The following is a 112,357-nucleotide window of genomic DNA, read 5'->3' as shown; positions in this document are numbered from 1 at the left end:
CAGTACCAGGCCGCCACCGTCCCCGAGCCCCTCACCGAGCAGGGCTGGCAGATCGTCGACGAGTTCAACCGCGCCTTCTCCCACCAGCCCGCCAGCGGCTACGTCGCCCCGGTCCACATCACCACGGCCGCCAACAGCGGCGGAGCGACCTCCTGGGACCCGGCGGGCTACCGCCAGGCGTACCGGACGATCTGGGGCAGGTAGCGAGGGCGGTGCCGACGCAGCCCGTGTGATCAGTTCGCGTCAGTGCGGTCGCCGGCGAGGGGTTGCCGCAGGGTGGCGGCCCAGCGCCGCCGCTCCGCGCTGTCGGCGCCGCCGTCGCCGTCGCCGCCGAGCCCGCCCTTCAACTCGTCCCGGGCGGGATCGGGGGGTGGACCCGGCTCCTCCCCGTCCGGGAGCCGGTGCGCGACGAGCACGGCGATGTCGTCGTCGAGGGCGGCATCGCTGTACGCGATCAGGTCCCGGTGCAGGTGGTTCAGAAGCTCGCGTGGCGGAAGGGCGGTCCAGTCGCGGACACGCTGGGTGAGCGGGTAGAAGGTTCCGGCGCGGTCGCGGGTCTCGGTCACGCCGTCGGTGTACAGCAGCAGCTGGTCGCCCGGACGGAAGGGCTCCACGTCGACGTGGTAGTCGCCGCCGAGCAGCACGCCGAGGTTGAGAGGCGGTGACGGATCACACGGGGCCAGTTCGCTGACCCGGCCCTGGTCGATGAGCAGCGGCGGAGGGTGACCGCAGTTGACGATGCGGACCACGGGCTCGTCGCCGGGAATCTCGGCGAGCACAGCGGTGATGAAGCGTTCCTCGCTGCCGGGGAGCTGGGCGGCTCGGCGGCTCATGCTCCGCTCCAACCTACGCGCTATCGCGGGCAGATCGGGCTCGTCGTAGGCGGCCTCGCGGAAGGCGGCCAGCATCGCCGCTGCCGTCTCCACCGCGAGCAGGCCCTTGCCCCGGACGTCGCCGATCAGCAGGCGCACACCGTGCGCGGTGCTCATCGCCTCGAAGAGGTCGCCGCCGATGCGGGCCTCCGCGGCTGCCGACAGGTACAGGGTTTCGATGCTGATGCGGCCCAGGAGGTGGGGGACCGGACGCAGCAGCACGCGCTGCGCCGTCTCGGCCACCGAGCGCACGGTGGCCAGGGTGCGTTCGCGGCGCGTTCGGTGGGCGGCCAGAAGGGCGCCCAGCATCCCGACCAGTGCCGTGGAGAAGTAGGTGGCCACGTAGTGGCGCTCCCACAGATAACCAATGTCGCGGCCCGCACAGCACGGAGTGCCCGCCAGGACGCCTTCGAAGACCACGGCGAAGACCGTGACGGCGGCGACGAAGGCGGGACCGTGGGCGTAGGCGGCGACGACGGGCAGGGCGATGAGCAGAAAGCTCACCGGCCACTGCACGGGAGTGATCGGTTCCAGCGCGAGGATGGCCGCGACATAGATGGCCGGCAGCCAGCGTATCCAGGCGGGCTGGGCGGGCACCCGCGGCTCCGTCCCACCCGGCTCCGTCCTACCCGGCTTCGTCCCACCCGGTTCCGTCCCACGCCGCCGGTCGGCCCCGCCGCGGCCCGGGAGCCTCACCGCGCGCTCCGGTGGCGGTGTGCCCGGTCGATCGAGGAGCCGCGGCGAACCGGCCGGGCCCGGGCGGGCGAAGCGGACCGCCGCGGCCCCACGAGCGGCGGATCCATCGGCATGCCGGAGAGCATCCGCCCGGTCGGCGGCGGGAGTCCGACAGCCGCGGAGGGCGCCGCGACGTGCGGCGGTGCGACCCCGGACTCCCGGTGACGGGTGTCGTCCGGTTCGTGATCCGCCTCTACACACATACATCAATCATCACGGCATACCGGGCACTGCCGCCTGCCGACGGAGTCGAGCAGCGTGCCCGGCCCGTCACTCGAAGCGTGTGGGGTCGCCGGCCCCTCGCCGGACGATTTCCGGCCCGCCGCCTGAGAAGTCGACGACCGTCGTCATTTCCGTGCCGCAGTCGCCCGAATCCACCACGGCGTCCAGCATGTGGTCGAGCCGCTCCTTGATCTCCCACCCCTGTGTCATCGGTTCGTCCTCACCGGGGAGAACCAGGGTGCTGGAGACCAGCGGCTCACCGAGTTCGGCGAGCAGGGCCCGGGTGACGGTGTGGTCGGGGATCCTGACTCCCACTGTCTTCTTCTTCGGGTGCATCAGCCGGCGGGGAACCTCCTTGGTGGCAGGGAGGATGAAGGTGTAACTGCCCGGCGTCGCGGCCTTGACGGCGCGGAAGACGTTGTTGTCGAGTTGGACGAACTGGCCCAGCTGCGCGAAGTCCACGCACATCAGGGTGAAGTGGTGGCGCTCGTCGAGACGCCGGATCGACCGGATCCGCTCAAGGCCGCCGCGGTTGTCCAGCCGACAGCCCAGCGCGAAACAGGAGTCGGTCGGGTACGCGATGAGGGCCCCGGACCGGAGACTCTCGGCCACGGTGCTGATGGTGCGCGGCTGGGGGGACTCTGGGTGCACGTCGAAGTACTTCGCCATTGGCCGACCCTACGGGATCCCGGCCACCGATCGGCGCAGCCGCGACATCCCGCACTCTGGCGGGCCGCCGGGGCGCGGCGTACGGTCGGTCGGCATGGGCTTCGAGCAGGCGCGGGTGAATCGGATCTTCCTCCCGGAGACGTACGCCGAGGGTGTGCCGTACGACCTGTTCCGTGAGCTGCGGGCTGAGGCGCCGGTCTGCTGGGTGGAGGAGCCGGCGGTGGGGGACTGGCCGGGCGGCACGGGGTACTGGGCGGTGCTGCGGCATGGGGACGTGAAGCACGTGCTGCGCAGCCCCGAGCTGTTCTCCTCGAACCTCGGCGCCACCCAGATCCGTGACCCGGACGCGCCCGCCGATCTGGAGTTCGTCCGGGCGATGATGCTCAACCAGGACCCGCCCGACCACTCCCGGCTGCGCCGGATCGTGGCGGCGGCGTTCACCCCGCGGGCCCTGGCGGAGCTGTCGGAGGCGATCGAGAACCGGGTGCGGGAGCTGATCGATTCGGTACGGCCGGCCGGTGCCGCCGACCTCGCCCGGCTGGCCGCCGATCTGCCGGTGTGGACGCTGGCCCGGGTGATGGGGGTGCCGGAGCAGGACCGGCAGTTGCTGCTCGACTGGGCGAACCGGGTGATCGGCTACCAGGACGCCGACTACGCCCACTCCAGCACCGCGGATCCGTCGAACCTGACCGACCTCGGCCGCGCCGCGCTCGCCCATCGCCCCACCACCTGGACCACTGCGGACGGCCGCCCGGTCAACCCCCGCTCCCGCGCCGCCCTGGCCGACATGTACGCCTACGCCCATGCCCTCGCCCGCCGGCCCGCCCCGGGCGGCGTGTTGGCCCGCACCCTCCAAGCGGGCCTGACGGTCGAGGAGTTCGAGACGATGTTCTTCCTCTTCGCCGTCGCGGGCAACGAGACCGTCCGCAACGGCGTCCCGGGCGCCCTCCTCACCCTCCTCGCCCACCGGGACCAGTACGAACTCCTTCGGGTGAAATCGGAGTTGACCGACTCGGCGGTGGAGGAGGCGCTGCGCTTCTGGCCTCCCGTGGTGCACATCCGCCGCACCGCGACGCGGGACCTGGAGCTCGGGGGCCGGTCGATCCGCCGGGGCGAGAAGGTGGTCGTCCACCACGCCGCCGCCAACCGGGACGAGACCGTGTTCCCCGAGCCGGACCGTTTCGACATCACCCGCAGCCCCAACGACCACGTGAGCTTCGGCTACGGCCCGCACTTCTGCCTCGGGGCCCAACTCGCCCGCCTGCAGATGAGGTTCGCCCTGCGTCACCTGGTCGACGGTCTCCCCGGTCTCGCACTGGACCCGGATCGGCCCCCGCAGCGCCTGGTCTCCAACTTCCAGAACGGCCTCAAGAGCCTGCCGGTCCGTTGGGAGCCGAGGGGGTAGCCCACTGAGCGAGACCACCAGCGGCGCCCCCTGCGGGGCGGCTTCGATCAGCCGGTGCTGCTGGGGTGGCGTCTGGCACCAGCTGCTCGCGCCCCACAGCGGCACGAGCGGGCCGACCACTCCCTCGCCCATCCGCATGATCAGGACACTACACGTCCTGGTTCGCCGCGAAGGGCCGAACGTCGACGGAGGCGGCCGAAATGATCAGCCCGCGCAGGCCGGGCAGAGCCCCCGGTAGGTGACCTCGGCGCCGGAGACGGCGAAGCCGAAGCGCTGGTCGGCCGGGAGGTCGGAGAGCGGGTTGCCGAGCGGGTGGACGTCGCGGATGGCGCCGCAGCCGGTGCAGACCAGGTGCTGGTGCGGGTGGTGCGCGTTGGGGTCGTAGCGCTTGGCGCGCCCGTCCGTGGAGACCTCGATGACCTCGCCGAGGGTGACCAGTTCGCCGAGGGTGTTGTAGACGGTCGCTCTGGAGATCTCCGGGAGGCGCTCGGCCGCCCGGGCGTGCACCTCGTCCGCGGTCAGGTGCACGTGCTCGCCGTCCAGGACCTCGGCGACGACGCGCCGCTGGGAGGTGAGGCGCCAGCCGCGCCCGCGCAGCCGCTCCAGCAGGTCACTCATATCGGTTCACCTATTCAGGTCATGGGGGAGACCGGAGTTTACCAATACACATCCGCTGTGGTCCGGTTCCCGACCGCATATGGATTTGGTGTCGTTCTTGACTTGGATTGCGTCCACCGTAGGATCGGCTCCGGCGCTAGCCTGGGTAGCAGCAGTACGCAGCAGACACAGCGATACCCGGAAGTAGCGGCAGTACACAGCGGTAGCAGCAGTTGGTGCCGTAGGTAGCAGTGAGACACCGTGATCCGCCTTGTAGGGAAGGATTCCCATGTCTGAGAACCACGATGCAACCGGCGTAGAGGCGAGCGCGGAAGGCTGCCCGGTCAACCACGGGCGCGCGCTTCACCCCACCCAGGGCGGCGGGAACCGCCAGTGGTGGCCGGAACGGCTGAACCTGAAGATCCTCGCCAAGAACCCCGCCGTGGCCAACCCGCTGGGTGGGGACTTCGACTACGCCGAGGCCTTCAACTCCCTCGACCTCCCGGCCGTCAAGCGCGACATCCAGGAGGTGCTCACCACCTCGCAGGACTGGTGGCCCGCCGACTTCGGCAACTACGGTCCGTTCATGATCCGCATGGCCTGGCACAGCGCCGGCACCTACCGGATCAGCGACGGCCGCGGTGGCGCCGGCGGTGGCCAGCAGCGCTTCGCCCCGCTGAACAGCTGGCCGGACAACGCCAGCCTGGACAAGGCCCGCCGGCTGCTCTGGCCGGTGAAGAAGAAGTACGGCCGCAGCCTGTCCTGGGCCGACCTGATGATCCTGGCCGGCAACGTCGCCCTGGAGGGCATGGGCTTCAACACCTTCGGCTTCGGCGGCGGCCGCGTCGACGAGTGGGAGCCCGACGAGGACGTCTACTGGGGCCCCGAGACCACCTGGCTCGACGACCAGCGCTACACCGGCGACCGTGAGCTGGAGAGCCCGCTGGCGGCCGTCCAGATGGGCCTGATCTACGTCAACCCCGAGGGCCCCAACGGCAACCCCGACCCGATCGCCGCCGCCCGCGACATCCGCGAGACCTTCTACCGGATGGCGATGAACGACGAGGAGACCGTCGCGCTGATCGCCGGCGGCCACACCTTCGGCAAGACCCACGGCGCCGGCCCGGCGGACAACGTCGGCCCGGACCCGGAGGCCGCGCCGATCGAGCAGCAGGGCCTCGGCTGGAAGAGCAGCTACGGCACCGGCGTCGGCGCCGACGCGATCACCAGCGGCCTTGAGGGCGCCTGGACGGCCACCCCGATCACCTGGGACAACAGCTTCTTCGAGACGCTGTTCGGCTACGAGTGGGAGCTCACCAAGAGCCCGGCCGGCGCCCACCAGTGGAAGCCGAAGGACGGCGCCGGCGAGGGCACCGTCCCGGACGCGCACGACCCGAGCAAGCGGCACGTCCCGATCATGCTCACCACCGACCTGTCGCTGCGCTTCGACCCGGTCTACGGGCCGATCTCCCAGCGCTTCCTGGAGAACCCGGACCAGTTCGCCGACGCCTTCGCCCGCGCCTGGTTCAAGCTCACCCACCGTGACATGGGCCCGATCGTGCGCTACCTCGGCCCGGAGGTCCCGAGCGAGCAGCTGCTCTGGCAGGACCCGCTGCCGGCCGTCTCGTACCAGCAGGTCGGCGCCGCCGACGTCGCCGACCTCAAGCGTCGGATCGCCGCCACCGGCCTGTCGGTCTCCGAGCTGGTCTCCACCGCCTGGGCCGCGGCCTCCTCCTTCCGCAGCAGCGACAAGCGCGGCGGCGCCAACGGCGGCCGGATCCGGCTGCAGCCGCAGGCCGGCTGGGAGGTCAACGAGCCCGACCGGCTGGCCACCGTGCTGCGCGCCCTGGAGGGCGTGCAGGCGGAGTTCATCGCGCAGGCCGGCGACAAGCAGGTCTCGCTGGCCGACCTGGTGGTGCTGGCCGGTGGCGTCGGCGTCGAGCAGGCCGCCAAGGCGGCCGGCCTCGCGGTCGAGGTCCCGTTCGCGCCCGGCCGGGTGGACGCCCCGCAGGAGCTGACCGACACGGAGTCCTTCGCCGCGCTGGAGCCGAAGGCCGACGGCTTCCGCAACTGGGTCGGCAAGGGCAACCGCCTGCCGGCCGAGTTCCTGCTGCTCGACAAGGCGAACCTGCTGGGCCTGAGCGCGCCCGAAATGACCGTCCTGGTCGGCGGTCTGCGCGTGCTGGGCGCCAACCACCAGCAGTCCGCGCACGGTGTCCTCACCAAGACCCCGGGCGTGCTGACGAACGATTTCTTCGTCAACCTGCTGGACCTGGGCACCAGTTGGAAGTCCACCTCGGAGGACGCGCACACCTTCGAGGGCCGGGACGCCTCCGGCGCGGTCAAGTGGACCGGCACCCGCGCCGACCTCGTCTTCGGCTCGAACTCCGAACTGCGCGCCGTCGCCGAGGTGTACGCGAGCGACGACGCCAAGGAGAAGTTCGTGTCGGACTTCGTCGCGGCCTGGGTCAAGGTCATGAACGCGGACCGCTTCGACCTGGTCCGACAGGGCTGACCCAGACGGGAGCCCGGGGTGCCAACCCCCGGGCTCCCGTTGCGCGTTGTCGCGCCCAATCGCGCGTTATCGCGCGTTATCGCGCGTTATCGCGGATCGGACACGGAGCCCACGCTGACCAGTCCGGTCTCGTACGCCGCGACCACCGCCTGGGCCCGGTCCCGCAGGCCCAACTTGCCCAGGATCCTGGCCACATGGGTCTTCACCGTCGCCTCGGAGAGCTGCAGCCGGGCGGCCAGCTCGGCGTTGCTCAGGCCTCGGGCGAGCAGCGTCATCACCTCCAGCTCGCGCGGGGTGAGGGTGGCCAGCTCGCGGTGCGGGGCGGCGGCGTCCGGGGCGGTTGGTCGGGCGAAGCGCTCGACCAGGCGGCGGGTGATCGCGGGGGCGAGCAGCGCGTCGCCGGTGCGCACCAGCCGGACGGCGGCGGCCAGGTGCTCCGGGGTGACGTCCTTCAGCAGGAAGCCGCTGGCCCCGGCGGCCATCGCGGCGTAGACGTAGTGGTCCAGGTCGAAGGTGGTCAGCATGATGACCCGCGGTGCGTGCTCGGCTCGGCCCGGGCCGTCGGCGAGGATCCGGCGGGTGGCCTCCAGCCCGTCCAGGCCGGGCATCCGGATGTCCATCAGCACCACGTCCGGTCTGGTCCGGCGGACGGCGGCGACCGCCTGCTCGCCGTCCTCGGCCTCGGCGACCACCTCGATCCCCTCGGACTCCAGGATCAGCCGGAACCCGATCCGGACCAGGGCCTGGTCGTCGGCGACCACCACGCGCAGCAGTTGCTCGTTCATCAACTCTCCGGCGTTCGGTTCTCCGGCGGGCATCAACTCTCCGGCGGGCATCAACTCTCCAGCGGGATCAGGGCCGTGACACGGTAGCCGCCGCGTGGCCGGGGACCGGTGTGCAAGGCGCCGCCGTAGACGGCGAGGCGTTCGCGCAGCCCGAGCAGGCCGCGTCCGTTGCCGGTGGTGGCGGCGCCGGTGGGGCGGCCGCCGGTGTCGGTGACCTCCACCCGCAGCCGGTCGGCGGCGTACTCGACGGTGACCTGGGCGTCGGCGCCGCCCGCGTGCTTGACGGTGTTGGTCAGCGCCTCCTGGACGACCCGGTAGGCGGCGAGCTCGACCCCGGGCGGGACGGGCCGGCGCTCGCCGCGCACGGTCAGCTCCACCGGCAGCCCGGCCCGCCGGACGCCCTCGACCAGGGCGTCGAGCCGCCCGAGGCCGGGCTGCGGGCTGAGGTCGGCACTGGCCGCCGGATCGTCCCCGGCGCCCGCGTCGATGGTCAACAGGCCCATCACGTGCCGCAGTTCGGTCATCGCCGCGCGCCCGCCGGTCTCCACCGCGGCCATCGCCTCGCGGGCCTTTTCCGGGGCGGTGTCCAGGATCTTGCGGGCGGCCCCGGCCTGAATCGTCATCATGCTCACGTTGTGAGTGACGACATCGTGCAACTCCCGGGCGATCCGGGCCCGTTCCAGCTCCACCGCGCGCTGGAGCGCGGCCAGCTGCTCGCGCTCCAGGGCGGTCAGCCGCTCCCGCCCCTCGTCCGCCCGGCGGCGCCACATCCGCAGTTCGTAGGCGACCGCGAACACCGGCACCAGGACCAGGACGGCGATCACCCCGTTCGGGAAGTGCGGCAGCTTGGCGTCGTTGAACAGCACCACCAACACGGCGGTGGCGACCGGCAGGTTCGGCAGCACGGCGGCCGGCCGGCGCCCGTACGCGGCCGCGCTGTAGGCGGCGACGATCACCGCCACACCCGCCGAGTATGCGATGTCCTCGGACTGCGACCGCACCAGCAGCGCGGCCGGCAGCACCGTCCACAGCACCGCCAGCGGATAGCGGCGGCGCAGCACCAGCGGCAGCGGGACGAGCGGGACGAGCAGCAGCACTCCGTGCCAGGTGCCGTCCCGCGGTTCGCTCGCGATGGTGGCGTAGCGGCCGGAGGTGAGGGCGAGGAAGAGGGCCAGGAGCGCGTCGAAGAGCTGGCCGCGCCGGGTCGGCCGGGGCGGGGGAGCCGTGCCCGGGTCGCCGCTCAGTCGGGCCGCTGCCGTGCGCAGCCGCCGCACCGTCGGATGGTCGATCACGTTGATCACCGGGTCATTGTGGCGGTCGCCGGCTCGCAGGCACAGCCCCGCGGCCGACGGCAGCCGGTACACCGGGCGACTACATCGGAAGGATGACACCGCGCCGGGTCCGCCGGACGCGGTACGGAACCTGCCACGGGCGGCGGACGCGGGTGCGGGCCGCTCGTTCGTACCTTCTTCCCACCAGGCAGGACACGATGAGGAGCGGGGACATGAGCGGCGATCCGGTGATCGAGCTGAGCGGTGTGAGCCGCGACTACGAGGGCGCGCGAGCGGCGTTGGACGGGGTCACGCTGAGTGTGCGGGCGGGGGAGTCGGTGGCGGTGCTCGGCCCGTCCGGCAGCGGGAAGTCCACCCTGCTGAACCTGGTGGCCGGACCGGACCGGCCGAGCGCCGGGACGGTCACCGTGGCCGGGGTCCGGGTGGACCGGCTGAACGAGGCGGGCTCGGCCCGTTACCGGCGAAGCGCGATCGGCATGGTGTCCATCGTCCCTTCGGTCCGGGGCGCTGCCACAGGAGCGACGGGTTCAAACCGAGGTCGTGGTCCAGCCGGGCGCGACCGCCCCTGTTTCGGCCAGGTATGGGCACCCGAACGATCGGACGGCGGGGGTGGGCGGCGGGAGCGAGCGGGCTCGGCCTGGGGGAACGAGGGCGCGGCCGCCGGGCTCCCATTGGTTCGATCCTGGCCGAAACAAGGACCGGTGGTGTGCATGCCACTGGTGCGCCGGGTGGGGCGCTGCCAAGATCCCGATCCGGCACACCCGTGCCAGATCCGAACGCTTGGAGGAGGCAGCATGCAGCCCACGGCTGAGCAGGTTCGCGCACTCAAGGACGAGGACTTCCGGCTCACCCTCGGCCAGGGCCACCAGGTCCACCCGGCCGGCGAGCTCGTGGACGAGCTCTACGTGACCGCCGCGGTGCTGAACAGCACCTGTGACGGCTGGTCCAGCTGCGGGCGCCTCTGCAGCTACTGAGACCGGGATCCGACGCGGGCCCCGGTTCGTACGGTCGGCCGGGGCCCGCGCCGGACAGGCGCTTCGCGCGCCTTCACGCACCGGCGCTGAACGGATAGAGCAACAGTGCAGACAGAGAGGCAGCACCGCCCCGTGGTCGACGCGTCCGAACTCCTGCGGGCTGCCGCCCGAGCCGTCCCGCTGAACGCCCGCGGCCGGGCGCCGGAAGGGCCCGACGCGGAGCCGGTCGGTGACACCGACCGCGCCGAACGCCGTGAGCGGGCCGCCCGGAAACTGGAGCGCTGGCGGGCCCAGGCGCCGTTCGACCGCGCCGACTGGTTCACGCGCCGGCTCACGGCCGACGGCATCGACCCCGACGCCCTGCACGCCCTGCTCGCCGAGCACCCGGACGCGCTCGCCGCCCGCCTCGGAACGCACCCCTGGGCCGAGCGGCTCGTCACCGCGTTCCACCGGCCGGCCACCCTGGACATCCCTGAGGAACACGAATTCGCCGGGCTCGTCGCCCCGCTGCTCGCCGCCGCCCACGACCGCCTGCGCACCGGGCTGGCCGCCCTGGACGCCCCCGCCCTGGGCGCCCCCGAGGAGCTGGCCGCCCTCGCCGTCCCCGCGCTCACCGCCGCCGCCCACGCGATGGCGACCCGGACCGTCATCACCGAGCTCCATGTCGCCCGACTCACCGGCGAGTTGACCGGCGACACCCCCGAGGGGCGCTACCGCGACTTCCTCGGCCGGCTCACCCGGCCCGAGCGGTCGCTGCGACTTCTCGCCGAGTACCCGGTCCTGGCCTTCCGCCTCACCACCGCCGCGGAGCAGTGGACGACCACCACCCTCGCCCTGTTCCGGCGACTCGCCGCCGACCTGCCCGCCCTCGCCCGCACCTTCGCCGACGGCCGCCCGCTCGGCCGGCTCACCGAACTCGCCACCGGCCTCGGCGACCCGCATCGCGGCGGTGCCACGGTCAGTTCACTGCGCTTCGAGCACGGCGTCCGGATCGTCTACAAGCCGCGGCCCCTCGGCGCCGAGACCCACTTCCAGCAGATCCTGCACTGGCTCAACCCGCAGCTGCGGCTGCCCCTGCGCGACCTCGCCCACCTGGCTCGTGACGGCTACGGCTGGGTCGCCCACCTCACCGCCGAACCGGCCCGGGACGCGGCCGAGTTGAGCGCCTTCTACCACCGCGCCGGCACCCTGGCCGCACTGATGTACGTGCTCGACGCGGTGGACTGCCACGCCCAGAACCTGCTCGCCGTCCGGGACCAACCCGTGCTCATCGACCTGGAGGCGATCCTCCACCCCGACCTGCACGAGCCCGCCAAGGACCTGTCCGAGTCCGAGCGGCTCGCCCGCCACCAGGCCCGGCACTCGGTGCTGCGCTCCGGCCTGCTCCCCGAGCGGATGTGGGACGAGGGCAACGGCGGCACCGACCTCTCCGCCCTCGGCTGGGACCCGGCCAGCCTCCCGCCGCGCCCCGCACCCGTCCTGGTCAACCAGGGGACGGACGAACTCCGCGTGGAGTACCGGAGGTTGCCGATGGAAGCCCCGGGCAGCCGACCCGTGCCGGCCGGGCAGCCGCTGCGACCGGCCGACCACCTGGCGGAGTTGGAGGCCGGATTCACCGAGGCCTACCGGCTGCTCGCCGCCGACAAGGGGCAACTCCGCTCCCTGCTGAGCGCGTTCGCTGCTGACGAGACGCGCCTGCTGCGCCGCGACACCTTCGAGTACCGCAGCCTGCTCGGCACCGCCTGCCACCCCGACCTGCTGCGCGACGGCCTCGACCAGGACCGCCACCTGGACCGGCTCTGGGCCCTGGCCGCCTGGGAGGAGCGCGCCCTCGCCTACGTCGACCACGAACGCGCCGACCTGTGGCGCGGTGACGTGCCCGTCTTCACCATCCGTCCCGACGGCGTCGACGCCCGCTCCTCCACCGGCGCCCTCATCCCCGACGTCACCGACCGGCCCCCGCTCGACCTCGCCCTCGCCAAGGCCGACGCCCTCGGCGAGGAGGACCTGGAGCGCCAACTCCAGCTGCTGCGGCTGTCGGTGACGACCGCCGGCGGCGCCCGGGAGCCGCGCGGCCGGGCGGTCGCGCGGACACCCGTGGCCGGTGCGGCCCCCGGCCGGGGAATCGCCGACCGCGCCCTCGCCATGGCCGTCGAGGCCGGCGAAGGGCTGCTGCGCGAGGCCTGCCGAGGGAGCGCCGACCTCGCCTGGGTCGGCCCCAACTGGACCCCGCCCGGCCACTGGGCACCCGCCGAACTCGGCCCCGACCTGTACAGCGGCACGGCCGGCGTGACGCTCTTCCTCCACCAACTCGCCTGCGCCACCGGCGACCGCGAACACCGGACGGCCGCCTCCGCCGCCGAAATGACGCTCCGCCGGCAGATCCGGCGGCGCGCCGACCGCCTCGGCGGCGGCCTCTCCGGACTCGGTGGCCTGCTCTTCGCGCTCGCCCAACTCACCGCCCACCACCCGGACCCCGAACTCGACGCGCTAGGCTCCCTCCTCCTCGACCGCGTCACCGCCACCGCCACCGGCGACGCCCAGTACGACCTCCTCGCCGGGAACGCGGGCACCATCGGCGGCCTGCTCGCCTGGGAGGCCGTCCGCCCCGGGCCCGCCGTCACCGACGCGCTGGCGGCCTGCGCCGAACACCTCGTCCGAGCCGCCGCCCCGCACCCCGAGGGCGGCGTCGGCTGGCTGCCCACCTCCCTCGCCGGCACCGCCACCCGCCCCCTCGCGGGCTTCGCCCACGGCGGCTCCGGCATCGCCTGGGCCCTGGCCCGGGCCGGGCACCGCCTCGGCGACTCCCGCCTGCCCCGACTCGCCCTCGCCGCCGTCGCGTGCGAGCGCACCCTGTTCGACCCCGTCGCCGCCAACTGGCGCGACGTCCGCGAGGACGACGGGCCCGACGGCCCCAGCTACCCCGCCCTCTGGTGCCACGGTGCCTCGGGCATCGCGCTGGCCCGCACCGACCTCGCCCGACTCATACCCGAAGAGCGCGAGTCGCTCCTCGCCGAGCGTGACACCGCCCTCGGTGCGGTGCTCCGGGAGGGCTTCGGTCACAACTCCTCGCTCTGCCACGGCGATCTCGGCAACCTGGAGGCCCTCCACCTCGCCGGCGGATCGTGGCAGGCCGCCGCCGAGCGGCAGGCCCGTGCCACCCTCGACGACCTGGCGGCCCGGGGCTGGACCTGCGGCCTTCCGCAAGGGGTCCACAGCCCCTCGCTGATGGTCGGCCTGGCCGGCATCGGCCACGGCCTCCTGCGCCTCGCCGCCCCCGGGACCACCCCCTCCGTCCTGACCCTCGAAGTGCCGACTGCCTGATCCCGCCAACTCGCCGTCGCCAACTCGCCGTCGCCGACACGGAAATCGCCCGGATCGGGTGAAACCCGCCGGGACACGCCGGAGCGCCCCGCGGACCGCTGCTGGGCCGAACGGGCCGCCCGCCCCGACGGGTTGTTCCGCGAGCTGCTGGATCTCCAGCGCGCGACCGGGCCGTCCCGGCGCAGCGGACTCCGGGTTCCGCGGATTCATAAGGCGAAGCCCGGCGCACCGGCACCCGCCGGTGCGCCGGGCCGGCCGCTCAGTCGAGGCAGAACTCGTTGCCCTCGATGTCCTGCATCGCGATGCACGATTCATTGACGCCGTCGGCACGCAGCAGTTGCACGCGCACCGCACCGAGCGCGACCAGCCGTGCGCACTCGGCCTCCAGCACGGCGAGGCGCTCCTCACCCACGAGCCCGGTGCCGACCCGCACGTCGAGATGCACCCGGTTCTTGACGACCTTGCCTTCGGGAACGCGCTGGAAGTACATGCGCGGGCCCACACCCGAGGGGTCCATGCAGACGAACGCCGCACCCTGACGCTCGGCCGGCAGCGAGCGGTTGTAGTCGTCCCACGTGGCGAAGCCCTCCGGCGGCGGCGGTACGACGTACCCCAGCACCTCGCACCAGAAGCGAGCGACGCGCTCGGGTTCCGCGCAGTCGAAGGTGACCTGGAACTTCTTGATCGATGACATCGGTCCTCCATGACGCGTGCTGTTCGAGACCCGGATGTCATCGCATCGCCGCGTGGAGAGCGGACGCGGCACCAGGGGTGCATCGATGTCCACCTCGTCGTCGTGCAACCTGGTGATCTCGGGCACGGCGGATGAGCCTGTCACATGATCACCTGGGGCTCAACCGGCTTTCCGCCTGTGCGGCGGGGCGGACCGGACCGGTTGATCGGGGTGCGGCTCGCTGCGTCCGGTTCCGAGCGGGGCCGCCGCACCGGCGGGTCCTCCGAGCTGAACCCGGCCTTCCGCCCGCCGTGGGCGACCATGGCGGTATGGAGCTGAGGATCGAGGCCACCGACCTGCCGGGCCGCGAGTGCGGCACCGGGCCCGGGTTCCCGGGGTACCGGGACATCCACGTCGCCGTCCAACGCCGTGGCCGCCCGGCCGAGTTGCTCGATCCGCAGCCCGGGGACGCGGCGCGGGCGCGCTGGTCGCTGGAGTGCGCGGCGAAGCGGCTGCCGGACGGCGGTGTGGACATCACCGGCCGGTACGTCCAGGGCGGGCCGGGCGGCCGGTTCGTCTACCTCAACTGGGTGACGCGCGAGGGCGATACGTGGTCGCTGTTCCGCCGGGCCAAGCTGCTGCTGGCGGCGGTCGACCCTTCCATCGCCGAGTCGGCCGTGGCGAGCGGATTGCTGGTCGCCCGCCTCGGCCTCACCGACGCCAAGGGCCACCCGCTGTGCGCCGCCGTCCGCCCGCCGCTGGTCACCTGGACGGCAACGGGCTGAGCGCCGCGCACTCCAGTGGCGCCGACGGGTCCACCGAGAGGTCGGCATTCGGCGACCCTGTCACAGCCACTCACCCTTGTCAGCCATTACACGTTCGGGTGACCATTGTGCCCGACGGTATGTGTGGAATACGCAGGAACCCATATGTCGCTCCTGCAAGTAATACGCAATAGTGTTGTCCCGGCACGATCGATACGACCAACCCGCCGAAAGGGGCCGTGTCCTGATGGGCACCTACACGCTTCCCGACCTGCCGTACGACTACTCCGCGCTGGAGCGGGCGATGTCGGCCGAGATCCTGGAACTGCACCACTCCAAGCACCACGCCGCGTACGTGAAGGGCGCGAACGACACTCTGGAGCAGCTCGCCGAGGCGCGCGACAAGGAGCAGTTCGGCGGCCTGGTCGGCCTCCAGAAGACCTTCGCCTTCCACCTGTCCGGCCACGTGCTGCACTCGCTGTTCTGGCAGAACCTCTCCCCGGAGGGCGGCGAGCGCCCCGAGGGCGAGCTGGCCGACGCCATCACCGAGCACTTCGGCAGCTTCGAGGCCTTCAAGAAGCAGCTCACCAGCGCCACCACCGGCGTCCAGGGTTCGGGGTGGGGCATCCTCTCCTGGGAGCCGCTCGGTCAGCGCCTGATCGTCGAGCAGGTCTACGACCACCACGGCAACGTGGGCCAGAACACCACCCCGCTGCTCGCCTTCGACGCCTGGGAGCACGCGTACTACCTGCAGTACCGCAACGTCCGCCCGGACTACGTCACCCGCCTGTGGGACGTCGTCAACTGGCAGGACGTCCAGGCCCGCTTTGCGGCCGTCAAGAACGCCTGACCCGGATCAGGTGACGGAAGGACCCGGTCCGGTCGGGCGGACCGGGGCCTTCCCCCCTCTTCCGGGGCCTTCCCCCCTCTTCCGGGCGTCAACGGGGCGCGGGCGCGACGCGGAGCGTTGACGCCGGACACACCCGGCTCACCGAGACGAAGGCTCGACGCCACCCGCTATTCGCCCGGAAACGGCCTCCGGTCGCTACGCTCGGACCACCGCCGGTAACCGGCGGTCGGCGGCCGAACGGCCCGTCCGCTCCTCAGCGAAAGGCCGTCCGATGGCGCCGCGCCTCTCCGTCGTCGTCCCGATCTACAACGTCGAGCGCTACCTCGCGGAGTGCCTGGACTCGATCGCGGCGCAGACCTTCGAGGACTTCGAGTGCGTCATGGTCGACGACGGATCGACCGACGACGGCCCCCTCATCGCCGAGGCGTACGCCGCCAAGGACCGGCGCTTCCGGCTGGTCCAGCAGGAGAACAAGGGCCTCGGCGCCGCCCGCAACACCGGCTGGCGCCACCTCACCCCGGGGACCGACTACCTGGCCTTCGTCGACAGCGACGACACCCTGCCGCCGCACGCGTACGAGCTGATGATCCGCACGCTGGACGAGACCGGATCCGACTTCGCCGCCGGCAACGCGCTGCGGCTGCGCACCACCGGGCTCACCCCCTCGCACGCCCACCGCCGCCCGTTCCGCGAGACCCGGCTGCGCACCCACGTCAGCGAAACCCCCGCCCTGGTCACCGACCGCACCGCCTGGAACAAGGTCTACCGACGCACCTTCTTCGACGCCGCCGGCATCCTCTACCCCGAGGGCATCCTGTACGAGGACGCCCCGGTCAGCGTGCCCCACCACTTCCTCGCCGAGCGGGTCGACGTGCTCGCCGAGCCGATCTACCACTGGCGGGTGCGCGAGGACGGCGCCCTGTCCATCACCCAGAAGAAGACCGACCCCCGCGGCCTGATCGACCGGGTCCGCTCGATGGAACTCGTCCGGGAGTGGCTGCTGGCCCGCCCCGAGCCGGTGTTCGCCGAGTACCTGCGCGCCTACGACCGGAACTGCCTGGTCGAGGAGATCCCGATGTTCTTCTGGTCCGTCCCGGACGGCGACCGCCCCTACTGGGAGGTCTACCAGCGGCACGTCAGCCGGCTGATCCGGGCCATCGGCACCGAGCGGCTGGCCGGGCTGAGCGCCCAGCTGCGGGTCAAGTACCGCCTCACGCTCGCCGACGCGATGAACCGCTTCGTGGCCGTCCAGCGGGTGCACCTCCTCGTCCGCCGCACCCGCCAGGCGGCCAGGCGTCGGTGAGTTCCCGGACCCGTCACCACTGCGGACCGCGGACGCCTGCCGGTCGGCCAGGCCATCGAGGCTTGCCCCCGACACTGCCCCTCCGGTCCTTGCCCTCACCCCGGAGATCGTCGTAGACCGGCTCTGACACGCCGCGACCACGGCTCGAATCGCCTGTCCAGGAGGTGGATGTGCACGCGCACGACCAGAAATCGCAGGGCAAGTCCGAGCACCGGGAACCCAGCCGGCCGACCGCACGGCAGCAGCCCGCGCCGCTGCACCTCCAGTCGATCCGTGCGCTGCAGCGCACCATCGGCAACGCGGCCGTCGTCCAACTGCTCAGGCAACAACGGCAGTCGGAGTCCCCCGTGCAGCGCTCGACCGTCCACCGGGTGCTGCGGTCGCCGGGCCGCCCACTGGCCGACGACGTGCGGGCGGAGATGGAGGCCCGCCTGGGCGCCGACTTCAGCAGCGTGCGGATCCACGACGACTCCGCCGCGGCCCGCTCCGCAGCCGAGATCAGCGCCCGCGCCTACACCTCCGGCGAGCACGTCGTGCTCGGCCACGGCGGCGCCGACAAGCACACGCTGGCCCACGAGCTCACCCACGTCATCCAGCAGCGCTCGGGCCCCGTGGCCGGTACCGACCAGGGCAACGGACTGTCCGTCAGCGACCCGGATGACCGCTTCGAGCGCGCCGCCGAGGCGAACGCCGTCCGGGCGCTGAGTCGGACGACACCTCCGGCCGTCCAGCGGGTCGCTGCTCAAGCCACCACCCCCGGGCTGGAGTTGCCGGTGCAACGCGCCTTCGCCGGCAAGCCGTACGTGACCTACGGTGGGCTGAACGGAAACGGCGTCGGCACCTCGATGCATGCCGAACTCTGGCCCGGCCAGCTCGGCAAGGGCTCCAAGCCCAGCGTCCAGCCGTCCTGGTGGCCGACCGGGAGCGGCGCGACCGCCGACTGGTTCAGCAAGTTCATGGTGCAGGGGCACCTGCTCAACGAGCAGGTCGGCGGCCCCGGCAACACCATGAGCAACCTGACTCCACTCTGCAAGTCCGCGAACTCGGCGCACCACGCGAAGGTCGAGAAGGACGTCAAGGCCGAGGTACTGACCAACGGCAACGTGGTCGAGTACGCCGTGACGGCCGACTACAGCACCCACCCGGCCGGGAAGGACTTCGCGCCGCTCGCGAGCTCGGTGGAAGCCGACATCGACGCCAACTACGCCGCCAAACTCGCCGGCAAGATCGAGGCCGAGTACACCGTCTACGACACCGCCGGCAACGAACTGCGCGGCGACGCGTGGGAGATCGAGAACAACCGGCTGTAACACCTGCTGGCGCCCGTGAAGGAGACGTACGTGACCACCCCCCGCGCCCGGCTGGCCGCAATGATCGAAGACCTGGAACGCAACCCCCGTGTGCAGCTCCTGGAGGCCACCGTCGCACCGCCGACCCCACCATCCGACATCGAGCTCGCCGTCTGCCTGGCCCACGGCCGCCTCCCGAACGGCGTCGAGGCCTTCTACCGCGAAGTCGGCGCAGTCCGTCTGAGGTGGCGTCACACCGTCCCCGAGCTCCTCCACGACGACCTCTCGGACCAGGGCCTCATCAACCTCCTCCCGCTGCGCGAGGTCTTCGCCGACTGGCACGGCGTCACCTGGCACTCGCCACAGGATCAGGAGTACCGCCCCGTCAAACCCTTCGACATGTTCGTCCCCGAGGCCTGCGCGGCGTTCGTTCCCCCCCTCGACTCCGTCCACTACCACTACTTCGGCGAGGAGCTGTACGACACCGGGTACTCGTTCGACGCCTACCTGGAACGGCTGCTCGCCTCCCGCGGCTACTGGTACTGGCCGCAGACGCTCTGCCGGGAGTTGGGGGAGAGCACGGAGGTCGCCGCGTTCCGTCGCGCGATGCCAGTGATCTTTCCGGACTACGACGACGCACTGTTCCGGCCGATGCGACGCTGAACCGGTGGTGCTCGTGCCGCTCCCGTGCCAGAGCGGGTGGCACGAGCGCGTTCGAGGGGGCGGTGCGCTTCTCCTGGTGGCGTCTGCGCCAGTTTGACCAGTGCAGCAGCCTGCGCGGGGAGGCGCCCGTCGGGATCGGCAGGGCGCCGAGCAGGTGACGGATCTCGGGGACGGTCAGGTCGATCGGGTCGGTGCTGCGGGCGGGTCGGTTCGGCTGTGCGGTCCTTGCCGGCGTCGCGTCGGCGGCAAGGACGGCAAGGAAGGCCAGCGCGAGCATGGCCAGGGTGATGTGCCGGTGCCAGGCCGAGGCGGGCAGGCGTTCGGCCACGGCATCCGCGCGGGCAGCGGTCCGCCCCTGGTTGATCCGCACCCGCGTGCTGCAGGTGTCCACGGCTCCGGGGCTGAGGACGTTCATGCGGATGCCGGTGCCCGTGGCGCGCGATGACCTCTTGGTGAGCCGCCTCCATGTCCGCAAGCCTGGTGGTGCAGCTCGGCCAGCAGTCCTGTCCCGCCCCGACGGTGTGCAAAGGCGCGGACGCGGTCCCAGGCGAGTCCGCAGCCTCGAACTCACGCTCACCGAAATCGATGGAGTAGCAGCTTCTCATCGGTCCGGATGGGCAGGACCTGGCCACCAACGGTGACGATGCCACGGTGCGGCTGTTGGACGCCGGCATGTTCCATGATCTGCACACTGTCATCGAGAAGGTTTGCGTGACCGTGGGCCGCCCCATGATCCAAGGGGAACGGCGGCAGTGCGTTCCCGCCGGAGTGAAGTACCGCCGGATCTGCGATGAATACTGAGCTTGCATGCCGAACCGGCCGGCCCCGGTGGGCCGGTGGCCGTCAGTGGCGTTCGGCGGCGAACGGGCCCTCGTCGACGAAGCGGCGCAGCTGGTGTGCGAAGGCTTGGGCGTCCGCCTGGGGCCAGGTGGCGAGCGAGGACTCGATGCTGGCCGCCAGTCGCTGTCTGGTGACCGACACGATGTTGTGGCCCTGCTCGGTGAGCGCGAGGAGGGTCGCGCGGCCGTCGGCCGGGTCGGGCTGGCGCTGGAGCAGGCCGGCCTGCTCCAGTCGGTCGGCGCGGCGGGTCACGGTGGTGCGGTCCAGCCCGATCTCACGGCCCAGGTCGGCGGCGCTGCACGCCCTGGTTCGGGCCAGGCCGCTGAGGACTGGGTAGGTGAGGTCGTCGACCGCTTCCCCCAGCCCCTCGGTCAGCTGGGTGTAGAGGCGGGCGCGAGTGCTCCGCCGCAGGAGCAGCCCCAGCGCATCGGCGATGTCGTGTCCCGTCGAGTTCTTCACCCCTCCAGATTAGCGTGCGCAGCGCACGCTTTTCCTGTACGGTCATAAGCGTGCTTAAGGCACGCATCTCTGATCGATCCAGGGCGGGCCACGCCCGCACCCGACCGAAGGAATCCCCATGAACCGCACCGACGCCCGCGCCGCCCTCACCGACCTGCTCCTCACCCCGGGCCTCGACCTCGACGAGGCCGCCGACCGGCACTTCGCCCCCGACTACCGCCAGCGCACCGACGGAAGCTGGGCGAACCGCACCGAGTTCCTCGCCCACATCGCCCACCTGCGCACGGTCGTCGCCGGCGGCTCGGTCGAGGTGCACGACGAACTCGTCGACGGTGACCGCTACGCCGACCGCCACACGATGGAGGTCATCAAGACCGACGGCTCCACCGTCCGCATGGAGGTCTACCTCTTCGCCGAGTTCGCCCCCGACGGCCGCTTCCGCCGCATCGAGGAGACCACCCTCATGCTCGAAGGCGCGGAGGCCGACCGGAACCTCGGCAGCGCCCGCTGAGCCACATTGCCCACCTGACGCCACGAGGCCGCCCCCGTCCCGGGGCATCGGCGCGCCGATGCCCCGGGACATCGTCCGAAAAGTGAGAGGAAGTGTTGTCATGCTCGATGTGCTCATTGCCGGGGCCGGCCCGGTGGGGCTCTGGCTCGCCGCGGAGTTGCGCCTGCACGGGGTGGAGGTGACCGTCGTGGAACGCCGGGCGGCACCGGACGGACGCTCGCGCGCGGTCGGCATGCAGGCCGGCACGCTGGATACCTTCGCCACCCGCGGCCTCGCGCAGCGGTTCATCGAACGGGGCACCCCGGTGCCGACCGGCCACTTCGGCGCGGCGACCACCCGGCTGGACTTCTCCACGGTCGGGGCGGTGCACCCCTTCATGCTGGCGCTCGGTCAGTCCGTCACCGAACAGCTCCTGGAAGAGCACGCGGTCGCCGTGGGCGCCCGAGTGCTGCGCGGGCAGGAGGTCGTCTCGCTCACCCAGGGGCCGGACGCCGTCGAGGTGGTGATCCGGGCCGGCGGCACCCACCGGACCGTGCGGGCCCGTTGGGTGGTGGGCTGCGACGGCACGCGCAGCGCGGTGCGCCAAGCGGCCGGCATCGACTTCCCCGGTCAGGACACCACCCTGACCGGATGGCTCGCCGACGTCGAACTCGACGACCCGCCCACCGCGCCGCTCGCCGCCACCGGGCCGGCCGGTTCGTTCCTGGCGGCCCCGATCGGCGACGGCGTCCACCGCCTGGCGGGCCTGTCCACGGCCACCATGCACCGCGGCACCGGCGAACCGCTAACCCTGGAGGAGGTGCGCGAGCAGACCCGCACACTGCTGGGACGGGACCTGGGCATCCGCAACCCCCGGTGGCTCGCGCGCTACGGCAACGCCACCCGCCAGGCCGCGCGGTACCGAGCCGGACGGGTACTGGTGGCCGGGGACGCGGCACACATGTTCTTCCCGGCCGGTGGGCAGGGCATGAACCTCGGCATCCAGGACGCCACCAACCTGGGCTGGAAGCTGGCCGCCACCCTTCAGGGCCGGGCGCCCGACGGGCTACTCGACAGCTACGACACGGAGCGCCGGCCGGCCGCCCGCGCCGTCATCGACAACACCCGCGCGCAGCTCGCCCTGTTCGCCGCGGCGAGCCCGGAGCAGATCGCGCTGCGCGAGGTCTGGTCCGCCGCGCTCACCGAACCGCAGACCAACCGCCAGTGGGCCCGCCGGATCGCCGGCTTCGACGACCCGCTCCCCGTAGACACCACACCCGGCGCGCACCCGCTGAACGGCACCCGACTGGCCGGCCTCGCCCTGGACACAGCCGACGCACCCACCGTCCACCCGTTGATGCACCACGGCCGACCACTACTGCTGGACCTCGGCGGGACGCGGACACCATGCCCCACGGATGGCCTGGAGCAGCGGGCAGGAACCGTCGACACCCAGGCGGCGGATCCGATGTGGCGGGACGTCACCGCCGTCCTGATCCGACCGGACGCCCGGATCACCTGGGCCAGCACCGACACCGACCCGCAGCGCCGGGCCGCGGACTGCCTCACCGCCCTGCGCACCCTGTGCCGCTGAACGCGCTCGGTGAGCCCACCCGCCGGGCCCGCTCGGCGCCCCTCTCTCGCAGACCCGGCGCGGGGAGAAGCACCCGCGTCGGCGGATCGTGGACGCGATCTTCTGTGTGGTGCGGACAGGGTGCGTCCTGGACACCGCTGGCGACGCGGAGGTGGACCTGCTCGGCCATCTCCTGCGGCAACACGTCGGTGGTCCACACGAGGTGGCAGCGGCCGGGGCTCTCCGGCAGGACCTGGAACGAGGCGTGGTGGTGGGTGAGGGGAATTCTGAAGCCCTCGACAGCCGAGTACGCGAGCCGCCGCAGGTCGTCGTCGATGCTGACGATCGGCTCGCGGATGACCGCACCTCCCGGCATGGACAGGTAGCGGACGTCGCCGTCCATGCGGGTCTCGAGGACGTACCCCGGGATGAGGCGCTTGGTACCGCGCCCACATCCCGTACGGCGTCCCGGTCGTCGTCCGCGTCGGCCTCGATCACGACGTCCTGAATGATGGTGGCGATGGTCCTCTGCTCCGGTCAGGGGGTGCCGAAGAAGGTGTCCAGGATTTGCTGTGCCGCCAATCCCGCCGGGAGGCTGCCGGCGCGGACCTGAGCCTCCAACGTGGGGGCGAGCCTGCGCACTTCGGGATGTTCGTGCAACCGCGCGTAGAGCTTGTCGTGGACCATGGACCACGTCCACTCGACCTGCTGCTCCCGCCGCCTGGCCGTCAGGGCGCCGGTGGCGTCGAGGACCTTTCGATGCTGCTGCAACCGCTCCCAGAGCACGTCGAGCCCGGCGCCGTCGAGGCCGCTGCAGGTGAGGACCGGGGGAGTCCACGCGGCATCGGGCGCCTGCAACAGCCGCAGCGCACCCGCGAGTTCGCGCGCCGCCGCCTTCGCGTCGCGCTCGTGCGGGCCGTCCGCCTTGTTGACGGCGATGACGTCCGCCAGCTCCAGCACGCCCTTCTTGATGCCCTGGAGCTGGTCGCCCGTCCTCGCCAGGCTGAGCAGCAGGAAAGTGTCCACCATCCCCGCCACAGCCGTCTCGGACTGGTCCACACCCACCGTCTCGATGAGCACCACGTCGTACCCCGCCGCCTCCATACCTACAAAGGGCGCCCGGGTGGACGAGGCCTCCGGCTCGAAGCCGGAAGCCGAGACGAGGGTTGAGGATGCCGAGGCCGCGCACGGGATCGTTCGAGGGGCCCGACCAGGTGGGGCGGGCCCGCTGGTAAATCTCACGGGTGCCAACGGAGCGCTTCCGGGCTACCGGTGTACCCCCTGCGGCCATAGCACCTCGACCGGCACGCCGCGCTCCCGCGCGTACGCGACCACGTCCGCCGTCCCGCCGTAGCCCCGGGCGGGCAGGCCGTCCCAGATGGCGAGGAGCTTGTCGACCTGCTGGACCAGGATCTCGCTCCCTGCCATGTGCGCGGCTTCGTCAGACTCCACGTGCCCGGTGTGGTGAACGGCGCTGGCGTTTCCCAACAGCCGGTCGTAGCGCGGGTGATGCCATTCCGGCAGCCCGTCCCTATACCGATCGGCAGGAATGACGACCTCCAGCCGTGCACTCCGCTCCAGCGCGATCTCCGCGAACCATGCATCAGGCCCGTCCGCGATGCAGGACACGATCGTGAGCGCGCTCGGATCCTCGCTCGCGAGAGCCTCTTCGAGCAGCTGCCGAACCTGTTCCTCGACCTCGGCCGTCAGCCCTCTATGGCCGGTGATTCCGATTCGCATCTGATCACCCCGTTGCGTTCGCGCGTTTGGCGAGCTTTACCAGCGCCGATGGTGCGCTCCGGCCCGCGATGAGGATGAGCTCGCGGATCGTCGCCCGGGCGGCCACGTGGCTTCGGACGCTCTCCGGTGCCAACTCCTCGGCTCGAAGGAGGCAATCGATGGCTTCCCCGAGGTGCCGACGCTGAGCGTGCGCGCGACCGAGGTCGATCAGCAACCTGGACCCTCGCTCGGGCGAGAGCTGGCTGGCGTCGATTCGGAGACCGAGGTCCAGGGCTTCGCCTGCATCGCCGAGGTCGACGGCCGCGGAAACGGCCTGGATCTCAACGTTCGTAGGGCCGAACTCCAGGTTGAAGTCGTTCCGGTCCTCGCCGAGTTGTTCCGCGACGTCTCTTGCGTTCGCGAGCTCTTGCCGGGCTTGCTCGCGTTGGCCGGCGCGGGCGGCGGCCAACGCGAGAACCAGATGGAGCGCGCCGAGAACGGAGAGCGCTTCAGGCGGCGGGTTGGCCTTCGAGGTGTACGTACGCAAGGCTGCCACGGCATTTCCTGCCGAGTGTTCCGCCTGGTCCAGCCGCTGTAGCCGGACGAATGCGTGGGCCAACCGGTAGATGCTGGCGAAGACATGCAGTGGTTGTCCGGACTGCTCAGCGGCGCGGATTGCGCGATCAGCGGCCACCCAGGCCGCATCGGCCTCGTCCTGGCGAACGAACGCTGCTGCAACTGCCTGATATGCCCGGCTGAGCAGCAGGTGGATCTCGGGTCGTTGGTTGGCGGTGGCAGTCCGCGAGGCTCTTTCCAACCGTGGCAGGACCTCGATGGTGGCCGTACTCAGCTCGGCGAACTCCGCGCTGTGCGTCAGATGCCAGAGATTCTCAACGGCGGCGGTCAGCTCGGCAATGTCGGGTGCGGCTGTCTTGGGGTTCTCATCGAGCAGTGTATCGAGTGTCGGATGGCCCGAGAGAGAAAGTCGAACCCGGTCAAGGTCGTTGCTGTGCCCTTTTGCTGACGGTGGCGGTGCGGCGGGTGTTGGCGCATCGGGCCTCAGCGTCTGAACGGACACGCCGAGGCCGTTCGCCAGCAACTGAAGCACATCGAGGCGGACCACGGGCTGGACGCCGCGCTCGACCTGCGATACCCAGCTGGCGGTTCGGCTGATGGCGGCGGCGAGCTGATCCTGCCTCATGCCTCGACTCTTGCGGAGCTGGGCGACTCGGGCACCGAACGCCCGCTGCTCTTCAGGGCTCATCGGGCGGCCTTGTCGCCCGATGAGCCCTTGCCGGAGATCTCCTCCAGGAACGTGACCTCGAATGATTCGAGGTACTGGCCACGCTCGGCCAGGAATCGGCGGACATGCGGCTGACGTTCGTGCTCCTCGAACGCCGCACGGTCCGCGTACAGCTCGTAGAAGACTCGGACGCGAGGCTCCTCCGGCACAACGTGGTTGACGTAGACGAGTGTTCCGGGCTCCTGACGGCGGATCCCTTCGAGGGCTTCCGCCGCCAGGGCGTCGAAGGCGTGAGCCGCTGCCATGTCGTGGGCGACGAAGCGCACAACCAGACCGAATCCCATGGTTCTCCCCTTCCTGGATTGGTTGAGTCTCGCACGACTCGGTGAAGGTCTGCGAGTAGCAGGGTCACTTGACTCGCAGTTTTTCTACGACTACTTTCAGTGTTGCCACCATGGCAGAGAGCTATGGATGGAATCCCTTTCGCTGCCGCGCGTCGGTGGCCCTGTCCATCTGCGGTGATGGAGGAGCAAGTGGGGGTGGAACGTGATCGTCAGCCCGCTCAGCAATGCGCGGTTTCCGGTTCCTTTGGAGTGGGGGGTGCCGCCGGGGGTCGAAGCCGTGCCGGCGGCGCGGCGGTTGGTGGTGGCGATCCTGCGGGAGTGGGGCGTGCCGCTGTCGGCTGATGCGTTCAACGAGCTGGAGCTGTGTGCGAGTGAGGTGATCGCCAATGCGATGGTGCACACCAAGGAGCGCTGCGTCGTGACCGTTCGGTGGCGGGCCGGGCGGGTGCGGGTGGAAATCGCCGACCGGTGCGCGGAGTTGCCGGCGCGGGAGCGGGACGACGAATCGACGGGTGGGCGTGGGTTGTTGCTGGTCGAGGCGCTGGCGCACGCGTGGGGATGGCACCCGGCGGGGGCCAGCAAGGTGGTCTGGTTCGAGTACCTCGAAACCGCCGAAGCGCTGTGCCCCACGCACGGGTGGGGCACAGCGCACGACCTTCATGCTCTGCCCGAGATGGCGTAGTGGCGACCGTCGGGCGGCTCGTGTGGTGGGTGCTCTTCTCGGCCGCGGTGGTGGCCGGCTTCGTGTCGGGGTGTGACCGCTAGCCGAAGAAGGTGTCCAGGATTTGCTGTGCCGCCAATCCCGCCGGGAGGCTGCCGGCGCGGACCTGAGCCTCCAACGTGGGGGCGAGCCTGCGCACTTCGGGATGCTCGTGCAGCCTCGCGTACAGCTGGTCGTGGACCATGGACCACGTCCACTCCACCTGCTGCTCGCGGCGCTTGGCGGTCAGCGCGCCGGTGGCGTCGAGGACCTTTCGGTGCTGCTGCAACCGCTCCCAGAGCACGTCGAGCCCGGCGCCGTCGAGGCCGCTGCAGGTGAGCACCGGCGGCGTCCACGCCGCGTCCGGGGCCTGCAACAGCCGCAGCGCACCCGCCAGTTCGCGCGCCGCCGCCTTCGCGTCGCGCTCGTGCGGGCCGTCCGCCTTGTTGACGGCGATGACGTCCGCCAGCTCCAGCACGCCCTTCTTGATGCCCTGGAGCTGGTCGCCGGTGCGGGCCAGGCTGAGCAGCAGGAAAGTGTCGACCATCCCGGCCACCGTCGTTTCGGACTGGCCGACGCCGACGGTCTCGATCAGCACCACGTCGTACCCCGCCGCCTCCATCACCACCATCGACTCCCGGGTGGCCTTGGCGACACCGCCCAGGGTCCCAGAAGTGGGGGAGGGGCGGACGAAGGCGTTCGGGTCGACGGCCAGCCGCTCCATCCGGGTCTTGTCGCCCAGGATGGAGCCGCCCGTCCGGCTCGACGTCGGGTCGACGGCGAGCACCGCGACCCGGTGGCCCAGGCCCGTCAGCATGGTGCCGAAGGAGTCGATGAAGGTCGACTTGCCGACACCGGGTACGCCGGTGATGCCCACCCGCACCGCGCCGCCCGCGTGCGGCAGTAGCCGCTGGAGCAACTGCTGCGCGAGCGCGCGGTGGTCGGGCCGGGTGGACTCGACGAGGGTGACGGCGCGCGCGATCCAGGCGCGCGAGCCGTCCAGGACACCCGTCACATAGCTGTCGAGGTCGATCGTCCGCGGAGGCATACGATCAGGCGATCACAGCTCGTGGCCGAGGTCGGCCGCCAGCGACTTCAGCAGGTCGTAGGCGGCCTCCGGAATGACCGTCCCCGGCGGGAACACCGCGGCCGCGCCCGCCTCGTAGAGTGCGTCGAAGTCCTGCGGGGGGATGACCCCGCCCACCACGATGGTGATGTCCTCGCGCCCCGCCTCGGCGAGTTCGGCGCGCAGCGCGGGCACCAGCGTCAGGTGCCCGGCGGCCAGCGAGGAGACGCCGACGATGTGCACGTCCGCCTCGACGGCCTGGCGGGCGACCTCGGCCGGGGTCTGGAACAGCGGGCCGACGTCCACCGTGAAGCCGAGGTCGGCGAAGGCCGTGGCGATCACCTTCTGGCCGCGGTCGTGGCCGTCCTGGCCCATCTTGGCGACCAGGATGCGCGGGCGGCGGCCCTCGGCCTGCTCGAACCGCTCGACCAGGTCCCGGGTGCGCTGGAGGGGAGCCGACGGGCCCGCTTCGTCACGGTACACGCCGGAGATGGTACGGATCTGGCCGGAGTGGCGGCCGTACACCTTCTCCAGGGCGTCCGAGATCTCGCCGACGGTGGCCTTGGCCCGGGCCGCGTTGACGGCCAGGTGCAGCAGGTTGCCGTCCAGCGAACCGCCGCGCTGCGGACCGGCCCCGGCGGCCCGGGTCAGCGCGTTCAGCGCGTCCTGGCACGCGGCCTCGTCGCGCTCCTCGCGCAGTCGGCGCAGCTTCTCGATCTGCCGGGCGCGCACCGCGGAGTTGTCGACCTTGAGTACGTCGATCTGCTCGTCGCTCTCGACCCGGTACTTGTTGACGCCGATCACCGGCTGGCGGCCGGAGTCGATCCGGGCCTGGGTACGGGCGGCGGCCTCCTCGACGCGCATCTTGGGGATGCCCGCGTCGATCGCCTTGGCCATGCCGCCGGCCGCCTCGACCTCCTGGATGTGCTGCCAGGCCCTGGCCGCCAGGTCGTTCGTCAGCTTCTCGACGTAGGCCGAGCCGCCCCACGGGTCGATCACCCGGCAGGTGCCCGACTCCTGCTGCAGCAGCAGCTGGGTGTTGCGGGCGATGCGGGCGGAGAAGTCGGTGGGCAGCGCCAGCGCCTCGTCCAGGGCGTTGGTGTGCAGCGACTGGGTGTGGCCCTGGGTGGCGGCCATCGCCTCGACGCAGGTGCGCGTCACGTTGTTGAACACGTCCTGGGCGGTCAGCGACCAGCCCGAGGTCTGCGAATGGGTGCGCAGCGACAGCGACTTGGGGTTCTTCGGGTCGAACTGCTTGACCAGCTTGGCCCAGAGCAGCCGGGCCGCGCGCAGCTTGGCGACCTCCATGAAGAAGTTCATGCCGATCGCCCAGAAGAACGACAGCCGCGGCGCGAAGGCGTCCACGTCCAGCCCCACGTCCAGGCCCGCGCGCAGGTACTCCACCCCGTCGGCCAGGGTGTAGGCCAGCTCCAGGTCGGCCGTCGCACCGGCCTCCTGGATGTGGTAGCCGGAGATGGAGATCGAGTTGTACCGGGGCATCTTCTGCGAGGTGTACGCGAAGATGTCCGAGATGATCCGCATCGACGGCTGCGGCGGGTAGATGTAGGTGTTGCGGACCATGAACTCCTTGAGGATGTCGTTCTGGATGGTCCCCGCGAGCTTCTCGGGCGGGACGCCCTGCTCCTCGGCCGCGACGATGTACAGCGCCAGGACGGGCAGCACCGCGCCGTTCATGGTCATCGACACCGACATCCGGTCCAGCGGGATACCGTCGAACAGCTGGCGCATGTCGTAGATGGAGTCGATGGCGACACCCGCCATGCCGACGTCGCCGGTGACGCGCGGGTGGTCGCTGTCGTAGCCGCGGTGGGTCGGCAGGTCGAAGGCGACCGAGAGGCCCTTCTGACCGGCCGCCAGGTTGCGGCGGTAGAAGGCGTTGGACTCCTCGGCGGTGGAGAAGCCGGCGTACTGGCGGACGGTCCAGGGCTGGTTGACGTACATGGTCGGGTACGGCCCGCGCAGGTACGGGGCGACGCCCGGGTAGGTCTCCAGGAAGTCCAGACCGGCGAGGTCCGCGGCGGTGTACAGCGGCTTGACGCCGATGCCCTCGGGGGTGTCCCAGACCAGCTCGTCGACGTCCTTGCCGGTGGACTGCCGCCAGGCGGACTGCCACTGGGCGTCGGTGACGTCGGCGGCGGCCTCGCCGTCCAGCCCGATTCCGGTGAAGTCGGGGATCATCGCGCCACCTTGTCCTCGTCGGCGTTCTCCTCGGCGCTGATCGCACCGGTGATCTGGTCCAGCAGGGAGGTCAGGACGGCGACCGCGTCCCCGCCCGCGTGGATGAACTCGTCCACTCCGGCGGGCACTTCGGCGAGCCGCCCGGCCAGCAGCACCCGCTGGGCGCCGGCCGCCCGGAGCGCGGCGGCGACCGCCTCGGCGTGCTCGGCGTACAGGGCGTCGCTGGAGCACAGGCAGGCGACGGTCGCGCCGGAGGCGGTGAACGCCTGGGCGAAGGCCGCCGGGTCGAGGGATTCGTGCGAGCTGGTCGCGATGCCGCCGGCCTGGAACAGGTTGGCCGCGAAGGTGGTGCGCGCGGTGTGCGCGGCGGCGCTGCCGATCGAGGCCAGGAACAGCTTCGGCCGCTCGCCGGTGGCGGCGAGCACCGCGTCCGAGCGGTCGCGCAGCGCCTCGTACGCCTCGGCGCGGCGCACCTTCGGCAGGCCGCCGGCGTGCCCGGCCGGGGCCGGCTCGCGGACCAGCGGCTGCTCGTCCAGGTGCGGGAACTCGCTGACGCCGGTGACCGGTTCGCGCCGCTTGGCGAGCCTCACGGACCGCTCCGCCCAGGTCGCGGCGATCCGCTCGCCGATGAGACCGGACTCCAGAGCGCCGCGCTGGCCGCCGGCCCGCTCGATCTCCTGGAACCAGGCCCAGGCGGCCCGCGCCAGCTCCTCGCTCAGCTGCTCGACGTACCAGGAGCCGCCGGCCGGGTCGATCACCCGGGACAGGTGCGACTCCTCCAGCAGGATCGACTGGGTGTTGCGGGCGATCCGGCGGGCGAAGGCGTCCGGCAGGCCGAGCGCGCTGTCGAAGGGCAGCACGGTGACGGCGTCGGCGCCGCCGACCCCGGCGGCCAGGCAGGCGATGGTGGTGCGCAGCATGTTCACCCACGGGTCGCGGGCGGTCATCATCACCCGGGAGGTGACGGCATGCTGGCGCTGCGCCGAGGACTTGGCGGAGGCGCCGGACACCTCGGCGACGCGGGCCCAAAGGCGGCGCGCGGCACGGAACTTGGCGATGGTCAGGAACTGGTCGGCGTCCGCGGCGTAGCGGAACTCCAGCTGGCCGAGCGCCTCGTCCACCGACAGCCCGGCGGCGGTCAGCGCGCGCAGGTAGGCGACGCCGGTGGCCAGCGAGCAGCCCAGCTCCTGGCCGGGGGAGGCGCCGGCCTCGTGGTACGGCAGGGCGTCGACGGTGAGGGCCCGGACGTTCGGGTGGTCGGCGGCGCAGCGGGCGGCCAGCGCGGTGGCCGCGGTGAGCAGCGCGTCGGTGCGGGCGGCGTCGCCGGTGCGGGCCTGGAGGCCGATCGGGTCGGCGCCGAGGTTGCCGGAGGCGGAGGCGGGGGAGATCTCGCGCTCCTCGTACAGCTTGAACAACTGCTCGGCGGCGTCGGCGAATTCGGGGCCGGCGTCGAGCGCCACGGCGGCCAGGTCCAGGTACACCCCGGCGAGCACCTCGGGCAGGGCCGTCACCGGCAGGCCCGCGGCGCCCAGCTCCAGCCAGAGCGAGCCGACGCCGTTCTCCAGGTCCGCGAGGACCGCCTCGTTGGTGCGCCGCCGGTCGGGGTCGGCGTGCCGCTGCCGGACGTCCCACCCGGCGACGGCGGAGCCCTGCGGCCGTCCGCCGCGGACGAACGGCGGGAAGCCGGGGTAGCCGGGCTCGGCCGAGCTGTCCTCGGCGGTGTACAGCGGGCGGGCGCGCAGGCCGTCCTGGAGTGCGGTGCTGAGCGCCCGCTCGGCGGCGGCGCCGTCCTCGGGCTGGGCACCGGACTTGCGCAGCACGCCCTCGACGAGCTGCTGCCACTGCTCACGGTGCGCGGCCGGGAACTCGGCAGCGAGGGGGAGCCCTTCGGGCGGGACCTTCATGTCCGCAGGTTAGCGCCCGTTTGCGTACCCGCAGGAGGGGCCATGTGTGTGACCTTGTTCTCGATTTGGCGAAGCCTTAGCACTCCGCTGGGTGACGAGTGTCAAGACGGGTGTGGCTCCAGCGCGTGGTGCGCGGCGAGCACCAGGGCGACGGTGAAGGAGGCCGTCAACACCAGCCTCAGCGCCGCGCCCAGGGCCGGACGGGCCTGGAGCCGGGTGGAGCCGGCCAGCCGGCGGGGCAGCAGGACGCCGGTCACGGCCAGGTAGAGGCCGAGCAGGGCGAGCGTCACTCGGTGTCCCGGGCCTTGACCTGTTCGAGGGCGGCGAGCAGGGCGGCGGCCTCGTCCCCGCTGATCCGGTCGACGAAGCGCAGTAGCGCGCCGGCCCGGTCCGGGGTGGTCTCCAGCGCCTGGTGCATCAGCTCGGCGGTGTACGCCTCGCGGGTGCAGGTCGGTTCGTACACCCAGGCGCGGCCGACCTTGTCCCGGCGCAGCCAGCCCTTGGTGTGCAGGATGTCGGCGACGGTGGTCACGGTGGTGTAAGCGACCGGCCGCTGCCGCTGGAGGTCGTCGACCACCTCGCGCACCGCGGCCGGACGGCCTCAGGACCAGAGCCGGTCTATGATCTCGGCCTCCAGATCGCCGAACCCCCGTAGCACCGCCGTGGTTTCCCTTGCCGAACCGACCGCCGGCGTCCTTCGCCCGCTGGAACGCGGCCCATGGTACGGCGAGCACCGGGCGCGAGAGGGCGGAGGCGGCGCGATTGGTCAAGGTTCTACAAAGGTGTCGAAGGTCGGCCGAAATGGTGAGCGGGCCGTCCGTGGCGGGTCTATGATTTTGGAGGTTTGAAAAGGCACCTCGTTCGGTGAGGCGTCTTCACGGACACAGGCCACTGACCCGACGACGTCGAGAGACGCCCAGGTTCAGGACAGGTCTTCCCGACTTAAGGGTTGACCCCAAGTGGCTTCCGGCCAACAGGCTGGACACGCCGTGGAGTGCCAAAGCTCTGACGAGTTGGGGTGTACCGGTCCATTCGGGGCTGGTGTGCTCCTTGCCGTGTCGTGATGCGGCGCACAGACGGTGCGCCCCCGGCCGGGAGGAGGCGAGAGACGTGGACTGCCCTAGTCCGGGCCACAGTTGCCCCTGCCCCCGCATGCTCTCGAACACCTCCGGCACGCGGTAACAACCTTCCCCGCGCGTTTCACCCGGCGCTTCGTCCTGCGCTCAACCCTGCCCGGACGCAAGCCGCCTGACGTACCGTCATGTCCGTACGGCCGCGCCGCCGCTCAGCGTCGCCGTGCGGAGGCGGTGCCGTGCGCCCGCAGGGAGGATCACCGCTGCGTGCCCCCTGTCGCCCTCTCAAGGAAGAGGGCAGGGAGGCCCCGCCATGACCAACGTGATGCTGGACCCGAAGGTCCCCACGGTCCCCACCGTTCCCGCCGCCACCCGCTCCGCCGTCCTCGACGACGCCCACGTCGGCGACATCAAGGGCGCGCTCGGCACCATCCGGCTCGACGACGCCACCCCCCGCCACGGGCTCTCCGCCCGGCTCAAGACCCTGCTCGCGATCATCGGGCCCGGCCTGATCGTGATGGTCGGCGACAACGACGCGGGCGCCTTCTCCACCTACGGCCAGGCCGGGCAGAACTACGGCACCCAGCTGCTCTGGACGCTGCTGATGCTGGTCCCGGTGCTGTACGTCAACCAGGAGATGGTGCTGCGCCTGGGCGCCGTCACCGGGGTCGGCCACGCGCGGTTGATCCTGGAGCGCTTCGGCAAGTTCTGGGGCGCGTTCAGCGTCATCGACCTGTTCCTGCTGAACGCGCTGACCCTGGTCACCGAGTTCATCGGCGTCACGCTGGCCGCCGGGTACCTGGGCCTGCCGAAGGCGGCCTCGGTGGTGCTGGCGGCGGCGATCATCATCGCCTCGGCCTTCACCGGCTCCTTCCAGCGCTTCGAGCGCGTCGCCATCACCCTGTGCGTGGGCTCGCTGCTGCTGGTGCCGATCTACTTCATGGTCCACCCCAAGACCTCGCAGATGGCCCACGACTTCGTGACGCCGACCCTGCCCGGCGGCTCCGGCCAGCTCGCGGCCGTGATGATGGTCATCATCTCCATCGTCGGCACCACCGTCGCCCCGTGGCAGCTGTTCTTCCAGCAGTCGTACGTCATCGACAAGCGGATCACCCCGCGTTTCATGAAGTACGAGAAGGTCGACCTGTGGATCGGGATCGTCGTGGTCATCGTCGGCGCGGCCGCGCTGATCGGCCTCACGGCGGCGGCCTTCGCGGGCACCGACGGCTTCGGTCAGTTCTCCGACGCGGCCGCCGTGGCCAAGGGCGTCGAGGACAAGGCCGGGCACCTGGCGGGCGTGCTGTTCGCCATCGCGCTGCTGGACGCCTCCATCATCGGCGCCTTCGCGGTGTCCCTGTCCACCGCCTACGCGATCGGCGACGTCTTCGGCATCAAGCACTCGCTGCACCGGGGCGTCAAGGGCGCCAAGGGCTTCTACGCGGTCTACGCCGGCCTGGTCGTGGTCGCAGCGGCTATCACCCTGCTGTCCACCGGCTACACCCAGGGCCTGATCACCCAGTTCGTCCAGGTGCTGGCCGGGGTGCTGCTGCCCTCCGCGACCGTCTTCCTGCTGCTGCTCTGCAACGACAAGGCGGTGCTCGGCCCGTGGGTCAATGGGCCCAGGACCAACGCCTTCACCTCGGCCGTGGTCGGCGTCCTGGTGATGCTGTCCATGATCCTGACAGCCTCGGTGGTCTGGCCGGACATCAGCTCGGACGCGATCCTGTGGATCATGTCCGGCTGCGGCGTGGCGGGCGTCCTGGTCGCCGGGTACTTCTTCACCTTCGGCCGCCGGGGCACCAAGGAGGACCTTCCCCCAGCCTCCGGCCGGGGGTGCCCCCATGACCGCACCGGCCGCGAGAACTGGCGGATGCCCCCGCTGGAAACCCTCGGCAAGCCGGTGATGTCCACCGCCCGCAAGATCGGCATGGGCGCCCTGCGCGCCTACCTGCTGCTCGCGATGATCATGGTCATCATCAAGATCTTCCAGACCGCCCTGGGCCACTGAGCCACCGAGCACGTCCCGCACGGACGGGTGGTGGACAGCGGCTCGCCACCCGTCCGTGCGCTTTCCCCGCGTTCCCCGTGATTCCTCTGGAGGAGGTGCCGTCGTGCACACCCTGACCACCGTCGAGTTCCTGGTCCGGCTCGCCACCGGCGTCGCCTGCGGCGCGCTGATCGGCGTCGAGCGCCAGTGGCGGGCCCGGATGGCCGGCCTGCGCACCAACGCCCTGGTCGCCGCCGGCGCCACCCTGTTCGTGCTCTACAGCGAGGCGGTCGGCGACACCGGCAGCCCCACCCGGGTCGCCTCGTACGTCGTCTCCGGCATCGGCTTCCTCGGCGGTGGCGTCATCCTGCGCGACGGCGCCGGCGTGCGCGGCCTCAACACCGCCGCCACGCTCTGGTGTTCGGCCGCCGTCGGGGTGCTGGCCGCCTCCGGCAAGCTGGAGCTCGCCGTCCTCGGCACGCTCGCCGTGCTCGCCGTCCACCTGGTGCTGCGCCCGGCCGGCCGGCTGCTCGACCGGGCCCCGCAGTCCGGCAGCGACCCGGACTCCACCTGTCGGGCCACCGTCCACCTGGAGTGCGACCGCAAGTCCGAGACCCACATCCGCGCCCTGCTGCTCCAGGCCCTGGCCGCCTCCGGCCTCGCCCCCACCGGCCTGCGCGCCCGCCGTACGGAACAGGGTGACGCCACCAGCCTGCGCGCCACCGTGGCGATCACCGGGCAGGTGACCCCGGCCCTGGAGCAGGTCGTCACCCGGCTGTCGCTGGAGCCCGGAGTGCGGGACCTGCACTGGCACCTGGACGAGGAGGCGGACGAGTCCGGCAGCCCGGCGCTCGCCTGAGGGAGTAGAACGGAAGGACCGTCACGCGAACCGCCTGGGAGGCCCGATGCTGAAACCCGACCCCAAGCACGGGCCGCTGGTGCCGATGCTGCTGGTGCTGACCGTGGTCACCGGGGTGGTGGACGCGGTCAGCTACCTCGAACTCGGGCACGTCTTCGTCGCCAACATGACCGGCAACGTGGTCTTCCTCGGCTTCGCCCTGGCCGGCGCCGCGAACCTCTCCGCCACCGCCTCACTCGCCGCCCTCGCCGCGTTCCTGCTCGGCGCCCTGGTCGGCGGCCACCTCTCCCGGCACCTGCCCGGCCACCGAGGCCGGCTGTTGACCGCCGCCGTCGCGGCCCAAGCGGTGCTGGTCGCCGTGAGTACCGTCCTGGCGGCCGTCATCGGCCACGGCTCCGAACCCGCCCGCTACACCCTGATCGGCCTGCTCGCCCTCGCCATGGGCGGCCAGAACGCGGTGGTCCGCTCGCTCAAGGTCCCCGACCTCACCACCACCGTGCTCACCATGACCCTCACCGCCCTCGCCGCCGACCTCACCGGCCTGCGCCGCCTCGCCTCCGCCGCCTGGATGTTCGCCGGCGCCCTGCTCGGCGCGCTCCTCGTCCTCCATGCCGACGTCCCCACCGCGCTGGCCCTGGCCCTCGCCCTGCTGGTCGCGGTGGCCGTCCTCACCCACCACGCCGCCAAGCCCACCCCGGCGCCCGCCTGGACCGAGCGCCTCTGAGGCCGAACGCCCTTGTGCCCCCTCGCCGAACGGTTGAGGGGGCACAAGGGCTTCGGGAGCGGGCGGCTCCTCACTCCTCGCGGCGGTGTCCGGCGCGGCCGCTCCAGAGCGGCTCAAGGCGGGCCCAGCTGGTGGTCCAGTCGGTCTCGGCACGGCGGTCGAGGGCGTGGAGGCGCAGCCGCAGGACCAGGGTGAGCAGCGTGAGGAGGGCGAGGAGGGCGCCGGCGCCGGTGCAGGCGGCGGAGACGGCGAGGGCGGCGCGGTTGGCCGGGGGAGTGGTGGGGCTGCCCGCGGGGTCGACCCAGATCGGGACGACGGTGCCGGCGACGGCCGTGCGAGGGGCCTCGACGGTACCGGTGTGCGCGGTGCCCACAGGGTAGTTCCAGGCGGCCTCGACCTCGATCAGGCTGCTGTAGCCGCCCGCGAAGCGGCTGCCGGTGACGGCGCCGTGGTCGGGGAGGACGACGACCACGGCGTCCACCCGGTGCAGCCGCACCCGGTCGGCGGCGGCCTGCGGCGCCGTCGAGCGGTAGAGGAGCAGGGCGCCCAGCACGGAGACGGCGACCGCCACCAGCCCGCCGACGATCGCGAGCAGCCAGGTCCGGGCCCGCGCGCGGTCGAGCGGGCGGGCCAGCGGTTCGTGCCGAGCGCCGAAGGCCCGCCGCAGCTGACGGCCGGTTCGCCGCGGGAGCGACGCGGGCCGGGCGGAGCGGGGTGTGCTGCGCACGGTGAGGACTCCTCAAGGACGCGGGGACGTACAGGGTTTCATCACCCAATCTCCACCCGACGGCCCCCCGCGCACAAGAGTGGTGCGCGCTCGGAGAAATCGCCTGGTGGCCCGCCGACCCCACCATCCGGGGACGTTCGGCCCTCGGCGGGCGCCGCCCGCCCGGGCAGGCCGGATTCCGGCCGCGCTCTCCGTGCCTGAGCGCGAGGCCGGCCCGGTCGGACCGTGGGGGTTCCGGGCCGTGGTGCGGAGCAGGGGGCGGTCGTGGGGGCCGCCTCCTGTCCCCGCGGTTCGAGACCTGGCTCCAGGAGCCGGTCGCGCCCGAACCCAACCTGCAGTCCATGCTGTTCACCAAGGTGGTGCTGGCCCTGATGCTGGGCCGCGACGCCGAGCAGTACCTGGACACCCAGCGTGCCGCGCACCTGCGCCGGATGTGCGAACTCACCGAACTGCGCCGCACCGGCGCCCTGGTGGAGCTGCTGCCCTGCCTGGTGGGCATCCTGGTGCCCGACGCGGGCGAAGTGCTGTTCAACGGGCAGCGCCTGGACGCCATGAGCGAGGCCCAGCGCAGCGCCCTGCGCCGCGACAAGTTCGGCTTCGTCTTCCAGTTCGGCCAGCTGGTACCGGAGTTGACGGCTGAGGAGAACGTGGCTCTGCCGCTGCTGCTGATCGGGACGGGCTTCGCCGCGGCGGCGATGTTCCTCAAGGCGCAGATGGACTACAGCCTGGTGTCCCCGGGCCTGGCGTACTACGGACTGACCGGCTTCGGGCTGCTCGCCTCGCTCGGGATCATCGCCTCGACGCTGCCGCTGTTGCGACGGATCACCGGGCCGGAGGCGGCCCGCAACGGCTGATCAGCGCAGGCGATTCGCCCGCCCCGACGCCTGCCCATCGACAGGCGTCGGGGCGGGCGCAGGTCATCGGCGGGCGACGGTGTAACCGTGTGTCCGGTCCCGCCGGATGTCGTCCAGCCCGGGCAGCCAGCTGCCGAGCACCAGAGCGGACGGGTAGAACATCGGCTCCGGCAGCTCGTCCACCGCGAAGCGCTCCCAACCGGCGCACGCGTGCGGCTCGGTGACCACCGCCTCGGCCAGGCTCGGCGGCGCCAGCACGGCGGCGGTCAGCCGGGGCCGGCCGAGCTCGTGGTCCAGGTGCACGGCGAGCACCCGCATCTGCGCCGCGGGCAGCAGGATGCCGGTCTCCTCGGCGAGTTCGCGGGCCGCGGTCTGCTCGAAGGACTCGCCGAGGTCGACCTTGCCGCCGGGCAGGCTCCAGGTGGGCGGCTCACCGGCCGTGGTGCGGCGGCCGATCAGCACCCGGCCGTCCCCGGTGGGCACGATGATCCCGGCGCCGAGCAGCGGTGCGGTCGGTGCTGTGCTCATCTCGCCATCTCCTTCAGCTGGTTACCAGTTGGCGCGCTCGTAGTCCTTGAGGAAGCAGCCGTACAGGTCCTCGCCCGCCTCGCCGCGCACGATCGGGTCGTAGACCCGGGCCGCGCCGTCGACGAGGTCCAGCGGGGCGTGGAAGCCCTCGTCGGCGAGGCGCATCTTGTCGGGGTGCGGCCGCTCGTCGGTGATCCAGCCGGTGTCGACGGCGGTCATCAGGATGCCGTCGCTCTGGAACATCTCCTGCGCGCTGGTGCGGGTGAGCATGTTGAGCGCGGCCTTGGCCATGTTGGTGTGGGGGTGGCCGGCGCCCTTGTAGCCGCGCTGGAACACGCCCTCCATCGCGGAGACGTTGACCACGTACTTGCGGCGGGACGCGGAGGCGGCCATCGCCGGGCGCAGCCGGCTGATCAGGATGAACGGCGCGGTGGAGTTGCAGAGCTGGACCTCCAGCAGCTCGACCGGGCCGACCTCGCTGACGGTCTGCACCCAGCTGTTGGTGGGCGCGAGGTCGGGCACCAGGCCGCCGGCGTCGATCGCCGTTCCGGCCTCGATCCGGGCGGGCGTGGCGGAGCCGGTGACCAGGGCGAGCGAGGTGACGTCCTCGGCGGCCAGCCGCTGCTCGCCGCCGCTCGCCTGGTGGGGGAGCGCGGGCAGGTCGACGCTGCCGCTGTTGAAGCGGCCGATGGTGGTGGCCTGCGGCAGCTCACCGGCCGGCAGCGGGGCGGACTCGGCGTTGACCAGCTCGCGGTAGGACTCCGGCGGGCGGCGGACGGTCTGCGCGGCGTTGTTGATCAGGATGTCCAGCGGGCCGTCGGCGGCCACCTCGTCGGCCAGCGCCATCACCTGGGCCGGGTCACGCAGGTCGATGCCGATGATCTTGAGGCGGTGGATCCACTCGGCGCTGTCCGGCATCGCCTTGAAGCGGCGGATCGCGTCGTTGGGGAAGCGGGTGGTGATGGTGGTGTGGGCGCCGTCGCGCAGCAGCATCAGCGCGATGTACATCCCGATCTTGGCCCGGCCGCCGGTCAGCAGCGCGCGCTTGCCGGTGAGGTCGGCCCGGGCGTCCCGGCGGGACCGGTTGAGGGCGGCGCAGGGCTGGCACAGGTTGTGGTAGAAGGCGTCGACCTCGACGTACCGGCCCTTGCAGATGTAGCAGGAGCGCGGCCGTTCCAGGATGCCGGCGATCTCGGTGGTGGTGACGGTGGTCAGGCCGAAGGCGCCGGCCGTCTCGTCGTCGATCCGGGTGGGCGCGCCGGTGGCCGTCCGGGCGGTGACCTCGCGGTCGTTGGCGGTCTTGCGGGCCCGGGTCTCCTGGCGGCGGCGCTGCTTGAGGGTCCGGAATATGCCGCCGACGGCCTTGCGGACGGTGATCGCGTCCGGGTGGTCGACGTGCAGCTCGTCCAGCTCCGCGAGCACCTCCAGGCAGAGCCTCAGCCGCTCGGGGTCGAGGCCGGGACCGAAGTCGATCTCCTCCTCGGTGCCCTCGACCTGGCCATGCCCGACGTCCTGTCGCTCGACGTCCTTCTGCTCGATGCTCACGCCTGCTGCCGCTTTCCCACTCGCCTCGCCGTTACCGCGTGAATGCTACGGGAGCAGCCCGCGCCGGGGCGAAAAGCCGATGTGGGAGCCGGTGCTTGGAGGATCATCCATGTCTACGCGCGGAGCATTGATCACGGTTTGTGCACAGCACCAGCAATGTTCCTCGAACTGGCTTTTGCCCCCGCCCTCCCGGAGAATCGAATGCTGGGTGCCGGGCGCCCGAGTGCGCCCCGGCGGCATCGCCGCAACCGCACCCGAGGTGTAATTTCTCCCAGCCAGAGAGCCCATTCATGCGTTTCCTGAACGACCTCAAGCCCTCGTACGACTTGACGTACGACGACGTCTTCATGGTCCCCAGCCGTTCCGCCGTGGGCTCCCGGCAGGGCGTCGACCTCTCCTCGAACGACGGCACCGGCACCACCATCCCGCTGGTCGTCGCCAACATGACCGCCATCGCCGGCCGCCGGATGGCCGAGACCGTCGCCCGCCGCGGCGGCCTGGTCGCCATCCCGCAGGACATCCCGACCGAGGTCATCGCCGAGGTCATCTCCTGGGTCAAGCAGCGCCACCTGGTGGTCGACACCCCGATCACCCTCGCCCCCGGCGCCACCGTCGCCGAGGCGCTCTCCCTGCTGCCCAAGCGCGCGCACGGCGCCCTCGTGGTGGTCGAGGACGGCAAGCCGGTCGGCGTCGTCACCGAGTCCGACTGCCAGGGCGTGGACCGCTTCACCAGCCTCGCCGACATCATGTCCCGTGAGCTGCTGCTGCTGGACGAGGGCATCGACCCGCGCGCCGCCTTCGACAAGCTCTCCGAGGCGCACCGCAAGCTCGCCCCGGTGGTCGACGCCGAGGGCCGCCTGGTCGGCATCCTCACCCGCAAGGGCGCGCTGCGCGCCACCCTGTACACCCCGGCCGTGGACGCGAACGGCAAGCTGCGGATCGCCGCCACCGTCGGCATCAACGGCGACGTCGCGCGCAAGGCCAAGGCGCTGATCGACGCCGGGGCCGACGTGCTGGTGGTCGACACCGCACATGGCCACCAGGAGAGCATGATCAGCGCGCTGCGCGCGGTGCGCGGCCTGGACCCGCGGATCCCGATCGTGGCCGGCAACGTGGTCTCCGCCGCCGGTGTCCGTGACCTGGTCGAGGCGGGCGCCGACATCCTCAAGGTCGGCGTCGGCCCGGGCGCCATGTGCACCACCCGGATGATGACCGGTGTCGGCCGCCCGCAGTTCTCCGCCGTCCTGGAGTGCGCCGCGGAGGCCCGCCGGCTCGGCAAGCACGTCTGGGCCGACGGCGGCGTGCGCCACCCGCGCGACGTCGCCATGGCGCTGGCAGCCGGTGCCTCCAACGTGATGATCGGCTCCTGGTTCGCCGGCACCTACGAGTCCCCGGGCGACCTGCAGACCGCTGCCGACGGCCGCCAGTACAAGGAGAGCTTCGGCATGGCCTCGGCTCGTGCGGTCAGCAACCGCACCGCCCAGGACTCCACCTACGACCGGGCCCGCAAGGCGCTGTTCGAGGAGGGCATCTCGCACTCCCGGATGTTCCTCGACCCGGCCCGCCCGGGCGTCGAAGACCTGATCGACTCGATCGTGGCCGGCGTGCGCAGCTCCTGCACCTACGCGGGCGCCAACACCCTGGAGGAGTTCCACGAGAAGGCGATCGTGGGCATCCAGAGCGCGGCCGGCTACGCCGAGGGCAAGCCGCTGCACTCCAGCTGGGCCTGATCGAGCTGGGCCTGATCGAGTTGGGCCTGCCCGCCCGCGTCCGTACCGTCGGCCGTCCGGTTCCTCGCCTCGGGGAGCCGGGCGGCCGCGGCCGTTTCGGGCGTGTCCTGCCGCCGGCCGTGCCCGTCGTGCCCTTGGCCCTGGCCGTCTTGTCCGTCCCGCCCGTGGTGCGGTCCGAGCGGGAGCAGTAGGGCGCGGCCGAGCAGCCCGACCGAGCCGTCCAGCGTGGCGGCGAGGGCCCGGGCAGCGCCCGGCAGCCGGCGCAGCTCCCACAGTGCCTGTACGGCCGCCCAGGCCCCCTCGCGGGCGGCCTCGACCGACCAGGTGCCGAGCAGGTGGGTGAGTGGCTCGGCGTGCTCCAGCAGGTCGGGCCCGGGCATCAGCTGCTCGCGCACGGCCGTCTCCACCTCGGCCAGCACCTCGTTGATCCGGTGGTAGTCCGCCTCGACTCCGTCCGGCTCGCAGCCACGGCGCAGGCAGAGGTCGACCACGGCCAGCGGCAGGTCGTGCTGGATGTGGGCGTTCATCCCGGCCAACGCGAACTGCAGCGGGTGCACGCCCGGGTGGGCGCGCAGCGCGAACAGCGGCCGCCAGCAGGCGGGCGGCTCCTGCCCGGCAGCGTCGGCGGCCACGGCCAGCAGGTACCGCCCGGCGAACACCACGTCCAGCTCGGCCATCGCCGCAGGGTCGGCGAAGTACCCGCCGACGAGTCGGTCGCGCACCGCCTCCGTCACTGTGAGGTAGGCACGGTTGAAGACCGCCACCCCGTCTGCCGGGGGCAGCTCTGCCGCGATCTCCCGCAGCCGGCCGACCACCTCCTCGACCGTGACCGGCCTGGGGGCCGTCACCGTACGGGCCGTCGCCCCGGGGGCCGTCACCGTACGGGCCGTCGCTGTGCGGGTCATGAGCCACCCTTCGAGGCCGATCGTGCACTGATCGCATCATCGTGGCAGCGTGGAGGGTGTCCCGTGGGCGTGAACACGCGTCCGTCGAAGTGGCGTCACACGATCAGGCCGCTCCCGCCCTGGAATGGCGTGGAGTTGGATGTGACTTTGCTGTGACTTTACTTATCCCCCACCTCCTGTGGTCCCGACCGTGATCAACCGTCGTACCCTGATGTCCGCGCTCGCCGCGGCCCCGGCCCTCAGCGCCATCGGCGCCACGCTGGGGAGCACCCCCGCGAACGCCGCCGACCTCTACCCCTCCAACAGCGCCCTCTACGCCGACCCGTCCCTGGCCGAGGGCGTGGACTACGGCCGCCGCTACCGTCGGCACCTGATCGACGACCAGAGCCCGCAGGACCTTACGCCGTTCATCCGGACCACCGTCATCGCCCCGCACGGCGGCGGCATCGAGGGCGGCACCTCCGAACTGTGCCTGGCCGTCGCCGGGTACCACCCGGCCGACCTCGCCCCGACCCCGGCCGCCGGGCCGGTGCGCGACTTCTGGATGTTCGAGGGCCTGCGCTCCTCCAACAACAGCGCGCTGCACGTCACCTCGACCCACTGCGACGACGGCGTGGCCCGCGCGATGTGCGCCGGCAGCCTCAACGTGCTGGCGCTGCACGGCTGTACCACCGCAAAAGCCGGCTTGGAGGCCGGCGCCCGGGCCGTGCTGGTCGGCGGTCTGAACTCCACCTTCCGCCGGTACCTGGTGGAGGAGTTCACGGCGGCGGGCGTCCGGGCCGTGACCGCCTCCGGTGAGGAGGAGATCGCGGGCGTCTCGCCGGAGAACATCTGCAACCGCAGCCTGCTCGGGATGGGCGCCCAGCTGGAGATGACCACCGAGCTGCGCGCCGCGATGTTCGCCCCGGGCAAGAACACCCGCGCCGAAGCGGCGGCCAACACCCTGCCGCTGTTCTGGAGCTTCACGACCGCGGTCCGGACCGCGATCCAGCGGCTGGAGGCGACCCAGTCCGTCCTGTGACGGACGGCCCGCCGGCTGCGCGCCCCGCAGCCGGCGTCAGCCCAGCTCGTACGCCAGCACGTAGGTGTGGGTGCCGGACTCGTCGACGGCCAGCTGGAACTCCCCGGTGATCCCGGCCAGCTCGCCCGTCCCGGTGCCCGGCACCACGCGTATCGTCACCCCGGTGGTGTCCCAGGCCGCGTGCTGGAGCACGAACGAGCCCTTGCGCCCGTCCAGTTCACCCGTCACGTGCTCCACCGCGACGTACGAGGCCGGGCCGCCCGAGGCGTCGCCGACGGACAGCATCCGCACCTCGCTCCGCCCGCTCAGGCCGCCCGTGAAGGTCTTGGCGATGCTGACCCGCCCGAAGGAGGCGCCCTCGCGCTCCTCCGTCTCCACCGGCTCGAAAGCGGTCAGCTCGAACGACCCGCTCGCCTTGGCACCCACGGCACGCTCCCCTCGTCGGTCGTCCCCCGGCCGGCACCCCGCCGACCGAGCGGCCGGGCAGGTCCCGACCGTGCGTGAAGCCTTGCACACGCCACTGACATTGATGCTGATCCTCAGGTTCCGGTGGTCGTGCCTCTGTCACTGACTGACGCCCTGCTGGGCTGTCAATCGGCCCTGCGTCGCCGTCAGTACTCCCAGCGCAGCGCCAGCACCGCCGCGTCGTCGGTCAGCCCGGCGTCCCCGACCCAGCCGTCGACGTCCGCGAGCAGGGCGCCCAGCAGGTCCGCCGGGTTCCCCGCGGGTAGGCCGGGCAGACGTTCCGCCAGCGGGTAGAACCGGCCCTCGGCGTCCCGGGCCTCGGACACGCCGTCAGTGTGCAGGAGCAGCACGTCGCCCGGCCGCGGCTCGAAGCGGCCCGCCGGGTAGCCGCCGCCGGTCAGCCCGAGCAGGCCCAGCGGCGGCGCCGGGAACGGCGGCTCCAGGTCGCTCACCCTGCCCGCGCGGCGCAGCAGCGGGTGCGGATGGCCGCAGTTCACGATCGTCACCGACCCCCGCTCCGGCGTCACGTCCAGCAGCAGCGCGGTGGCGAACCGCCCGTCCTCCGACCGCGCGCTGAGCGCCGCGTCCAGTCGCTCCGCCAGTCGGGTGAGGTCGGGATCGGTCCGTGCCGCCTCCCGGAACACGCCCAGCACGTCCGCCGCCGTCTCCACCGCCGGCAGCCCGTGCCCCTGCACGTCGCCGAGCAGGATCCGCACGCCGAAGCGGGTCTCGACGACGGCGTACACGTCCCCGCCGATCCGCGCCTCGGCCGCCGCCGCGACGTACCGCACGGCCATACGCAGCCGCCCGATCCGCTCCGGCGGCGGGCGCAGCAGGGCCCGCTGCGCCGCCTCGGCCACCGTCCGGACCCGGAACAGCTCCCGTTCCCGGGCTGCCACCAGGACGACGTTGGCGGCGCTGGCCAACGTCGCGGCGAGCACCGTGATCAGCGAGGTGACGTGCACCTCGGTCGGCAGATCGGTGTTGGTGGTCTCCAGCAGCCCGACCGCGAGGACGGCGATCGCCCCGGCGATCAGCGGCACCCGGGCCGTCCGGGTGGTCGCTCCGGCCAGCACCGGAGCCACCGCGAGGACGGGGGAGAGCGTCGTGCCGGGGCCGGTCGCCAGATCGGCGACGACGGCGCCGACCAGCAGCGCGAAGGCGCCGTACAGGAGCAGCCGGGTCCGTGGCGGCAGGTGCAGCGGCGGCACACCGGCCGGGCTGTCGTCGGCGGTCACGCGTCCTCCAGGGCTGAGCGGCTGAGCGGGCCTACGGTCCACTCTGCTCCGCGCCCCCCGCGGGCGGCACCTCGGACGAAGACGGCCGGGCGTACCCGACTAGGCTGGGCCGCGAGATGAGACGCAAGAGCCGCCGCCCGGCCTCCCCCCTCCCACAGCGCAACGGCGTGGACCCGGTGCACCTGCGGCTCCCGGCCGAGGGTCCCTGGCCGACCGTTCGCGCCCACCTGGTCGAGCGGCTGCCCACCGTGGCGGCCGAGCGGATCGACGCGGCGTTGCACGGGCGGGAGATCGTCGGCGAGGACGGGCCGGTCGCGCCCGACGCGCCGTTCCGGCCCGGCGCGCACCTGTGGTTCTACCGGGACCTGCCGGACGAGGTCCGCGTCCCGTTCGAGCTGGAGGTGCTGCACCGGGACGAGCACCTGGTCGTCGTCGACAAGCCGCACTTCCTGGCCACCACCCCGCGCGGCAGGCATGTCGTCGAGACGGCGCTCTCCCGGCTGCGGCACACCCTCGATCTGCCCGCGCTCAGCCCCGCCCACCGGCTCGACCGGCTCACCGCCGGCCTGGCCATGTTCGTGGTCCGGCCGGAGGACCGCGGCGCCTACCAGACGCTCTTCCGCGACCGGCTGGTCCGCAAGGAGTACCAGGCCGTCGCCCCCTACGACCCGGCGCTGGGCCTGCCGCGCACCGTCCGCAGCCACATCGTCAAGGAACGGGGCGTGATCGCCGCCCGCGAGGTCGACGCCCCGCCGAACAGCGAGAGCGAGATCGACCTGCTCGACCACCGCGACGGCCTCGCCCGCTACCGCCTCCGCCCGCTCAGCGGACGCACCCACCAGCTGCGGCTGCACATGTGCGGGCTCGGCGTGCCGATCCTCGGCGACCCGGTCTACCCGGTGGTGCTGCCCGAACCGGCCTCGGACGACTTCCGCTGGCCGCTCCAACTCCTCTCCTCCGTCATCGAGTTCACCGACCCGCTGACCGGCCGCGAGCGCCGCTTCGAGAGCCGCCGCACCCTGGCCGCCTGGACCGACCCCGAGGGCTGGGCCCTCGGCGCGTCCTAGGTTCGGCGAACGACGGGGCCCCGGCCCGGTGGCCGATCCGCCGCCCGACCCCGCGGCGCGATCGCGGGGGCATGAACGCAGCGCTGCCCACCGCCCCGCACTCCTCGGGAGTCTCGCGGGCCCCGGGTACCCGCGAGACTGGGTCACCACCGTGATCACGGACAGTCGAACGCCAGGATCCCCGACAGAGTCAGGCTCGGACGGCGACGCGGTGCCCGTGGTGGTGCCCGTGGCGGTGCCGGCGGTGCCGCCGCCGATGCCGCCGACCGGTTCCGGACGCCGACGATCCGGACCGGCCGACTCCGGACATCGAGGCTTCCGAGGACGCGGACGAGCCGGCGAAGGCCTCGTCCGACTCCTTGGCGCCGCCTTCCGATTCCGCGGGCAGCACGTCGATCCGGCCCATCTGGCCGTGCGAGGAGTGCACCATGTGGTGGCAGTGATAGACGTACTGGCCCGGATAGTCGCCCCAGGTCATGGCGATCCGGACGCTCTGGCCCGGATAGATCGGGACGGTGTCCTTGAGCCCGGCCTCGGCCGGGCCGACCGGCTCCCCGTCACGGTCCAGCACGCGGAACCGCACCAGATGGGTGTGGAAGGAGTGGGGGGCGTGGAAGACCCCGGCCGGCCGCCGGGTGAGGTGGTTGTGGATCGTCCAGATCTCGCTGGTGCCGACGGTGGTCCGCACGTCGGTCCGGTCCGGGTCGTACTTGCGCCCGTTGATCCTGGTGTCCGGGAAGGTCGTCAGCCAGAACTCCCGGTGCACCGTCGCCTCCGGGATCGGCGGCAGGGTGGCCAGGACGTCCGGTATCCGGCTGCGGTCCTCGGCCGTCCGGGTGATGTCGAAGCGCAGCACCTCGGACCGCTCGGTCTCCAGCGCGGCCGTGTTCTCCAGCACCACCGATTCGCCGACCGGGTAGCGGGCGAAGTCGACCACGATCTCGGCGCGTTCCGCGCCGGCCAGGGTCAGCTCGTCCAACTTCACCGGCTCGGCGAGAAGTCCGCCGTCGGAGGCTATCTGGGTGAACGGCTCACCGTCGGCGAGGCGCAGCGATATGTGGCGGTTGGGCGAGACGTTGAAGACCCGCAGACGGTACTTGCGCGCCGCCACCTCGAAGTAGGGCCGCTCCTTGCCGTTGACCAGCATGTGCGGGCACTCGTACGGGTCGGTGTAGACCAGCCTGCCGTCCGTCTCGATCCGGGCGTCCCGGATCAGCAGCGGGATGTCGAACTCGCCGCTCGGCAGCGGCAGGCTGCTCTCGTGCGGGTCGCTGAGCAGGTAGGCGCCGGCCAGGCCTCGGTAGACGTTCTCGGCCTCCAGCTGGTGCGCGTGGTCGTGGTACCAGAGCGAGGCGGCCACCTGTTCGTTGGGGTAGCGGTACTCGCGGGTCTCGCCGGGCTCGACGAGGTCCATCGGCAGGCCGTCGTACCGCGACCGGACATGGCCGCCGTGCAGGTGGACGGAGGTGTGCACGCTGAGGTCGTTGGTCTGCTCGATCACCACCTCCCGGCCCTTGACCGCCCGGATGGTCGGACCGGGGAAGCAGCCGCCGTAGGTCCAGACGGTGGTCAGCAGCCCCTTGACGATCTCCACCTCGGTCTCGGCCATCCGCAGCTTGTACAGGTCCGAGGAATCCGTCCGCGACACCGGACTCAGCACCGGGGGCACCGGCATGGCGTGCGCGAATGGGACGATCCGGGCGGCCCGCCCCCTGGGCTCCGACCTGGGCTGAGCGGCCGGCAGTGCGGCTGGCGCGATCTGGGCCAGGCTCGGTGTGAGGCCCCATGGGAAGAGGGCCACGGGGCCGCCTATGGTGGCGGCCCTGAGGAGGTCTCGTCGGTTCAGCATCCTCGGTCTCTCTGTCCGGGACCCGGCGGTCGGTACGCCGCCGGGTAGATGGTTCGCCGGCCGTGGTCGCCGGCCACCCCCGCCCAGCGGCTGCCGCGCACATGACGGCGCGGGCCTGGCGGTGGCTGACCGTGCGGCTCGCGCCGCGCTTGGTAACCGCCCCGCTGGCTCAGTATCAGTGGGCTTCGCGCGCTCTGCATCGCGACCGCATCTGTCCGGGACCCCGGCATCCCCGGGGCGGCCGGCATTCCCGGGGCGGCCGGCATTCCCGGGACGGCCGGCATTCCCGGGGCGGCCGGCATTCCCGGGACGTTCGGCGGCCACTTCGTGCGGGGGCGAGCGCCCGGTGCGCGCTGCCGGCGTGCGCCCATGCCCGTTGTGCCCGACACTCGTCGGGCACAACGGGGGAAGGCCGGGTATCTCCGCCGGTCATTCAGGTGGTGGCCGGTACGACATTGGTGGCGGCGACCGCGCGGCGGACCGTTCTGGCCAGGTCCAGGGCATTGCCCTGGGCCCAGATGTGGGTGAAGAAGAGGCGCGGTTCGTCCGTCAGGCCGTGGTTGTGGAGTTCGACGAGTTCGATGCCGCCCTGCCGCAGTATCCCGATCACCTCCTGGACCTCGCCGGCGACCATGGCGAGGTCGCCGCTGAGCGCGGCCCGTCCCCCGCCGAGCGGCTGGAAGTTGAAGGCCGAGGTCGCGCCCAGGCCGGGTGGCAGGACGTGCCCCTCGTCGACGAGGGTCTCGCGGCGCACGAAGACGCACGCATGGACGTCCTCGCCGCTGTTGCCCGTGGCCCCCAGTGCGGCGTCGATGCCGGCGGTGTCCAGATCGAGGGGCCGCAGTGGTCTGGGCGGGCGCGGTGCTGGAGTGCCGGTGCGGTCGAGCGCGGCCCGCAGCCCGCGGGCCAGTGCCCTGCCGTCCTTCCCGTGTGCGCAGACATGGGTCCACCAGACGTCCGGCGACTGCGCCGGGAGGTGTTTGTGGATGGCGGTCAGGGCGATCCCCTGAGCCCGGAGGGCGTCGGTGAACGCCGGCAGTTCGTCCGCGGTCACCACCAGATCGCCCATCATCAGGATGCTGCCGTCGTCGTACCGCGCGAAGGAGGCGTGCGAGCCCAGGGCGAGCCCGGGGGTGATGTTGACGCCGCGGCTGACCACGCGCAGGTCGTGCCGCGGGAAGGGCGTGTGGTGGTAGGTCCTGCGGATGAGGTTGCCCGGGCGGCCGAGGGTGTGTGCGACGTCGCCCCAGTCCTCCTCGCGGGTGCTCACCGGGATGGGGGCGGCCCCCATGCCGCCGTGATCACGGGCTGCGACCGGCCTCGTGCCGCCAGGATCACGGGCCGCGGCCGTCCCTGTCGTCGCATCCCCCGCCAGGCCGACGAGTACTGGCATCAGCCCGGCCGCCGCCAGCAGTGGCCGTCGCGCTACAGCGGGGGGAACAGGGTTCCCGGGGGTTGCGTCTTCGGTCTTCACAGGCACCTCCAGAGCCCGGGGCGAGTACGGGAGCCGGTCCCCGCGTCGTGGCCACGGCGGCGCGCGGGTAACGGCTCCCGTCTGGGCCGGCCGCCGGGGTGTGCCGGCGGCCGGACGAACGATCGGATGGGGGAGCGGTTCGACCTCTCGGTCAGGAATCGGGCGATGCCCAGGTGCCGAGGGACATCTCGGCGGTGATACCCGGGCCGAACCCGGCCAGCAGCCCGTGGTGGCCGTTGAGAGCCGACTGCTCGTCGAACATCCGGGCCAGGGCGTCGAGCACGACCGCACTGGCGATGTTGCCGTACTGGGTGAGGGTGGCCCGGCTGAAGCGGAACGCCTCGGGCGGCACCTTCAGGAAGTGGCTCAGGTCGTCCAGGATCCGTGGACCGCCGGCGTGGATGATGTAGAAGTCCAGCATGCCCACGTCCCACCGGTGCTGCTCCGCGACCGCACGCAGGGCAGGGCTGAGGGGCTCCATCGTCCCCGGTACCCGCTTGTCCAGCTGGAAGTGGAATCCGGTGGGGCGGACCGCGTAGGAGATCCACTCCTCGGTGTTCGGGATGAGGTACGAGCCGTTGCGCTCCAACCGGATCCCGGTGCCGCCCTCGCCCCGGACCACGGCGGCGGCGATCCCGTCGCCGAACAGGCCGTTGGACAGCAGCGACCCCACGCCCAAGTCGGTGGGCTGGTAGCACAGCGAGCAGAACTCGCAGGCCACGATCAGCACGTTGGCGCCCGGGTAGGCCGAGCAGAAGTCATGGGCCCGGTTCACCGCCGCGCCGCCGGCCGCACAGCCCAGTTGGGCGATCGGCAGCTGCCGGGTCTCCGGCCGGAAGCCCAGCTTGTTGATCAGCCACGCCGTGAGTGACGGCATCATGAAACCGGTGCACGACACATAGACGATCAGGTCGATCTCCGACGGCTCCACCTGGGCCGTTTCGAGGGCCCTGACCACCACCGCCGGGACGCGGGCCTTGGACTCCGCCTCGAAGACGGCGCTCCGCTCGTCCAGCCCCGGGTGCTTCAGCACCACGTCGATGGGTTGGATCAGATGCCGCTTCCGCACCCCGGTGTTCTTGATGAGGCGTAACGCCAGACCGAGCTGGGGATGGTCGTGGTGGAGCCTGCGCGCCAGTTCGAGGGTCTCCTCGTTGGTGATGACGTGCTCCGGCACGGCTATCGCCGGCTTACACAGAACGGCCATGGGACTTCCTCCTGACTGGCGGAGTTCCCGGTGCGACCCTGGCGAGGCGGGGAATTCAGTACTCGACGGCAGCCGCTGCGAGCCGGACGCGTGGAGACGGCGCGGCGGCGGGACTCACCGGGCGGGGCCCAACAGCGCGGCAGACGAGCCGGCAGAGCGAGGATCGGATGCTCGCTGTGCGGGCGGCCCAGCCGGCCGCGAGTTGGTTCGGGCCACGTCAGCCCAATTTACGGAAGGTGGGTCCAACACGCACGTCGGCCCGCACACTCCAAGGTGCGCGGGCCGGCGTGCGCGGCGATGCCGGAAGCGAGGTGGCGGCAGGCGAGCGCCGGAGCGTGGGGGAGCGCCGTCACCAGGTGACCGGCAGCCCGAGCGGATAGCGCCAGATCGACGAGGTGTTCCACGCCAGCTCCGCGGCCGGCTTCGCCAGCGCGATCCTGGGGAAGCGCTCCAGCAGAGTCCCGAGGGCGACTTCGAGTTCGGTGATGGCCAGCGGTGCGCCGAGGCAGTGGTGCGCGCCCCAGCCGAAGGTCATGTGGGAGGGGCTGGTCCGCTCCAGGTCCAGCTCGTCGGGCCGCTCGAACCTGCGGGCGTCCCGGTTGGCGGTCAGGTAGGAGACGTGCACGATGTCCCCCGCCGGGATCGTCACCCCGCTCAGCTCCACGTCTTCAAGGGCCACCCGGGGGATGCCGACGCCCTTGCGGAACGGGATGAAGCGCAGCATCTCCTGGATCACCTGGGGGAGCATCTCGGGCCGCTCGCGCAGGGTGGCGCGCACGTCCGGCCGGGTGAGGATGGTGTACGAGAGGTTGCCGAGCTGGTACGTCGTGGTGTCCTGGCCGGTGATCAGCAGGACCATGGCCATCACGGTGAGTTCCCGCTCGTCGAGGACCTCGTCCCCGTCGCGGGCCGTAGCCAGCGCGCTGATCAGGTCGTCACCGGGGTTCCTGCGCCGTTCGGCCGTCAGCTCGGCGAAGTACGCCCGCAGGTCGGCCTTGGCCCGCACCGCGTCCGGCTTGTTGTCCAGGTCCATGTTCATCATCGTCCGAGCGTTGGCGCGCAGCTGTGCGCTGTCGGCCTCGGGGATCTCCAGGACCTCGCAGATCGTGATCAGCGGGAGCGGGTGGGCCAGGTGCTCCATGAGGTCGGCCGGGGGCCCCTGGTCCCGCATGCGGTCCAGCAGCTCGTTCACCACAAGCTGGGTACGGTCCCTCATCCGCTCGATGTGGTCGGGTGTGAAGCCCTTGGACACCAGGCTGCGCAGGCGGGCGCTGGCGGGCGGGTCCATGACGTTGATCGCCTCGGCCTGGACGATCGGCTCGGGAGTCATGCGCGGAAAGTCCCGGCCGACGATGGCGTGGCGGCTGAAACGCCGGTCAGTGGTCACTGTGCGCACGTCGTCGTACCCCGTGACGAGCCAAGCCTCCCCCTCGCCGTAGGGGAGACGGATGCGGCTGGCCGGCGCGTCGTTCATGAGCTGCCGGAGCGTCGGGTCGAACTCAAGGGCTTCGGCGAAGTCGAACGGGCAGTTCCGTGCGCTGGAGTCGGTGGACATGCGGACCTCCAGGTCTGGGCCGTGCGGGCCGGATGGGAGGGCGGATGGAACGGACTGAGCACCGGTACCCGATCGGTCGGCCGCACACACCGGTGGAGGTGCGGGACGGCCGGTAATTCATCCGGGCTGATCAGCGGCAGGAGCGTCCGGTTCCCACCTCACGCGGTCGCCCTGGCCGCCGCGCGCCGGTCCGCCGCCCGGCTGCTCACGGCCACCGTGGGCCGCGTTGGGCGAGCTGACACCGCCGCCGCACCTTCGCCGCCTGGACCGACCCCCCAGGGCTGGGAGGCCGGGTCCTAGGACGGCCCGTCGATCTAGGACGAACGCATGACCCGGTCCCAAGCCGGGCGACCGATCCGCCGCTCGCCCCGGCGGCGGGATCGTTGCCTCATGAACGCAGCACCGCACACCGCCCCCGCCCCCGTCGCCCTGGTCACCGGCGCCTCCCGAGGACTCGGCCTGGCGCTCGCGCACGCCCTCGCCGCCGAGGGCTGGCAGCTGGTGATCACCGCCCGGGGCGCTGCCGAACTCGCCGAGGCCGAAGCGGCCCTGGCCGCCGTCACCGAGGTGGTGGCCCTGTCCGGCTCGATCGTCGACGACGACCATCGCGCCCGTCTGGCCGAGGCCGCCGAGGGACTCGGCGGCGCGAGCCTCCTGGTCAACAACGCCGGCACGCTCAACGGCGCCCCCGCCCCCGGCGCCGAGCCGCTGCCCCGGCTGGCCGACTTCCCGCTGCCGGACCTGCTGGAGACCTTCGAGGTCAACGCGCTCGCCCCGATCGCGCTCACCCAACTCGTCCTGCCCCAGCTGCGCGCCCGCTCCGGCGCCGTCCTCAACATCAGCTCGGACGCCGCCGTGGTGCCCTACCTCGGTTGGGGCGGCTACGGCGCCAGCAAGGCCGCGCTCGACCAGGCCACCGCCGTACTCGCGCGGGAGGAACCGGAGTTGAGCGTCTGGGCGGTCGACCCGGGCAGCATGCGCACCCGGATGCTGCAGGAGGCCAGCCCCGGCGAGGACATCTCCGGCGAGCCGCTGCCCGAGCAGGTCGTACCCGTTCTGCTCGGCCTGCTGCGCGACCGCACCCCCTCCGGCCGCTACCGCGCCGAGGACCTGGTGGCGGCCGCCGCCGACCGGGGCGGGCGATGACGGCCCTGACCGGCCTCGGCCTCGACCTCACCGTCCCGCCCGAACTCTCCGCCCGCGCACCGGCGGAGGCCCGCGGCGGGGCCCGGGACGGCGTACGGATGCTGGTCGGCCGGCGCGCCTGCGGCGGCATCGAGCACCGCCGCTTCACCGAGCTGCCCGAGGTGCTGCGGCCCGGCGACCTGCTGGTGGTCAACAACTCGGCCACCCTCCCGGCCGCCCTGCCGGGCCGGCTGCCCGACGGCGCGCCGGTCGCGCTGCACCTCTCCTCCGCTCAGCCGGACCAACGCGGTGGCTACCTGGTGGAGTTGCGCGAGGTGGTGCCCGGGCAGGCGGCGGCGTACTACCCGCCGGAGCGGTCTCCGGCCCGCCCCGGCCTGCGGGTCGGCCTGCCGGGCGGCGGCACGGCCGAGCTGACCGAGCCGTTCACCGCCCGCCTCTGGTACGCCGAACTCGACCTGCCTGACCCGCTGTTGCGCTACCTGGAGCTGCACGGCCGGGCGATCCGGTACGGCTACACGGACCGCGACTGGCCGATCGAGGCCTACCAGACGGTCTTCGCGGCCGTCCCCGGCAGCAGCGAAATGCCCAGCGCGGCCCGCCCGTTCAGCCCCGAGGTGGTGGCCCGGCTGGCCGGCCGGGGCGTGCTGGTCGCCCCGGTCACCCTGCACACCGGGGTGGCTTCGCCGGAGGCGCACGAGGCCCCGTACGCCGAGCGCTTCCACGTCCCGGTGGCCACCGCCCGGCTGGCCGGCCACGTCCGGGCCGAGGGTGGCCGGGTGATCGCCGTCGGCACCACCGTGGTGCGCGCCCTGGAGTCGGCCGCCGAACCCGACGGAATGCTCCATGGGGCCGACGGCTGGACGGAGTTGGTGATTACCCCGGAGCGCGGTGTGCGCGCCGTCGACGGCCTGCTCACCGGCTGGCACGAGCCCCGCGCCTCGCACCTGCTGATGCTGGCCGCCGTCGCGGGCCGTCCGCTGCTGGCGGCCTGCTACCGCGAGGCCGTACAACAGCGGTACCTGTGGCACGAGTTCGGGGACGTCAACCTGCTGCTGCCGGACTGACCGGGGTCGGCCGGTGGTGGCGTAGGCCGCGAGCCCCCGTTGGTGTCCGCCAGCCCGGCACAGTGGTCGACCGGGACGGGAGCGAGCAATGATTCCCTGTCAGCCCGGGCCCGCACCCCGGCGGGCGGGCGAGGCGATCACGGTACCGATCCGGGGGAGCGCCGCTCAGGCCAGCAGGGTCTGCGCCACGTGGTGGGTGTCCAGGTACTCGCGGACGGCGGTGATCAGCCCGTTCTCCACGGCGAACACGCCCAGGCAGTGGTTCTCGTACGCGGCGCCGTTAGCGGCCTTCCCGACAACGGTCCACTCGGCCACCGCCTGCGGGCCGTCGGCGAGGACGTGGGTGAGGGTGATGGCCGGCAGGCCGTCGGCGGCGAACAGGGCGCCGACCTGGCCGAGGAACTCGCCGAAGATCTCCTGCTTGCCGTGCCAGGTGCGGGAGAGGGCGAGGCCGCCCGGGTAGGTCCAGGTCGCGTCCTCGGCGAACAGGGCGATCGCGGCGTCGAGTTCGCCCGCCGCGAGGAGGGTGACGTAGTCGGTGACGACGGTGCGGGCGTCGGGCTGCTGCATGGTGGGCTCCTCTGGTGCGTCCGGTCGGGGCTCTCCCGCCGTGACACCAGCAAAGCCCGGCGGCGGCGATGGCGGCCAACAACCGTACAAGCACCACGACAACCATCCGTTGTCGATGCAGGTCTAATTGGTCGAGAAGCCTGGCGGTAGCTCCAGCTCGAACCAGACCACCTTGCCGTCCCTGGTCCGGCGGCTGCCCCAGCGGTGCGCCAGCTCGTTGACCAGGTGGATGCCTCGCCCGCCCTCGTCCTCGGTGTGGGCGCGGCCGATCCGGGGCGCCTCGCTCCCCTGGTCGGCGACCTCCACGGTGAGTACCCGGTTACAGAACAGCCTCAGTTGGGTGGGGGATCCGGCGTGCACCAGGGCGTTGGTGATCAGCTCGCTGGTGAGCAGCTCGGCCCAGTCCGCGAGCGCGGTGAGCCCCCAGGCGGCCAGCGTCTCGCGGGTGAAGCGGCGCGAGTGGGCGACCATTGCGCGGTCGCCGGTGAGCGGCAGGATGGCGATCCGGTCCGCTCCGTGCGGGCGGACCTGCGCCATGATGACGGCGATGTCGTCCTCGGAGGTGCGGCCGGTGAGCCGGGTCAGGACGGCGTCGCAGGTCTGCTCCAGCGTGCGGCGCCGGTCCGCGACGGTGCGGCGCAGCAGGGTCAGGCCCTCGTCCAGGTCGCGGCCCCGGCGCTCGACCAGGCCGTCGGTGTAGAGGGTCAGGATGCCCTCCTCGGGGAGGGTGAACTCCACGCTCTCGAACGGGACTCCGCCGACGCCGAGCGGCGCGCCGGGCGGCAGGTCGACCAGGTCGGCATTGCCCTCGGTGTCGGCGACTACGGGCGGCAGGTGCCCGGCGCAGGCCGCGGTGCAGCGGCGGTCCACCGGGTCGTACACCACGCACACGCAGGTGGCGAACTGGCCCTCGCCGAGCGCCGTGGTGGCCTCGTCCAACCGGTACAGCACCCGCGCCGGGTCCAGCTCAAGGGTGATCAACGTCCGGGCCACGGTCCGGAGTTGGCCCATGGTGGCGGCGGCCCGGATACCGTGGCCCATCACGTCGCCGACGATCAGCGCGACCCGGCCGGCGGAGAGCGGAACCACGTCGAACCAGTCGCCGCCGACCTCGCTCACCACGCTGCTGGGCAGGTAGCGGTAGGCCAGCTCCAAGCCGATCGTACGGTGGATCTCCTGTGGCAGCAGGCTGCGTTGGAGCGTGAGCGCGGTGTCCCGCTCGCGGCGGTAGAGCCGCCCGTTGTCGATCGCCAGCGCCGTCCGGGCGGCCAGCTCCTCGGCCAGCGAACGGTCCGCCGGGCCGAACGGCACCGGGTTGCGGGTGCGGACGAACTCCGCGCCGCCCAGCACGAGTCCGCGCGCGACCAACGGCACCATCAGGTACGAGTGGATCCCGGCGGCCAGCCCCGGCTGCACCCGGTCGGGGGAGGCAACGATCCGGCGCAGCTCCTCCTCGGTCACCTCGGAGACCAGGATCGAGCGCCGGGTGCGCAGGCTCTGCGCGTACACCTCGGCGGACTGCGAGGTCTCGCCGACATGCTCGGCGGCCTCCGTCATGGTGCCGTCCTGGGCCGCCTCGCCGACCGCCACCGCCCGCATCAGCACCGAGCCGTCCCGGGGCACCGGCCCGGGCTCCTCGCCGCTGAGCACCGCGTCGCGCAGGTCCACGGTGACGAAGTCGGCGAAGCGCGGGGTCACCACCTCCACCAACTCCTGGGCGGTGCGGTGCAGATCGAGCGTGGTGCCGATCCGGTTGCTGGCCTCGTTCAGCAGGCCCAGCCGCTGCTGGGCGGCCCAGGCCTCGTCCAGCGCCCGCTGCCGGGCGGCGGCCGCGTCGCGCTCCCGGGTGAACAGCAGCGCGTTGTCGATCGACACCGCCGCCCGCACCGCCAACTCCCCGGCCAGCGCGAGGTCCTCGTCCTCGTACGGGCGCTCCGCCATGGTCCGGTAGAAACCCGCCACACCGACCGCGCTGCCCCGCGCGATCAGCGGAACCACCATGAACGAGAGCACGTTCTGCTCCCGTACGGCGGCGGTGCGCACCGGGTCGTCGGCGAACCAGGCCATGCCCGCCTCGTCCATCCGCGGCACCAGCACCGGCTTGCGGTGCGCCAGGCTCCACGCGTACGGCGAACCGGGCAGAAAGCGGTGCACCCCGCCCAGCCGGTCGATCGGCACCATGGTGGAGCCGTGCACCGAGTGGAAGGCGATCCGCCGCAGCAGCGCCGAACCGTCCGCCGCGGCACGGGCCTCCCGCTCGCCCCGGACCAGTTCCTCCAAGACCTCCACCACCACCGTGTCGGCCAGCCGGGGCGTCGCCACCTCGGCCAACTCCTGGGCGGTCCGGCCGATTTCGAGCGTGGTGCCGATCCGGGTGGAGGCCGCGTTGACCAGCGCGAGCCGCTCCTGCGCCGCCTTCGCCTCGCGCAGCGCCTGCTGCCGGGCCAGCACCGTCTGGTGCTGGCGCAGGTACAGCCGGGCGTTGTCGATCGCGACGGCGGCCCGTGAGGCCAGCTCGTCGCCCAGGGTGATGTCGGCCGCCGCGAAGGACTCCCGCTCGCTGCGCCGCGAGTACACCACCATGCCGAGCGTCGTGCCGCGCGCCACCAGCGGCGTGATCCGAACCGGACGCGGCCGGTCGCCCGGGGACGCCTGGAGGTGGCTCTCGTTGATGCCGTCGCTCAGCGGTGTCAGCTCCCAGGACGGCACCACCACCGTGCGCCCGGTGGTCAGCGCCCGGCCGTACGGGGAGTCCGCCGGAAGCTCGTACACCGCGTCCACCGGCAGCGCCTCGGCCGGGTACAGCGGGTCGGCGGTGGCCAGCGCCAGGCGGCGCACCAGCTGCGGGGCCTCCGCATCCGGCGGTTCGACGTTGCGGCCCGCCACCAGCGCCTCCAGCGCGAACACCCCGCTGACGTCGGCGAGCCTCGGAACCATCGCGTCGGCCAGCTCCCGGGCGGTCTGCCGCAGGTCGAGGGTGGTGCCGATCGAGGCGGTCGCGTCGACCAGCAGGGCGAGCCGCTCCTGCGCGCGGGCCGCCCGGGCGTCTGCGCGGTAACGCTCGGTGATGTCGATGACGGTTGCGCTGACCCCGAGCACCCGCCCGGCCCGGTCCGCCAGTCGGAAGTAGGACGCGGACCAGGCGTGCTCGTGCCGCGGATCCTCCGGTATGCGCCCGTGCGAGCGGAAGTCCACCACCGGCTCACCGTCCGTCAGCACCTGCCGCATCACCGCCTCGGCCTCGGTGCCGTTGATCCCCGGCAGCAGCTCGGTGAGCCGGTGGCCCAGGTGCTCGTCGGCGGGCAGCCCGTTCGCCCGGGCCAGTGCCTCGTTCAGCCGGACGAAGCGCAACTCGGTGTCGTACACCGCCATGCCGACCGGGGACTGGGTGAAGAACCCGTCCAACACGGCCAGATCCGCCTGGATCCGGTGCAGCGTCGTCACCTCGGACGCGACGGCCAGTACCAGCGGCGCCCCGCCGGGCCCTCGGATCGGGTGCGTGCGGAACTCCAGGTTCACCAGGTGCCCGTCCCGGTGCCGCACCGGGAACACCCCGGACCACTCCAGGCCCTCCAGGATCTGCCCGAACAGCTCCAGCACCTCGGGCCGCGTGTCGTCCGAGGTCAGCAGCTTCGCCGCCTTCTGCCCCACCGCCTCGTCCGCACGGTAACCGAGCAGTGCCTCCGCGTCGGCGCTCCAGTGCAGGATCCGCCCGTCGGCCTCGATCAGCGCCGTGGCGATCGGCACCAGCAGAGCATCCTGCCGCGGCTCCCCCTGGCGCCGCCCTTCGTCGTTCACCATGGCCAGAGACCCGCCCGGAGATCGTTCCCACCAGCCCTGCCATCGTCGCACGCAGCCCCCGGCCACCGCCCCTCGTGGCCGCCTCGGCCGCAAACCGCGCGCGCCCGTGCCCGGACAGCGGGACGGTGGTCGCGTTCTCCCCGGCGGACCCGTCCGCTTCCTCCCGGTCCGGTCAGCCCAGCGCCGCCGGTGTCATGCCGAGCGACCATGCAGACCAGAGGCGCTCACGGGAGCCTGCGTCGCAGCGTGGGCCGGTCGAGGCCGGTCGACGGACGGCAGCCACCGCCGTGGTGGACGGCGCGGTCGGTGCTCGTGGCGAGGGCGCGGGCTGCCGCCTCGGGGCCCGGGCCCGGGGCCGGACCCGGACCTGAGCCCGGGGCCCGCGCGCCGACGAGGCCGTCGCCGGGTCGCCGACGGCCTCGCGGGGCCGCAGGGGTCAGGAGTGGAACCGGACCTCCGGGTTGGCGGCGGTCGGCCCGTCGAGGAGCGGCTGCTCGACGCCCTTCAGCTGGAGGTCGAAGAAGGCGCCGACGTACTGGCGGGTGAGGTCGATGGCGCGCCGGCCCGAGACGGTGGTGCCCGGGTCCTGGGGGATGCCGAGCGCCTCGAAGAACAGCGGGTAGTCGGTGAAGCTGCCGTGGTCCGTGCCGTCGATGGTCAGCCACTGCTTCCAGCCGTCGAGCCGGGGCCAGTTCTCGGTCCAGCTGGAGTCCTCGACGCCGTTGGGCAGCGCGTGGCCGATCATCAGGTACGGCTTGCCGCCGATCCCGGACTCCGGCACCGGGTACTCCATGGCGCCGTCCAGGTCCACCCCGGCCTGGATCCGGTCGTCGGTCACCAGCGCCGGGACGGTTGACGCGCCGCCGATCGAGTGCCCGGCCATGCCGATCCGGTCGCGGTCGATCATGCGGGCGTACCGCCAGGCCGGGTGGGGGCGGCCGGTCAGCTGGTCGATGACGAAGGAGACGTCCTTCGCCCGGCTCTCCTCCAGGCCCTTCCAGGCTTCCTGGGTGTCGAGCTTGCCGCACATGACGCAGGGCAGCGTCTGCCCGTCGGGGAAGGTGGTCCCGGTGTTCTCGTAGGTGTGGTCGACCAGGGCCACGACGTACCCGCGGCTGGTCAGGTCCTCGGCGAGGCTGGTGAGCGAGGCGCGAGGCATGGTGAAGCCGGGCGAGAGCACCACCAGCGGGTAGTGGCCGCCCTGGGGGCGTGCGCCGGACTCGGCCCAGGTCCGGGTGTCGGTCACCGACTCGGTCGGGATGGAGTTGCCCGGGAGCTTCCCGTCCAGCAGCATCCGGGCGGCCGCGGCGGTCATGTACGGGGCCGGGCTGCCCGTCCCGGCGTGCGCGGGGTAGTACATCGAGACCATCAGCTGACGCGGACCGGCGGAGGGGACCCACGGGTCCGGACGGCCCTGGTCGACCAGGTGCAGGTCCTCCCGCCCGACCGCGTACGGCCCGGTCGGGCGGGGAAGCTGGACGTGGACGGCGGTCGGGGTGGTGTCCGTGGCGGTGGCGGTGGCGGTGGCGGTGGCACCGGCCGAGGCGGCAGGCGCGGGCGCGGCCAGGGCCGGTGCGGCGGCGACGGACAGCGGCAGCGCGAGCAACAAGGCTGCCGCGGCGGCGATTGTGCGAAGTCGGCTCATGTGGCCGAAGGTAGGTCGCGGGCACCGGAACTGACGTCCGCTCAGCGACGTACTGATCCCTTCCGGGAGGTCCCCCTTTCGCCCCTAGGGGGCGGGCGGGATCAGTCGATCGCCTCCAGGATCGTGGCGTTGGCCAGGCCGCCCGCCTCGCACATGGCCTGCAAAGCGAACCGCCCGCCGCTGCGGCGCAGTTCGTGCACCAGGGTGGTCATCAGCCGGGTGCCGCTGGCGCCCAGCGGGTGGCCGAGGGCGATCGCGCCGCCGTTGACGTTGAGCCGGGCCGGATCGGCGCCGGTCTCCTGCAGCCAGGCCAGGACCACGCTGGCGAAGGCCTCGTTCACCTCGAACAGGTCGATGTCGGCAAGCGAGAGGCCCGAGCGGCGCAGCACCTTCTCGGTCGCCGGCAGCACGCCGGTGAGCATCAGCAGCGGGTCCGAGCCGGTGACCGCGAAGGAGTGCAGCCGGGCCAGCGGACGAAGGCCGAGCCGGGCGGCGGTCTCGCTGCTGGTGATCAGCACGGCGGAGGCGCCGTCGTTGATCGGGCTGCTGTTGCCCGCCGTCACCGACCAGGTGATCTGCGGGAAGCGCTCGGCGTAGGACGGGTCGGCGAAGGCCGGGCGCAGGCCCGCCAGCACCTCGGGCGTGGTGCCCGGGCGCACCGACTCGTCCATGGTCACGAGCCCGCCGGGCGTCTCCACCGGGACCAGCTCGTCCGCGAAGCGGCCCTCGGCGTGGGCCCGGGCCGCCTTGGCGTGCGAACCGGCCGCGAACTCGTCCATCGCCTCCCGCGTGATCGACCACTTGGCGGCGATCAGCTCGGTGCTGATGCCCTGCGGGACCAGCCCGCCCGGGTAGCGGGCCGCGACCGAGGCGCCGAACGGGTTCGCCCCGGGCGGCACGTTGGACCACATCGGCACCCGGCTCATCGACTCGATCCCGCAGGCCACCACCACGTCGTACGCCCCGGCGATCACCCCCTGCGCGGCGAAGTGCACGGCCTGCTGGGAGGAGCCGCACTGCCGGTCGATGGTGGTCGCCGGTACGGAGTCCGGGAACCCGGCCGCCAGCCAGGCGTAGCGGGTGGTGTTCATCGCCTGCTCGGCGACCTGGTCGACGCAGCCGCCGATCACGTCGTCGACCAGGGCCGGGTCGATGCCGCTGCGCCCGATCAGGGCCTGGAGGGTGTGGGCGAGCAGTTCCACCGGGTGGACGTCGGAGAGGGAGCCTCCCGGCTTGCCCTTCCCGACGGGGGTGCGGACGGCTTCGACGATCACGGCATCGCGCATGGCGGGCCGCCTCTCCTGTGCGGGGTCGTTGGAAAAGCAAACTCACTATAGGTCCGTGAGTTTGAAAACCCAACCCTCTGAGGACCCGGGAATCCAACCCGCTAGGCGCTCCGCTCGACGCTCCGAGCCCGTAGCTCCTCCAGGAAGTCGGCTGCCGCACGGGCGTTGGGAACCGGCAGGGTGAGCGGCAGCCCGGCCGAGTGGGTCCGGATCTCCAGCTCCCCGAGGCCGGACGCCCGGGCCGAGCGCACCTCCGGCCACCGGTAAGCCTCCGTCGCCGCCAGCGGATGCGGCGGCCGGTGCACCAGCCCGCCGGTCGTCACCGTCAGCCGCCCCCGGGCGAACCGGACGCTCCCCTCGGTGCGCAGCGCCTTGTGCAGTGCGACCCGAAGACCGGGGGAGAGCCGCTCGTCCACCTCCCGACACAGCCCCTCCAGCCCACGCAACTGCGCCAGCACGAGCGGCTCGTCGGCGCCGGCCGGCCATATTCGCCCCTGCTCGGGCTCCCCGCGCCGCCCGCCGGGGGAGTATTCGGTGGCCTCCACCTCGCTCCACGGCAGCAGCCGCTCGTCGCCGCCGGCCCAGACCAGCGCCAGCCCGCCTTCGTGGATCCGTGCGGATCGCAACCCGAGCCCGGGCCGCGGCCGCCCGTAGCCGCTGGTGGCCAGCACCGCCGCGGCGGCCACCACGGGCGCGGGCCACCACTCGCCGAGCGCCAGGTAGAGCAGCACCGCGAGGACCGCCGCCCCGGCGTCCACCCAGGTCCGCGCCCGCCAGGGCAGCGGCCGGAAGCCGCGGTACACCCGCACCACCGGCCCGAGCGGTCCGGCCGGCCCGCGCCGAGCCTGGCCGCCCTCCGGCGTGAACGACCGCGCCCACACCGGCGACCGCACCATCGCCACGTCGGCCTCCTTGCCCTCAGTGTCCTTACAAGCGGAATCGCGACTGTTTGATCACCAGCATCACGGCCCGACCGCCCCCGGGAACAGTGCCAATCGACACCTTTTGGCTCGAAACGGTCGGACCGTGTCCCGTTCCACCCGAGAGGCGCCGATCAGCGCCGCGCCGCGCCGGCCCCCAGGGAGTGCCTGACAATTCGCGTCGGATCAGCGCGCGGCGTTGGGGTGGGTGCATCGCAGGGCGGAGGACGGGGGTACCTCCCAGCCGCGGGGAGGGGGGAGACTCCATGCGGAGCATCGGCGACCGGCGACAACGCGGCGAAGTGCGCTTGTGCCCTGGGGGTACCTCCCGGCCGAAGGCTGGGGGAGCGTCGCACGCCCGGCGGGAATCGTCAGACACGCCCCATCTGCAGCCTCCGCAGCAGCGCCGTCCCGGCCGGGTCCACCGACCGCCGGGTGTTCGCCAGGACCACCACCCCCACCTGCTTCTCCGGATCGAACGCGACGAAGGAACTGAACCCGCCCGTGCCCCCGTTGTGCCACAGCTGCAGATGGCCGCCCTGCTGGCTGTGCAGCCGGTGCCCGAGCCAGCCGAGGTGCGTCCAGGCGAACGGGTTGACCCGGTGCCGGGCGCCCCGGGTGAGTGTGATCGCGGGCGCCAGCGGCCCGTCCGGCCCGCGGTCGGCGGACAGCTGGGCCCGCAGGAGTATCGCGAGGTCCGCGGCCGTGGAGCGGAGCCCGCCCATGCCCGGTACCGCCGCCAAGTCCCAGTACGGCACCGGCCGCCCGCCCGGCGCGTGCCCGCGCGCCAGCCGCCCGGACTGCTCCTCGCCCGGCCGCAGGCAGGTGTCCCTGAGCCCCAGCGGCTCGCAGACCTCGCGAGCCACCAGCTCCCCGTACCCGGTGCCGGCCCGCTGGGCGAGGGCCAGCCCGAGCAGCCCGACCCCGAGGTTGGAGTAGCGGAAGCTGCGCCCGGGCGCGGCCCGCAACCGCGTCCTGGCGAGCCCGCCCAGCACCGCCTCGGCCGTGCAACCAGCGTACGGATCCGGCCTGTTGGGCGTGAGCAGCGCCCGCGCGGCCATGCCCCTCGGCAGTCGGGGGAGCTCCGAGGTGTGGGTGGCGAGGTGCCGCAGGGTGACCGGCTGCCCGCCCCGGGCCGGGACGGTCGGCGTGTCCGCGAGCACCTCCGCGAGCGGCTCGTCGAGCCGCACCGCGTCGTCCAGGGCCAGTCGCGCGAGCACGAGCGAGGTGAACACCTTGGTGACGGAACCGATTTCGAACAGGGTGTGCGGACCGGGTACACCGCCGCCCGGACCGGTCCGCCCGGCGCCGTGGATCTCCACGGCGCCGTCGGCCAGCCCGGCGACCACCGCGCCGACGTGCTGGCCCGCGAGCCGGTCGGCGGTCTGTTGCACGAGGCTGACGAGTTCTTTCATGGCTGTGAGCCTAGGCCGCCCCGACCTGCGAATTCGTCCGCCTGGAAGCCGATTTCGACCCCCTCCCGCTGCTCCTGCGGATGTACGCCCCGCTACTCTCCGCACGGTACGGACGCCACGGCGCGGCAACCCCGGCGGCCGGCTACGGCTCCCCGAGCGCCGCCCGCAGCCGGGCCGCGACCTCCGCCGCCCCCGCCTCGTCGGGGTACTTCCCCCGCGGCCAGAAGAACCCGCGCAGCCCGTCCTGCGGATTGCGCGGCACCACGTGGACGTGCAGGTGCGGCACCGACTGGCTGATCCGGTTGTTCGCCGCCACGAAACTGCCCGCCGCGCCCATCCCCCGCTCGACGGCCGCCGCCACCCGCTGCACCCGCAGGAAGAACGGCCCGACCTCGGCCGGCGGCAGGTCCGCCAGGGTCCGGTGGTGGGCGCGCGGCACGACCAGCACATGGCCCGGGAACAGCGGCCGGCGGTCGAGGAAGGCCACCGCCGCCTCGTCGTCCAGCACCCGGTGCGCGGGCTCCTCGCCCGCCACCACCGCACAGAACACGCAGTCCATCCGTCCATTCAAGCGAGCGGCGGCGGCCCCGGCACCCCCGCAAAGCACGGCCCGCCCGACGTCACCCGTCCGGTCGCCGAGAGATGCGCGCGCCCGCCCCCGCCCCGGGCGCACGGTGCTGTGGGGGAGCGATCAGCGCGTCGCGACCTGAGCCCCTACTCGTACCGGTGCAGCAGCGCCTCCCGCTCCGTCTGCTCGATCATCCCGATGGTCAGCGACTCGTCCCGCAGGTGCGACAGCGTGACCTCCGCCGAACTCGGCTGAGCGTCCTTGGCCAGCCAGTTCTCCGGCTTCCACGCCGATCCGCGCAGGAACGCCTTCGGGCAGTGCGCGTACACCTCCTCCACCGCCACCACGATCGCGCTGCGCGGCGGCTTGCCGACCGCCGTCAGCCGGCTCAGCAGCTCCGGGTCGGTCGAGACGCAGGCCCGCCCGTTGACCCGCAGCGTGGTGTCCCGGCCGGGCACGACGAAGAGCAGCCCGACGCGGTCGTTCTCCAGGATGTTGTGCAGGGTGTCCAGGCGCTTGTTGCCGGTGGCGTCCGGTATGGCCAGGGTGTACTCGTCGAGCACCGAGACCAGCCCGGCCGGCCCGCCACGCGGGGAGACGTCGCAGCGCCCGGCGGCGTCGGAGCTGGCGACGAAGACCAGCGAGGAGCACGCGATCAGCCGCTGCGCGACCTCGTGCAGACGGTCGACCTGCTTGCGGCGTGCGTGGTCGCCCGGCTGCTCGTAGATCTCGCGCAGCTGGGCCCGCTCGGTGAGGGCACCCGCGCTGAGGGCGGCGAACAGGCCGTTCGGCGCGTCCGGCGCGGTGGTTGACGGTACGGCAGCATCCGGTGTGGTGGTCATACCGGGAATGTACGGGACTCCGGCGAGGCCGAGCCGGAGTCCTTCAGCACACCCCCCGGGCCGCGATCTGCGGCCGGTCGGTCCGCCACCGCCTCCCCGGCTGCCCGCCATCGCGTCCCCGACTGCCCGTGAAAGTGCCGCCGCACCCCTCCCCACCAGCGGTTTTCCGCTGATAATGGGGCCAGGGACTCCAGCCAGCCGGAGGTGGTGGTCGTGATCGTCAGAATCTGGGCCGGACAAGTCGTGTCCGATCGCATCGAGGAGTTCTGCGCGCACCTGACCACCCAGGTGATCCCGCAGCTGGGGCGTACGGACGGCTGCCTCGGCGGCGAGCTGCTGCGCTCGGTGACCGAGGGCGGGCAGAGGGTGCTCGTGGTGAGTCGCTGGCGCGACGAGGAGGCCCTGCGCGGCTACGCCGGGCCGATGTGGCGGATCCGGCCGGTCTGCTCGGAGGGCGAACCGTGCTTTCTCGCGCACCCCCCGGAGGTCACCCACTTCCTGCCGATCTCCGCACCCGCCACCCGCTGAACCTCCGGCCCGGCCCCGGATGCCAGGGCTCAGACCGCGCCTCGAACACCGAGAAGCCTTCGAACACCGAGAAGCCCTCGAACACCGAGAGGCCCTCGAAAGCCGAGACGCCCTCGGAGGCCGAGGGGTCCTCGAACGCCGGGCCCCTACGCCGACAACGGCACCGGATGGATCTCGTCCGCCGGGCCCCACACCGGCGGGCTCGGAACCAGCGCTCGCCACCCCGCCGCGCATTCCCCGCGGCAACCGTGAAACAGGCCACAGTCGAAGACCCTCCCTGGGCTCGCACCGCGCGTGGCAGAATGACGTCAACAGCAGTGACGTTCAGCGCACTCCGGGGTCGGTGAAAATCCGAACCGGCGGTTACAGTCCGCGACCCGTCCGCAGCCAGCGGCCGGTTGACCAGGTGAAATTCCTGGACCGACGGTTAAAGTCCGGATGGGAGGCGTGCGCGGGCGGACGAAGAGCAGTACCCGTGGTCCATCGGAACCGGAGAAACCGGGCCGGACCGCGGTCAGGTGAACGGCGGGAGAGGTCTCTCCCGGGCCGGGCGAGCGATCTCCCGGCGGCTCCGGCACCCCGGCGACGGGTCGTGTCCGCGGGTTCGCGCACCGTTGCCCGTCCGTGTCATCTCCCTCTGCCGCCCCGGAGTCCGCGCCCCAAGCGCGAGGAGACCCGGGTGTTCACCGGCATCATCGAAGAGCTCGGCGAGGTCGTGTCGATCGAGGAGATCGGCGACTCCTCGCGAATCCGCCTGCGCGGCCCGGTGGTCTGTTCCGGTGCGCGGCACGGCGACTCCATCGCGGTCAACGGCGTCTGCCTGACCGTCGTCGACAGCCCCGAGCAACTGGCCGCCGAGAGCGGCGAGTTCAGCGCCGACGTGATGGCCGAGACGCTGCACCGTTCCAGCCTGGGCGAGTTGAAGCCCGGCTCCCGGGTCAACCTGGAGCGCGCGATGGCGCTCGGCGCCCGCCTCGGCGGCCACCTGGTGCAGGGCCATGTCGACGCCACCGGGCGGCTGTTGAGCCGCGAGTCCGGCGAGCGCGACGCGGACGGCAACCTGCGCTGGGAGGTACTGCGCTTCTCGCTGCCGGAGTCGATCTCCCGCTACCTGGTGGAGAAGGGCTCGATCACGGTCGACGGCGTCAGCCTCACCGTGGTGGAGGCGGCCCGCGACAGCTTCACCGTCAGCCTCATCCCGGCCACCCTCGCGCTGACCACGCTCGGTGCCAAGACGACCGGCGAGAGCGTCAACCTCGAGGTGGACGTGCTCGCCAAGTACGTGGAACGGCTGCTCGAATCGCGCGCGCTGCCGACCCTGCCGGACGTGGAGCACATCACGGGGGAGCCCAAGTGAGCTGGCTCAGCGGAGAAGCGTTCACCGTCCTCGGTGAGCACGTGAAGTGGGCCGACATGATCGGCAACCTGCTCGGCCTCGGCGGCCTCGCGCTCGGCTGGCGCCGCTCGGTGTGGAGCTGGCCGGTCCAGCTCCTGTCCGGCGTCGTGCTGATCACCGCCTACCTCGGGGGCCACGTCCCCGGCCTGATCGGCAAGCAGCTGATCGTCATCGTCACCGCCGCCTGGGGCTGGACGCAGTGGAACCGCGGCCGCCGCGACACCGGCACCATCGCCGTACGGTTCGCCAGCTGGCCCGAGCGGGCCGCCCTGGCGGCCGGCACCGCGGTCGGCACCGTCGCCCTGGCGATGCTGTTCACCGCTTACCCCAGCCTGTCCTGGAGCCCCTGGTCGGACGCCTACATCTTCGTCGGCACGCTCGCCGCGATGGTCGCCCAGGCGCGCGGCTGGCTGGAGTTCTGGTTCGCCTGGATCGCCGTCGACGCGGTCGGCGTCCCGTTCGCCTTCAACAGCGGCTACACCTTCTCCGGCCTCACCTACTCGATCTACTTCGTCCTGGTGCTGCTCGGCCTGCGCTCCTGGTGGCTGAGCACCCGTGAGCCGCGAGTCACGTCCACCAACGTCCCGCAGGGAGTCACGGCATGACCGAGAACCAGACCTTCGAGAGCGGCATCGGTGAAGAGCTCGTCCTCGACCCCGTCGAGCGGGCGATCGCCGACATCGCGCTCGGTCGCGCGGTGATCGTGGTCGACGACGAGGACCGCGAGAACGAGGGCGACATCGTCTTCGCCGCCTCCGCCGCCACCCCCGAGCTGATGGCCTTCACCATCCGCTACAGCTCCGGCGTGATCTGCGCCCCGATGACCGGCGAGGAGCTGGACCGCCTCAAGCTCCCGCCGATGACCCAGGTCAACGAGGACCGCAAGGGCACCGCGTACACCGTCTCGGTGGACGCCCGCGAGGGGGTCGACACCGGCATCTCCGCCGCCGACCGCGCCCGCACCGTACGGCTGCTCTCCTCGCCCGGCACCGAGCCCGGGGACCTGACCCGCCCCGGGCACGTCTTCCCGCTGCGCGCCGTCGAGGGCGGCGTGCTGGTCCGCCCCGGTCACACCGAGGCCGCCGTCGACCTGGCCCGGCTCGCCGGGCTGGCGCCGGCCGGCGCGATCGCCGAGGTGGTCAACGACGACGGCACCATGGCCCGGCTGCCCGAGCTGGTCGCCTTCGCCCGTGAGCACGGCCTCGCGATCATCTCCATCGAGGACCTGATCGCCTACCGCCGCCGCACCGAGCTGCACGTCGACCGGGCCGCCGTCACCGCCCTGCCCACCGCCCACGGCGAGTTCACCGCGGTCGGCTACCGGGGCACCATCGACGGCGTCGAGCACATCGCCCTGGTGGCCGGCGGCCTCGACGCGGACGGACAGCTGCCGGACGGCGAGGACGTCCTGGTCCGGGTCCACTCCGAGTGCCTGACCGGCGACGTCTTCGGCTCGCTGCGCTGCGACTGCGGCCCGCAGCTGGAGGCCTCGCTGCAGCGGGTCGCCGAGGCCGGCCGCGGCGTGGTGCTCTACCTGCGCGGCCACGAGGGCCGCGGGATCGGCCTCGCCCACAAGCTGCGCGCGTACGAGCTCCAGGAGCAGGGCCGCGACACCGTGGACGCCAACCTGGACCTCGGCCTGCCCGCCGACGCCCGCGACTACAGCATCGCGGCGCAGATGCTGGTGGACCTCGGGGTCCGCTCGCTCACCCTGCTCACCAACAACCCGCAGAAGCTGACCGCGCTCACCGAGCACGGCCTCAAGGTCAAGGGGCGCGAGGCGGTCGAGATCGCGCCGGGCGAGCACAACCTGCGCTACCTGCGCACCAAGCGCGACCGGATGGGCCACGACCTGCCCGGCCTGGGCTCCTGACAGCCGCACGCCCAGGCTCCTGACACCCGCGGGCCCGGCATCTGAGACCCGCAACGACCCACACCAAGGAACGGAAGTAACGACATGAGCGGCCACGGAGCCCCCGAGCTGACCATCGACGGCGCCGCCGACCTCAAGGTCGCCGTCGTCGCGGCCCAGTGGCACGACAAGGTGATGAACGGCCTGCTGGACGGCGCCCACCGCGCGCTCAAGGAGCTGGGCATCGCCGAGCCGACCGTGTTGCGCGTGCCCGGCACCTTCGAGCTGCCGGTCGCCGCCAAGCGCCTCGCCGAGCGCGGCTACGACGCGGTGATCGCCCTGGGCGTGGTCATCCGCGGCGGCACCCCGCACTTCGACTACGTCTGCCAGGCGGCCACCGTCGGCCTCACCCAGGTCAGCGTCGACACCGGCGTCCCGGTCGGATTCGGCGTGCTGACCTGCGACAACGACGAGCAGGCGCTCGACCGGGCCGGCCTGCCGGGCTCCGCCGAGGACAAGGGCCACGAGGCCGTCACCGCCGCCGTCGCCACCGCCGCGGTGCTGCGCGCCACCGCCTGACCCGCGCGCGACCGGTCCCGGACCGTGGACGTCCACTCGACCGTCCACGGTCCGGGACCGTTTACCGCCGGTCCGCCCGCACGCCGTATGGTGAGACCCATCATGGCTTCGAAGACATTCGAGGAGCTCTTCGCCGAGCTCCAGCAGAAGGCCGCCACCGGCGACCCCTCGTCCTCCCGTACCGCGCAGCTCGTCCAGCAGGGCGTCCATGCGATCGGCAAGAAGGTCGTCGAGGAGGCCGCCGAGGTCTGGATGGCCGCCGAGTTCCAGTCGGACGAGCAGACGGCGGAGGAGATCTCCCAACTCCTCTACCACCTTCAGGTGATGATGGTCGCCCGCGGGCTGACGCTCGACGACGTCTACAAGTACCTCTGAACCCGACCCTCGAACTCCCCCGAGCACACCCACCTCCCAACAGGTAAGGAAGCAACCCCCCATGCTGCGCATCGCCGTCCCCAACAAGGGTTCGCTCTCGGGTCCCGCGGCGGAGATGCTCCATGAGGCCGGCTACCGCCAGCGGAAGGACCCCAAGGAGCTCGTCCTCGTCGACCCGAACAACGAGGTCGAGTTCTTCTTCCTGCGCCCGCGCGACATCGCCGTCTACGTCGGCTCCGGCCGCCTCGACGTCGGCATCACCGGCCGCGACCTGCTGCTGGACTCGCACTCCGACGCGGAGGAGGTGCTCGCCCTCGGCTTCGCCGGGTCGACCTTCCGCTTCGCCCGCCCCGAGGGTGTGGACGTCAAGGACGTGACGGGCCTGGAGGGCCTGCGGATCGCCACCTCCTACACCGGCCTGGTCGAGCAGCACCTGGCCGACCACGGCGTGAAGGCGACGGTCACCAAGCTGGACGGCGCGGTCGAGACCGCGGTGCAGCTGGGTGTCGCCGACGTCATCGCCGACGTGGTGGAGACCGGCACCAGCCTGCGCAACGCCGGCCTGGAGGTCTTCGGCGAGCCGATCCTGATCTCGGACGCCGTGGTGATCCGCCCCAAGGGCGCGGGCGAGGACCCGCGGGTGGAGCAGTTCCTGCGCCGCCTGCAGGGCGTGCTGGTGGCCCGCCGCTACGTGCTGATGGACTACGACATCCGCGCCGAGAAGGTCAGCGCCGCCGTGGCCCTCACCCCCGGCCTGGAGTCGCCGACCGTCTCCCCGCTGCACACCGAGGGCTGGGTGGCCGTCCGCTCGATGGTGCTCCGCAAGGAGGCCCAGCGGATCATGGACGACCTCTGGAGCATCGGTGCCCGGGCCATCCTGGTCACCAACATCCACGCCTGCCGCCTCTGACCTGCTCGAACGGCCTGCTCGAACGGCCTGCCCGAGGCCTGATCGCCGGAGCGCGGGCATGGACCTGCCCGGCAGGCCGCGAGTAAAGAACGGTTCAATAGGGGCGGGGACGCCGACCGGTGTCCCCGCCCTTCGCCGTCAGCACCCCCGCTGTCAGCATCCTGGCCGTCAGCACCCGGCGCGCCGCACGCCGCCACCAGAACCACCGGAGACCCCACGTGTCCACGCCGCCCGTCCAGTTCCCCGTCACCTGGGCGCCCCGCCGCACCCGCGCGGTGCTGCTGCCGGTCTGCGCCCTGCTGGTGGTGCTGTTCGCCGTGCTGGCCTTCCTGATGCCGGAGAACTGGCAGCTCAACGACCGGATCATGATGATCGGCAGCGGTGTGCTGTTCGCCTGCGTGGGCCTCATGCTGGCCCGCCCCCGGGTACGTGCGGACGCGGAGGGCGTGACGGTGGTCAACTTCGTCCGCAGCCGCCGGCTCGCCTGGGCCGAGATCGTCCGGGTCAACTTCCGCCAGGGCGACCCGTGGGCCACCCTCGACCTCGCCGACGGCACCTCGCTCGCCGCGGTCGGCATCCAGTCCGGCGTCGGCAAGTCCCAGGCGATCGCGGACGCCCGCGCGCTGCGCGACCTGGTCGAGAGCCACGCCCGGGGCTGAGCGGGCCGCCGCCAGGCGGGTCCCGAACACGCTTCCTGCCGTCGCACCGGTATGGTCTACGCTGGTAAAAGCAGGGCAAAGCTTCAGTCCTGCCCGCAGGTCGTCTGACAAGAGCCCGACCTGAGTCGAACCGACCTGAGGAGTGACTCTCCCCCTCGATGGACGATCCGTCCAGTAGTACCTGCGCCGCCTCGCTTCCGAACTCCGGAAGGCAGGCGGCACTGTGATCACCGCCTGGCTGCTGTTGTTCGCAGCCCTCCTTCTGATCCTCGCCAACGGCCTCTTCGTGGCCGCCGAGTTCGCCTTCGTGACCGCCGACCGCGGCGCGGTGGAACGTTCCGCCGCGGCCGGCGACGCCAAGTCCGGCCGGGTCGCCAGGGCCCTGCGGCACCTCTCCTTCGAACTCTCCGGCGCCCAGCTGGGCATCACCGTCACCTCGCTGGTGGTCGGCATGCTCGCCGAGCCGGCCCTGTCGACCCTGCTCCGGCCCGTGATGGCGGGCATCGGCGTGCCCGACCCGGCCGCCCGCGGCGCCGCCGTGGTGATCGGCATGGTGCTGGCCACCGTCGTCCAGATGGTGATCGGTGAGCTGGTCCCGAAGAACTGGGCGATCTCCCGCCCGCTCCAGGTGGGCCGCGCGGTCGCCGCCCCGCACATGGCCTTCTCCTTCGTCTGCCGCCCGCTGATCAGCTTTCTGAACGGCGCCGCCGACAGGACCGTCCGGGCCTTCGGCATCGAGCCGCAGGAGGAGCTGGAGCACGCCCGGACCCCGGCCGAGCTGGTCTCGCTGGCCCGTCACTCGGCCAGGGCCGGCGCGATAGACGAGGAGTCGGCCGCCCTGTTCGTCCGCACCCTGGGCCTCGGCGAGCTGACTGCGGAGTCCGTGATGACCCCGCGGGTCGACGTCTCCGCCCTCCAGCGCGACGCCACCGCCTCCGACGTCATCAACCTGACCCGGGCCACCGGCCTGTCCCGCTTCCCGGTCTACGGCGACAGCCTGGACGAGGTCACCGGCATCGTGACGCTCAAGGACGCCCTGGCCGTTCCGGCCGCCCGGCGCGGCCGGGTGCGGGTGGCCGAGCTTTCCTCGCCGCCGCTGCTGGTGCCCGAGACCCTGCCCGCCGAACGGCTGCTCGACCAGCTGCGCCGCCTCCAGCCGATGGCCATCGTGGTCGACGAGTACGGCGGCACCGCCGGCGTCGTCACCGTCGAGGACATCGTCGAGGAGATCGTCGGCGAGGTGCAGGACGAGCACGACCCGGCCGACCGGCCCGAGCTGCTTCCGCTTGCGGCCGTCGACGGCCTGCCCGTCTGGGAGGCCGACGGCCGCGCCCGGCTCGACCAGCTGGAGGCCATCGGCCTGAACGCCCCCGACGGCCCGTACGAGACCCTGGCCGGCCTGGTCACCGACCTGCTCGGCAAGCTCCCCGAGGTGGGCGAGCAGGCCGAGCTCCCCGGCTGGCGGTTCACCGTGACCGGCGTCGACCGGCACCGCACCAGCCAGGTCCGGGTGGAGCGCACCTCCGCGCCCGCGCTGTTCGGCGAGGACGAGGAGGGGACCCGATGACCGTGCTGCAACTGGGCCTCGCCCTCCTGCTGCTGCTCGGCAACGCCTTCTTCGTCGGCGCCGAGTTCGCCGTCGTCTCGGTGCGCCGCAGCCAGATCGAGCCGCTCGCCGAGGCCGGGCACAAGCGCGCCCGCGTCGTGCTGCACGCGCTGTCCAACGTCTCCGCGATGCTGGCCGCCGCCCAGCTCGGCATCACCGTCTGCTCGCTGGGCCTCGGTGCGCTCGCCGAGCCGACCATCGCCGCCCTGCTGGAGGGCCCGTTCCACGCGATCGGCGTCCCGTCCGGCCTGATGCACCCGCTCTCCTACGGGATCTCGCTCGCCGTCGTGGTCTTCCTCCACATGGTGATGGGCGAGATGGTGCCGAAGAACATGGCCATGACCGGCCCGGAGAAGGCCGCGCTCTGGCTCGGCCCGCCGCTGGACCGGCTGGCCCGCTGGCTCGCCCCGGTGATCCGGCTGCTCAACGCCTTCGCCAACGGCGTGCTGAGGCTGTTCCGGGTCGAGGCCAAGGACGAGGTCGAGTCGGTCTTCACCACCGAGCAGCTGATGTACCTGCTGGTCGACTCCCGGGACGCCGGCCTGCTCGACGAGGACCGGCAGGAGCGCCTGGAGGACGCCCTGGAGCTGGGCCGGCGACCGGTCACCGACGTGCTGCTGCGGCCCGAGGAACTGGTCACCGTGGACCCCAAGGTGACCGCCGCCGAGGTCGAGGCGCTCGCCCTGCGCACCGGCTTCTCGCGCTTCCCGGTCACCGACGGCGACCCGGCCGGCCACGGCTACCTCGGGTACCTCCACCTCAAGGACATCCTCGACGTGGAGGACCCGTCGGCGCCCGTCCCGGGCCGCCTGTGGCGGCCGATCACGGTGCTGCGCGGCGGCCTCCCGCTGGACGACGCCCTCGGCGCGATGCGCCGGGCCGCCTGCCACCTGGCCGCCGTGCTGGACCAGGACGGCCGCACGATGGGCGTGGTGATGCTGGAGGACGTGCTGGAGGAGCTGGTCGGCGAGATGCACGACCCCGACCACCGCACCACCGCCTGAGGTTCCCGCTTTCGCTGACGGCGTGTCCGCCCGCGGCGATTCTGCCCACAGCATGCAGCGGTTCCCATGCCCACCACCCTTGGAGCAGGGTGGTGGGCATGAGACTTCTGCTGCTGGGTGGAACCGAGTTCGTCGGACGGGCCGTCGCCGAGGAGGCCGTGGCCAGGGGCTGGGAGGTGACGGCCCTCAACCGCGGCACGCGGCCGGCGCCCGAGGGCGTGCGGGTGCTGGCGGGCGACCGCACGACCGAGGACGGCCTCGCGGCGCTCGCCACGGGGGAGTGGGACGCGGTGGTGGACACCTGGTCCTGGGCTCCGGCGGTGGTGCGCGACAGCGCCCGGCAGCTGTCCGGCCGGGTCGGCCACTACGCGTACATCTCCAGCCGGTCGGTGTACGACTACCCGCTGCGGGCCGGGGCTGACGAGACGGCGCCGGTGGTCCCCTCCTCCCCGGACCTGACCGGCGAGGTGGCCTACGCCGAGGCCAAGCGCGGCGCCGAACTGGCCCTGGAGGCGGAGTACGGCGGGCGCGCCCTGCTGGTCCGCGCCGGGCTGATCCTCGGCCCGTACGAGAACATCGGCCGACTGCCCTGGTGGCTGAACCGGATCGCCCGCGGCGGTCCGGTGCTCGCCCCCGGCCCGCGCGACACGGCGCTGCAGTACATCGACGCCCGCGACCTCGCGATCTGGACCCTGGACGCGGTGGCGGCCCGCCTGGGCGGCCCGTACAACGTGGTCAGCCCGGCCGGCCACACCACCATGGGCGAACTGCTGGAGGCCTGCGTCCGGGCCACCGGCTCGGACGCCGAGCTGCGCTGGACCGACCCGGAGCGGATCCTCGCGGCGGGCGTCGAGCCGTGGACCGAGCTGCCGATCTGGCTCGCGCCCGGCGAGCTGTACGACTTCCTGCACGGTGCCTCGGTCGCCCGCGCGGTCGACGCCGGGCTGCGCTGCCGCCCGGTCGCCGAGACGGTCGAGGACACCTGGGCCTGGCTGCGCTCCATCGGCGGCGACGCCCCCCAGCGCGCCGACCGGCCGAACGTCGGGCTCGACCCGGAGCGCGAGGCGAAGCTGCTCCAGGGGTGAGGTCCTCCAGGGGTGAGGTCGTAGGGGGAGCGGGTGGGAGGGGGCCGGTCGTAGGGGGAGCCGGTCGTCAGCCCCGGCCGTCGATCAGCTCCCCGTAGGCCTGCACCAGGTCCGGGAGCCGCAGCGTCGCCAGGTCCTCCCGGCCCGGCGGCTCGCGCAGCAGCGACAGCCGCAGGTCCCGGTAGGCGCAGGACTTCTCGTACAGGGTGCGGATGAACCGGCCGTTGCCCAGCTCGTCGATCCAGCCCTCGCGCACCACGTGGGTGCAGATGCTGGCCAGCTCCTCGGCCGCGTCCTCGTCCCAGCCGTCGCCGTCCCGGCCGGCCAGCGCCGCGCCGATCGCGGTCAGCTCGTTCGGGCGGTAGCTGGGGAAGTCGACCCGGGTGGTGAACCGGGAGTTGAGGCCGGGGTTGGTGGCGAGCAGCCGGTTCATCCCCTCGGGGTAGCCGGCCAGGATCACCACCAGCCGGTCCCGGTTGTCCTCGGCCCGCTTGAGCAGCACCTGCAGCGCCTCGTCGCCGTACGCGTCGCCCTTGGTGTAGCCGGAGTTGGAGAGGCTGTAGGCCTCGTCGATGAACAGCACGCCGTCCAGCGCGGAGTCGATCAGGTCGTTCGCCTTGACGGCCGTCTGACCGAGGAACTCCCCGACCAGGTCGGCTCTCTGGGCCTCCACCAGGTGGTCGCCGGAGAGCAGGCCGAGGGCGTGGAAGACCCGGCCGAGGATCCGCGCCACGGTGGTCTTGCCGGTGCCGGAGGGGCCGGAGAAGACGAAGTGCCGCTTCGGCGGCTGGACCGGCAGGCCCTGTTCGGCGCGCAGCCGGCTCATTCTCAACTGGGCTGAGAGCGCCCGCACTTGGCGCTTCACCGGCTCCAGCCCCACCATCAGCGAGAGTTCGGCCAGTGCCGCGTCCAACTCCCGCTCGTCGCCCTCCGGTTGGGCTGGCGCAGGCGCGGGCGCGACCCGGGGCTGCGCCTCGCCGCGGACCGGCAGCGGCACGGGTGCGGCGGGGCCGACGGGGCCGGCCGGGAGGCCCGAGCCGGACCGCTCCCCGGCCGCCTGCGGCGCGCTGCCGTCCGCGGGCCCGGCCGGAGCGCCGTCCGCGACGCCGTCGGTGATGCCGTCGGTGACGCCGTCCACCAGGCTCGCGTCCACCGAGGGCCCGCCTCCCGGCGTGGCCGTCCCGGTCTCGAACTCCTCACCGTAGAGCGGCCCTTCGACGTACCCGGTGTCGTCCCGGTACCCCGGCCCGGCCGTCTCCACCCCGCCCGAGCGCCCGTCCGCCAGCAGCCCGTCCGCGAGCGCGTCCTCCGCCGCGATGGCCGCCAGCCGGGTGGCGGTGTCCATGAACGCCGGATCCGCCCGGTGCACCGCCCGGTACAGCGGCAGTGCCGCCGCACTGCGTCCGGCCCCCTCGTACGCCCGGGCCAGCCAGTACCGCAGCTCCTTGCGCTGCGGCTGCTCGGAACGGCAGCGCGCCAGCGAGGCGGCCAGCGGCGCCTGCGCCTGGGCGCACATGTCGAGGCGGACCCGCGCCATCCCGGCGAACAGCCCGGCCTCTATGCCCAGCAGCGGGTCGTCCAGCAGGTGGTCGGTGTCCCGGATCAGCTGCTCCCAGTCCTTGAGCAGATAGGAGCGGCAGGCGTACAGGAACTGGGCGGACGGGTCCTCGCTGGGCGCCGGGCACTGCTCCAGTGCTCGGTCCAGCTCGGCCAGGTGGCGGCCGTCCAGCCAGTGCGAGGCGTGCGCCAGCGCGAGGTCGCGGGCGTCCTCCAGGACGGGTTGCACCCACCAGCCCAGCCAGTACCAGGAGCTGAGCGGGCGCCGGTGCAGCCGCCGCTGCTCGCCGAAGCGCTTCTGGTGGCGGTACATGGCCAGCAGTGCCGCCGAGGTGTCGCTGCGCAGGGCGTGCAGGCCGAGCCAGGCGTCGGCCATGCCCGGGTCCAGCCGGACTGCGGCCCGGAACTCCTCCTCGGCGCGGGCGTAGGCGCCCGCCGTGTAGGCGTCCATGGCACGCAGCCAGGCGCGGTCGGCGAGCCGGTCCGGGCCGCCCGCCGTGCTGTCGGAACTGTCCACCGTCGTCACTCACGCCCCCCGCGGTGTGGCCCGGGGCTCGGCCGGCGATTCGCCTCAGCGTTGCCGGGCCGGTGGTCGGAAGCCCCCGGGGCGCATATGCGCCTGCCAGGAATCGTACCGGCGCGGGGCTGATCCGGAAGGGTGCCGCACGGGGTCAAATGGGATCGCGCACGCGGTCGTTGAGCGGTCGGATGGCTGAAAAGCCGGGCAACACCGACGGTGGGACGCGACGTGGGAGGGGACCGGACGACGCCCCCGGCTCACGGGGGAACAAGCCGGGGACGTCGGGTCCGAGGCGGCCGGAACAGTGTGCTCCGGCGGCTGAGGAGAACCTAGATCCTGGTGATGTCGCAGGTCAAGGGCTTGTTGAAGATTCACCGACGGTGCCCGGCAGGATCCGTCCGGTCACCCCGTCCACGCGCGTGGCGGCGTACGGGCGGCTCGGGTCGGCGGCGAAGTGCGCCGCCTCCGCCCGCGCCCAGCCGGCCCAGAACTCGGCCAGTTCCGGACCGTCCCGCTCCTCGCCGCGCCGCCGGGCCGCGACGGCGTCCAGCTCCATCCAGATCACCCGGGCCAGCCGGGGGCGCACCTCCCGGCGCCCCGCGCCGACCCCCTCCACCAGCACCACCGGGGCGGCCGGCACCGCGGCGGTGGTCGCGAAGCGGCGCAGCGTCCAGTCGTACACCCGGTACGCGGCGTCCCGGCCGGCCGCCAGCGGCTCCAGCACCTGCTCGCGCAGCCGCCCGGTCCACTCGAAGAACTCGGTGTGGGTGGCCAGGTCGTCGAGGTGGACCACCGGCGCCCCGTCGAGCGCCACCGCCAGCCGCCCGGCGAAGGTGGTCTTGCCGGAGCCCGCGTGCCCGTCCACCGCGACCAGCCGCACCGGTCCGCAGGAGGGCGGCAGCGCGCGCAGCTCGGCGGCGAGCGAGGTCAGCGGATCGCCGGTCGCGGGCGTACGGGGGGAGGGGAGGGTTCCGGAAACAGCCACAACGTCAACCCTACGGTGCCGTAGCCCACCACTGCGGACAGTTCATCTGTGCTGGTCGTGACGGCGGCGTGGGTTTCGGGCATACTCGCCTTCGCCACGCCTGTGAACGGCCGTTCACCGCAACCCGGTGCCGGTCGGGCAGACCTGCCACACCCTGCGCCGGACCAACCGACACCCTCGGTCCGGTGCCCGATCGAGGAGGCGACCCCCGCCATGACCCCCTCCCCCGTGAAAGCCGTGGAGCGCCAGCTGCCGAGCGAGGAGGCCCGCGAGCTCCTGAGCCTCACCCGGGACCTGGTCCAGCGCGAGCTGCAGCCGCGCGCGGCGGAGGACGAGGCCGTCGGCCGCTTCCCCCGGGAGGTCTTCCGCACCCTCGGCGAGGCCGGCCTGCTGTCCCTCCCGTACGACGAGAAGTACGGCGGCGGCGAGCAGCCGTACGAGGTGTACCTCCAGGTGCTGGAGGAGCTCGCGGCCGGCTGGCTGGCCGTCGGCCTCGGTGTCAGCGTGCACACCCTGTCCTGCCACGCGCTGGCCACCTTCGGCAGCGACGAGCAGCGCGAGCAGTGGCTGCCCGGCATGCTGTCCGGCGAGCAGCTCGGCGCCTACTGCCTCTCCGAGCCGCAGTCCGGCTCGGACGCGGCCGCCCTGCGCACCCGCGCCGACCTGGACGGCGAGGAGTACGTCGTCAACGGCACCAAGGCGTGGATCACCCACGGTGGGCAGGCCGACTTCTACAGCGCCCTGGTGCGCACCGGCGTCGAGGGCCCCAAGGGCATCAGCTGCCTGCTCGTCCCCGGCACCCAGCCGGGCCTGTCGGCCGCGCCGCCGGAGCACAAGATGGGCATGCGCTCCTCGCCGACCGCCCAGCTGCACTTCGACGGCGCCCGGGTCTCCCGCGACCGGCTGATCGGCGAGGAGGGCCAGGGCTTCCAGATCGCCCTCGCCGCGCTGGACTCCGGCCGTCTCGGCATCGCCGCCTGCGCGATCGGCGTCGCCCAGGCCGCGCTCGACCTCGCGGTGGACTACGCCCGCACCCGGCGCCAGTTCGGCCGCCCGATCGGCGAGTTCCAGGGCCTGTCCTTCATGCTCGCCGACATGGCTACCCAGATCGAGGCCGGGCGCGCGCTCTACCTGTCCGCCGCGCGGCTGCGGGACGCGGGCCGGCCGTTCTCCAAGGAGGCGGCGATGGCCAAGCTGTTCTGCACCGACACGGTGATGCGGGTGACGACCGACGCCGTCCAGGTGCTCGGGGGCTACGGCTACACCCAGGACTTCCCGGCCGAGCGCTTCATGCGCGAGGCCAAGGTGCTGCAGATCGTCGAGGGCACCAACCAGATCCAGCGGCTGGTGATCGGCCGCCACCTCACGAAGGCCTGACGAACCTTCCCCGATACGGCCTGCGGCCGTCACTCCAGGGTGCGGAGTGACGGCCGCAGGCGTTCTCGACGGAGCGTCAATTCACGTACGACGGGCGGCGGTCAGCGCCGCACCAGCCGCCGGCGCTGCTCCGGGATGACCGTCGTGACCGGCCGCGCGGCCTGGGCCGGACCGGCCGCGCCCCGCGCCGGACGGTGCACCAGCGCGTGCGAGAACGGCTGGGTGCGCCAGTCGAGCTCGTTCGGGAGCTTGAACAGCGCGTTGAACCCGGCCGACTCGGCGTCCTCCGCGGCCTCGACCTCCGTCAGGTCGTCGGTCGGCGCGCCCGAACCCGGGCAGATCGCGGGGGCGAAGGGGTTCCAGGCGGTGGGGAGCAGGGCGTGCTGCGGCAGCCGTTCCTCGTCCGCCACCAGGGCGATCGGACGGCGGCACTCGGGGCAGTGGACCCGGAAGATGTCCCAGGTCTCGACCTCGACGGGGTCGCTGCCCGGCGCGTGGTCGACCGCGAGGTCGTCGCGGCCGGTCATATCGTCGGTCTCGTCGGTGCCCAGCACACGCTGGTCAGTAGCAGGCATGAGGATCCCCCTAGGATCGGGCCCGGCGTGGTCGCTCAGGGCCACAACCAGCACTTCCCTGCGATTCGGGCTCATAATCCTGCGGTGATGTGCACCGTGATGCACCGGGTGTGTCCTTGGCCACACCGCGCGCCACATTCATCCGGCACTTGCCCGCCTGACACCTGCAATCCCTCTCCGTGCCACCGCGTGCGCCCCCCATGCTCCCGAGCGGGTAGGTTTGCGCACTGTGGAGGATCTCGACCAACGCATCGTCCAGCTGCTCCTAGAGGACGGCCGGATGAGCTACACGGACCTGGGCAAGGCCACCGGCCTGTCCACCTCGGCGGTGCACCAGCGGGTGCGCCGCCTCGAACAGCGCGGGGTGATCCGCGGCTACACCGCGATCATCGACCCCGACGCCGTCGACCTGGCGCTGACCGCGTTCATCTCGGTCAAACCCTTCGACCCCAGCGCCCCGGACGACACCCCGGAGAGACTGGCCGGCCTGCCCGAGATCGAGGCCTGCCACAGCGTCGCCGGCGATGAGAACTACATCCTCAAGGTGCGCGTCGGCGCCCCCGGCGACCTGGAGGACCTGCTCGCCCGCATCCGCAGCGCCGCCGGCGTCTCCACCCGCACCACCGTCGTGCTCTCCACCCCCTACGAGGCCCGACCCCCGAAGCTCTGAAGGCCGGGCCGGACTCCTCGGAGAAAAACCAAGGTGCAGACTTATCGGCATGACCGAACGCACCCTCCCTCCTTGCCCGCCCTCGGGCAGGAGGGGCCCACGAACCGTCCTGCTGCGCGGCGGCGCCGTCTACAGCCCCGCCGACCCCTTCGCCACCGCGATGCTCGTGGAGGGCGAGCACATCGCCTGGGTCGGCAGCGACGGCGCCGCCGAGGCGTACGCCGCCACCGCGGACGAGATCGTCGAGCTGGGCGGCGCCCTGGTCACCCCCGCCTTCGTGGACGCCCACGTCCACGCCACCTCCACCGGCCTGGCGCTCACCGGCCTCGACCTCACCGGCAGCCCCTCGCTGGCCGCCACCCTGGCGGCCGTCAGCGCCTACGTCGAAGCCCGGCCCGAGTCCGGCGGGGTGCTGATCGGCCACGGCTGGGACGAGAGCGGCTGGCCCGAGGGCCGCCCGCCCACGCTCGGCGAACTCGACGCCGCCGCCCGCGGCGCCGCGCTCTACCTCTCCCGCACCGACGTGCACTCCGCGCTCGCCACCACCGCGCTGCGCACCCTCACCGAGGGCCTCACCGAGCGGCCGGGCTTCGACGCCGAGGGTCCGCTCACCAAGGACGCCCACCACGCCGTCCGGCAGACCGCGCTCGCCCACCTCACCCCCGAGCAGCGCCGCCGCGCCCAGCGCGCCACCCTCGCCCGCGCCGCCGAACTCGGCATCGGCGCCCTGCACGAGTGCGCGGGCCCGGAGATCTCCTCCGAGGCCGACCTGGCCGCCCTGCTGGAGCTGGCCGCCGACCGCGAGGGCCCCGAAGTCTTCGGCTACTGGGGCGAGTTGGGCGGCGTCGAGACCGCCCGCCGGCTCGGCGCGGTGGGCGCCGGCGGCGACCTCTTCGTGGACGGTGCGCTCGGCTCGCGCACCGCCTGCCTGCACACCCCGTACGCCGACGCCGAGCACACCGGCACCGCCTACCTGAGCGCCGAGCAGGTCGCCGACCACGTCGCGGCCTGCACCGAGGCCGGGCTGCAGGCCGGCTTCCACGCCATCGGCGACGCCGCCGTGGCGGCGGTCGTCGAGGGCGTCCGCGCGGCCGGCGAACGGGTCGGCGCCGGCCGGGTCAAGGCCCTGCGCCACCGCGTCGAGCACGCCGAGGCCCTGGACGACAAGGCCATCGCCGCCTTCGCGGAGCTCGGCCTCACCGCCTCCGTCCAACCCGCCTTCGACGCCGCCTGGGGCGGCCCGGACGGCATGTACGTGCAGCGCCTGGGCGCCGAGCGGGCCGCCGCGCTCAATCCCTTCGCCGCCCTGCTGCGGGCCGGCGTGCCGCTGGCCTTCGGCTCGGACGCCCCGGTCACCCCGCTCGACCCCTGGGGCACCATCCGCGCGGCGGCCTTCCACCAGACGCTGGAGCACCGGATCTCGGTCCGCGCCGCCTTCACCGCCCACACCCGCGGCGGCTGGCGCGCGATCGGCCGTGACCAGGACGGTGTGCTGGTCCCCGGCGCGGTCGCCAGCTACGCGATCTGGGCCGCTGAGGAACTGGTCGTCCAGGCCCCGGACGCCCGGGTGGCCGGCTGGTCCACCGACCCGCGCTCCGGCACCCCCGGCCTGCCCGACCTCACCCCGGGCCGCGAGCTGCCCACCTGCCTGCGCACCGTGGTCCGCGGCCGCACCGTGCACCGGCGCTGAAATCGGATGAGACGGCGGGCCCGGCGCGCTTAGGTTGATCACCATGACGACCGCCCCCCTGGTGCCCGCCGACTTCACCGTCCCGCGCGAGCTGCTCGCCCCGGAGTTCCGCCTGGAACCCCTGGGCGAGCAGCACAACGACTCCGACCACGCCGCGTGGACCGGCAGCATCGACCACATCCGCGCCACCCCCGGCTGGGCAGGCCGCGGCTGGCCGCCCGCGGGCGGGATGCCGCTCGACCGCAACCTCGCCGACCTGCGCCGCCACGCCGCCGACTTCGAGGCCCGCACCGGCTTCACCTACACCGTCCTGGAACCGGACCGGGACGAGGTGATCGGCTGCGTCTACATCTACCCGGACCGCGAGGACCCGTCCGTGGTCTCGGTCAGCTCCTGGGTCCGGGCCGACCGCGCCGAGCTGGACGCCCCGCTGTACCGGGCCGTCTCCGGCTGGCTCGCCGAGTGCTGGCCGCTGCGCGACTTCCGCTACGCCGAGCGCTGACCCGAGCGCGGGCGGGCCGGGCGGAGGGGGCCGGGGAGGGGATCGGCCGTACCACCCTGACCTCACGCGACACCGACGTTCCGGGGTACCTTCTTCGGACAGCGTCCGAACAGCAAGCCCCAGGAAGATGGTGCGCCGGTGGCCATTCCCGTCACCCAGGAGCGGTCCGGGACCGCTCCGGAGCCGCAGGAACCGGCCCCCACACCCGGCAGGCCCGGCCGCGCCGCCCGCGCGCTCGCCAAGGTCCGCGCCGGGCTGCCCCGGACCGGCCTCGCCGCACTCGCCGGCCTGCTGCTCGCGCTCGCCTTCCCGCCCTACGACCTCTGGCCGCTGTCGCTGCTCGGCGTCGCCGCGCTCTCGCTGCTCACCCGCGGCCGCACCTTCCGCCAGGGCCTGTGGACGGGCTTCGCCTTCGGCCTGCCGTTCTTCCTGATGCTGCTCAGCTGGCTGCGGGTGGTCGGCTGGGACGCCACGGTCGGCCTGTCCGTCGTCGAGGCGCTGTTCCTGGCCCTGCTCGGCGGCGCGCTGGCGCTCACCTCCCGGCTGCCCGGCTGGCCGCTCTGGGCGGCCTGCCTGTGGATCACCCAGGAGTGGGCGCGCGACCGGCTGCCGCTCGGCGGCTTCCCCTGGGGCCGGCTCGCCTTCGCCAACACCGCCACCCCGTACACCCCGCTGGCAGCGATCGGCGGCGCGCCACTGGTGACCTTCGCCGTCGCCCTCTCCGGCGCCCTGCTGGCCTGGGCCGCGCTGCGCCTGCGCGGGCCGCGCAAGGCCCCCAGGGCGGCCGCGCTGGCGGCGCTCGGCGCGGTGGCCGCGCTGCTGGCCGGCTACCTCGTGCCGGTGCCGACCGCCGCGAACGACACCGTCAAGGTCGCCATCGTCCAGGGCAACGTGCCCAACCCGGGCATGGACTTCCTCGGCCGCCCGATGATGGTCCTCAACAACCACGCCTCGGCCACCGAACGCCTGGCCGCCGACATCCGGGCCGGCAAGCTCCCGCGCCCCGACGTCGTGATCTGGCCGGAGAACTCCTCCGACCTGGACCCGTTCAGCGACCCGCTGGCCCGCCAGCGCATCGACGAGGCGGTCCAGGCCGTCGGCGTGCCCACCCTGGTCGGCACCCTGGTCGACGGCCCGGACGCCCAGCACGTCCAGAACGAGGGCATCGTCTGGGACCCGGTCACCGGCCCCGGCGCCTCCTACACCAAGCAGCACCCCGTCCCCTTCGGCGAGTACGTGCCCTTCCGCGCCCAGCTGATGAAGGTGATCACCCGCCTCCAGCGGGTCGCCCGCGACTTCTACCCGGGCGACCACAACGGCGTGATGCAGCTCGGCCCGGCGAAGATCGGCGACGTGATCTGTTTCGAGGTGGCCTACGACGAGATCGTCCGGGACACCGTGGACAGCGGCGCTCGCGTCCTGGTGGTGCAGACCAACAACGCGACCTACGCCGAGACCGGCCAGCCCGAGCAGCAGCTCGCGATGAGCCGGCTGCGCGCGGTCGAGCACGGCCGGGCCGTCCTGATCGCCGCCACCAGCGGCATCAGCGCGGTGATCGCCCCGGACGGCACGGTCGAGCAGCGCACCCAGGAGCTGACCCCGGCCGAGCTGTCCGCGACCGTCCCGCTTCGTGACGGCACCACGGTGGCCGACGAGGTCGGCGCCGCCCCGGAGTGGACGCTGGCGATCGGAGGCCTGCTGGCCTGCGGCGCCGCCGTGCTGGTCGGCCGTCGCAAGAAGGCCGCCGCCGGAACACCCGTCGCCGGGGAATCGTTGGACCGGGTGGTGCCGTAGCCGGCACGGACCTCCCGTGCGGCGCGCAGAGCACCGCTTGGAGTGGATTCGTACCGTGACCCAGCAAGCTACCCCCACCCGTCCGGCCCCGCGTGGCAGGCTCCGACGGGTGCTGCCGCTGCTGATCACCGCCTGGCTGGTGCTGGAGATCTGGCTGCTGGTCCTGGTGGGCTCGTGGCTGGGCGGCTTCGCCGTCCTGCTGCTGCTCATCGCCGGCGGGGTGATCGGCGGCTCGCTGATCAAGCGGGCCGGGATGAAGGCGCTGTCGGCGGCCATCGAACAGGGCAAGAACCCGCAGTCCCAGCAGCCGCAGACCGGCACCAGCATGACCGTGCTGGCCGGGCTGCTGCTGATCATCCCGGGCTTCCTGTCGGACCTGGTCGCCCTGACCCTGCTGTTCCCGCCCACCCGGGCGCTGTGGCGGGCCGCCGGGCGCCGGATCGGGGACAAGGCGCTGCGCAGCACCTCCACCGTCGGCGCCGACCCGTTCGCGGACGCGATGCGGCTGCAGGAGCAGATGCGCATCCACCGCCCGGACGGCAAGGTGATCCAGGGCGAGGTGGTCGAGCCGGAGGCCGGCCCGCGCGGCCCGCAGGGCCCGGACACCGGCTACCGCCCGCCGATCACCGGCTGAGCCGGCCGAGCCGCACGGACCGACACGGGCCGCCCGACCGGGCGGCCCGTTGCCGTTCCAAGGCCCCTGCCGTTGCGGGCCCGTACCGCTCCGGACAATGCGAAAGGGACCCTGGTGAGCGAAAGGGACCCTGGTGACCAGGGTCCCTTTTCGCGTCCTCCCGCCCAGCGGCGGGAGAGAGGTGTGTCAGGCGCTCTTACGGGTGTCCCGCGGGTGCACCGCGAGGTTCATCCCGCCGGAGCGGAGCACGGCCAGCCGCTCGGCCAGCACCTCCTCCAGCTCCTCGCGCGTCCGGCGCTCCATCAGCATGTCCCAATGGGTGCGCGTGGGCTTGACCTTCTTCTCCTCCGGCTCGTCACCGTCGAGAAGTGCCGCCTCCTGCCCACAGAAGCGGCATTCCCAGGTCGCGGGGATCTCCGCCTCGACCGAGAAAGGAACCTCGAAACGGTGTCCGTTCTGACATGCGTACTCGACGGTCTGGCGGGGAGCCAGATCGATACCACGGTCGGTCTCGTAGCTAGTGGCCCCGAGTCGCGTGCCGCGGAGAGCTCGCTCGCTCATGAATCGTGCCTCCCGGGCTTATGGCCCACAGGACTAGTGGTCGCTGTTCTTCGTCGTTCGGTCAACGCTCGGCTTCCGACGAAGATTCCCGTCCCGGGACATGCGTCGTCTGTCGTGCCGCCCCTGTTTGTACCCACCAGCGCCCGATTTGTCACATCTGGCCGGTGATATCACTCCAGGTGTCACCTATCTCACATCTGGTGATCGGTCGGCCTTTCCGTGTCGAGCGTACCGGGACGGGAATCGACGGCCGTCGCCGACCCCTCTTCCCCGTGTTCAGGAGATCGGTCGGGAACGGATCATCGGCTCGGTCTTGCCGAGGTCGACCGGGTGGACCGGGCGGACCGGGTGGGCTTCGGGCGCGTCGTCGGCCGGGACCACCGGCGGGTGCTCCGGGCGGGGCGGCGTGTCCGGGGCGGCCTCGGTCCGGCTGTCGCGGTGCGGCAGCAGGGCGATCACCGCGTCCCGCAGCTGCGGCGGGGCCTCGTCGTCCAGCGGGTCGACGGTGGCGGGCACCTGGAGCCGGACCGGGGCGCCGTTGCCGATCCGGGCGTAGCCGCGGCCGGCCGGGGCGTGCGCGGCGGGCACGATGTCCAGCGGTGCGCCGAGTGCGGCGTGGCTCTCCTCGGGCCCGGCCGGGCCGAGCACCACCCGGGCCCGGGTGGTGGCCCGGACGGTCGGGGTGAGCCGGTCCCGGGCCTCGATGTCGTCGGCGATCACCACGGTGACCCGGGCGGCCCGGCCGTGCCGCAGCGGCAGCTCCAGCAGGTCCTGCGGGTCGGGGCGGCCCTCGGCGTGGGCGAGTTCGCTCAGCTCGGTCGGGTGGTCCAGCAACAGCCACAGCGGCCGGGTGGCGTCCTCCGGCGGGGCGGTCCCGGCGTGCCGGGCGGCGTTCAGTGCGGCGAGCCGGCGGTCGGTCTCCCTGGCGGCCCACTCCAGCGCGGCCAGCGCGCCGTGCAGGCTGGTCTCCACGGTGTGCACTCCGGGCCGGTTCACCAGACAGGCGTGCTCCCCGGTGCCGGCGCCGTCGATCACCACCAGGTCGGCGTACGGGAGGGCCTGGAGCGCGAGCGAGCGCAGCAGGCTGGAGGTGCCGTAGCCGGCGACCCCGAGGGCCAGCAGGTGCGGCTCGGAGGAGCGCGGGCCGGTGCGCCAGACCACCGGCGGCTGCTGGGCGGTGGTGCCGCCCTGGCTGACCGGGATGGTGCGGGCGGTGCCGTCCTCGTCGGTGAAGCCGAGCACGATCTCGCCCGGGGCGGCCACGAAGCGCTGGGCGACGATGTCGGTGGCCAGCGGCGCCATCGCGGCGATGCGCAGCCGGTTGGACTCCTCGTCCCAGTCGAAGCGGTACTCCCGGGCCCGCCCGGCTTTGCCCTGGACGACCTGCTCGATCCGAGCCCGGGCGGCCGGCTCGGTGTCGGTGAAGTACGCCGGGTAGCTCAGCTCCAGCCGGGAGAGCCGGCCCTCGCCGTCGAATTCCCAGGAGCTGAAGGCGCTCTTGTAGCTTCCCTCGAAGTGGTACAGCGGGTTGGCGTCCTCGGGCCCGCACAGGTACGGGGTGAGCGCCGAGTAGAGGGCGCTCAGCTTGATGTCGGCGACGTCGGGCGCGGGCGGGGCGGGAGCGGCTTTGGGGGGCCGACCGGCCCAGGCGGAGCTGGCCATCAGGGCGATCAGTGCGAACAGCAGGCCGTGCGGCAGCAGGTAGATGCCGATCAGCGTCGCGGCGGTCAGGAACAGGGTCGGGCCGCGGCGCTCCTGCGGGGTGGCCTGCCAGCGGGTCCTGGCCCAGTCGGCGTGGTGACGCAGGCCCCGGCCGATCACGGCGAGCGGGGCGAACATGTCGGAGGCGTGGTCCCCGGCGGTTCGGGCGATCTCGCGGCCCTTGGTGAGATGGCGGTGGAGCGGCATTCCGTGACTCCCCGGGCGAGTGGGACGGGTGGGGTGAGGGGGACTGCTCGGGTACGACGGGGCCCGGGGCGGTGGGATCCGCGCCCGGGCCCGTACGGGGAGTGGCGGTCCTAGAACTTGATGCCGCCGAGCAGGCTCGCCAGGCTGGCGCCGCCCGCTGTGATGCTCGGGGCGATCGAGGAACCGGCGATGTAGAAGCCGAAGAGGGCGCAGACGATGGCGTGTGACATCTTCAGGCCGTCTCTGCGGAAAAACAGAAAGGCGACGGTGCCGAACAGGACGAGCGCGGAGACATTGAGGATCACGTTCTGCTCCTCGGGGAGGGGGCGGGGACAGTGTTACTTAAAGTGCCCTAATCGTGACAAAAAGTAATAGCTGATGGAACGGTGCAAACGGGTGGTTCTGCCGTTCAATGCCGCCCGGGAGAACGGATGGGGGTATGCGAACCGGCCGGGGTGGGGGCCTTGTGTCGCACGGATTCGGTGCGGGAGGCATTCCCGGGCAGTGGGCGGGAGGTTTCCGGGGGCTCCGGGAAGTTCGCTCGAACGGCTGCGCAACCCGCGCGGCCGCGTGTCCCACCGGTGCCGCCGTCATCCGGAATCCGGACACCGGCTGGCCCGGGTTCGCGTCGGCCGATACGGTGCGGTACGCACCGCTCCCTCGCCAGTTCCCAGGAAAGGCAGCCCGCCATGACCGATGCCCCCGACGCCGAGGTGATCGCGCTCGCCGGGAAGCTCTTCGACGCCGCCAGGGCCGGAGACACCGACACCCTGACCGCCGCGGTCGACGCGGGCGTCTCCGCGGACCTCACCAACGGCAGCGGCGACACCCTGGTCATGCTCGCCGCGTACCACGGCCACACCGCCACCGTCGAGGCGTTGCTCGCGCGCGGCGCCGACCCGAACCGTGCCAACGACAAGGGCCAGACCCCGCTGGCCGGAGCCGTCTTCAAGGGCGCCGCGGACGTCGTGGACGCCCTGCTGGCCGGCGGCGCCGACCCGAAGGCCGGCTACCCCTCCGCCGCCGAGGCCGCCGCGATGTTCGGCAGGACCGAGCTGCTCGCCCGGTTCGAGGGCCACTGAAGCGGGGTCGTAGGCTTTTCACCCATGGAGAGCACCGCCACCAAGGGCACCGGCACCGTCGAGTTCCGCGTCACCGGTTACGCCCACCCCGACGCCCAGGCCCTGTCGGCGGAGGTGCAGCAGGAGTACGTCCGCCGCTACGGCGAGCCGGACGACACCCTGATGCACCCCGAGGACTTCGAGGCACCGGCCGGACTGTTCATGATCGCCTACCTGGACGGCCGCCCGGTCGCCTGCGGCGGCTGGCGGGCCAAGCAGGCCGGCCCGGACGGGCTGCGCGACGGCGACGCCGAGCTGAAGCGGATGTTCGTGATACCCGAGGCCCGCGGCCGCGGCCTGGCCCGGGCGGTGCTGCGCCGCCTGGAGCGGACCGCCGTCGAGGCCGGGCGCACCCGCTTCATCCTGGAGACCGGCACCGAGCAGCCCGAGGCCATCGCGCTGTACGAGTCCGAGGGCTACGCCGCGATCCGGAAGTTCGGCATCTACAAGGACCACGCGCTGAACGTCTGTCTCGGCAAGGAGCTCATCGAGGCGGTCTGAGCGGCCGCCGTGCCGGGTAGACACCCGTGGTGAGCCACCGACCGCCCGATGCCGAACGGCTCTCCGCGCTGGCCGGGCCCGGCGGGGAGCTGGACCGACTGCTCCGGGACGGCGTGCGCACCGTGGGCGCGGGCGCCGTCTGGGCCGTCGGTGATGCCGGCGGCACGCTGGGCGGCGGCAGCCACGGTGTGCTCGGGCAAGGCCCGTACGCGGAGCTCGTACCCGGGTCGGACACGCTGTACGACCTCGCCAGCCTCACCAAGATCGTCGCGCTCTGGCCCTGCGCGGGCGTGCTGCGGCAGTCCGGGCGGCTGCCGCTGGACGAACCGCTCGGCCGCTGGTGGCAGCCCGCCGCGGGGCACCCGTCCGGAATCGTGACGGTGCGTCAACTCCTCGCGCACACCGCAGGAATGCTCCCGTACACCCGCTTCGAGCGGCGCTACGGGCGGGACCTCGCGGCGATCCGGGCCGGGGTGATCGCCGCCCCGCTGCACCGCGAACCGGGCGCCGCCGTCGAGTACACCGACCGCGCCGCCGTGCTGCTCACCTACCTGGTCGAGGACCTCGGCGGCGCGCCGCTGGACCGACTCGCCACGCGCTGGGTCTGGCGGCCGCTGGGCATGGCCGACACCCGGTACGGCCCGCTCGACAGTGCGGCGACCGCCCGTACCGCGCCCACCGAGTACGAGGAGTCGGTCGGCGCCCATCTGCGCGGGGTGGTGCACGACCCCTCCGCCCGGCTGCTCGGCGGGGTCTCCGGCAACGCCGGGGCCTTCTCCACCGCCGGCGACCTCGCCCGCTTCCTCACCGCCCTGCTCGCCCCGCCGCCCCAACTGCCCTGGGGCGAACCGTGGATCACCGAATCGCTGCGCGAGCAGACCGGCGGCCTCGCCCCCGCCCGCGGGCTGTCCTGGCTGTACGCCCCCGGCACCGAACCCGCCGAGGGCACCTTCGTCCACTACGGCTTCACCGGCACCGGCATCTGGGTCTCCCGGCGGCTCGGCCGCTGGGCGCTGCTGCTCACCAACAAGGTGCACTACGACCGGACCACCCAGCCGCTCACCGACCTGCGCAACGCCTTCCGGCGGGCCGTCTTCGGATGAGGGCCCCGATCGGGCGGATCAGATACGAACCACCTTCGGCGGAACCGGAATTGCGGCGGAGTGGCCGCGATGGACGGCAGTCGGCTCAGGAGGCGCGATGACGGAGACCTGGGTCAGACCAGGGTGCTCCAGTAGTACCAGAACCGGTTGAGGACCAGCAGCGCGATCACCGCCGCCCACAGCACCGGCAGCGCCCAGTGGTAGCGCGCCGCCTCCCGGACGACCGCCCGCATCCTCGGCCCGACCGGGATCACGCCCGTCCGCAGGTTGTGCAGGGTGGTGTACCAGAACAGCGCCACCACCGTCGCCCACACCACCATGCAGTACGGGCACAGCGCGCCGATGTCGTACAGCGCCTGGTCGATCAGCCAGTGCGTGAACACGACGCCCAGTGCCGTCCCGCCGTGCAGGCCCAGCCAGAACCAGCGCCGGTACGCGGCACCGGCCAGCAGCCCCGCGCCGATCGCCGTCAGCGCGCCGAAGGCCGCCAGGCCGAGCAGCGGGTTGGGGAAGCCGAACACCGAGGCCTGCTCGGTGCGCATCACCGAACCGCAGCTGATCACCGGGTTGATGTTGCAGCTGGGGACGTAGGACGGGTTCTCCAGGATGCGGAGCTTGTCGAAGGTCAGGACGGCTGAGGCGGCCAGCCCGATCAGCCCGCCGAGGAACAGCAGGATCGCGAAGGCCCGGCTCGCGCCGATCGTGGCTCGGCCGGCGGCGTCGGGGGCGGGTTGGGGCAGGTGCATGGTGGTCGCGGCGGTCATGGCAGCACACTCCGGTGGCTGGCTTGGAGGGGCCGGCCCGGCCGGGACTTCGGCCGGGCCGGTGGTGCCGTGCGGTGCGGTACGGCCTACTGGAGGCCGGCGGCCTGCTTGACCTGCGCGGTGAACTGCTCCGGAGTCGCGGTGGCGTTGCCGGCGAACAGGTTGATCGGCTTGCCGTCCACCTTGACCGTCGGAGTGCCGGTCACCCCGCTGTCGTTGAACGCGTCGGCGACCTTCGCCGCCCACGGCGCGTAGGTCTTGTCGGTGACGGCCTTCACGAAGGCGTCCGTCTTCAGCCCGGGCACCTGGCCGGCCAGGTCGAGGATGTGGTTGACGTCGCCGAAGCCGTCCTCGCGCTCGTCCGGCTGGTTGGCGTACAGCACGTCGTGGAACGCCTTGAACTTGTCCACGCCCTCGTTCAGCGCGGCGCCGGCCGCCGCCAGCGCGGTGCGCGAGCCCTTGCCGCCGAGGTTCTTGTCGAGGAAGGCGGCCAGGTGGAACTCCACCTTGATCTGGCCCTCCTGGGTGATCTCCTTGACGGTCTGGCCGTTCGCCGCCTCGAAGTGCTTGCAGACCGGGCAGCGGAAGTCCTCGTACACCTCCATGGTGTGCGGGGCGTCGGCCTTGCCGTAGGTGATCACCGTGCCGTCCGGGCCGGAGGCGTTGGCCGGGACGACCAGCGGGGCAGCGGAGGAGGCCGCGGAGGCCTTGTCATCCTTCTTCGAGCCCGTGCTGACCGCGAGCGCGACACCGCCCGCGAGGGCGAGGACGACGACGGCGGAGACGGTCACGACGATCCGCTGACGGCGCTTGGCCGCCTGCTGCTCGCGGCGCTGTGCCTCCTGGATCCGCTCACGGGCGCTGATGCGCTTGGCCTGCTTCTTGCCGGGGTCCTGAGCCATGGGGAGGTCAACTCCTGTACGCGGCGCGCGGGTGCGCGCGGGGAGCCGCACACACGGGTGCGGCGGGGTCGGTGAACGCGGGAGTCGTGCGCACTGCCTGCGGGCGTACGGGATGTACGGGACGGAACCTCGGTACGTGACCGGGTCAGCAGGCAGGCGCGAAGGAGGGCGGACCGCGCCGGGGCGCCGGGCTCAGCACCACGTCCTCGCGGCGCGGCCGCTTGCGGTCCGACACCGGCAGCGGCACCCGCAGCACCGGGCGCGCCGGGGCGGGGAGCAGCAGGACGATCAGCGCCCGCAGCGGGCGGGTCAGCGACTGGCGCAGCGCGCGCAGCGCCCGGGCCAGGCCCGACAGCGCCGCGTCGCCCAGCCGCAGCCAGGCCGAGGCGGCCAGCGCGATCGCCAGGTGCACCACCAGGAGCAGCAGCTGGGTCGCGGCGGGCGCCAACTGCCCGGCGTGGCCCAGCGGGCCGCCCAGCAGCGAGCCGTCCACCGAACCGCCGCCGCAGACCAGCAGGTTCACCCCGCGCGCGGACACGTGTTCGGACAGGACCGGCCCACAGCCGGTCTGGCCCAGGTTGAAGGTGGTGTTGAGCAGCAGCTCGACCGGCACCATCACACCGGAGATGTGCAGCAGCCGCCGCTCCCCGCCGGCCAGCGCGGCCGCGACCAGGAAGACGACGACGCTCGCCGTGGCCACCAGCGAGAGCGGCAGCGGGCGGCCGGTGATGACCACCTGGCCCAACGCGGCCATCGGCACGGCGAGCGCGGTGAACACCGCGGCCCGCAGGGCCCTGGTCGCATGGGTGGAGGTCGTCACGCTCGGGAGTATGCCATGGCACTGACGCCCGGCACGAGGGCGCGTGGTCGTTCGCGCTCCCATGACGTCCCCTCAGCGGCCCGAGCGGGGTCGACGGCGGCCGTCGCGCGACTAGCCTGGAAGGCGATCCCGGAGAGCCCGACGAGGGGGTGGACGCACATGGCGAGGCCCGCAACCACGGTGGGACAGGTGCTGCTCGACCGCATCGAGGCCCAGGCCGTGGTGCTGGCCGGACTGGACGAGGCCGTCCGGGCGGACGAGCCCGACGCGGTCCACCGGATGAGGGTCGCCTGCCGGCGGCTGCGCAGCGCCCTGCGGACCTTCCGCCGGCTCCTCGCCCCCGGCACCACCGACGGTGTCGTCGCCGACCTGCGCTGGCTGGGCGCCGCCCTGGGCCGCGCCCGGGACTGCGAGGTGCTCGCCGAGCGGCTGGCCGCTCAGGCCCGCGAGCTGCCGGCCGAGTGCGGCCCGGAGCGGGTCGCGGGCGCGCTGGAGCGGTGGGGCGAGACCGAGTACCGCCGGGTCCGGCCCGAGGTGGTCGCGGCCCTGGACAGCCCCCGTCGCCGCGCTCTGGCCGAGGCCCTGACCGCCCTGCTCGCCGACCCGCCGCTGCGGCGGCGTGCGGCCCGTGCGGCCGTCCCCGAGCTGTCCCGGGTCGCGGCCCGCGAGCAGCGCCGGACGGCCGAGCGGGTCCACGCCGCCCTCACCGCCGACCCGCAGGACCGCGACCGGGCGCTGCACGAGGCCCGCAAGTCCGCCAAACGGGCCCGCTACGCCGGCGAGGCCGCCGTCCCTGTGGTCGGCCCGGCGGCCGAGCTGTACGCGGAGCGGATGAAGGCCGTCCAGGAGGTCCTGGGCGAGCACCAGGACGCGGTGGTCGCCGCCGCGGCCCTCGCCGCCCAGCCGGACGCGGGTGGCGAGCCCTTCGGCTACGGCGCCCTGTACGCCCGCCAGCTCGCGGCGGCGGAGGCCGCGCGCGGCCGGCTGGCGGAGGTGTGGGCGCCGGCGGGGAAGCGGAAGCTGGCGCGGTTCGGGTAGGGCCCGTCCCTTGGGTGCGGCCGGACCGGCCGCGGTGTCGGGGTGGGCTACCGGGGGCTGAGCCCCGCCGAGCGGGCCGCGTCCCGGAGCAGCTCACGGAGCATCGCCGTGGTCAGGCGGCCGGTGTTGGTGTTGCGCGGGCTCACGTGGTAGCAGCCGTAGAGCCGCAGGTCGGGGCCGCCGTCACGGGCGGGGAGGGTGACCTGGGCGGCGTGGCCGAAGGCCGGGCGGGGGCGGGGGACCTGCCAGCCGGCGTCGGCGATCACCGGGAGCATGGCCTGCCAGGCGAAGCCGCCGAGGGCGACGACGGTTCGTACGGTGGGGCGCAGCAGTTGCAGTTCGCGGGTGATCCAGGGGCGGCAGGTGTCGCGTTCGGCGGTGCTGGGCTTGTTGCCGGGCGGGGCACAGCGGACCGGGTCGGTGATCCGTACGCCGTACAGTTCCAGGCCGTCGCCGTAGCGGACGGACTCGGGGCGGTTGGCGAGCCCGAGGTCGTAGAGGGCGGCGTAGAGAAGGTCACCGGAGGGGTCGCCGGTGAAGATCCGGCCGGTGCGGTTGGCGCCGTGGGCGGCGGGGGCGAGGCCGACCAGGACGAGCGGGGCGTCGGGCGGGCCGAAGCCGGGGATGGGGCGGCCCCAGTAGTCCCAGTCCTGGTAGGCGCGGCGTTTGGTGCGGGCGGTCTCCTCGCGCCATTCGACCAGGCGGGGGCAGGCCCGGCAGCCGGTGACGACGCGGTCCAGCGCGGTGAGTCCGGCGGTCCGGGCGGCGGCCTCGGCGGGGTGGCGGGGGTGGCCGGGGTCGTCGGCGGGGGACTGCGGCATGGCCCGATCCTAGGGTCTCCGGTCCGAGGGGTCTGCAGGACGTTCGGTCCGGCGTCAGCCGGGCAGGCGTAGCGTGGAATCAGTTGCTCCGGTGGCCCCCGGCCGGGCCGGGTCGGCGGTGGCCGGACGCGCCGGTGTGCGCTGAGGCCGCGAGGAGGCCGCGATGATCGTCGATGCGGTGCTGGGGGCGCTCGGGGGGCTGGTCGGGCTGGGGGCGGTCTGGGCGGGCCTGAGCATCCGGGTGGTCCAGCAGTTCCAGAAGGGCGTGGTGTTCCGCTTCGGGCGAGTGCGCGAGGAGATCCGCCAGCCGGGGCTGGTCGCGCTGATACCGGTCGCGGACCGGCTGCGCCGGGTGAACGTGCAGATCATCACGATGCCGATCCCGGCGCAGGAGGGCATCACCCGGGACAACGTGACCGTGCGGGTCGACGCGGTGGTCTACTTCCGGGTGCTGGACCCGGTGAAGGCGACGGTCAACGTGCAGGACTACAACTTCGCGATCTCCCAGGTCGCGCAGACCTCGCTGCGGTCGATCATCGGCAAGAGCGAGCTGGACGACCTGCTGGCCAACCGCGAACCGATCAACCAGGGGCTGGAGTTGATGATCGACAGCCCGGCGCTCGGCTGGGGCATCCAGATCGACCGGGTGGAGATCAAGGACGTCGCGCTGCCGGAGTCGATGAAGCGCTCGATCGCGCGCCAGGCGGAGGCCGAGCGCGAGCGGCGGGCCCGGATCATCACGGCGGACGGCGAGTACCAGGCCTCGGCCCGGCTGTCGGAGGCGGCCGCGGTGATGAGCGCGACCCCGGCGGCCCTGCAACTGCGGCTGCTGCAGACCGTGGTGGAGGTGGCGGCGGAGAAGAACTCGACGCTGGTGCTGCCGTTCCCGGTGGAGCTGCTGCGGTTCCTGGACAGCGCGACGGAGTCCCAGCAGCGCGATCTGCTGGCGGCCGCCGCGGTCGCCGCCGCCGCGAAGTCCGCGGAGCAGGCGGTGGAGAGCGGCGAGGTCCCGGAGGCGGAGCTCGGCCGCGAACCGGCCACGCACGAACTCCCGCCGCTGGAGGAGCTGTTGTCCCACTCACCGCTGAAGAGCGCGGACCTGGAGGGTGGCCCGGCGGAGCCGGACGGTCAGGACGGGGCGGAGGAGCGCACGGAGCCGAAGGCGGCGTCCTGACGGGTGCCCGGTGGCGTGCGCCATCGGCCCGGACCAGGATGGACGAGAGGGAGCAAGCCAGGTCAGGAGGCGGACCATGACCAGAGCCAGCGACATCATGCACCCGGGCGCGGAGTGCATCCGCGAGCACGAGACGCTCGCGGCCGCCGCCCGGATCATGCGGGAACGGCATGTGGGCGCACTGCCCATCTGCGGGGAGAACGACAAGCTGCTGGGGATCGTGACCGACCGCGACATCGTGCTGCGCTGCGTCGCGGAGGGGCGCGATCCGGCGCAGGTGACGGCGGGCGACCTGGCGCTGGGGCGCCCGATGACGGTGGAGGCGGACGAGGACTGCGAGCAGGTGCTGCGCGTGATGGAGCAGTACCAGGTCCGCCGGCTGCCGGTGATCAACCACCCGGAGCACAAACTGGTCGGCATGATCAGCGAGGCGGACATCGCGCGCGGGCTGCCGCAGGCGCGGCTCGCGGAGTTCGTGGCGGCGGTGTGCGCGGAGGAGCCGCCCAAGAAGGAGGCGTTGCAGGCCTGACCCGGCCAAGGCACGGCTGACGCGGCCCCCGCACCCGCTTGGGTGGGGGCCGCAGCCACATGGTTCCGGCCGTCAGCTCAAGCGCGTAGCAACTGCTTGCATGGCACGGGATGCGTGTCGCCCCACGGGGTCGAGTACGCCGGGGACGAGTGCGCTCAAGACCGTTCGGGGCGTGCCGGTGCGCAGGATCATTGCTGCTCACTGCCCAGGAACGGTGAAGGTCGTCGCGCCGTTGTGTCAAGAGCGTTGGCGCGGTGTCAGGACTCGGCCAGGGTCTCCAGGTGGCGACGGAGCACCGTGCGCAGTTCGTCCGGCCCGACCAGGTCGGGGTGCTGGACGGCCTGCAGGGTGAGGCCGTCCAGCAGGGCGGAGAGGCGGCGGGTCTCGATGTCGAGGTCGAGGCCGGGGGCCAGGCCGCCGGCGCGTTCGATCTCGACCAGGACGTGCCGGACCAGCGCGTCCAGGCCGGTCTGCAACTCGGCGGCGCGGGGCCGTAGTTCGGGCCGGGTGCGGGCGGCGGTGACGAAGGAGAGCCAGAGCGCGGACTCCTCCCGGCGCTCGGCGTCCAGCGGGAGGGTCTCGGCGAGCAGCCGCACGGTCTGTTCGCGCCGGTCGGTGCCGGGGGGCTGATCCGGGTCGAGCAGGGTGCGGGCGTGGGTGCGGATGCGGGCGTCGATCCGGCGGGCCAGCTCCCGCATCGCGAAGATCATCAGCTCGGAGCTGCCGGCGAAGTAGTGCCGCACCGAGCCGATCGCGAGTCCCGCTTCGTCGGCGACGTTGCGCAGTGAGGCGTGCTCCAGGCCCTCTCTGGCCGCGACGCGCAGGACGGCGTCCGCGACGGCCTGGCGGCGTTCCACGGGGTCGACGATCTTCGGCATGTTGCCGTTATAGCACGGGCGAGCTAAATTGGTTATTTAGCACGGTCAGGCTATAAAAATTCGGGGAGCGGGAATGAACAACTGGGTGCACGTGGGGCTGATCGCGGCGGTGGTCGTGGTGGTCCTGGTCCGGCGACTGCGCGGTGAACCGCTGAACGCCCGGGAGCTCTTCGGGCCGCCGGTGGTGCTCACCGGCCTCGGCCTGTGGGCGCTGTCGCAGCACCACGGCCTCGGCCCGGGGGACTACGTCTGGGTGGGTGCGGGCGCCGCGCTCGGCACCGCGTTCGGGGCGGTCCGCGGCGCCACCATCCGGGTCTACGAGCGCGAGGGGGTGCTGTGGCAGCGCTACACCGGCTGGACCTTCCTGATGGCGGCGGTCTCGCTGGTGGCGATGATGGGCTTCGCGATGCTCGCCGAGCACAACGGCCTGGCCGCGGACGCCCGGCCGGTGCAGCTGTCGATCGGCGTCGGCTTCCTGGGGGAGGCGCTGGTGGTGGGCTATCGGGCGCTCTCCTCCGGGACTCCGTTCGCGCCCGAGCGCCGGGACTCGGGCTCGTCGCTCGATTCGGATCGATCCAGGCGGTAACTTTGGTTGTCGAAAGCGCCATCGGCAACTAAGGTTGTCATCATGACTGCCATGGAGATCACCCATGAGGAGCAGACGGAGCTGGCCAAAGCCCTCCTCGATGCGCTCACCCCCCTCGCTGTCGCCGTGCGCTCTCGGGCGACCGGGCTGCCCGAGGCGCGGATGTGGCACGCGGACCCGGCCGAGGTCGCCCTGTCCGTGCTCTCCGCCTGGAAGCTGGTGGACGCCGAGGTCAAGCGGCTCACCGCGATCGCGGCCGCCACCGCCGGATCCTACGGTGCCAGCTACGAACAGCTCGGCGCCGCCTGGGGCATCACCCGGCAGGGCGCCCGGAAGAAGTGGCCGGAGGCCGTCAGCCGCCCGGCGGCCCGACCGGGATCGCTCGAACTGTTCGGCGGCACCGTTGAGTTGCTGCGGGATGAGGCCGCCGAGGACTGGCGCTGGACGGCCGTCGGCGCCGACGGGGTGACCGGTGCGGCGGCCAACGGTCACCCGACCCGGGAGGAGGCCGCGGCGCACGCCGGGGCCTTCCTCGCCGAGCACGCCTAGTCACTCACAGGGCCCGGGCGATCAGCTCCGCCAGGTGCAGGGCCCGTCGGCCGTCGGCGAGTTGGGCGATCTGGGTGCGGCAGCTGAAGCCGTCCGCCAGTACCACCGTCTCCGGCCCGGCCGCCCGGACCTCCGGCAGCAGGACCCGCTCGGCGATCGCCTCGGACACCTCGAAGTGCCCGCTCTCGAAGCCGAAGTTGCCCGCCAGCCCGCAGCAGCCTGAGTCCAGCACCCGGTTGTGCAGGCCCAGTCGGGCCTCGACCCGGCGGTCCGCGGCGCTGCCGAGCACCGCGTGCTGGTGACAGTGGGTCTGGGTGACGGCGTCCAGCGGGATCCGGGGGAGCGGGGTGTCGGGGGCGTACTCGTCGATGAACTCGGCGAAGGTGCGGGTGCGTTCGGCGAGCGGGCGGCCGTCCGCGCCGAGCAGGCGGGGCAGGTCCTCGCGCAGGGTGGCGGTGCAGCTGGGGTCCAGGCCGACCACGGGGGTGTCGGCCGGGATCCCGGCGTCCGCCAGTGTGCGCAGGCTGCGCCGCAACACCCGTCGGGCGGTGCCGAGCTGGCCGGTGGAGTACCAGGTGAGGCCGCAGCAGACCGGGCCGTCGGGCAGCCGGACGTCGAAGCCCAGGTGCTCCAGCACCTCGACGGCCGAGCGCAGCACGTTCGGCTGCAGGTGGTTCGAGAAGGTGTCCGGCCACAGCAGCACCGGCCGGGCGCCCGCCGGGGCCGGGTGGGCGGCGCGGCGGCGCCGGTACCAGCGGGTGAAGGTCTCCGGCGGGAAGACCGGCAGCACCCGGCGCCGGTCGATCCCGCCGAGCCCCTTGAGCAGGGCGCCGGCCGGGGAGCGGACCAGGGAGTTCGCCGCCGCGGGCGCGAGCGCCACCGCCCGCAGCCACAGCGGCAGCCAGCCCATCGAGTAGTGCGCGAGCGGACGAGGCCGGTGCCGGTAGTGCTGGTACAGGAACTCGGTCTTGTAGGTCGCCATGTCGACGTGCACCGGGCAGTCGCTGGCGCAGCCCTTGCAGCTCAGGCAGAGGTCCAGCGCCTCCCGGACCTCCGCCGAGCGCCAGCCGTCCGGGATCGCTTCGCCGCGCAGCATCTCGGCCAGCAGCCGTGCCCGGCCCCGGGTGGAGTGCCGCTCCTCGCCGGTGGCCATGTAGCTCGGGCACATCACCCCGGTGGTCGGGTCCACGCACTTGGCGACGCCCACGCAGCGGTGCACCGCCTTGGCCAGGCTCCCGTCGTCCTGCTCGTACGGCAGGGCCAGCGGCAGCGGGCGGCGCGGGGCGGTGACGAAACGCAGGTCGGCGTCGAGCGGGCGCGGGTCCACCAGCGCGCCCGGGTTGAGCAGGTTCTCCGGATCCCAGATCCGCTTGAACTCGCCGAACAGGTCGATGACCTCGGGTGGGTACATGCGCGGCAGCAACTCGGAGCGGGCCTGCCCGTCGCCGTGCTCGCCGGAGAGCGAACCGCCGTACGACACCACCAGATCCGCCGCCTGCTCCAGGAACTCCCGGAACGCCAGCACCCCTTGGGGCTCGTCCAGCGGGAAGTCGATCCGCAGGTGCACGCAGCCGTCGCCGAAGTGCCCGTACGGGACGCCGCGCAGGCTGTGCCGGCGCAGCAGGGCGCGCAGGTCCCGCAGGTAGTCGCCGAGCCGCTCGGGCGAGACGGCGGAGTCCTCCCAGCCGGGCCAGGCCTCGCCGCCTCCCGGCAGCCGGGTGACGATCCCGGCGCCCGCCTCCCGGACCGCCCACAGCTGGCGCTGCTCGACGGGGTCGGTGACCAGGGCGACGGTGGCGGAGGGCTCCCGGCGCACCGCGTCGGCGAGCCGGCGGGCGGCCTGGTAGGCCTCCAGCGCCGTGGCGCCGCCGGTCTCCAGGAACAGCCAGCACTCGCCCGCGGGCAGTCGGTCCAGCGCGGGCGGGCGTGGGCCGGCGGCGAGCAGCGCGGCGATCAGGTCGGCCGCCATGCCCTCGGCGGTCAGCGGGGCCAGCGGCAGCAGCGCCGGGACGGCGTCGGCGGCGGCGCCCTCGTCGGGGTAGCCGGCCACCACCAGGGCGCGTGCCGGCGGGTCCTCGACGAGGCGGACGGTGGCGCCGAGCAGCAGCGCGCAGGTGCCCTCGGTGCCGGTCAGCGCCCGGGCCAGGTCGTGGCCCTGCTCGGGCAGCAGCGCGTCCAGTGGGTAGCCGGAGGTGCGGCGCGGCAGCTGCGGCATGCCCTGCCGGATGGTGGCGAGGTTGCGGTCGGTGAACTCCTGGAGTTGCGTGTGGAGTTGGCCCGCCCGGCCGGGCAGGGTGCGCAGTGCCGCGCGCTCCCCCGGGTCCAGCCGGCCGCCGACGGTCAGCTCGGTGCCGTCCGCGAGCAGCAGCTCCAGCCGCTCGACGTTGTCCGCGGTGCGCCCCCAGGCGAGCGAGTGGGAGCCGCAGGAGTCGTTGCCGATCATGCCGCCGATCGTGCAGCGGCTGTGGGTGGACGGGTCCGGGCCGAAGCGCAGCCCGTACGGCCTGGCGGCGCGCTGGAGGTCGTCCAGTACGGTGCCGGGCTGAACGCGCGCGGTGCGGGCCTGCGGGTCGATCTCCAGCACCGAGCCGAGGTGGCGGCGGAAGTCCAGCACCACCGCGCCCGGGCCGATCGCCTGCCCGCCGATGCTGGTCCCCGCCCCGCGCGGCACCACCGGCACCCGGTGCTCGCGGCAGAGCGCCAGCGTCGTGCGCACGTCGTCCAGGTCGGCGGGCTTGACCACGCCGAGCGGCAACTGCCGGTAGTTGGAGGCGTCGTGGCTGTAGACGGTCCGCTCGGCGGCGCCGAAACGGACCTCCCCGCTCAGCACGGCGGCCAGCTCACGGGCCAGCGCGGCCCCGGGGACGGCGGACGGACGGCTCACCAGGGACCTCCGGGGCGGTGCGGCAGCGGCTCCGCCGATGATCGCAGCCCGGGCGTCGGACGGGTACCGGGCACGACGGGGGTACCGCCGACGGGGTGTCATGTGGCACTCTCTGCGGACGTGATCAACGACTCCACGGCCGCGGACCCGGCCGGCCCCGACGCCTACCTCGCCCGCCTGCCGATTGGTGAGCGCCCGCCGGTCCCGACGGACGGCGCGCCGTCCTGGGACATCTTCCCGTACGAGGGCGAGCTGACGGTCCGGGTGCTGCAGCCGCCCGTCCTGCCCGAGCCGCCCCGCTATGGTGAGGACGGACCGGAGAGCTGCAAGCAGTGCGCCCGGCCGGACTCCGACTTCCTCTGGACCGACGAGCACTGGCGTCTGAGCGGCGCCGACGCGCCGAGCGGCCTGCCCGCCGCCCTGCTGCTCCAGCCCCGCGCCCACCACGACCTGCTGGACCTGCCGCCCGAGCTGTCCGCCCGGCTCGGCCCGATGCTGCAGCGCGTCGAGCGCGCGGTGCTGTCGCTCGGCGGCATCGGCCGGGTCCACGTGAACCGCTGGGGTGACGGCGGCGCGCACCTGCACCTGTGGCTGATCGCCCGGCCTGCGGGCCTGACGCAGCTGCGCGGTTCCACCCTGCCGCTGTGGATGGACGTGCTGCCGCCGCTGCCCGCCGAGGTGTGGGCCGAGCGCGCCCGCCGGATCGCCGCCGCGATGGCCGCGGACGGCGGCACCGCGCACGTCTGAGGTCGGCTACTTCCGCCCGGTGATGGTGCCGCGCGCGATGTGCGAGAGCTTGGCGACCTCGAAGGCCGGGTAGGCGCCGCCGGCCAGCAGCGAGAACTTGATCCCCTCGCGCCCGCCCGGCTTGCGGTGGCCCGGGGGCTGGAAGCGGCGGTGGTGCTCGGCGGCCCGGTGGAAGAACTGCGGGCGCTCGGCGCGGGAGACGCAGCCGGCGAGGTCGAAGACGAACAGGTAGTGCCGGATCATCCGGACGAACAGGGCGTCGCGCACGGCGTACAGGTGCGGCTGGTCCTCCAGCAGGGCGAAGCTGCGCTCGTACTGGTCGAACAGGTCGAAGACGCCGCTGCCCGGGCCGCCGGCCGGGTGGACGGTCTCCCGGCGGCGCAGCTGGACGCACTCGCGCGGCAGTACGGCGGCCTTCCGCGCGCCGAGCAACGCCGCGTGGACGACCGGGACCTCCTCGTACCTGCCGTCGGGGAAGGCGAGCTTCAGCTCCTCCCAGTGGTCGCGGCGGATCAGCCGGTCCCAGATCAGCGGCGGCGCGCCGAACAGCGCGGGCTGGTCGAAGGGGGCGAACACCTCGGGGCCGGTCTCGGCGAGCAGCGCCTCGGCGCCGCCGGGCCAGTCGCGGTCGTTGTGGCGCCGGGAGTGGCCGAACAGCAGCACGTCCACCGGGCCGGTCTGCTTGAGCCGGTCGGCGAGCGTCTGGAGGGCGTCCCGGGGCAGCAGGTGGTCGGCGTCGAGGAACAGCAGGTACTCGCCGGCGGCCCGCGCCGCGCCCGCGTTCCGGGCCACCCCGACCCCGACCGCCGCGTTCAGGTGCAGCGCCGACACCCGCGGGTGCTGCGCCGCATACGCGTCGGCGAGCCCGCCCGGGGTCTCGGGGGAGCGGTCGGCGACCACGATCACCTCGACGTCCGCCAGGGTCTGGGCGAGCAGCGAGTCCAGGCAGTCGGCGAGCTGTCCGTGCTGGTCGTAGGCGGGGAGCACGACGCTGATCAGGGGTGAGGGCATGACGCCGGAGCGTAAGAGGGCGCGCGAACCGTGGCAAAGCTCTGACGGTGCGTAACTCAGGGCAATTGGTGGCAAATCGTACGACCGTACGCCATATCTTCACGCCGCCTTCTGGGCGTGCACACGCCGACCGGCAACGCGGCACGGCCCGCGTCGCGGGGTGCGCGTCGCGGGCCGGGGGTGCCGAGCGGGGGTCGGCTCAGTACCAGTGGTGGGCCTGCCAGAACGACCAGGCGGCGCAGGGGCTGCCGTAGCGGCTGTTCATGTAGTCCAGGCCCCACTTGATCTGGGTGGCCGGATTGGTGCGCCAGTCGGCGCCGGCCGAGGCCATCTTGGAGCCGGGCAGCGCCTGGACCAGTCCGTAGGCGCCGGAAGAGGCGTTGACGGCCATCGGGTTCCAGCTGCTCTCGCGGAAGACGATGTTGCTGAAGCACTGCAGCTGGCCGGCCGGCACGATCTGTGCGGCGATCTGCTGCGGGGTTCCGGAGTAGCTGTTGAGGTTCTGGCGCTGCTGGGAGCGGGAGGCGGCGGCGTCGGCCTGGGCCTTGGCGTCCGCCTGGGCCTTCGCCTCGGCTTCGGCCTGGGCCTGGGCCTGCGCCTGGGCCTGCGCCTGGGCGGCGGCGTCCGCCTCGGCCTTGGCCTTGGCCTGGGCCTCCTGGGCGGCCTGCTGGGCAGCGGCAGCGGTGTCAGCCTGGGCCTGGTCGGCGGCCGGCTTGCCGTCCGCCACGACGGCGGCCACCGGGGCCGTGGCCTCGGCGTTGTGCGCGGTCTGCGGGATGGCGAGGGCGGCCGTGGCGGCGCTCGCGACCACGAGGGTGGCGACGCCGGTGATCAGGGAGTTGCGGCGGGCATGGCTGAGCTGCATGAAGCGGACGATCCTTTTCCGTCGGGGGCCGTGCCGGTGGCACTGGGCGGCGGTGGCATCGCGTGGGCTCCGGGTGAGCGGGGCCCGCGCGGCCGTCCGGGACGGCCGTGGCGCCCCGACGGTGACGGCGGGGCGGGCGAGCTGCGCACGGCGGACGGGCCGGCCGGCGCTGCCTGGCGACGGGCCATTCTTGGCAGGGCCGAGGACGGGTGGCAAAGGGGTTCGCTACTACGCCGGGTAGTGGCTGTAAGGAGGGCGCGGCCGGGCATGGTGGGCGATTTGAGGTGATTTGCCCGAATTGCATGCCTGCGGGTCACAAGCGAGCGGCAATAGCGGAACGCGAGCGCGCGAGGGCCGGTGGCCTGCGTTCTTCAGGTCGGACGCGGCGGTGCCGGGCGAGGCTCGGGCGCGGCCGGGGCGGCGGGACGGCCGGTGCGCCCGGCCTGTCCACTATCCAGGGCCGTAGATGCGAAACCCCTTGTGGGCGGGCTCACACGTTCGCGGCGCCGGCTTCGGCGCAGCGTGACTGATCCAGCACGTCTTGGGCCGCCCCGGCGGGGAGCCGCCGACCGGCGCACCCGCAACAGCGGTGGCGGCCTGCTCAACGACGGTCGGACGAGGATCGTCCATAGTCGGATCACCGGCAACAGCAGCGCGGGGGACACGGGCGGTGGCGTCTACGGAGGCGGCGGTCAGGTGTCCGACCTCTTCCGCACCATCAGCGGCAACACCCCGAACAACCGCGCCCCCTCCGGCTCCGTGCCCGGCTGCACCGGCTGAGCCGCCCAGGAGCCTCGCAAACAGCAACCGGGCCCGGGAGCCTCCGCAACGGCTCCCGGGCCCGGCGTTTCCGGCGCGGCCTGGACGGGTCAGGACTGCGCCGCGACCGCCGCCCGCCGCCGTCGGCCGACCACGGCCGAGGCCGCGACCACGATCACCGCGGCGACCAGCGACAGGTACATCTGCTTGCGCCCGTCGGCGTCGGTGAACATGTACGCCACGACGAAGCCGATCATGCCGATGGCGACCCAGGTGAGATAGGGGTACAGCCACATCCGGACGGTCAGCCGCTCGGGCATCTCGCGCTCGATGATCTTGCGCATCCGCAGCTGGGAGAAGCAGATCACCAGCCAGACGAACAGCGCGACCGCCCCGGAGGAGTTGAGCAGGAAGGCGAACACGGTGTCCGGGTAGGCGTAGTTGAAGAAGACGGCGATGAAGCCGAAGACCACCGAGGACAGGATGGCCACCCGCGGCACGCCGCGCGAGGTCACGGTCGCGAAGGCCTTCGGGGCATCGCCGCGCTGGCCGAGCGAGAAGGCCATCCGGGAGGCGGTGTACATCCCGGAGTTGAGGCAGGAGAGCACGGCCGTCAGCACTATCACGTCCATCACCTGGCCGGCGTGCGGGATGCCCACGTGATCCAGCACGGCCACGTACGGGCTGGCCTTGACCTCGGCGGAGTCCCAGGGCAGGAGGGTCACCACGAGCAGGATCGAGCCCAGGTAGAACACGCCGATGCGCCAGATCACACTGTTGGTGGCCTTGCTGACCGCCTTCTCCGGGTCCTCGGACTCGCCGGCGGCCAGGGTGACGATCTCGCTGCCCATGAAGGCGAAGACCACGGTGAGCATGCCGGTGAACACCGCGCCCACCCCGTGCGGCAGGAAGCCGCCGTGGCCGGTCAGGTTGCTGGTGCCGACCGCGTGGGTGCTCGGCAGCGCGCCGAAGGCGGCGAGGGTGCCGATCACCAGGAACGCGGCGATCGCGACCACCTTGATGCCGGCGAACCAGAACTCGAACTCGCCGTAGGAGGCGACCGAGAACAGGTTGGTGGCGGTCAGCACCGCCATCACGATCAGCGCCCAGCCCCACTGCGGCACGCCCGGCACCCAGTTGTTGAGGATCTTGGCGCCGGCGGTCGCCTCGACCGCGAGCACGACGACCCAGAAGAACCAGTACAGCCAGCCGATGGTGAACCCGGCCCAGCGGCCCAGCGCGCGGTCCGCGTAGGCCGAGAAGGAGCCGCTCTGCGGGTCGGCCGCCGCCATTTCGCCGAGCATCCGCATCACCAGCACGACCAGCACGCCGGCCAGGGTGTAGGAGAGCAGGATGCCCGGGCCGGTGGACGCGATGCCCGCTCCGGAGCCGACGAACAGGCCGGCGCCGATCACGCCGCCGATGGCGATCATCGACAGGTGGCGGTTCTTGAGCCCGGCCTTCAGGTGGCCGTCGCCGCCGTGTCCGATCGGGCCCGACCGGTCGGGAGCCGCGTCGGTTACCGCCGGCTTGGTGGTCTTCGCACTCATCAAGGGTGCCCTGTGCCTTTCCAGCGCGGCATGACCCTCGGCTCGTCGCGCCGGAGGGTGGGGGACAGATCCGCGCATTGCGGTGAAACGTAACTTCTACGCCCGAGTATCGGAACAAACTTTTGATAACTGTTCGCTCACCGGACGCAAAGGGCCAGGTCAGGATGGGTGTAGAGGTGGCGGGAAAAGCTCAAATCTGACCAGTCGTCAGGGTGGCGGAAGGTCGCCAGGCCCTGCGGGAGATCCGGACCTCAGCCTGGACGCAGCCCCAGGACGGTGATCAGTTCGGCGTCCGCCGGCCGCCCGGTGAGGCGGGCGGCCAGGATCCGGGGGATGTCGGACTCCTGGGAGTACCCGGGCAGCAGCGTCACCTCGGCCCGCCGCACCACGGCCTCGCCGCGCACCGCGTACGCCACCCGGCACGTGGTCCGCTCCGGTGGCGGGGCCGGGCCGGTCCGGCGTGTGGCGGTCATCCGCATCGACCTCCTCCGGCCCATTGTGGGCACGGTGTGGCCGATCGGCGCAAACCAGGGCAGAGTAGGAGTCTCGGGGCAATCCCGACGCCGCTCGGCCGTTTCAGGAGCGACCCCATGCAGACCACCTGGAAGGGGACGATCAGCTTCGGGCTGGTCAGCATCCCCGTCCACCTCTACTCCGCGACCCAGGAGCACGACGTCCCGCTGCACCAGGTGCACGCCAAGGACGGCGGTCGGGTGCGGATGAAGCGGTACTGCGAGCGGGAGGAGAAGGAGGTCCCGTATGCCGAGATCGCCAAGGGCTACGAGTCGCCGGACGGCCGGACCGTCACCCTCACCGACGAGGACCTCGCGGACCTGCCGCTGCCCAGCAAGAAGATCATCGACGTGCTGGCCTTCGTGGACGCGGGCGAGATCGACCCCCTGATGTTCTCCAAGGCCTACTACGTGGGCGTCGCCGACCAGGCGGCCGCCAAGCCGTACGCCCTGCTGCGCGACGCCCTGGTGGACTCCGGGCAGATCGCGGTCACCAAGATCGCGCTGCGTACCCGGGAGTCGCCCGCCGTGCTGCGGGTGCACGACGGGACGCTGGTGCTGCAGACCTGCATCTGGCCCGACGAGGTCCGCCCGGCGGCCGGGATCGCGCCCGAGGAGAACGTCAGCGTCCGGCCGCAGGAGCTGAAGATGGCGCGGTCGCTGATGGACACCCTCTCCGAGGACTTCGACCTGGCCCAGCTGCACGACGACTACCAGCAGGCGCTCCAGCAGGTGATCACCGCCCGGCTGGAGGGCGTCGAGCTGCCGCACGAGGAGGAGCCCGGCCCGGCGCCGGACAACGTGATCGACCTGATGGAGGCGCTGCGCAGCAGCCTCAAGCAGGCCAAGGGCGGACGCGCGCCGGCCGCGGAGCCGGAGGAGAAGCCCGCGCCCCGCAAGCGCGCCCCGGCGAAGAAGACCGCTGCGGCCGCCAAGAAGACCACCTCGGCGAAGAAGACACCCGCCCGCAAGTCCACGGCTCCGCGCAAGGCCTCCTGACCTCCGGGCCAGGCGTTCCGTCCCGTCCAGCATTGGAGGCGATCCCGATGGACCTGCTCACCTACAAGGAAGCCGAAACCGGCCCCGACGCCCCGCCGAACCCGAGCCTCGGGCACCGGGCCTGGCGCTGGCTGCTCAGCCTCAGCCCCACCGTCGTGACCTTCATGGTCGCGCTCTCGATCGGCCTGGCCATGGTCGGCGTCCAGACGGCCTGGGAGCCGATGCTCGGCCTGATGGCCTTCTTCTGGTTCCTGACGTTCATCGCCCTGGTGGGCGTCGTCGCGCGCTGGGCGACGCCCGGCCGGGGCAGGCACCGGATGGCGGCCTCCTGACCCGGCCGGTGGAACGGCGTCCGGGAGGGCTCAGCCGATCCACACCGTGGTGACGTTGCAGAACTCCCGGATGCCGTGCCCGGACAGCTCCCGGCCGAAGCCCGAGCGCTTGACGCCGCCGAAGGGCAGCGCCGGGTGGGAGGCCGTCATGCCGTTGAAGAAGACCCCGCCGGCCTGGATGTCGCGGACGAAGCGCTCCTGCTCGGCCTGGTCGGTGGTCCAGACGTTGGAGCTGAGTCCGAACGGGGTGTCGTTGGCGACGGCCACCGCCTCGTCCAGGTCGGCGACCCGGTAGACGGTGGCGACCGGGCCGAAGGTCTCCTCCAGATGGATCCGCATCGCCGGGGTGATACCGGTCAGCACGGTCGGCTCGTAGAAGTAGCCGGTGTCCCAGCCCATCGGGCGGTCGCCGCCGCACTCGACCCGGGCGCCGTGGGTGCGGGCGTCCTCGACCAGCTCCTCCAGGTCGTCCCGGCCCTGGCGGCTGGCGAGCGGGCCGACGTCGGTGGCCTCGTCCATCGGATCGCCGACCCGCAGTGAGCGCATCGCCTCGGTGAAGGCCACGGTGAAGCGGTCGTAGACGTCGGTGTGCACGATGAAGCGCTTGGCGGCGATGCAGGACTGGCCGTTGTTCTGAACCCGGGCCCGGACGGCGGTGCCCACCGCCGCCTCCAGGTCGGCGCTCGGCATGACCACGTACGGGTCGCTGCCGCCCAGCTCCAGCACCGCCTTCTTCACCTCGTCCGCCGCGGCGGCGGCGACCGCCCGCCCGGCCGGCTCGCTGCCGGTGAGGGTGACGGCGGCTACCCGGCGGTCCCGGATCACGCCCTCGACCGCGCCCGAGCCGATCAGCAGGGTCTGGAAGCAGCCCTCGGGGAAGCCGGCCCGCCGGAACAGCTCCTCGATCGCGAGCGCCGTCCGCGGCACGTTGGAGGCGTGCTTGAGCAGGCCCACGTTGCCCGCCATCAGGGCCGGCGCGGCGAAGCGGATCACCTGCCAGAACGGGAAGTTCCACGGCATCACGGCGAGGACGGGCCCCAGCGGGCGGTAGCGGACGTACGCGCGGGCGGCCCCGGAGTCGGCCACGTCGGCCTGGGCCGGGTGCTCGTCGGCGAGCAGCTCCTCGGCGTTCTCGGCGTACCAGCGCATCGCCTTGGCGCACTTGGCGGCCTCGGCCCGGGCGGCGGCGAGCGGCTTGCCCATCTCCTCGGTCATGGTGCGGGCGGCGGCCTCCCGGTCCTGGTCCAGCAGGTCGGCGGCCCGGCGCAGCAGCTCGGCGCGGGCGGCGAAGGAGGTGTTGCGATAGCTGTGGAAGGCGGCCTCGGCGCGGGCCAGCCGCCGCTCGATCCCGGCCGCGTCGAGCGGTTCGAAGGTCTGGACGGTCTCGCCGGTCGCGGGGTTGACGCTGGCGATGGGCATGCGGGGCTCCCTGATGGGTCCGGGTCCGGTGCGTCTGCCCTCACACCCTCCCCGACGGCCCGCCCCGGGCGCGCCACCGCCGCCCGGCGTGTCCCGCCGGGGGTGAGGGCCGGTTGGTCACTCCGGCAGTGACTCCACCCGGGCCGCCGCCTCCCGGGCCCGGGCTCCGGCCCTGGTCCGCGCTGCGGTCACCTGCCGGTTGGGGAAGCGGTGCAGGTACTCGGCCTCCAGCTCCCCGGTGCGCAGCGTGTGGCGCTTCAGCGCCTCTTCCGAGCCGTAGAGGAAGGTCTCGTGGCGCGTGCGGTGCAGCTGCTCCAGTTCGTGCAGCAGGGTGTCGTTGCCCAGAGCGTGCGGGGAGATGCCCTCGGGCCGGATGTGCGGGTCGTTGGCGTGCCGCATCTCGGTACCTCCTCGGCGGAAGCCCCCTTTACCGGGTGCCCGGTGGCCCCTGCCCGTACACCCGTGCTGGTGGGTGGGATGTGCCGGCAGATTGCACAAGAGAAATTGTAAAAGGGGTGTCGTACAAGAGCTCTTGTGGATATTCTCCGGCCATGGACGACACGACGGACCAACCGCGCGGTACCCGGGAGATCTCCGACTCCCGGGTGCTCGCCGCCCTCACCCACCCGCTGCGCCGCCGGCTGCTCGACCTGCTCAAGGTGCACGGCCCGGCCACCGTCGGGCAGCTCGCCGAGCGCACCGAGCAGGCGGTCGGCAACGTCAGCCACCACCTGAAGGTGCTGGCCGAGAGCGGGCTGATCGCGGAGGCGCCCGAACTCGCCCGGGACCGGCGCGAGCGCTGGTGGCGGCTCGCGGACCGGGAACTGAGCTGGACCCGGGCCGACTTCGACGGCGACCCGGTCGCCGAGGCCGTCGCGGACGCGGCCGGGTCGATCCTCCTGGAGCGCCAGGTCGAGCTGGTCCGCGAATGGGCCGTGCGGCGCGGCGGGTACGGGCCCGACTGGCGGGACGGCTGCTCGGTGGCCACCCAGGCCTGGCTGCGGCTCACCCCGGAGGAGGCCCGGGAGCTGGCCGCGGACCTGCACGAGGTGATCCAGAAGTGGGCCGACCGACCGGTGCCCGAGGACGGGCGGGAGCGCGAGACCGTCCTCGCCTTCTCCCACAGCGTCCCGGCCAAGCCGTGACCGCCACCCTCGCCCCGCCGCCCGAAAGCCCTCAAGTCCGGTCCCGTTGGGGCCTGTTCGCCCAACGCGACTTCCGGCTGCTGTGGGCGGGGCAGACCGTCAGCCGACTGGGCAGCAGCGTCACCACCGTCGCGCTGCCGCTGGTCGCGGTGCTCGCCCTGGACGCCGGGCCGCTCGCCACCGGCCTGCTGACCAGTGCGATCTGGCTGCCGTGGCTGCTGTTCGGCCTGCCGGCCGGGGTCTGGGTCGGCCGGGTGTCCCGGCGGGCCGTGATGATCGGTTGCAACCTCGGCTCCGCCGCGCTGTTCGCGAGCGTGCCGGTGGCGGGCTGGTTCGGCGTGCTCACCATGGCGCACCTGCTGGCCGTGGCCTTCCTCAGCGGGGTCTCCTCGGTGTTCTTCGACGCCGCCGACCAGGCGTACCTGCCCGAGCTGGTGGCGCCGGAGCACCTGATCGAGGGCAACGCCAAGCTGACGGGCAGCGGCTCGGCGGCCGAGGTCGCCGGGCGCGGACTGGCCGGGCTGATCGTCCAACTCGTGGGCGCGGCAGCCGGGTTGCTCATCGACGCGGTGAGCTTCCTGATCGCGGCCGGCACCCTGCTGCGGATCCGCTCCCGGCCGGAGCCGGTGGTCCGCGAGCAGGCGGGCATGCTCGGGCAGGTCCGGGAGGGGCTGTCCTTCCTGCTGGGCGACCCGTACCTGCGCGCCTTCCTGTGCTTCGGCGCCGCCGCGAACTTCGCGCTCATGGGCTACCAGTCGATCCTGGCGCTGTTCCTGGTCCGGGCGGCCGGGATCGCCCCCGGCTGGGTCGGCGCCCTCGCCTCCGCCGCCGCGGTCGGCGGCGTGCTCGGCTCGCTGGCGGCCCGGCCGCTGTGCCGCCGGCTCGGGACGGCGCGCGGGACGCGGATCGTGCTGCTCACCGTCATACCGTTCGGGCTGCTGATGCCGCTGGCCGGGCCGGGCCCAGGGACGGTGCTGTACGTGCTCGGATCGCTCGCCGTCGTCGCGGCGGTGGTGCTCTGCAACATCGTGCTCGGCAGCTTCCGCC

Annotated in this window: 103 protein-coding genes, 4 pseudogenes and 2 riboswitches (2 of these 109 running past the window's edge); of the genes and pseudogenes, 53 read left to right on the top strand and 54 right to left on the bottom strand. The window is 72.8% G+C overall.

The genetic code is table 11. The features are described from left to right. Positions 1-204, top strand: the end of a protein-coding gene (locus ACZ3UD_RS11845) for a substrate-binding domain-containing protein (protein WP_465585390.1). It extends 912 nt beyond the left edge of the window; the window shows 204 of its 1,116 coding nt (coding positions 913-1,116); the start codon falls outside the window, past its left edge; it ends in the stop codon at positions 202-204. Between the two features lie 29 nt (positions 205-233). Here the strand turns inward: ACZ3UD_RS11845 and ACZ3UD_RS11840 are convergent, their stop codons facing one another. Further along, positions 234-1,469: a PP2C family protein-serine/threonine phosphatase gene (locus tag ACZ3UD_RS11840; protein ID WP_465585388.1), complete on the bottom strand. Its 1,236-nt coding sequence runs from the start codon at positions 1,467-1,469 to the stop codon at positions 234-236. Between the two features lie 408 nt (positions 1,470-1,877). Next, a complete protein-coding gene (locus ACZ3UD_RS11835) occupies positions 1,878-2,498 on the bottom strand; it encodes an L-threonylcarbamoyladenylate synthase (protein ID WP_465585386.1) in 621 nt (206 codons plus the stop codon). A gap of 94 nt (positions 2,499-2,592) precedes the next feature. Here ACZ3UD_RS11835 and ACZ3UD_RS11830 point away from each other — a divergent pair, with 94 nt between their 5' ends. After that, positions 2,593-3,903 (top strand): cytochrome P450, encoded by a 1,311-nt coding sequence (locus ACZ3UD_RS11830; RefSeq protein WP_465585385.1) that lies wholly within the window; start codon positions 2,593-2,595, stop codon positions 3,901-3,903. 204 nt (positions 3,904-4,107) lie between these two features. Here the strand turns inward: ACZ3UD_RS11830 and ACZ3UD_RS11825 are convergent, their stop codons facing one another. Further along, positions 4,108-4,521: a Fur family transcriptional regulator gene (locus ACZ3UD_RS11825; RefSeq protein ID WP_465585383.1), complete on the bottom strand. Its 414-nt coding sequence runs from the start codon at positions 4,519-4,521 to the stop codon at positions 4,108-4,110. Between the two features lie 268 nt (positions 4,522-4,789). Here ACZ3UD_RS11825 and katG point away from each other — a divergent pair, with 268 nt between their 5' ends. After that, entirely contained in the window at positions 4,790-7,015 is a 2,226-nt protein-coding gene (gene katG, locus ACZ3UD_RS11820; RefSeq protein WP_465585381.1) for a catalase/peroxidase HPI, read from the top strand. 86 nt (positions 7,016-7,101) lie between these two features. On the opposite strand, the gene ACZ3UD_RS11815 is transcribed toward katG, so the two are convergent. Both ACZ3UD_RS11815 and ACZ3UD_RS11810 read right to left on the bottom strand, forming a co-directional pair. Continuing rightward, positions 7,102-7,800 (bottom strand): response regulator, encoded by a 699-nt coding sequence (locus ACZ3UD_RS11815; protein WP_465585380.1) that lies wholly within the window; start codon positions 7,798-7,800, stop codon positions 7,102-7,104. A gap of 50 nt (positions 7,801-7,850) precedes the next feature. After that, the gene (locus tag ACZ3UD_RS11810; RefSeq protein WP_465585378.1) at positions 7,851-9,101 is read right to left on the bottom strand and encodes a sensor histidine kinase; all 1,251 of its coding nucleotides are present in this window, start codon (positions 9,099-9,101) and stop codon (positions 7,851-7,853) included. Positions 9,102-9,304: 203 nt separating this feature from the next. Here ACZ3UD_RS11810 and ACZ3UD_RS11805 point away from each other — a divergent pair. The 3 genes and pseudogenes from ACZ3UD_RS11805 to ACZ3UD_RS11795 all read left to right on the top strand — a co-directional run. After that, positions 9,305-9,574 (top strand): annotated as a pseudogene (locus ACZ3UD_RS11805) (ATP-binding cassette domain-containing protein); the annotation flags it as partial. A 312-nt stretch (positions 9,575-9,886) separates the two neighbouring features. Next, the gene (locus tag ACZ3UD_RS11800) at positions 9,887-10,066 is read left to right on the top strand and encodes a hypothetical protein (RefSeq protein WP_380610909.1); all 180 of its coding nucleotides are present in this window, start codon (positions 9,887-9,889) and stop codon (positions 10,064-10,066) included. Between the two features lie 132 nt (positions 10,067-10,198). Next, positions 10,199-13,390, top strand: coding sequence for a type 2 lanthipeptide synthetase LanM family protein (locus ACZ3UD_RS11795; protein WP_465585376.1), 3,192 nt, complete (start codon positions 10,199-10,201; stop codon positions 13,388-13,390). A gap of 259 nt (positions 13,391-13,649) precedes the next feature. Here ACZ3UD_RS11795 and ACZ3UD_RS11790 read toward each other — a convergent pair whose 3' ends face one another. Continuing rightward, on the bottom strand, positions 13,650-14,084 hold the full coding sequence (locus ACZ3UD_RS11790) for a VOC family protein (protein WP_465585477.1): 435 nt from the start codon (positions 14,082-14,084) through the stop codon (positions 13,650-13,652). Positions 14,085-14,392: 308 nt separating this feature from the next. On the opposite strand from ACZ3UD_RS11790, the gene ACZ3UD_RS11785 reads away from it, so the two are divergent. The 5 genes from ACZ3UD_RS11785 (at position 14,393) to ACZ3UD_RS11765 (ending at position 18,932) form a co-directional block, all read left to right on the top strand. Continuing rightward, positions 14,393-14,848 carry a DUF5990 family protein gene (locus tag ACZ3UD_RS11785; RefSeq protein ID WP_465585375.1) on the top strand — a complete coding sequence of 152 codons (456 nt, stop codon included), beginning with the start codon at positions 14,393-14,395 and terminating at the stop codon, positions 14,846-14,848. A 226-nt stretch (positions 14,849-15,074) separates the two neighbouring features. Continuing rightward, positions 15,075-15,677 (top strand): superoxide dismutase, encoded by a 603-nt coding sequence (locus ACZ3UD_RS11780; RefSeq protein WP_465585373.1) that lies wholly within the window; start codon positions 15,075-15,077, stop codon positions 15,675-15,677. Between the two features lie 271 nt (positions 15,678-15,948). Then, on the top strand, positions 15,949-16,980 hold the full coding sequence (locus ACZ3UD_RS11775; RefSeq protein WP_465585371.1) for a glycosyltransferase family 2 protein: 1,032 nt from the start codon (positions 15,949-15,951) through the stop codon (positions 16,978-16,980). A gap of 170 nt (positions 16,981-17,150) precedes the next feature. Further along, the gene (locus tag ACZ3UD_RS11770) at positions 17,151-18,290 is read left to right on the top strand and encodes an eCIS core domain-containing protein (RefSeq protein WP_465585370.1); all 1,140 of its coding nucleotides are present in this window, start codon (positions 17,151-17,153) and stop codon (positions 18,288-18,290) included. Between the two features lie 30 nt (positions 18,291-18,320). Then, on the top strand, positions 18,321-18,932 hold the full coding sequence (locus tag ACZ3UD_RS11765; RefSeq protein ID WP_465585368.1) for a hypothetical protein: 612 nt from the start codon (positions 18,321-18,323) through the stop codon (positions 18,930-18,932). Here the strand turns inward: ACZ3UD_RS11765 and ACZ3UD_RS11760 are convergent. After that, positions 18,919-19,239 (bottom strand): annotated as a pseudogene (locus ACZ3UD_RS11760) (hypothetical protein); the annotation flags it as partial. The gene ACZ3UD_RS11765 and the pseudogene ACZ3UD_RS11760 overlap by 14 nt on opposite strands. Before the next feature lie 536 nt (positions 19,240-19,775). Continuing rightward, positions 19,776-20,231 carry a MarR family winged helix-turn-helix transcriptional regulator gene (locus tag ACZ3UD_RS11755; protein WP_465585366.1) on the bottom strand — a complete coding sequence of 152 codons (456 nt, stop codon included), beginning with the start codon at positions 20,229-20,231 and terminating at the stop codon, positions 19,776-19,778. Positions 20,232-20,349: 118 nt separating this feature from the next. Between ACZ3UD_RS11755 and ACZ3UD_RS11750 the strand changes: the two genes are divergently transcribed. Continuing rightward, positions 20,350-20,742 (top strand): nuclear transport factor 2 family protein, encoded by a 393-nt coding sequence (locus tag ACZ3UD_RS11750; protein WP_465585365.1) that lies wholly within the window; start codon positions 20,350-20,352, stop codon positions 20,740-20,742. A 100-nt stretch (positions 20,743-20,842) separates the two neighbouring features. Next, a complete protein-coding gene (locus tag ACZ3UD_RS11745) occupies positions 20,843-22,315 on the top strand; it encodes an FAD-dependent monooxygenase (RefSeq protein WP_465585364.1) in 1,473 nt (490 codons plus the stop codon). On the opposite strand, the gene ACZ3UD_RS11740 is transcribed toward ACZ3UD_RS11745, so the two are convergent. From ACZ3UD_RS11740 to ACZ3UD_RS11720, 5 genes and pseudogenes are all read right to left on the bottom strand, one after another. After that, positions 22,287-22,697, bottom strand: coding sequence for an SRPBCC family protein (locus ACZ3UD_RS11740; RefSeq protein ID WP_465585362.1), 411 nt, complete (start codon positions 22,695-22,697; stop codon positions 22,287-22,289). The genes ACZ3UD_RS11745 and ACZ3UD_RS11740 overlap by 29 nt on opposite strands. 134 nt (positions 22,698-22,831) lie before the next feature. Continuing rightward, positions 22,832-23,428 (bottom strand): annotated as a pseudogene (locus ACZ3UD_RS11735) (P-loop NTPase family protein); the annotation flags it as partial. A gap of 132 nt (positions 23,429-23,560) precedes the next feature. Next, a complete protein-coding gene (locus tag ACZ3UD_RS11730; RefSeq protein WP_465585361.1) occupies positions 23,561-24,034 on the bottom strand; it encodes a hypothetical protein in 474 nt (157 codons plus the stop codon). 4 nt (positions 24,035-24,038) lie between these two features. After that, positions 24,039-25,277 carry a helix-turn-helix domain-containing protein gene (locus ACZ3UD_RS11725; RefSeq protein WP_465585360.1) on the bottom strand — a complete coding sequence of 413 codons (1,239 nt, stop codon included), beginning with the start codon at positions 25,275-25,277 and terminating at the stop codon, positions 24,039-24,041. After that, entirely contained in the window at positions 25,274-25,600 is a 327-nt protein-coding gene (locus ACZ3UD_RS11720; protein WP_465585358.1) for a putative quinol monooxygenase, read from the bottom strand. The genes ACZ3UD_RS11725 and ACZ3UD_RS11720 overlap by 4 nt, the downstream gene beginning before the upstream one ends. Before the next feature lie 202 nt (positions 25,601-25,802). Here ACZ3UD_RS11720 and ACZ3UD_RS11715 point away from each other — a divergent pair, with 202 nt between their 5' ends. Next, a complete protein-coding gene (locus ACZ3UD_RS11715; RefSeq protein WP_465585357.1) occupies positions 25,803-26,282 on the top strand; it encodes an ATP-binding protein in 480 nt (159 codons plus the stop codon). A 79-nt stretch (positions 26,283-26,361) separates the two neighbouring features. Here ACZ3UD_RS11715 and meaB read toward each other — a convergent pair whose 3' ends face one another. From meaB to ACZ3UD_RS11690, 5 genes are all read right to left on the bottom strand, one after another. Continuing rightward, on the bottom strand, positions 26,362-27,348 hold the full coding sequence (meaB, locus tag ACZ3UD_RS11710) for a methylmalonyl Co-A mutase-associated GTPase MeaB (protein ID WP_465585355.1): 987 nt from the start codon (positions 27,346-27,348) through the stop codon (positions 26,362-26,364). Between the two features lie 12 nt (positions 27,349-27,360). Beyond that, positions 27,361-29,565, bottom strand: a complete 2,205-nt coding sequence (gene scpA, locus ACZ3UD_RS11705) for a methylmalonyl-CoA mutase (protein WP_465585353.1) — start codon at positions 29,563-29,565, stop codon at positions 27,361-27,363. Next, positions 29,562-31,469, bottom strand: a complete 1,908-nt coding sequence (locus ACZ3UD_RS11700) for a methylmalonyl-CoA mutase family protein (protein WP_465585351.1) — start codon at positions 31,467-31,469, stop codon at positions 29,562-29,564. The genes scpA and ACZ3UD_RS11700 overlap by 4 nt, the downstream gene beginning before the upstream one ends. 101 nt (positions 31,470-31,570) lie before the next feature. Beyond that, complete coding sequence (locus ACZ3UD_RS11695; RefSeq protein WP_465585350.1) at positions 31,571-31,759, bottom strand: hypothetical protein; 189 nt, start codon at positions 31,757-31,759, stop codon at positions 31,571-31,573. Next, entirely contained in the window at positions 31,756-32,055 is a 300-nt protein-coding gene (locus ACZ3UD_RS11690) for a BlaI/MecI/CopY family transcriptional regulator (protein WP_465585349.1), read from the bottom strand. The genes ACZ3UD_RS11695 and ACZ3UD_RS11690 overlap by 4 nt, the downstream gene beginning before the upstream one ends. 263 nt (positions 32,056-32,318) lie before the next feature. After that, positions 32,319-32,494: riboswitch (M-box (ykoK) riboswitch) on the top strand. A 361-nt stretch (positions 32,495-32,855) separates the two neighbouring features. On the opposite strand from ACZ3UD_RS11690, the gene ACZ3UD_RS11685 reads away from it, so the two are divergent. The 3 genes from ACZ3UD_RS11685 to ACZ3UD_RS11675 all read left to right on the top strand — a co-directional run bounded on the left by ACZ3UD_RS11685 (position 32,856) and on the right by ACZ3UD_RS11675 (position 36,112). Next, a complete protein-coding gene (locus ACZ3UD_RS11685) occupies positions 32,856-34,550 on the top strand; it encodes an NRAMP family divalent metal transporter (RefSeq protein ID WP_465585348.1) in 1,695 nt (564 codons plus the stop codon). Between the two features lie 103 nt (positions 34,551-34,653). Further along, on the top strand, positions 34,654-35,388 hold the full coding sequence (locus ACZ3UD_RS11680) for an MgtC/SapB family protein (RefSeq protein WP_465585347.1): 735 nt from the start codon (positions 34,654-34,656) through the stop codon (positions 35,386-35,388). A gap of 46 nt (positions 35,389-35,434) precedes the next feature. Continuing rightward, positions 35,435-36,112, top strand: coding sequence for a YoaK family protein (locus ACZ3UD_RS11675; RefSeq protein WP_465585346.1), 678 nt, complete (start codon positions 35,435-35,437; stop codon positions 36,110-36,112). A 70-nt stretch (positions 36,113-36,182) separates the two neighbouring features. Here the strand turns inward: ACZ3UD_RS11675 and ACZ3UD_RS11670 are convergent, their stop codons facing one another. Beyond that, positions 36,183-36,839, bottom strand: a complete 657-nt coding sequence (locus ACZ3UD_RS11670; protein ID WP_465585345.1) for an Rv1733c family protein — start codon at positions 36,837-36,839, stop codon at positions 36,183-36,185. 476 nt (positions 36,840-37,315) lie between these two features. Here ACZ3UD_RS11670 and ACZ3UD_RS11665 point away from each other — a divergent pair. Then, a pseudogene (locus ACZ3UD_RS11665) lies at positions 37,316-37,516 on the top strand (ATP-binding cassette domain-containing protein); the annotation flags it as partial. Positions 37,517-37,756: 240 nt separating this feature from the next. Here ACZ3UD_RS11665 and ACZ3UD_RS11660 read toward each other — a convergent pair. Together ACZ3UD_RS11660 and ACZ3UD_RS11655 are read right to left on the bottom strand one after the other, a co-directional pair. Beyond that, positions 37,757-38,221 carry a nucleotide triphosphate diphosphatase NUDT15 gene (locus tag ACZ3UD_RS11660; protein WP_465585344.1) on the bottom strand — a complete coding sequence of 155 codons (465 nt, stop codon included), beginning with the start codon at positions 38,219-38,221 and terminating at the stop codon, positions 37,757-37,759. 21 nt (positions 38,222-38,242) lie between these two features. Beyond that, the gene (locus tag ACZ3UD_RS11655) at positions 38,243-39,694 is read right to left on the bottom strand and encodes an SDR family NAD(P)-dependent oxidoreductase (protein ID WP_465585476.1); all 1,452 of its coding nucleotides are present in this window, start codon (positions 39,692-39,694) and stop codon (positions 38,243-38,245) included. A gap of 362 nt (positions 39,695-40,056) precedes the next feature. Here ACZ3UD_RS11655 and ACZ3UD_RS11650 point away from each other — a divergent pair, with 362 nt between their 5' ends. Then, positions 40,057-41,496, top strand: a complete 1,440-nt coding sequence (locus ACZ3UD_RS11650; protein ID WP_465585342.1) for a GuaB1 family IMP dehydrogenase-related protein — start codon at positions 40,057-40,059, stop codon at positions 41,494-41,496. Here the strand turns inward: ACZ3UD_RS11650 and ACZ3UD_RS11645 are convergent. Beyond that, positions 41,457-42,401, bottom strand: a complete 945-nt coding sequence (locus ACZ3UD_RS11645; protein WP_465585340.1) for a DUF5995 family protein — start codon at positions 42,399-42,401, stop codon at positions 41,457-41,459. The two genes, ACZ3UD_RS11650 and ACZ3UD_RS11645, sit on opposite strands and share 40 nt — an antisense overlap. Before the next feature lie 211 nt (positions 42,402-42,612). On the opposite strand from ACZ3UD_RS11645, the gene ACZ3UD_RS11640 reads away from it, so the two are divergent. Next, positions 42,613-43,422 (top strand): poly-gamma-glutamate hydrolase family protein, encoded by an 810-nt coding sequence (locus ACZ3UD_RS11640; RefSeq protein WP_465585474.1) that lies wholly within the window; start codon positions 42,613-42,615, stop codon positions 43,420-43,422. A gap of 36 nt (positions 43,423-43,458) precedes the next feature. On the opposite strand, the gene ACZ3UD_RS11635 is transcribed toward ACZ3UD_RS11640, so the two are convergent. After that, the gene (locus ACZ3UD_RS11635; protein WP_465585338.1) at positions 43,459-43,848 is read right to left on the bottom strand and encodes a DUF3224 domain-containing protein; all 390 of its coding nucleotides are present in this window, start codon (positions 43,846-43,848) and stop codon (positions 43,459-43,461) included. A gap of 185 nt (positions 43,849-44,033) precedes the next feature. Then, a complete protein-coding gene (locus ACZ3UD_RS11630) occupies positions 44,034-45,125 on the bottom strand; it encodes a PP2C family protein-serine/threonine phosphatase (protein WP_465585336.1) in 1,092 nt (363 codons plus the stop codon). 116 nt (positions 45,126-45,241) lie between these two features. Between ACZ3UD_RS11630 and ACZ3UD_RS11625 the strand changes: the two genes are divergently transcribed. Further along, positions 45,242-46,192 (top strand): pseudouridine synthase, encoded by a 951-nt coding sequence (locus ACZ3UD_RS11625; RefSeq protein WP_465585334.1) that lies wholly within the window; start codon positions 45,242-45,244, stop codon positions 46,190-46,192. Positions 46,193-46,382: 190 nt separating this feature from the next. On the opposite strand, the gene ACZ3UD_RS11620 is transcribed toward ACZ3UD_RS11625, so the two are convergent. From ACZ3UD_RS11620 to ACZ3UD_RS11605, 4 genes are all read right to left on the bottom strand, one after another. Continuing rightward, on the bottom strand, positions 46,383-47,840 hold the full coding sequence (locus ACZ3UD_RS11620; protein ID WP_465585333.1) for a multicopper oxidase family protein: 1,458 nt from the start codon (positions 47,838-47,840) through the stop codon (positions 46,383-46,385). 634 nt (positions 47,841-48,474) lie between these two features. After that, positions 48,475-49,332 carry a DUF1259 domain-containing protein gene (locus tag ACZ3UD_RS11615; protein ID WP_465585331.1) on the bottom strand — a complete coding sequence of 286 codons (858 nt, stop codon included), beginning with the start codon at positions 49,330-49,332 and terminating at the stop codon, positions 48,475-48,477. 334 nt (positions 49,333-49,666) lie between these two features. After that, positions 49,667-50,722 carry a type III polyketide synthase gene (locus tag ACZ3UD_RS11610; protein ID WP_465585330.1) on the bottom strand — a complete coding sequence of 352 codons (1,056 nt, stop codon included), beginning with the start codon at positions 50,720-50,722 and terminating at the stop codon, positions 49,667-49,669. 349 nt (positions 50,723-51,071) lie between these two features. Then, a complete protein-coding gene (locus ACZ3UD_RS11605; protein WP_465585328.1) occupies positions 51,072-52,277 on the bottom strand; it encodes a cytochrome P450 in 1,206 nt (401 codons plus the stop codon). Positions 52,278-52,667: 390 nt separating this feature from the next. Here ACZ3UD_RS11605 and ACZ3UD_RS11600 point away from each other — a divergent pair, with 390 nt between their 5' ends. Beyond that, the gene (locus ACZ3UD_RS11600) at positions 52,668-53,423 is read left to right on the top strand and encodes an SDR family oxidoreductase (protein ID WP_465585327.1); all 756 of its coding nucleotides are present in this window, start codon (positions 52,668-52,670) and stop codon (positions 53,421-53,423) included. After that, positions 53,420-54,487 carry an S-adenosylmethionine:tRNA ribosyltransferase-isomerase gene (locus ACZ3UD_RS11595; RefSeq protein ID WP_465585325.1) on the top strand — a complete coding sequence of 356 codons (1,068 nt, stop codon included), beginning with the start codon at positions 53,420-53,422 and terminating at the stop codon, positions 54,485-54,487. The genes ACZ3UD_RS11600 and ACZ3UD_RS11595 overlap by 4 nt, the downstream gene beginning before the upstream one ends. Positions 54,488-54,652: 165 nt before the next feature. On the opposite strand, the gene ACZ3UD_RS11590 is transcribed toward ACZ3UD_RS11595, so the two are convergent. From ACZ3UD_RS11590 to ACZ3UD_RS11555, 8 genes are all read right to left on the bottom strand, one after another. Next, entirely contained in the window at positions 54,653-55,057 is a 405-nt protein-coding gene (locus ACZ3UD_RS11590) for a nuclear transport factor 2 family protein (protein WP_465585324.1), read from the bottom strand. A gap of 123 nt (positions 55,058-55,180) precedes the next feature. Beyond that, entirely contained in the window at positions 55,181-58,804 is a 3,624-nt protein-coding gene (locus ACZ3UD_RS11585; protein WP_465585323.1) for a SpoIIE family protein phosphatase, read from the bottom strand. Between the two features lie 490 nt (positions 58,805-59,294). Beyond that, on the bottom strand, positions 59,295-60,503 hold the full coding sequence (locus tag ACZ3UD_RS11580; RefSeq protein ID WP_465585321.1) for an alpha/beta hydrolase family protein: 1,209 nt from the start codon (positions 60,501-60,503) through the stop codon (positions 59,295-59,297). A gap of 101 nt (positions 60,504-60,604) precedes the next feature. Continuing rightward, positions 60,605-61,789, bottom strand: a complete 1,185-nt coding sequence (locus ACZ3UD_RS11575) for a thiolase family protein (protein WP_465585319.1) — start codon at positions 61,787-61,789, stop codon at positions 60,605-60,607. A 101-nt stretch (positions 61,790-61,890) separates the two neighbouring features. Continuing rightward, positions 61,891-62,691 carry a hypothetical protein gene (locus ACZ3UD_RS11570; RefSeq protein WP_465585317.1) on the bottom strand — a complete coding sequence of 267 codons (801 nt, stop codon included), beginning with the start codon at positions 62,689-62,691 and terminating at the stop codon, positions 61,891-61,893. A 389-nt stretch (positions 62,692-63,080) separates the two neighbouring features. Then, positions 63,081-64,124, bottom strand: coding sequence for a serine hydrolase domain-containing protein (locus tag ACZ3UD_RS11565; protein WP_465585315.1), 1,044 nt, complete (start codon positions 64,122-64,124; stop codon positions 63,081-63,083). Positions 64,125-64,266: 142 nt separating this feature from the next. Then, entirely contained in the window at positions 64,267-64,683 is a 417-nt protein-coding gene (locus ACZ3UD_RS11560; RefSeq protein WP_465585314.1) for an HIT family protein, read from the bottom strand. Between the two features lie 155 nt (positions 64,684-64,838). Continuing rightward, a complete protein-coding gene (locus ACZ3UD_RS11555) occupies positions 64,839-65,534 on the bottom strand; it encodes an MSMEG_1061 family FMN-dependent PPOX-type flavoprotein (protein ID WP_465585313.1) in 696 nt (231 codons plus the stop codon). Between the two features lie 243 nt (positions 65,535-65,777). On the opposite strand from ACZ3UD_RS11555, the gene ACZ3UD_RS11550 reads away from it, so the two are divergent. The 11 genes from ACZ3UD_RS11550 (at position 65,778) to ACZ3UD_RS11500 (ending at position 75,528) form a co-directional block, all read left to right on the top strand. Next, a complete protein-coding gene (locus ACZ3UD_RS11550; RefSeq protein ID WP_465585312.1) occupies positions 65,778-66,062 on the top strand; it encodes an antibiotic biosynthesis monooxygenase in 285 nt (94 codons plus the stop codon). A 326-nt stretch (positions 66,063-66,388) separates the two neighbouring features. Continuing rightward, positions 66,389-66,516: riboswitch (FMN riboswitch) on the top strand. Between the two features lie 225 nt (positions 66,517-66,741). Further along, positions 66,742-67,419, top strand: coding sequence for a riboflavin synthase (locus ACZ3UD_RS11545; protein WP_465585310.1), 678 nt, complete (start codon positions 66,742-66,744; stop codon positions 67,417-67,419). Further along, positions 67,416-68,063: a nicotinamide mononucleotide transporter family protein gene (locus tag ACZ3UD_RS11540; protein ID WP_465585308.1), complete on the top strand. Its 648-nt coding sequence runs from the start codon at positions 67,416-67,418 to the stop codon at positions 68,061-68,063. Before ACZ3UD_RS11545 ends, ACZ3UD_RS11540 begins: the two co-directional genes overlap by 4 nt. Next, the gene (locus tag ACZ3UD_RS11535; protein ID WP_465585307.1) at positions 68,060-69,331 is read left to right on the top strand and encodes a bifunctional 3,4-dihydroxy-2-butanone-4-phosphate synthase/GTP cyclohydrolase II; all 1,272 of its coding nucleotides are present in this window, start codon (positions 68,060-68,062) and stop codon (positions 69,329-69,331) included. The genes ACZ3UD_RS11540 and ACZ3UD_RS11535 overlap by 4 nt, the downstream gene beginning before the upstream one ends. 84 nt (positions 69,332-69,415) lie before the next feature. Beyond that, positions 69,416-69,889 (top strand): 6,7-dimethyl-8-ribityllumazine synthase, encoded by a 474-nt coding sequence (ribH, locus tag ACZ3UD_RS11530; protein WP_380611312.1) that lies wholly within the window; start codon positions 69,416-69,418, stop codon positions 69,887-69,889. A 102-nt stretch (positions 69,890-69,991) separates the two neighbouring features. Further along, positions 69,992-70,264, top strand: coding sequence for a phosphoribosyl-ATP diphosphatase (locus ACZ3UD_RS11525; protein WP_218200151.1), 273 nt, complete (start codon positions 69,992-69,994; stop codon positions 70,262-70,264). A gap of 61 nt (positions 70,265-70,325) precedes the next feature. Next, on the top strand, positions 70,326-71,174 hold the full coding sequence (gene hisG / locus ACZ3UD_RS11520) for an ATP phosphoribosyltransferase (RefSeq protein WP_465585305.1): 849 nt from the start codon (positions 70,326-70,328) through the stop codon (positions 71,172-71,174). 218 nt (positions 71,175-71,392) lie between these two features. Continuing rightward, positions 71,393-71,833: a PH domain-containing protein gene (locus tag ACZ3UD_RS11515; RefSeq protein ID WP_465585303.1), complete on the top strand. Its 441-nt coding sequence runs from the start codon at positions 71,393-71,395 to the stop codon at positions 71,831-71,833. Between the two features lie 223 nt (positions 71,834-72,056). Further along, positions 72,057-73,400, top strand: a complete 1,344-nt coding sequence (locus ACZ3UD_RS11510) for a hemolysin family protein (RefSeq protein ID WP_465585301.1) — start codon at positions 72,057-72,059, stop codon at positions 73,398-73,400. Then, positions 73,397-74,443 (top strand): hemolysin family protein, encoded by a 1,047-nt coding sequence (locus tag ACZ3UD_RS11505; protein WP_465585300.1) that lies wholly within the window; start codon positions 73,397-73,399, stop codon positions 74,441-74,443. Before ACZ3UD_RS11510 ends, ACZ3UD_RS11505 begins: the two co-directional genes overlap by 4 nt. 98 nt (positions 74,444-74,541) lie before the next feature. Next, complete coding sequence (locus tag ACZ3UD_RS11500; protein WP_465585299.1) at positions 74,542-75,528, top strand: NAD-dependent epimerase/dehydratase family protein; 987 nt, start codon at positions 74,542-74,544, stop codon at positions 75,526-75,528. Between the two features lie 67 nt (positions 75,529-75,595). On the opposite strand, the gene ACZ3UD_RS11495 is transcribed toward ACZ3UD_RS11500, so the two are convergent. Together ACZ3UD_RS11495 and ACZ3UD_RS11490 are read right to left on the bottom strand one after the other, a co-directional pair. Further along, the gene (locus tag ACZ3UD_RS11495; RefSeq protein ID WP_465585473.1) at positions 75,596-77,536 is read right to left on the bottom strand and encodes an AAA family ATPase; all 1,941 of its coding nucleotides are present in this window, start codon (positions 77,534-77,536) and stop codon (positions 75,596-75,598) included. A 421-nt stretch (positions 77,537-77,957) separates the two neighbouring features. Further along, positions 77,958-78,590, bottom strand: coding sequence for a uridine kinase family protein (locus ACZ3UD_RS11490; protein ID WP_465585298.1), 633 nt, complete (start codon positions 78,588-78,590; stop codon positions 77,958-77,960). Between the two features lie 213 nt (positions 78,591-78,803). Here ACZ3UD_RS11490 and ACZ3UD_RS11485 point away from each other — a divergent pair, with 213 nt between their 5' ends. Then, a complete protein-coding gene (locus ACZ3UD_RS11485) occupies positions 78,804-79,967 on the top strand; it encodes an acyl-CoA dehydrogenase family protein (protein ID WP_465585297.1) in 1,164 nt (387 codons plus the stop codon). 101 nt (positions 79,968-80,068) lie between these two features. Here ACZ3UD_RS11485 and ACZ3UD_RS11480 read toward each other — a convergent pair whose 3' ends face one another. Then, positions 80,069-80,542 carry a hypothetical protein gene (locus tag ACZ3UD_RS11480; protein WP_465585296.1) on the bottom strand — a complete coding sequence of 158 codons (474 nt, stop codon included), beginning with the start codon at positions 80,540-80,542 and terminating at the stop codon, positions 80,069-80,071. Positions 80,543-80,771: 229 nt separating this feature from the next. Between ACZ3UD_RS11480 and ACZ3UD_RS11475 the strand changes: the two genes are divergently transcribed. The 5 genes from ACZ3UD_RS11475 (at position 80,772) to fxsA (ending at position 85,832) form a co-directional block, all read left to right on the top strand. Further along, complete coding sequence (locus tag ACZ3UD_RS11475) at positions 80,772-81,212, top strand: Lrp/AsnC family transcriptional regulator (protein ID WP_045694655.1); 441 nt, start codon at positions 80,772-80,774, stop codon at positions 81,210-81,212. 49 nt (positions 81,213-81,261) lie between these two features. Further along, on the top strand, positions 81,262-82,902 hold the full coding sequence (locus tag ACZ3UD_RS11470; RefSeq protein WP_465585295.1) for an amidohydrolase: 1,641 nt from the start codon (positions 81,262-81,264) through the stop codon (positions 82,900-82,902). Between the two features lie 43 nt (positions 82,903-82,945). Then, positions 82,946-83,404, top strand: a complete 459-nt coding sequence (locus ACZ3UD_RS11465; RefSeq protein ID WP_465585294.1) for an N-acetyltransferase — start codon at positions 82,946-82,948, stop codon at positions 83,402-83,404. Positions 83,405-83,542: 138 nt separating this feature from the next. After that, positions 83,543-85,198 carry an apolipoprotein N-acyltransferase gene (lnt, locus tag ACZ3UD_RS11460; protein WP_465585293.1) on the top strand — a complete coding sequence of 552 codons (1,656 nt, stop codon included), beginning with the start codon at positions 83,543-83,545 and terminating at the stop codon, positions 85,196-85,198. Between the two features lie 55 nt (positions 85,199-85,253). Further along, positions 85,254-85,832: an FxsA family membrane protein gene (gene fxsA / locus ACZ3UD_RS11455; protein WP_465585292.1), complete on the top strand. Its 579-nt coding sequence runs from the start codon at positions 85,254-85,256 to the stop codon at positions 85,830-85,832. Positions 85,833-86,018: 186 nt separating this feature from the next. Here fxsA and ACZ3UD_RS11450 read toward each other — a convergent pair whose 3' ends face one another. The 3 genes from ACZ3UD_RS11450 to ACZ3UD_RS11440 form a co-directional block, all read right to left on the bottom strand. Next, positions 86,019-86,393 (bottom strand): RNA polymerase-binding protein RbpA, encoded by a 375-nt coding sequence (locus tag ACZ3UD_RS11450; protein WP_355365562.1) that lies wholly within the window; start codon positions 86,391-86,393, stop codon positions 86,019-86,021. Between the two features lie 276 nt (positions 86,394-86,669). Next, complete coding sequence (locus ACZ3UD_RS11445) at positions 86,670-88,301, bottom strand: hypothetical protein (protein WP_465585291.1); 1,632 nt, start codon at positions 88,299-88,301, stop codon at positions 86,670-86,672. 110 nt (positions 88,302-88,411) lie between these two features. Then, the gene (locus ACZ3UD_RS11440) at positions 88,412-88,606 is read right to left on the bottom strand and encodes a hypothetical protein (protein WP_355669189.1); all 195 of its coding nucleotides are present in this window, start codon (positions 88,604-88,606) and stop codon (positions 88,412-88,414) included. 384 nt (positions 88,607-88,990) lie between these two features. Here ACZ3UD_RS11440 and ACZ3UD_RS11435 point away from each other — a divergent pair, with 384 nt between their 5' ends. The 3 genes from ACZ3UD_RS11435 to ACZ3UD_RS11425 are packed head-to-tail and all read left to right on the top strand — an operon-like array spanning position 88,991 to position 91,026. Beyond that, a complete protein-coding gene (locus ACZ3UD_RS11435; protein WP_465585290.1) occupies positions 88,991-89,383 on the top strand; it encodes an ankyrin repeat domain-containing protein in 393 nt (130 codons plus the stop codon). Positions 89,384-89,407: 24 nt separating this feature from the next. Then, complete coding sequence (locus ACZ3UD_RS11430) at positions 89,408-89,923, top strand: GNAT family N-acetyltransferase (RefSeq protein ID WP_465585289.1); 516 nt, start codon at positions 89,408-89,410, stop codon at positions 89,921-89,923. Positions 89,924-89,952: 29 nt separating this feature from the next. After that, a complete protein-coding gene (locus ACZ3UD_RS11425) occupies positions 89,953-91,026 on the top strand; it encodes a serine hydrolase domain-containing protein (RefSeq protein ID WP_465585287.1) in 1,074 nt (357 codons plus the stop codon). 113 nt (positions 91,027-91,139) lie between these two features. On the opposite strand, the gene ACZ3UD_RS11420 is transcribed toward ACZ3UD_RS11425, so the two are convergent. From ACZ3UD_RS11420 to ACZ3UD_RS11410, 3 genes are all read right to left on the bottom strand, one after another. After that, positions 91,140-91,790 carry a vitamin K epoxide reductase family protein gene (locus ACZ3UD_RS11420; RefSeq protein WP_465585285.1) on the bottom strand — a complete coding sequence of 217 codons (651 nt, stop codon included), beginning with the start codon at positions 91,788-91,790 and terminating at the stop codon, positions 91,140-91,142. Between the two features lie 86 nt (positions 91,791-91,876). Further along, positions 91,877-92,692 (bottom strand): DsbA family protein, encoded by an 816-nt coding sequence (locus tag ACZ3UD_RS11415; protein ID WP_465585283.1) that lies wholly within the window; start codon positions 92,690-92,692, stop codon positions 91,877-91,879. Between the two features lie 145 nt (positions 92,693-92,837). Beyond that, the gene (locus ACZ3UD_RS11410; RefSeq protein ID WP_465585281.1) at positions 92,838-93,512 is read right to left on the bottom strand and encodes a hypothetical protein; all 675 of its coding nucleotides are present in this window, start codon (positions 93,510-93,512) and stop codon (positions 92,838-92,840) included. A 159-nt stretch (positions 93,513-93,671) separates the two neighbouring features. Between ACZ3UD_RS11410 and ACZ3UD_RS11405 the strand changes: the two genes are divergently transcribed. Then, positions 93,672-94,550 carry a CHAD domain-containing protein gene (locus ACZ3UD_RS11405; protein WP_465585279.1) on the top strand — a complete coding sequence of 293 codons (879 nt, stop codon included), beginning with the start codon at positions 93,672-93,674 and terminating at the stop codon, positions 94,548-94,550. Between the two features lie 47 nt (positions 94,551-94,597). On the opposite strand, the gene ACZ3UD_RS11400 is transcribed toward ACZ3UD_RS11405, so the two are convergent. Beyond that, complete coding sequence (locus tag ACZ3UD_RS11400; RefSeq protein ID WP_465585277.1) at positions 94,598-95,371, bottom strand: uracil-DNA glycosylase; 774 nt, start codon at positions 95,369-95,371, stop codon at positions 94,598-94,600. Between the two features lie 163 nt (positions 95,372-95,534). On the opposite strand from ACZ3UD_RS11400, the gene ACZ3UD_RS11395 reads away from it, so the two are divergent. Beyond that, entirely contained in the window at positions 95,535-96,545 is a 1,011-nt protein-coding gene (locus ACZ3UD_RS11395; RefSeq protein WP_465585275.1) for a slipin family protein, read from the top strand. Positions 96,546-96,621: 76 nt separating this feature from the next. Continuing rightward, positions 96,622-97,074 carry a CBS domain-containing protein gene (locus ACZ3UD_RS11390; RefSeq protein ID WP_465585269.1) on the top strand — a complete coding sequence of 151 codons (453 nt, stop codon included), beginning with the start codon at positions 96,622-96,624 and terminating at the stop codon, positions 97,072-97,074. A gap of 257 nt (positions 97,075-97,331) precedes the next feature. Here the strand turns inward: ACZ3UD_RS11390 and ACZ3UD_RS11385 are convergent, their stop codons facing one another. After that, positions 97,332-97,952 (bottom strand): TetR/AcrR family transcriptional regulator, encoded by a 621-nt coding sequence (locus ACZ3UD_RS11385; protein WP_465585267.1) that lies wholly within the window; start codon positions 97,950-97,952, stop codon positions 97,332-97,334. Between the two features lie 73 nt (positions 97,953-98,025). Between ACZ3UD_RS11385 and ACZ3UD_RS11380 the strand changes: the two genes are divergently transcribed. Together ACZ3UD_RS11380 and ACZ3UD_RS11375 are read left to right on the top strand one after the other, a co-directional pair. After that, positions 98,026-98,538: a DUF1453 domain-containing protein gene (locus ACZ3UD_RS11380; protein ID WP_465585265.1), complete on the top strand. Its 513-nt coding sequence runs from the start codon at positions 98,026-98,028 to the stop codon at positions 98,536-98,538. A gap of 51 nt (positions 98,539-98,589) precedes the next feature. Next, a complete protein-coding gene (locus tag ACZ3UD_RS11375) occupies positions 98,590-99,087 on the top strand; it encodes a hypothetical protein (RefSeq protein ID WP_465585263.1) in 498 nt (165 codons plus the stop codon). Positions 99,088-99,091: 4 nt separating this feature from the next. Here the strand turns inward: ACZ3UD_RS11375 and ACZ3UD_RS11370 are convergent, their stop codons facing one another. Then, complete coding sequence (locus ACZ3UD_RS11370) at positions 99,092-101,971, bottom strand: FAD-binding and (Fe-S)-binding domain-containing protein (RefSeq protein WP_465585261.1); 2,880 nt, start codon at positions 101,969-101,971, stop codon at positions 99,092-99,094. Between the two features lie 102 nt (positions 101,972-102,073). On the opposite strand from ACZ3UD_RS11370, the gene ACZ3UD_RS11365 reads away from it, so the two are divergent. Continuing rightward, positions 102,074-102,718 carry an HIT family protein gene (locus ACZ3UD_RS11365; RefSeq protein ID WP_465585259.1) on the top strand — a complete coding sequence of 215 codons (645 nt, stop codon included), beginning with the start codon at positions 102,074-102,076 and terminating at the stop codon, positions 102,716-102,718. A gap of 6 nt (positions 102,719-102,724) precedes the next feature. On the opposite strand, the gene ACZ3UD_RS11360 is transcribed toward ACZ3UD_RS11365, so the two are convergent. The 4 genes from ACZ3UD_RS11360 to ACZ3UD_RS11345 all read right to left on the bottom strand — a co-directional run bounded on the left by ACZ3UD_RS11360 (position 102,725) and on the right by ACZ3UD_RS11345 (position 107,376). Next, complete coding sequence (locus ACZ3UD_RS11360) at positions 102,725-103,729, bottom strand: glycosyltransferase family 2 protein (protein ID WP_465585257.1); 1,005 nt, start codon at positions 103,727-103,729, stop codon at positions 102,725-102,727. 199 nt (positions 103,730-103,928) lie between these two features. Beyond that, positions 103,929-104,594: an aggregation-promoting factor C-terminal-like domain-containing protein gene (locus tag ACZ3UD_RS11355; RefSeq protein ID WP_465585256.1), complete on the bottom strand. Its 666-nt coding sequence runs from the start codon at positions 104,592-104,594 to the stop codon at positions 103,929-103,931. Positions 104,595-105,463: 869 nt separating this feature from the next. After that, positions 105,464-106,903, bottom strand: a complete 1,440-nt coding sequence (locus ACZ3UD_RS11350; protein WP_465585254.1) for an amino acid permease — start codon at positions 106,901-106,903, stop codon at positions 105,464-105,466. 251 nt (positions 106,904-107,154) lie between these two features. Continuing rightward, positions 107,155-107,376 carry a hypothetical protein gene (locus ACZ3UD_RS11345; protein WP_465585252.1) on the bottom strand — a complete coding sequence of 74 codons (222 nt, stop codon included), beginning with the start codon at positions 107,374-107,376 and terminating at the stop codon, positions 107,155-107,157. 117 nt (positions 107,377-107,493) lie between these two features. Here ACZ3UD_RS11345 and ku point away from each other — a divergent pair, with 117 nt between their 5' ends. Both ku and ACZ3UD_RS11335 read left to right on the top strand, forming a co-directional pair. Further along, positions 107,494-108,414: a non-homologous end joining protein Ku gene (ku, locus tag ACZ3UD_RS11340; RefSeq protein WP_465585250.1), complete on the top strand. Its 921-nt coding sequence runs from the start codon at positions 107,494-107,496 to the stop codon at positions 108,412-108,414. A 47-nt stretch (positions 108,415-108,461) separates the two neighbouring features. Beyond that, entirely contained in the window at positions 108,462-108,746 is a 285-nt protein-coding gene (locus tag ACZ3UD_RS11335) for a hypothetical protein (protein WP_465585249.1), read from the top strand. A gap of 30 nt (positions 108,747-108,776) precedes the next feature. On the opposite strand, the gene ACZ3UD_RS11330 is transcribed toward ACZ3UD_RS11335, so the two are convergent. Together ACZ3UD_RS11330 and ACZ3UD_RS11325 are read right to left on the bottom strand one after the other, a co-directional pair. Further along, entirely contained in the window at positions 108,777-110,165 is a 1,389-nt protein-coding gene (locus tag ACZ3UD_RS11330; RefSeq protein ID WP_465585247.1) for an NADP-dependent succinic semialdehyde dehydrogenase, read from the bottom strand. 117 nt (positions 110,166-110,282) lie between these two features. Next, positions 110,283-110,564 carry a DUF6158 family protein gene (locus ACZ3UD_RS11325; protein ID WP_393028625.1) on the bottom strand — a complete coding sequence of 94 codons (282 nt, stop codon included), beginning with the start codon at positions 110,562-110,564 and terminating at the stop codon, positions 110,283-110,285. 152 nt (positions 110,565-110,716) lie between these two features. Here ACZ3UD_RS11325 and ACZ3UD_RS11320 point away from each other — a divergent pair, with 152 nt between their 5' ends. Together ACZ3UD_RS11320 and ACZ3UD_RS11315 are read left to right on the top strand one after the other, a co-directional pair. Beyond that, positions 110,717-111,310: an ArsR/SmtB family transcription factor gene (locus tag ACZ3UD_RS11320; protein ID WP_465585245.1), complete on the top strand. Its 594-nt coding sequence runs from the start codon at positions 110,717-110,719 to the stop codon at positions 111,308-111,310. After that, on the top strand, positions 111,307-112,357 hold the 5' portion of the coding sequence (locus ACZ3UD_RS11315) for an MFS transporter (protein WP_465585244.1). Its footprint extends 245 nt past the window's final position; only the first 1,051 of its 1,296 coding nucleotides appear in the window; the start codon lies at positions 111,307-111,309; its stop codon lies off the right edge, out of view. Before ACZ3UD_RS11320 ends, ACZ3UD_RS11315 begins: the two co-directional genes overlap by 4 nt.

It is taken from the genome of Kitasatospora sp. NPDC023118 (genome assembly GCF_055560875.1).
The sequence above is the reverse complement of the archived record's forward strand: the minus strand, read 5'-3'. Positions and strand labels throughout refer to the sequence as shown.

Coding starts and splice junctions, on each gene's coding strand:
- ACZ3UD_RS11835 (WP_465585386.1), bottom strand. CDS start 2,498: ATGGCGAAGTACTTCGACGTGCACCCAGAGTCCCCCCAGCCGCGCACC.
- ACZ3UD_RS11830 (WP_465585385.1), top strand. CDS start 2,593: ATGGGCTTCGAGCAGGCGCGGGTGAATCGGATCTTCCTCCCGGAGACG.
- ACZ3UD_RS11825 (WP_465585383.1), bottom strand. CDS start 4,521: ATGAGTGACCTGCTGGAGCGGCTGCGCGGGCGCGGCTGGCGCCTCACC.
- katG (WP_465585381.1), top strand. CDS start 4,790: ATGTCTGAGAACCACGATGCAACCGGCGTAGAGGCGAGCGCGGAAGGC.
- ACZ3UD_RS11815 (WP_465585380.1), bottom strand. CDS start 7,800: ATGAACGAGCAACTGCTGCGCGTGGTGGTCGCCGACGACCAGGCCCTG.
- ACZ3UD_RS11800 (WP_380610909.1), top strand. CDS start 9,887: ATGCAGCCCACGGCTGAGCAGGTTCGCGCACTCAAGGACGAGGACTTC.
- ACZ3UD_RS11790 (WP_465585477.1), bottom strand. CDS start 14,084: ATGTCATCGATCAAGAAGTTCCAGGTCACCTTCGACTGCGCGGAACCC.
- ACZ3UD_RS11785 (WP_465585375.1), top strand. CDS start 14,393: ATGGAGCTGAGGATCGAGGCCACCGACCTGCCGGGCCGCGAGTGCGGC.
- ACZ3UD_RS11780 (WP_465585373.1), top strand. CDS start 15,075: ATGGGCACCTACACGCTTCCCGACCTGCCGTACGACTACTCCGCGCTG.
- ACZ3UD_RS11775 (WP_465585371.1), top strand. CDS start 15,949: ATGGCGCCGCGCCTCTCCGTCGTCGTCCCGATCTACAACGTCGAGCGC.
- ACZ3UD_RS11750 (WP_465585365.1), top strand. CDS start 20,350: ATGAACCGCACCGACGCCCGCGCCGCCCTCACCGACCTGCTCCTCACC.
- ACZ3UD_RS11745 (WP_465585364.1), top strand. CDS start 20,843: ATGCTCGATGTGCTCATTGCCGGGGCCGGCCCGGTGGGGCTCTGGCTC.
- ACZ3UD_RS11740 (WP_465585362.1), bottom strand. CDS start 22,697: ATGGACGGCGACGTCCGCTACCTGTCCATGCCGGGAGGTGCGGTCATC.
- ACZ3UD_RS11730 (WP_465585361.1), bottom strand. CDS start 24,034: ATGCGAATCGGAATCACCGGCCATAGAGGGCTGACGGCCGAGGTCGAG.
- ACZ3UD_RS11725 (WP_465585360.1), bottom strand. CDS start 25,277: ATGAGCCCTGAAGAGCAGCGGGCGTTCGGTGCCCGAGTCGCCCAGCTC.
- ACZ3UD_RS11720 (WP_465585358.1), bottom strand. CDS start 25,600: ATGGGATTCGGTCTGGTTGTGCGCTTCGTCGCCCACGACATGGCAGCG.
- meaB (WP_465585355.1), bottom strand. CDS start 27,348: ATGCCTCCGCGGACGATCGACCTCGACAGCTATGTGACGGGTGTCCTG.
- scpA (WP_465585353.1), bottom strand. CDS start 29,565: ATGATCCCCGACTTCACCGGAATCGGGCTGGACGGCGAGGCCGCCGCC.
- ACZ3UD_RS11700 (WP_465585351.1), bottom strand. CDS start 31,469: ATGAAGGTCCCGCCCGAAGGGCTCCCCCTCGCTGCCGAGTTCCCGGCC.
- ACZ3UD_RS11685 (WP_465585348.1), top strand. CDS start 32,856: ATGACCAACGTGATGCTGGACCCGAAGGTCCCCACGGTCCCCACCGTT.
- ACZ3UD_RS11675 (WP_465585346.1), top strand. CDS start 35,435: ATGCTGAAACCCGACCCCAAGCACGGGCCGCTGGTGCCGATGCTGCTG.
- ACZ3UD_RS11660 (WP_465585344.1), bottom strand. CDS start 38,221: ATGAGCACAGCACCGACCGCACCGCTGCTCGGCGCCGGGATCATCGTG.
- ACZ3UD_RS11650 (WP_465585342.1), top strand. CDS start 40,057: ATGCGTTTCCTGAACGACCTCAAGCCCTCGTACGACTTGACGTACGAC.
- ACZ3UD_RS11645 (WP_465585340.1), bottom strand. CDS start 42,401: ATGACCCGCACAGCGACGGCCCGTACGGTGACGGCCCCCGGGGCGACG.
- ACZ3UD_RS11640 (WP_465585474.1), top strand. CDS start 42,613: ATGTCCGCGCTCGCCGCGGCCCCGGCCCTCAGCGCCATCGGCGCCACG.
- ACZ3UD_RS11625 (WP_465585334.1), top strand. CDS start 45,242: ATGAGACGCAAGAGCCGCCGCCCGGCCTCCCCCCTCCCACAGCGCAAC.
- ACZ3UD_RS11615 (WP_465585331.1), bottom strand. CDS start 49,332: ATGGGGGCCGCCCCCATCCCGGTGAGCACCCGCGAGGAGGACTGGGGC.
- ACZ3UD_RS11610 (WP_465585330.1), bottom strand. CDS start 50,722: ATGGCCGTTCTGTGTAAGCCGGCGATAGCCGTGCCGGAGCACGTCATC.
- ACZ3UD_RS11605 (WP_465585328.1), bottom strand. CDS start 52,277: ATGTCCACCGACTCCAGCGCACGGAACTGCCCGTTCGACTTCGCCGAA.
- ACZ3UD_RS11600 (WP_465585327.1), top strand. CDS start 52,668: ATGAACGCAGCACCGCACACCGCCCCCGCCCCCGTCGCCCTGGTCACC.
- ACZ3UD_RS11595 (WP_465585325.1), top strand. CDS start 53,420: ATGACGGCCCTGACCGGCCTCGGCCTCGACCTCACCGTCCCGCCCGAA.
- ACZ3UD_RS11590 (WP_465585324.1), bottom strand. CDS start 55,057: ATGCAGCAGCCCGACGCCCGCACCGTCGTCACCGACTACGTCACCCTC.
- ACZ3UD_RS11580 (WP_465585321.1), bottom strand. CDS start 60,503: ATGAGCCGACTTCGCACAATCGCCGCCGCGGCAGCCTTGTTGCTCGCG.
- ACZ3UD_RS11575 (WP_465585319.1), bottom strand. CDS start 61,789: ATGCGCGATGCCGTGATCGTCGAAGCCGTCCGCACCCCCGTCGGGAAG.
- ACZ3UD_RS11565 (WP_465585315.1), bottom strand. CDS start 64,124: ATGAAAGAACTCGTCAGCCTCGTGCAACAGACCGCCGACCGGCTCGCG.
- ACZ3UD_RS11560 (WP_465585314.1), bottom strand. CDS start 64,683: ATGGACTGCGTGTTCTGTGCGGTGGTGGCGGGCGAGGAGCCCGCGCAC.
- ACZ3UD_RS11555 (WP_465585313.1), bottom strand. CDS start 65,534: ATGACCACCACACCGGATGCTGCCGTACCGTCAACCACCGCGCCGGAC.
- ACZ3UD_RS11535 (WP_465585307.1), top strand. CDS start 68,060: ATGACCGAGAACCAGACCTTCGAGAGCGGCATCGGTGAAGAGCTCGTC.
- ribH (WP_380611312.1), top strand. CDS start 69,416: ATGAGCGGCCACGGAGCCCCCGAGCTGACCATCGACGGCGCCGCCGAC.
- ACZ3UD_RS11525 (WP_218200151.1), top strand. CDS start 69,992: ATGGCTTCGAAGACATTCGAGGAGCTCTTCGCCGAGCTCCAGCAGAAG.
- hisG (WP_465585305.1), top strand. CDS start 70,326: ATGCTGCGCATCGCCGTCCCCAACAAGGGTTCGCTCTCGGGTCCCGCG.
- ACZ3UD_RS11505 (WP_465585300.1), top strand. CDS start 73,397: ATGACCGTGCTGCAACTGGGCCTCGCCCTCCTGCTGCTGCTCGGCAAC.
- ACZ3UD_RS11500 (WP_465585299.1), top strand. CDS start 74,542: ATGAGACTTCTGCTGCTGGGTGGAACCGAGTTCGTCGGACGGGCCGTC.
- ACZ3UD_RS11495 (WP_465585473.1), bottom strand. CDS start 77,536: ATGGACGCCTACACGGCGGGCGCCTACGCCCGCGCCGAGGAGGAGTTC.
- ACZ3UD_RS11485 (WP_465585297.1), top strand. CDS start 78,804: ATGACCCCCTCCCCCGTGAAAGCCGTGGAGCGCCAGCTGCCGAGCGAG.
- ACZ3UD_RS11480 (WP_465585296.1), bottom strand. CDS start 80,542: ATGCCTGCTACTGACCAGCGTGTGCTGGGCACCGACGAGACCGACGAT.
- ACZ3UD_RS11470 (WP_465585295.1), top strand. CDS start 81,262: ATGACCGAACGCACCCTCCCTCCTTGCCCGCCCTCGGGCAGGAGGGGC.
- ACZ3UD_RS11465 (WP_465585294.1), top strand. CDS start 82,946: ATGACGACCGCCCCCCTGGTGCCCGCCGACTTCACCGTCCCGCGCGAG.
- ACZ3UD_RS11450 (WP_355365562.1), bottom strand. CDS start 86,393: ATGAGCGAGCGAGCTCTCCGCGGCACGCGACTCGGGGCCACTAGCTAC.
- ACZ3UD_RS11445 (WP_465585291.1), bottom strand. CDS start 88,301: ATGCCGCTCCACCGCCATCTCACCAAGGGCCGCGAGATCGCCCGAACC.
- ACZ3UD_RS11435 (WP_465585290.1), top strand. CDS start 88,991: ATGACCGATGCCCCCGACGCCGAGGTGATCGCGCTCGCCGGGAAGCTC.
- ACZ3UD_RS11430 (WP_465585289.1), top strand. CDS start 89,408: ATGGAGAGCACCGCCACCAAGGGCACCGGCACCGTCGAGTTCCGCGTC.
- ACZ3UD_RS11420 (WP_465585285.1), bottom strand. CDS start 91,790: ATGACCGCCGCGACCACCATGCACCTGCCCCAACCCGCCCCCGACGCC.
- ACZ3UD_RS11415 (WP_465585283.1), bottom strand. CDS start 92,692: ATGGCTCAGGACCCCGGCAAGAAGCAGGCCAAGCGCATCAGCGCCCGT.
- ACZ3UD_RS11405 (WP_465585279.1), top strand. CDS start 93,672: ATGGCGAGGCCCGCAACCACGGTGGGACAGGTGCTGCTCGACCGCATC.
- ACZ3UD_RS11400 (WP_465585277.1), bottom strand. CDS start 95,371: ATGCCGCAGTCCCCCGCCGACGACCCCGGCCACCCCCGCCACCCCGCC.
- ACZ3UD_RS11395 (WP_465585275.1), top strand. CDS start 95,535: ATGATCGTCGATGCGGTGCTGGGGGCGCTCGGGGGGCTGGTCGGGCTG.
- ACZ3UD_RS11390 (WP_465585269.1), top strand. CDS start 96,622: ATGACCAGAGCCAGCGACATCATGCACCCGGGCGCGGAGTGCATCCGC.
- ACZ3UD_RS11385 (WP_465585267.1), bottom strand. CDS start 97,952: ATGCCGAAGATCGTCGACCCCGTGGAACGCCGCCAGGCCGTCGCGGAC.
- ACZ3UD_RS11380 (WP_465585265.1), top strand. CDS start 98,026: ATGAACAACTGGGTGCACGTGGGGCTGATCGCGGCGGTGGTCGTGGTG.
- ACZ3UD_RS11375 (WP_465585263.1), top strand. CDS start 98,590: ATGGAGATCACCCATGAGGAGCAGACGGAGCTGGCCAAAGCCCTCCTC.
- ACZ3UD_RS11360 (WP_465585257.1), bottom strand. CDS start 103,729: ATGCCCTCACCCCTGATCAGCGTCGTGCTCCCCGCCTACGACCAGCAC.
- ACZ3UD_RS11355 (WP_465585256.1), bottom strand. CDS start 104,594: ATGCAGCTCAGCCATGCCCGCCGCAACTCCCTGATCACCGGCGTCGCC.
- ACZ3UD_RS11350 (WP_465585254.1), bottom strand. CDS start 106,903: ATGAGTGCGAAGACCACCAAGCCGGCGGTAACCGACGCGGCTCCCGAC.
- ACZ3UD_RS11345 (WP_465585252.1), bottom strand. CDS start 107,376: ATGACCGCCACACGCCGGACCGGCCCGGCCCCGCCACCGGAGCGGACC.
- ku (WP_465585250.1), top strand. CDS start 107,494: ATGCAGACCACCTGGAAGGGGACGATCAGCTTCGGGCTGGTCAGCATC.
- ACZ3UD_RS11335 (WP_465585249.1), top strand. CDS start 108,462: ATGGACCTGCTCACCTACAAGGAAGCCGAAACCGGCCCCGACGCCCCG.
- ACZ3UD_RS11330 (WP_465585247.1), bottom strand. CDS start 110,165: ATGCCCATCGCCAGCGTCAACCCCGCGACCGGCGAGACCGTCCAGACC.
- ACZ3UD_RS11325 (WP_393028625.1), bottom strand. CDS start 110,564: ATGCGGCACGCCAACGACCCGCACATCCGGCCCGAGGGCATCTCCCCG.
- ACZ3UD_RS11320 (WP_465585245.1), top strand. CDS start 110,717: ATGGACGACACGACGGACCAACCGCGCGGTACCCGGGAGATCTCCGAC.